The sequence below is a fragment of the Paenibacillus wulumuqiensis genome (assembly GCF_000971965.1).
Lineage (GTDB): Bacteria > Bacillota > Bacilli > Paenibacillales > Paenibacillaceae > Saccharibacillus > Saccharibacillus wulumuqiensis.
Genome location: NZ_KQ040794.1, coordinates 242164 through 357506, shown reverse-complemented (window position 1 = coordinate 357506; position 115343 = coordinate 242164). Strand labels below are relative to the sequence as shown.

121 protein-coding genes and 3 pseudogenes (2 of these 124 only partly in view) are annotated in these 115343 nt (G+C 45.7%); 36 read left to right on the top strand and 88 right to left on the bottom strand.

Going from position 1 to position 115343, the window contains the following annotated elements; genetic code table 11:
- A protein-coding gene (locus WH45_RS06605) for an NAD-dependent epimerase/dehydratase family protein (protein ID WP_046213589.1) crosses the window boundary here: on the bottom strand, nucleotides 1–313 show its beginning. It extends 584 nt beyond the left edge of the window; 313 of the gene's 897 nt are visible here — the first part of the coding sequence; the start codon lies at nucleotides 311–313; the stop codon falls past the left edge of the window.
- Nucleotides 314–703: 390 nt separating this feature from the next.
- Between WH45_RS06605 and WH45_RS06600 the strand changes: the two are divergent.
- Both WH45_RS06600 and WH45_RS06595 read left to right on the top strand, forming a co-directional pair.
- Nucleotides 704–973, top strand: a pseudogene (locus tag WH45_RS06600) (sulfurtransferase); the annotation flags it as partial.
- A 535-nt stretch (nucleotides 974–1508) separates the two neighbouring features.
- The gene (locus WH45_RS06595) at nucleotides 1509–2723 is read left to right on the top strand and encodes an FAD-dependent monooxygenase (protein ID WP_046213587.1); all 1215 of its coding nucleotides are present in this window, start codon (nucleotides 1509–1511) and stop codon (nucleotides 2721–2723) included.
- A gap of 26 nt (nucleotides 2724–2749) precedes the next feature.
- Here WH45_RS06595 and WH45_RS06590 read toward each other — a convergent pair whose 3' ends face one another.
- From WH45_RS06590 to WH45_RS06580, 3 genes are all read right to left on the bottom strand, one after another.
- Entirely contained in the window at nucleotides 2750–3364 is a 615-nt protein-coding gene (locus WH45_RS06590; RefSeq protein WP_046213660.1) for a Type 1 glutamine amidotransferase-like domain-containing protein, read from the bottom strand.
- Nucleotides 3365–3410: 46 nt separating this feature from the next.
- Entirely contained in the window at nucleotides 3411–3839 is a 429-nt protein-coding gene (locus WH45_RS06585) for an NUDIX hydrolase (RefSeq protein ID WP_046213586.1), read from the bottom strand.
- A 394-nt stretch (nucleotides 3840–4233) separates the two neighbouring features.
- Nucleotides 4234–4782: a hypothetical protein gene (locus WH45_RS06580; RefSeq protein ID WP_052723645.1), complete on the bottom strand. Its 549-nt coding sequence runs from the start codon at nucleotides 4780–4782 to the stop codon at nucleotides 4234–4236.
- Nucleotides 4783–5103: 321 nt separating this feature from the next.
- On the opposite strand from WH45_RS06580, the gene WH45_RS06575 reads away from it, so the two are divergent.
- A complete protein-coding gene (locus WH45_RS06575) occupies nucleotides 5104–5592 on the top strand; it encodes a MarR family transcriptional regulator (protein WP_235338305.1) in 489 nt (162 codons plus the stop codon).
- Between the two features lie 240 nt (nucleotides 5593–5832).
- On the opposite strand, the gene WH45_RS06570 is transcribed toward WH45_RS06575, so the two are convergent.
- Nucleotides 5833–6351: a DNA topology modulation protein gene (locus WH45_RS06570; RefSeq protein ID WP_046213585.1), complete on the bottom strand. Its 519-nt coding sequence runs from the start codon at nucleotides 6349–6351 to the stop codon at nucleotides 5833–5835.
- 101 nt (nucleotides 6352–6452) lie between these two features.
- On the bottom strand, nucleotides 6453–7097 hold the full coding sequence (locus WH45_RS06565) for a FusB/FusC family EF-G-binding protein (RefSeq protein ID WP_046213584.1): 645 nt from the start codon (nucleotides 7095–7097) through the stop codon (nucleotides 6453–6455).
- Between the two features lie 361 nt (nucleotides 7098–7458).
- Here WH45_RS06565 and WH45_RS06555 point away from each other — a divergent pair, with 361 nt between their 5' ends.
- Together WH45_RS06555 and WH45_RS06550 are read left to right on the top strand one after the other, a co-directional pair.
- Nucleotides 7459–7830 (top strand): MerR family transcriptional regulator, encoded by a 372-nt coding sequence (locus tag WH45_RS06555; protein ID WP_046213582.1) that lies wholly within the window; start codon nucleotides 7459–7461, stop codon nucleotides 7828–7830.
- An 18-nt stretch (nucleotides 7831–7848) separates the two neighbouring features.
- Nucleotides 7849–8610 (top strand): SDR family oxidoreductase, encoded by a 762-nt coding sequence (locus tag WH45_RS06550; RefSeq protein ID WP_046213581.1) that lies wholly within the window; start codon nucleotides 7849–7851, stop codon nucleotides 8608–8610.
- A 212-nt stretch (nucleotides 8611–8822) separates the two neighbouring features.
- Here WH45_RS06550 and WH45_RS06545 read toward each other — a convergent pair whose 3' ends face one another.
- From WH45_RS06545 to WH45_RS06470, 16 genes and pseudogenes are all read right to left on the bottom strand, one after another.
- Nucleotides 8823–9206 carry a hypothetical protein gene (locus WH45_RS06545; protein ID WP_046213580.1) on the bottom strand — a complete coding sequence of 128 codons (384 nt, stop codon included), beginning with the start codon at nucleotides 9204–9206 and terminating at the stop codon, nucleotides 8823–8825.
- A 22-nt stretch (nucleotides 9207–9228) separates the two neighbouring features.
- Nucleotides 9229–9339, bottom strand: a pseudogene (locus tag WH45_RS24205) (VOC family protein); the annotation flags it as partial.
- A gap of 432 nt (nucleotides 9340–9771) precedes the next feature.
- Nucleotides 9772–10413: a hypothetical protein gene (locus WH45_RS06540; protein WP_046213579.1), complete on the bottom strand. Its 642-nt coding sequence runs from the start codon at nucleotides 10411–10413 to the stop codon at nucleotides 9772–9774.
- Nucleotides 10414–10430: 17 nt separating this feature from the next.
- Complete coding sequence (locus WH45_RS23875; RefSeq protein ID WP_046213578.1) at nucleotides 10431–10760, bottom strand: low molecular weight protein tyrosine phosphatase family protein; 330 nt, start codon at nucleotides 10758–10760, stop codon at nucleotides 10431–10433.
- A gap of 52 nt (nucleotides 10761–10812) precedes the next feature.
- Entirely contained in the window at nucleotides 10813–11082 is a 270-nt protein-coding gene (locus WH45_RS06530; protein ID WP_052723644.1) for a hypothetical protein, read from the bottom strand.
- 164 nt (nucleotides 11083–11246) lie between these two features.
- The gene (locus tag WH45_RS06525) at nucleotides 11247–11600 is read right to left on the bottom strand and encodes a VOC family protein (RefSeq protein ID WP_046213577.1); all 354 of its coding nucleotides are present in this window, start codon (nucleotides 11598–11600) and stop codon (nucleotides 11247–11249) included.
- Nucleotides 11601–12064: 464 nt separating this feature from the next.
- Nucleotides 12065–12751, bottom strand: coding sequence for a hypothetical protein (locus WH45_RS06515; protein WP_046213575.1), 687 nt, complete (start codon nucleotides 12749–12751; stop codon nucleotides 12065–12067).
- Nucleotides 12752–12962: 211 nt separating this feature from the next.
- On the bottom strand, nucleotides 12963–13523 hold the full coding sequence (locus WH45_RS06510) for a hypothetical protein (protein WP_046213574.1): 561 nt from the start codon (nucleotides 13521–13523) through the stop codon (nucleotides 12963–12965).
- Nucleotides 13524–13591: 68 nt separating this feature from the next.
- Nucleotides 13592–13972, bottom strand: coding sequence for a pentapeptide repeat-containing protein (locus tag WH45_RS06505; protein ID WP_046213573.1), 381 nt, complete (start codon nucleotides 13970–13972; stop codon nucleotides 13592–13594).
- Nucleotides 13973–14049: 77 nt separating this feature from the next.
- The gene (locus WH45_RS06500) at nucleotides 14050–14895 is read right to left on the bottom strand and encodes an adenylyl-sulfate kinase (protein ID WP_046213572.1); all 846 of its coding nucleotides are present in this window, start codon (nucleotides 14893–14895) and stop codon (nucleotides 14050–14052) included.
- A 53-nt stretch (nucleotides 14896–14948) separates the two neighbouring features.
- Nucleotides 14949–16004, bottom strand: a complete 1056-nt coding sequence (locus WH45_RS06495; protein WP_046213571.1) for an ankyrin repeat domain-containing protein — start codon at nucleotides 16002–16004, stop codon at nucleotides 14949–14951.
- 75 nt (nucleotides 16005–16079) lie between these two features.
- Nucleotides 16080–16619, bottom strand: coding sequence for a GrpB family protein (locus tag WH45_RS06490; protein WP_046213570.1), 540 nt, complete (start codon nucleotides 16617–16619; stop codon nucleotides 16080–16082).
- Between the two features lie 79 nt (nucleotides 16620–16698).
- Entirely contained in the window at nucleotides 16699–17175 is a 477-nt protein-coding gene (locus tag WH45_RS06485; RefSeq protein WP_046213569.1) for a GNAT family N-acetyltransferase, read from the bottom strand.
- A gap of 42 nt (nucleotides 17176–17217) precedes the next feature.
- Nucleotides 17218–17586 (bottom strand): cupin domain-containing protein, encoded by a 369-nt coding sequence (locus WH45_RS06480; RefSeq protein WP_046213568.1) that lies wholly within the window; start codon nucleotides 17584–17586, stop codon nucleotides 17218–17220.
- Between the two features lie 335 nt (nucleotides 17587–17921).
- Nucleotides 17922–18914 carry a YiiG family protein gene (locus WH45_RS06475; RefSeq protein WP_046213567.1) on the bottom strand — a complete coding sequence of 331 codons (993 nt, stop codon included), beginning with the start codon at nucleotides 18912–18914 and terminating at the stop codon, nucleotides 17922–17924.
- A 280-nt stretch (nucleotides 18915–19194) separates the two neighbouring features.
- Nucleotides 19195–19836: a DUF3885 domain-containing protein gene (locus tag WH45_RS06470; protein WP_046213566.1), complete on the bottom strand. Its 642-nt coding sequence runs from the start codon at nucleotides 19834–19836 to the stop codon at nucleotides 19195–19197.
- A 186-nt stretch (nucleotides 19837–20022) separates the two neighbouring features.
- Here WH45_RS06470 and WH45_RS06465 point away from each other — a divergent pair, with 186 nt between their 5' ends.
- Nucleotides 20023–21525 carry an alpha/beta hydrolase family protein gene (locus WH45_RS06465; RefSeq protein WP_046213565.1) on the top strand — a complete coding sequence of 501 codons (1503 nt, stop codon included), beginning with the start codon at nucleotides 20023–20025 and terminating at the stop codon, nucleotides 21523–21525.
- A gap of 59 nt (nucleotides 21526–21584) precedes the next feature.
- Here WH45_RS06465 and WH45_RS06460 read toward each other — a convergent pair whose 3' ends face one another.
- The 14 genes from WH45_RS06460 to WH45_RS06390 form a co-directional block, all read right to left on the bottom strand.
- Nucleotides 21585–22061, bottom strand: a complete 477-nt coding sequence (locus WH45_RS06460) for a hypothetical protein (protein ID WP_046213564.1) — start codon at nucleotides 22059–22061, stop codon at nucleotides 21585–21587.
- Between the two features lie 35 nt (nucleotides 22062–22096).
- Entirely contained in the window at nucleotides 22097–22573 is a 477-nt protein-coding gene (locus WH45_RS06455; protein WP_046213563.1) for an NUDIX hydrolase, read from the bottom strand.
- A gap of 121 nt (nucleotides 22574–22694) precedes the next feature.
- Nucleotides 22695–23063 (bottom strand): DUF1878 family protein, encoded by a 369-nt coding sequence (locus tag WH45_RS06450; RefSeq protein ID WP_052723643.1) that lies wholly within the window; start codon nucleotides 23061–23063, stop codon nucleotides 22695–22697.
- A gap of 370 nt (nucleotides 23064–23433) precedes the next feature.
- The gene (locus WH45_RS06440; protein ID WP_046213561.1) at nucleotides 23434–23988 is read right to left on the bottom strand and encodes a GNAT family N-acetyltransferase; all 555 of its coding nucleotides are present in this window, start codon (nucleotides 23986–23988) and stop codon (nucleotides 23434–23436) included.
- Nucleotides 23989–24095: 107 nt separating this feature from the next.
- Complete coding sequence (locus tag WH45_RS06435; RefSeq protein WP_046213560.1) at nucleotides 24096–24689, bottom strand: chloramphenicol phosphotransferase CPT family protein; 594 nt, start codon at nucleotides 24687–24689, stop codon at nucleotides 24096–24098.
- Nucleotides 24690–24760: 71 nt separating this feature from the next.
- Nucleotides 24761–25819, bottom strand: coding sequence for an ABC transporter substrate-binding protein (locus WH45_RS06430; RefSeq protein WP_456093679.1), 1059 nt, complete (start codon nucleotides 25817–25819; stop codon nucleotides 24761–24763).
- 170 nt (nucleotides 25820–25989) lie between these two features.
- Nucleotides 25990–26433 (bottom strand): hypothetical protein, encoded by a 444-nt coding sequence (locus WH45_RS06425; RefSeq protein WP_046213559.1) that lies wholly within the window; start codon nucleotides 26431–26433, stop codon nucleotides 25990–25992.
- 235 nt (nucleotides 26434–26668) lie between these two features.
- Nucleotides 26669–27289, bottom strand: coding sequence for a zinc dependent phospholipase C family protein (locus WH45_RS06420; protein ID WP_046213558.1), 621 nt, complete (start codon nucleotides 27287–27289; stop codon nucleotides 26669–26671).
- A 110-nt stretch (nucleotides 27290–27399) separates the two neighbouring features.
- Nucleotides 27400–27897, bottom strand: coding sequence for a hypothetical protein (locus tag WH45_RS06415; protein WP_046213557.1), 498 nt, complete (start codon nucleotides 27895–27897; stop codon nucleotides 27400–27402).
- Between the two features lie 163 nt (nucleotides 27898–28060).
- Nucleotides 28061–28528, bottom strand: a complete 468-nt coding sequence (locus WH45_RS06410; protein WP_046213556.1) for a DUF2691 family protein — start codon at nucleotides 28526–28528, stop codon at nucleotides 28061–28063.
- A 163-nt stretch (nucleotides 28529–28691) separates the two neighbouring features.
- Nucleotides 28692–29165 (bottom strand): NUDIX hydrolase, encoded by a 474-nt coding sequence (locus WH45_RS06405; RefSeq protein WP_046213555.1) that lies wholly within the window; start codon nucleotides 29163–29165, stop codon nucleotides 28692–28694.
- Between the two features lie 180 nt (nucleotides 29166–29345).
- Nucleotides 29346–29834 carry an NUDIX hydrolase gene (locus WH45_RS06400; RefSeq protein ID WP_046213554.1) on the bottom strand — a complete coding sequence of 163 codons (489 nt, stop codon included), beginning with the start codon at nucleotides 29832–29834 and terminating at the stop codon, nucleotides 29346–29348.
- Between the two features lie 339 nt (nucleotides 29835–30173).
- Complete coding sequence (locus WH45_RS06395; protein ID WP_046213553.1) at nucleotides 30174–30548, bottom strand: glyoxalase superfamily protein; 375 nt, start codon at nucleotides 30546–30548, stop codon at nucleotides 30174–30176.
- 151 nt (nucleotides 30549–30699) lie between these two features.
- The gene (locus tag WH45_RS06390; protein ID WP_046213552.1) at nucleotides 30700–31605 is read right to left on the bottom strand and encodes a hypothetical protein; all 906 of its coding nucleotides are present in this window, start codon (nucleotides 31603–31605) and stop codon (nucleotides 30700–30702) included.
- Between the two features lie 244 nt (nucleotides 31606–31849).
- Here WH45_RS06390 and WH45_RS06385 point away from each other — a divergent pair, with 244 nt between their 5' ends.
- The gene (locus WH45_RS06385; protein WP_046213551.1) at nucleotides 31850–33358 is read left to right on the top strand and encodes a P-loop ATPase, Sll1717 family; all 1509 of its coding nucleotides are present in this window, start codon (nucleotides 31850–31852) and stop codon (nucleotides 33356–33358) included.
- A 209-nt stretch (nucleotides 33359–33567) separates the two neighbouring features.
- On the opposite strand, the gene WH45_RS06380 is transcribed toward WH45_RS06385, so the two are convergent.
- From WH45_RS06380 to WH45_RS06330, 11 genes are all read right to left on the bottom strand, one after another.
- Nucleotides 33568–33903 (bottom strand): hypothetical protein, encoded by a 336-nt coding sequence (locus WH45_RS06380; protein WP_052723642.1) that lies wholly within the window; start codon nucleotides 33901–33903, stop codon nucleotides 33568–33570.
- 106 nt (nucleotides 33904–34009) lie between these two features.
- Entirely contained in the window at nucleotides 34010–34618 is a 609-nt protein-coding gene (locus tag WH45_RS06375) for a hypothetical protein (RefSeq protein ID WP_046213550.1), read from the bottom strand.
- Between the two features lie 132 nt (nucleotides 34619–34750).
- Nucleotides 34751–35482, bottom strand: a complete 732-nt coding sequence (locus WH45_RS06370) for a hypothetical protein (RefSeq protein WP_046213549.1) — start codon at nucleotides 35480–35482, stop codon at nucleotides 34751–34753.
- Between the two features lie 165 nt (nucleotides 35483–35647).
- Nucleotides 35648–35995 carry a hypothetical protein gene (locus WH45_RS06365; RefSeq protein ID WP_046213548.1) on the bottom strand — a complete coding sequence of 116 codons (348 nt, stop codon included), beginning with the start codon at nucleotides 35993–35995 and terminating at the stop codon, nucleotides 35648–35650.
- Between the two features lie 358 nt (nucleotides 35996–36353).
- Complete coding sequence (locus WH45_RS06360; protein ID WP_046213547.1) at nucleotides 36354–36806, bottom strand: hypothetical protein; 453 nt, start codon at nucleotides 36804–36806, stop codon at nucleotides 36354–36356.
- A 497-nt stretch (nucleotides 36807–37303) separates the two neighbouring features.
- Nucleotides 37304–37753, bottom strand: coding sequence for an NUDIX hydrolase (locus tag WH45_RS06355; protein WP_235338301.1), 450 nt, complete (start codon nucleotides 37751–37753; stop codon nucleotides 37304–37306).
- A gap of 211 nt (nucleotides 37754–37964) precedes the next feature.
- Complete coding sequence (locus WH45_RS06350; protein WP_046213545.1) at nucleotides 37965–38543, bottom strand: class I SAM-dependent methyltransferase; 579 nt, start codon at nucleotides 38541–38543, stop codon at nucleotides 37965–37967.
- Between the two features lie 138 nt (nucleotides 38544–38681).
- Nucleotides 38682–39821, bottom strand: coding sequence for a tyrosine-type recombinase/integrase (locus WH45_RS06345; protein WP_235338300.1), 1140 nt, complete (start codon nucleotides 39819–39821; stop codon nucleotides 38682–38684).
- A 599-nt stretch (nucleotides 39822–40420) separates the two neighbouring features.
- Complete coding sequence (locus WH45_RS06340) at nucleotides 40421–40996, bottom strand: DinB family protein (RefSeq protein ID WP_046213543.1); 576 nt, start codon at nucleotides 40994–40996, stop codon at nucleotides 40421–40423.
- Between the two features lie 60 nt (nucleotides 40997–41056).
- Nucleotides 41057–41497: an aminoglycoside 6'-N-acetyltransferase gene (aac(6'), locus tag WH45_RS06335; RefSeq protein ID WP_046213542.1), complete on the bottom strand. Its 441-nt coding sequence runs from the start codon at nucleotides 41495–41497 to the stop codon at nucleotides 41057–41059.
- 45 nt (nucleotides 41498–41542) lie between these two features.
- Complete coding sequence (locus WH45_RS06330) at nucleotides 41543–42103, bottom strand: AAA family ATPase (protein WP_046213541.1); 561 nt, start codon at nucleotides 42101–42103, stop codon at nucleotides 41543–41545.
- Between the two features lie 265 nt (nucleotides 42104–42368).
- Between WH45_RS06330 and sstT the strand changes: the two genes are divergently transcribed.
- Nucleotides 42369–43586, top strand: a complete 1218-nt coding sequence (gene sstT / locus WH45_RS06325; RefSeq protein WP_046213540.1) for a serine/threonine transporter SstT — start codon at nucleotides 42369–42371, stop codon at nucleotides 43584–43586.
- 199 nt (nucleotides 43587–43785) lie between these two features.
- On the opposite strand, the gene WH45_RS06320 is transcribed toward sstT, so the two are convergent.
- A complete protein-coding gene (locus WH45_RS06320; protein ID WP_046213539.1) occupies nucleotides 43786–44169 on the bottom strand; it encodes a hypothetical protein in 384 nt (127 codons plus the stop codon).
- A 143-nt stretch (nucleotides 44170–44312) separates the two neighbouring features.
- On the opposite strand from WH45_RS06320, the gene WH45_RS06315 reads away from it, so the two are divergent.
- The 4 genes and pseudogenes from WH45_RS06315 (at nucleotide 44313) to WH45_RS06300 (ending at nucleotide 46946) form a co-directional block, all read left to right on the top strand.
- On the top strand, nucleotides 44313–44831 hold the full coding sequence (locus WH45_RS06315) for a hypothetical protein (protein ID WP_046213538.1): 519 nt from the start codon (nucleotides 44313–44315) through the stop codon (nucleotides 44829–44831).
- Nucleotides 44832–44835: 4 nt separating this feature from the next.
- A pseudogene (locus WH45_RS06310) lies at nucleotides 44836–45159 on the top strand (NADP-specific glutamate dehydrogenase); the annotation flags it as partial.
- Between the two features lie 330 nt (nucleotides 45160–45489).
- The gene (locus WH45_RS06305) at nucleotides 45490–45744 is read left to right on the top strand and encodes a hypothetical protein (RefSeq protein ID WP_046213536.1); all 255 of its coding nucleotides are present in this window, start codon (nucleotides 45490–45492) and stop codon (nucleotides 45742–45744) included.
- A 353-nt stretch (nucleotides 45745–46097) separates the two neighbouring features.
- Nucleotides 46098–46946 (top strand): hypothetical protein, encoded by an 849-nt coding sequence (locus WH45_RS06300; protein ID WP_046213535.1) that lies wholly within the window; start codon nucleotides 46098–46100, stop codon nucleotides 46944–46946.
- Between the two features lie 105 nt (nucleotides 46947–47051).
- On the opposite strand, the gene WH45_RS06295 is transcribed toward WH45_RS06300, so the two are convergent.
- The 3 genes from WH45_RS06295 to WH45_RS06285 form a co-directional block, all read right to left on the bottom strand.
- Nucleotides 47052–47609 (bottom strand): hypothetical protein, encoded by a 558-nt coding sequence (locus tag WH45_RS06295; RefSeq protein ID WP_052723641.1) that lies wholly within the window; start codon nucleotides 47607–47609, stop codon nucleotides 47052–47054.
- 181 nt (nucleotides 47610–47790) lie between these two features.
- Entirely contained in the window at nucleotides 47791–48789 is a 999-nt protein-coding gene (locus WH45_RS06290) for an ABC transporter substrate-binding protein (protein WP_046213534.1), read from the bottom strand.
- Between the two features lie 142 nt (nucleotides 48790–48931).
- On the bottom strand, nucleotides 48932–49963 hold the full coding sequence (locus tag WH45_RS06285; protein ID WP_046213533.1) for a LacI family DNA-binding transcriptional regulator: 1032 nt from the start codon (nucleotides 49961–49963) through the stop codon (nucleotides 48932–48934).
- A 381-nt stretch (nucleotides 49964–50344) separates the two neighbouring features.
- On the opposite strand from WH45_RS06285, the gene WH45_RS06280 reads away from it, so the two are divergent.
- Nucleotides 50345–51397 carry a 2,3-butanediol dehydrogenase gene (locus tag WH45_RS06280; RefSeq protein WP_046213532.1) on the top strand — a complete coding sequence of 351 codons (1053 nt, stop codon included), beginning with the start codon at nucleotides 50345–50347 and terminating at the stop codon, nucleotides 51395–51397.
- Nucleotides 51398–51646: 249 nt separating this feature from the next.
- Nucleotides 51647–53296: a DUF6138 family protein gene (locus WH45_RS06275; protein WP_046213531.1), complete on the top strand. Its 1650-nt coding sequence runs from the start codon at nucleotides 51647–51649 to the stop codon at nucleotides 53294–53296.
- 166 nt (nucleotides 53297–53462) lie between these two features.
- Here the strand turns inward: WH45_RS06275 and WH45_RS06270 are convergent, their stop codons facing one another.
- Both WH45_RS06270 and WH45_RS06265 read right to left on the bottom strand, forming a co-directional pair.
- A complete protein-coding gene (locus tag WH45_RS06270; protein WP_046213530.1) occupies nucleotides 53463–53930 on the bottom strand; it encodes an SMI1/KNR4 family protein in 468 nt (155 codons plus the stop codon).
- A 128-nt stretch (nucleotides 53931–54058) separates the two neighbouring features.
- Nucleotides 54059–54703, bottom strand: a complete 645-nt coding sequence (locus tag WH45_RS06265; RefSeq protein WP_046213529.1) for a DUF2625 family protein — start codon at nucleotides 54701–54703, stop codon at nucleotides 54059–54061.
- Between the two features lie 231 nt (nucleotides 54704–54934).
- Between WH45_RS06265 and WH45_RS06260 the strand changes: the two genes are divergently transcribed.
- Genes WH45_RS06260 through WH45_RS23725 form a run of 3 tightly spaced genes read left to right on the top strand, consistent with a single transcriptional unit; the run spans nucleotide 54935 to nucleotide 56474 of the window.
- Complete coding sequence (locus WH45_RS06260; protein ID WP_235338299.1) at nucleotides 54935–55600, top strand: hypothetical protein; 666 nt, start codon at nucleotides 54935–54937, stop codon at nucleotides 55598–55600.
- A gap of 43 nt (nucleotides 55601–55643) precedes the next feature.
- Nucleotides 55644–56201 carry a DUF1697 domain-containing protein gene (locus tag WH45_RS06255; protein ID WP_046213527.1) on the top strand — a complete coding sequence of 186 codons (558 nt, stop codon included), beginning with the start codon at nucleotides 55644–55646 and terminating at the stop codon, nucleotides 56199–56201.
- A gap of 54 nt (nucleotides 56202–56255) precedes the next feature.
- Nucleotides 56256–56474, top strand: a complete 219-nt coding sequence (locus WH45_RS23725) for a hypothetical protein (RefSeq protein WP_200897663.1) — start codon at nucleotides 56256–56258, stop codon at nucleotides 56472–56474.
- A 173-nt stretch (nucleotides 56475–56647) separates the two neighbouring features.
- Here the strand turns inward: WH45_RS23725 and WH45_RS23720 are convergent, their stop codons facing one another.
- From WH45_RS23720 to WH45_RS06230, 4 genes are all read right to left on the bottom strand, one after another.
- Nucleotides 56648–57718 (bottom strand): leucine-rich repeat domain-containing protein, encoded by a 1071-nt coding sequence (locus tag WH45_RS23720; protein WP_052723640.1) that lies wholly within the window; start codon nucleotides 57716–57718, stop codon nucleotides 56648–56650.
- A gap of 50 nt (nucleotides 57719–57768) precedes the next feature.
- Nucleotides 57769–58539, bottom strand: coding sequence for a hypothetical protein (locus WH45_RS23360; protein WP_052723639.1), 771 nt, complete (start codon nucleotides 58537–58539; stop codon nucleotides 57769–57771).
- A complete protein-coding gene (locus WH45_RS06235) occupies nucleotides 58539–59339 on the bottom strand; it encodes a hypothetical protein (RefSeq protein ID WP_046213525.1) in 801 nt (266 codons plus the stop codon). Before WH45_RS06235 ends, WH45_RS23360 begins: the two co-directional genes overlap by 1 nt.
- Nucleotides 59340–59405: 66 nt before the next feature.
- Nucleotides 59406–60590, bottom strand: coding sequence for a DUF4272 domain-containing protein (locus tag WH45_RS06230; RefSeq protein WP_046213524.1), 1185 nt, complete (start codon nucleotides 60588–60590; stop codon nucleotides 59406–59408).
- A 269-nt stretch (nucleotides 60591–60859) separates the two neighbouring features.
- Between WH45_RS06230 and WH45_RS06225 the strand changes: the two genes are divergently transcribed.
- A complete protein-coding gene (locus WH45_RS06225) occupies nucleotides 60860–61489 on the top strand; it encodes a YfbR-like 5'-deoxynucleotidase (protein WP_046213523.1) in 630 nt (209 codons plus the stop codon).
- Between the two features lie 537 nt (nucleotides 61490–62026).
- Nucleotides 62027–62407 (top strand): PilZ domain-containing protein, encoded by a 381-nt coding sequence (locus tag WH45_RS06220; RefSeq protein ID WP_052723638.1) that lies wholly within the window; start codon nucleotides 62027–62029, stop codon nucleotides 62405–62407.
- Nucleotides 62408–62877: 470 nt separating this feature from the next.
- On the opposite strand, the gene WH45_RS06210 is transcribed toward WH45_RS06220, so the two are convergent.
- The gene (locus WH45_RS06210) at nucleotides 62878–63804 is read right to left on the bottom strand and encodes an AraC family transcriptional regulator (RefSeq protein ID WP_046213521.1); all 927 of its coding nucleotides are present in this window, start codon (nucleotides 63802–63804) and stop codon (nucleotides 62878–62880) included.
- Between the two features lie 243 nt (nucleotides 63805–64047).
- On the opposite strand from WH45_RS06210, the gene WH45_RS06205 reads away from it, so the two are divergent.
- Complete coding sequence (locus WH45_RS06205; RefSeq protein WP_046213520.1) at nucleotides 64048–64308, top strand: Atu4866 domain-containing protein; 261 nt, start codon at nucleotides 64048–64050, stop codon at nucleotides 64306–64308.
- A gap of 25 nt (nucleotides 64309–64333) precedes the next feature.
- Entirely contained in the window at nucleotides 64334–65071 is a 738-nt protein-coding gene (locus tag WH45_RS06200; protein ID WP_046213519.1) for an SDR family oxidoreductase, read from the top strand.
- 215 nt (nucleotides 65072–65286) lie between these two features.
- Here WH45_RS06200 and WH45_RS06195 read toward each other — a convergent pair whose 3' ends face one another.
- Nucleotides 65287–65598, bottom strand: a complete 312-nt coding sequence (locus WH45_RS06195) for a hypothetical protein (protein WP_046213518.1) — start codon at nucleotides 65596–65598, stop codon at nucleotides 65287–65289.
- Between the two features lie 297 nt (nucleotides 65599–65895).
- A complete protein-coding gene (locus WH45_RS06190) occupies nucleotides 65896–66864 on the bottom strand; it encodes a LacI family DNA-binding transcriptional regulator (RefSeq protein WP_046213517.1) in 969 nt (322 codons plus the stop codon).
- A gap of 205 nt (nucleotides 66865–67069) precedes the next feature.
- On the opposite strand from WH45_RS06190, the gene WH45_RS06185 reads away from it, so the two are divergent.
- On the top strand, nucleotides 67070–68503 hold the full coding sequence (locus WH45_RS06185) for a glycoside hydrolase family 1 protein (RefSeq protein WP_046213516.1): 1434 nt from the start codon (nucleotides 67070–67072) through the stop codon (nucleotides 68501–68503).
- 161 nt (nucleotides 68504–68664) lie between these two features.
- On the opposite strand, the gene WH45_RS06180 is transcribed toward WH45_RS06185, so the two are convergent.
- Nucleotides 68665–69276: a cell wall hydrolase gene (locus WH45_RS06180; protein ID WP_407668017.1), complete on the bottom strand. Its 612-nt coding sequence runs from the start codon at nucleotides 69274–69276 to the stop codon at nucleotides 68665–68667.
- A 705-nt stretch (nucleotides 69277–69981) separates the two neighbouring features.
- Complete coding sequence (locus WH45_RS06175; RefSeq protein ID WP_046213514.1) at nucleotides 69982–71244, bottom strand: M20/M25/M40 family metallo-hydrolase; 1263 nt, start codon at nucleotides 71242–71244, stop codon at nucleotides 69982–69984.
- Between the two features lie 377 nt (nucleotides 71245–71621).
- Between WH45_RS06175 and WH45_RS06170 the strand changes: the two genes are divergently transcribed.
- The gene (locus WH45_RS06170; protein WP_046213513.1) at nucleotides 71622–72515 is read left to right on the top strand and encodes a helix-turn-helix domain-containing protein; all 894 of its coding nucleotides are present in this window, start codon (nucleotides 71622–71624) and stop codon (nucleotides 72513–72515) included.
- Here WH45_RS06170 and WH45_RS06165 read toward each other — a convergent pair.
- Nucleotides 72510–73349 carry a hypothetical protein gene (locus WH45_RS06165; protein WP_052723637.1) on the bottom strand — a complete coding sequence of 280 codons (840 nt, stop codon included), beginning with the start codon at nucleotides 73347–73349 and terminating at the stop codon, nucleotides 72510–72512. The two genes, WH45_RS06170 and WH45_RS06165, sit on opposite strands and share 6 nt — an antisense overlap.
- Nucleotides 73350–73580: 231 nt before the next feature.
- Nucleotides 73581–74276 carry an alpha/beta hydrolase gene (locus WH45_RS06160; protein WP_046213512.1) on the bottom strand — a complete coding sequence of 232 codons (696 nt, stop codon included), beginning with the start codon at nucleotides 74274–74276 and terminating at the stop codon, nucleotides 73581–73583.
- A gap of 162 nt (nucleotides 74277–74438) precedes the next feature.
- Here WH45_RS06160 and WH45_RS06155 point away from each other — a divergent pair, with 162 nt between their 5' ends.
- The 3 genes from WH45_RS06155 to WH45_RS06145 all read left to right on the top strand — a co-directional run bounded on the left by WH45_RS06155 (nucleotide 74439) and on the right by WH45_RS06145 (nucleotide 78174).
- Entirely contained in the window at nucleotides 74439–75209 is a 771-nt protein-coding gene (locus WH45_RS06155; RefSeq protein WP_046213511.1) for an exodeoxyribonuclease III, read from the top strand.
- 19 nt (nucleotides 75210–75228) lie between these two features.
- Complete coding sequence (locus WH45_RS06150) at nucleotides 75229–76425, top strand: PstS family phosphate ABC transporter substrate-binding protein (protein WP_046213510.1); 1197 nt, start codon at nucleotides 75229–75231, stop codon at nucleotides 76423–76425.
- A gap of 402 nt (nucleotides 76426–76827) precedes the next feature.
- Complete coding sequence (locus WH45_RS06145; protein ID WP_046213509.1) at nucleotides 76828–78174, top strand: amino acid permease; 1347 nt, start codon at nucleotides 76828–76830, stop codon at nucleotides 78172–78174.
- 150 nt (nucleotides 78175–78324) lie between these two features.
- On the opposite strand, the gene WH45_RS06140 is transcribed toward WH45_RS06145, so the two are convergent.
- The 5 genes from WH45_RS06140 to WH45_RS06120 all read right to left on the bottom strand — a co-directional run bounded on the left by WH45_RS06140 (nucleotide 78325) and on the right by WH45_RS06120 (nucleotide 83113).
- Nucleotides 78325–79056, bottom strand: coding sequence for an ABC transporter permease (locus tag WH45_RS06140; protein ID WP_046213508.1), 732 nt, complete (start codon nucleotides 79054–79056; stop codon nucleotides 78325–78327).
- Between the two features lie 13 nt (nucleotides 79057–79069).
- A complete protein-coding gene (locus WH45_RS06135) occupies nucleotides 79070–79798 on the bottom strand; it encodes an ABC transporter permease (protein WP_046213507.1) in 729 nt (242 codons plus the stop codon).
- Nucleotides 79798–80712: an ABC transporter ATP-binding protein gene (locus WH45_RS06130; RefSeq protein WP_324292920.1), complete on the bottom strand. Its 915-nt coding sequence runs from the start codon at nucleotides 80710–80712 to the stop codon at nucleotides 79798–79800. The genes WH45_RS06135 and WH45_RS06130 overlap by 1 nt, the downstream gene beginning before the upstream one ends.
- Before the next feature lie 248 nt (nucleotides 80713–80960).
- A complete protein-coding gene (locus WH45_RS06125; RefSeq protein WP_046213505.1) occupies nucleotides 80961–82382 on the bottom strand; it encodes a sensor histidine kinase in 1422 nt (473 codons plus the stop codon).
- Nucleotides 82379–83113, bottom strand: coding sequence for a response regulator transcription factor (locus WH45_RS06120; protein WP_046213504.1), 735 nt, complete (start codon nucleotides 83111–83113; stop codon nucleotides 82379–82381). The genes WH45_RS06125 and WH45_RS06120 overlap by 4 nt, the downstream gene beginning before the upstream one ends.
- Before the next feature lie 90 nt (nucleotides 83114–83203).
- Here WH45_RS06120 and WH45_RS06115 point away from each other — a divergent pair, with 90 nt between their 5' ends.
- Together WH45_RS06115 and WH45_RS06110 are read left to right on the top strand one after the other, a co-directional pair.
- Nucleotides 83204–84424 (top strand): VanZ family protein, encoded by a 1221-nt coding sequence (locus tag WH45_RS06115; RefSeq protein ID WP_046213503.1) that lies wholly within the window; start codon nucleotides 83204–83206, stop codon nucleotides 84422–84424.
- Nucleotides 84425–84507: 83 nt separating this feature from the next.
- The gene (locus WH45_RS06110) at nucleotides 84508–85260 is read left to right on the top strand and encodes a YdcF family protein (RefSeq protein ID WP_046213502.1); all 753 of its coding nucleotides are present in this window, start codon (nucleotides 84508–84510) and stop codon (nucleotides 85258–85260) included.
- 182 nt (nucleotides 85261–85442) lie between these two features.
- Here the strand turns inward: WH45_RS06110 and WH45_RS06105 are convergent, their stop codons facing one another.
- Both WH45_RS06105 and WH45_RS06100 read right to left on the bottom strand, forming a co-directional pair.
- A complete protein-coding gene (locus tag WH45_RS06105) occupies nucleotides 85443–86090 on the bottom strand; it encodes a nitroreductase family protein (RefSeq protein ID WP_046213501.1) in 648 nt (215 codons plus the stop codon).
- A 48-nt stretch (nucleotides 86091–86138) separates the two neighbouring features.
- Nucleotides 86139–86561 carry a MarR family winged helix-turn-helix transcriptional regulator gene (locus tag WH45_RS06100; protein ID WP_046213500.1) on the bottom strand — a complete coding sequence of 141 codons (423 nt, stop codon included), beginning with the start codon at nucleotides 86559–86561 and terminating at the stop codon, nucleotides 86139–86141.
- A 317-nt stretch (nucleotides 86562–86878) separates the two neighbouring features.
- Here WH45_RS06100 and WH45_RS06095 point away from each other — a divergent pair, with 317 nt between their 5' ends.
- Complete coding sequence (locus tag WH45_RS06095) at nucleotides 86879–87823, top strand: FUSC family protein (RefSeq protein WP_046213499.1); 945 nt, start codon at nucleotides 86879–86881, stop codon at nucleotides 87821–87823.
- A 95-nt stretch (nucleotides 87824–87918) separates the two neighbouring features.
- On the opposite strand, the gene WH45_RS06090 is transcribed toward WH45_RS06095, so the two are convergent.
- The 5 genes from WH45_RS06090 to thrC all read right to left on the bottom strand — a co-directional run bounded on the left by WH45_RS06090 (nucleotide 87919) and on the right by thrC (nucleotide 94860).
- A complete protein-coding gene (locus WH45_RS06090; protein WP_046213498.1) occupies nucleotides 87919–88545 on the bottom strand; it encodes a DUF4309 domain-containing protein in 627 nt (208 codons plus the stop codon).
- A gap of 69 nt (nucleotides 88546–88614) precedes the next feature.
- The gene (locus WH45_RS06085) at nucleotides 88615–89880 is read right to left on the bottom strand and encodes a hypothetical protein (RefSeq protein ID WP_046213497.1); all 1266 of its coding nucleotides are present in this window, start codon (nucleotides 89878–89880) and stop codon (nucleotides 88615–88617) included.
- 280 nt (nucleotides 89881–90160) lie between these two features.
- Nucleotides 90161–91570, bottom strand: coding sequence for an aspartate ammonia-lyase (gene aspA, locus WH45_RS06080; protein ID WP_046213496.1), 1410 nt, complete (start codon nucleotides 91568–91570; stop codon nucleotides 90161–90163).
- A gap of 122 nt (nucleotides 91571–91692) precedes the next feature.
- Nucleotides 91693–93039: an SMI1/KNR4 family protein gene (locus WH45_RS06075; RefSeq protein WP_046213495.1), complete on the bottom strand. Its 1347-nt coding sequence runs from the start codon at nucleotides 93037–93039 to the stop codon at nucleotides 91693–91695.
- 426 nt (nucleotides 93040–93465) lie between these two features.
- Entirely contained in the window at nucleotides 93466–94860 is a 1395-nt protein-coding gene (thrC, locus tag WH45_RS06070; RefSeq protein ID WP_046213494.1) for a threonine synthase, read from the bottom strand.
- Between the two features lie 378 nt (nucleotides 94861–95238).
- On the opposite strand from thrC, the gene WH45_RS06060 reads away from it, so the two are divergent.
- Nucleotides 95239–96216 carry a BMP family lipoprotein gene (locus WH45_RS06060; protein ID WP_046213492.1) on the top strand — a complete coding sequence of 326 codons (978 nt, stop codon included), beginning with the start codon at nucleotides 95239–95241 and terminating at the stop codon, nucleotides 96214–96216.
- 102 nt (nucleotides 96217–96318) lie between these two features.
- Nucleotides 96319–98061: a methyl-accepting chemotaxis protein gene (locus WH45_RS06055; RefSeq protein WP_046213491.1), complete on the top strand. Its 1743-nt coding sequence runs from the start codon at nucleotides 96319–96321 to the stop codon at nucleotides 98059–98061.
- Nucleotides 98062–98204: 143 nt separating this feature from the next.
- Here the strand turns inward: WH45_RS06055 and moaA are convergent, their stop codons facing one another.
- The 5 genes from moaA to WH45_RS06030 all read right to left on the bottom strand — a co-directional run bounded on the left by moaA (nucleotide 98205) and on the right by WH45_RS06030 (nucleotide 102985).
- Nucleotides 98205–99218, bottom strand: coding sequence for a GTP 3',8-cyclase MoaA (gene moaA / locus WH45_RS06050; protein WP_046213490.1), 1014 nt, complete (start codon nucleotides 99216–99218; stop codon nucleotides 98205–98207).
- A 99-nt stretch (nucleotides 99219–99317) separates the two neighbouring features.
- The gene (gene fdhD / locus WH45_RS06045; protein ID WP_046213649.1) at nucleotides 99318–100145 is read right to left on the bottom strand and encodes a formate dehydrogenase accessory sulfurtransferase FdhD; all 828 of its coding nucleotides are present in this window, start codon (nucleotides 100143–100145) and stop codon (nucleotides 99318–99320) included.
- Nucleotides 100146–100479: 334 nt separating this feature from the next.
- Nucleotides 100480–100911: a LysM peptidoglycan-binding domain-containing protein gene (locus WH45_RS06040; RefSeq protein WP_046213489.1), complete on the bottom strand. Its 432-nt coding sequence runs from the start codon at nucleotides 100909–100911 to the stop codon at nucleotides 100480–100482.
- A gap of 256 nt (nucleotides 100912–101167) precedes the next feature.
- A complete protein-coding gene (locus WH45_RS06035; protein ID WP_046213648.1) occupies nucleotides 101168–102154 on the bottom strand; it encodes an NAD-dependent epimerase/dehydratase family protein in 987 nt (328 codons plus the stop codon).
- A gap of 303 nt (nucleotides 102155–102457) precedes the next feature.
- Nucleotides 102458–102985 carry a TetR/AcrR family transcriptional regulator gene (locus tag WH45_RS06030; protein ID WP_046213488.1) on the bottom strand — a complete coding sequence of 176 codons (528 nt, stop codon included), beginning with the start codon at nucleotides 102983–102985 and terminating at the stop codon, nucleotides 102458–102460.
- 280 nt (nucleotides 102986–103265) lie between these two features.
- On the opposite strand from WH45_RS06030, the gene fabV reads away from it, so the two are divergent.
- Nucleotides 103266–104456: an enoyl-ACP reductase FabV gene (gene fabV, locus WH45_RS06025; protein WP_046213647.1), complete on the top strand. Its 1191-nt coding sequence runs from the start codon at nucleotides 103266–103268 to the stop codon at nucleotides 104454–104456.
- Nucleotides 104457–104700: 244 nt separating this feature from the next.
- Here the strand turns inward: fabV and WH45_RS06020 are convergent, their stop codons facing one another.
- Nucleotides 104701–106386, bottom strand: a complete 1686-nt coding sequence (locus WH45_RS06020) for a methyl-accepting chemotaxis protein (RefSeq protein WP_046213487.1) — start codon at nucleotides 106384–106386, stop codon at nucleotides 104701–104703.
- 419 nt (nucleotides 106387–106805) lie between these two features.
- Between WH45_RS06020 and WH45_RS06015 the strand changes: the two genes are divergently transcribed.
- On the top strand, nucleotides 106806–107132 hold the full coding sequence (locus tag WH45_RS06015; RefSeq protein ID WP_046213486.1) for a DUF3817 domain-containing protein: 327 nt from the start codon (nucleotides 106806–106808) through the stop codon (nucleotides 107130–107132).
- Nucleotides 107133–107249: 117 nt separating this feature from the next.
- Nucleotides 107250–108587, top strand: a complete 1338-nt coding sequence (locus WH45_RS06010) for an MFS transporter (RefSeq protein WP_046213485.1) — start codon at nucleotides 107250–107252, stop codon at nucleotides 108585–108587.
- On the opposite strand, the gene WH45_RS06005 is transcribed toward WH45_RS06010, so the two are convergent.
- Nucleotides 108584–108835 (bottom strand): hypothetical protein, encoded by a 252-nt coding sequence (locus tag WH45_RS06005; RefSeq protein WP_046213484.1) that lies wholly within the window; start codon nucleotides 108833–108835, stop codon nucleotides 108584–108586. The genes WH45_RS06010 and WH45_RS06005 overlap by 4 nt on opposite strands.
- A gap of 285 nt (nucleotides 108836–109120) precedes the next feature.
- On the opposite strand from WH45_RS06005, the gene dctA reads away from it, so the two are divergent.
- Complete coding sequence (gene dctA / locus WH45_RS06000) at nucleotides 109121–110500, top strand: C4-dicarboxylate transporter DctA (protein ID WP_046213483.1); 1380 nt, start codon at nucleotides 109121–109123, stop codon at nucleotides 110498–110500.
- A 73-nt stretch (nucleotides 110501–110573) separates the two neighbouring features.
- Here dctA and WH45_RS05995 read toward each other — a convergent pair whose 3' ends face one another.
- The 4 genes from WH45_RS05995 to WH45_RS05980 all read right to left on the bottom strand — a co-directional run bounded on the left by WH45_RS05995 (nucleotide 110574) and on the right by WH45_RS05980 (nucleotide 114380).
- Nucleotides 110574–111599, bottom strand: a complete 1026-nt coding sequence (locus WH45_RS05995; RefSeq protein ID WP_046213482.1) for a Gfo/Idh/MocA family protein — start codon at nucleotides 111597–111599, stop codon at nucleotides 110574–110576.
- 263 nt (nucleotides 111600–111862) lie between these two features.
- A complete protein-coding gene (locus tag WH45_RS05990; protein ID WP_046213646.1) occupies nucleotides 111863–112615 on the bottom strand; it encodes an amino acid ABC transporter ATP-binding protein in 753 nt (250 codons plus the stop codon).
- Between the two features lie 74 nt (nucleotides 112616–112689).
- Nucleotides 112690–113364, bottom strand: a complete 675-nt coding sequence (locus tag WH45_RS05985) for an amino acid ABC transporter permease (RefSeq protein ID WP_046213481.1) — start codon at nucleotides 113362–113364, stop codon at nucleotides 112690–112692.
- Nucleotides 113365–113528: 164 nt separating this feature from the next.
- A complete protein-coding gene (locus WH45_RS05980; protein WP_046213480.1) occupies nucleotides 113529–114380 on the bottom strand; it encodes an amino acid ABC transporter substrate-binding protein in 852 nt (283 codons plus the stop codon).
- Between the two features lie 442 nt (nucleotides 114381–114822).
- On the opposite strand from WH45_RS05980, the gene WH45_RS05975 reads away from it, so the two are divergent.
- The gene (locus WH45_RS05975) at nucleotides 114823–115191 is read left to right on the top strand and encodes a hypothetical protein (RefSeq protein ID WP_046213479.1); all 369 of its coding nucleotides are present in this window, start codon (nucleotides 114823–114825) and stop codon (nucleotides 115189–115191) included.
- Nucleotides 115192–115251: 60 nt separating this feature from the next.
- Here the strand turns inward: WH45_RS05975 and WH45_RS05970 are convergent, their stop codons facing one another.
- A protein-coding gene (locus WH45_RS05970; protein ID WP_052723636.1) for a methyl-accepting chemotaxis protein crosses the window boundary here: on the bottom strand, nucleotides 115252–115343 show its end. It continues 859 nt past the right edge of the window; 92 of the gene's 951 nt are visible here — the last part of the coding sequence; its start codon lies beyond the right edge, outside the window; it ends in the stop codon at nucleotides 115252–115254.

Here is a 115343-nt window from a genome sequence, read left to right as displayed (position 1 = left end):
CGCCAACGATTCCGGAACCGGAGGTATGGATCAGCGCTTTATCCGTTCCGCGCAGAGCGCGCAGGAACACATCCACCGAAGACCGATGACCGGCATCCGCCGTGTGAATGACCGCATCGCTCATCCGAGCGTATTTGATCAAAAGGGATTCATCTTCCAGCGAACCCAATACGGGTTCCACCCCCAATTGTTTTAACGCCTTGAAGCTTTCTTCTTTCCGCGTCAAGCCGTAAATCAAATGTCCGGCTTCCAGTAATACTTTTGCCGTGGAGCTTCCAATATATCCGGTGACTCCCGTCATAAAAATATTCATGATTTTCTCCTTTTTATTAAAGACATAATAGATCTCTTATAACTTTAATTAGAATAAAAAAATATCCATCTGTTAGATCTTGATACGATAAGCAAAGTAAGCTAAGAAACACATAAATCTCACTTCAATTAAAGACTTTATATATCTACAATAGATCTCATTATTCAAAAAGTCAAGCGGTCACCCTGATTTATATGGTTTCCTTATATATAAAACGCTAATTCTTGGAGGCTGCTGATAAAAAAGAAAACATGGAAACTGGGCGCATTGGCGCTGTCGGGCTGTGGCAGAGCGATGACGGCCAAGCAGGCAGTGCCGGAAGCTTACGGATAGCTGACTTCCGCGGATTCGTTCAAGTTCGAGAGTTCGACGAGTATTCAGGTAGCGTCTGAGGGGATCGACACGGGCGGCACGTACAAGAATGCGGAAAAGTTGGAGCGGCCCTTCGAAGACATCCATAAAGAAGCGGAGATCAACGACTACTGCGGTTCCGGCGTAAGTGCATGCCTGAACGTGCTGACGCTGGAACAGGCAGGGTTCAAAAGTGTGCAGCTGTATGCGGGAAGCTGGAGTGACTGGATCAGTTATGAGGATAATCCAATGGCGACTGGAGAAGAAATGCAGCATATTAAAAAAGTAAAAAGGATTGATCCTATATAGTGATCAATTCTTTTTACTTTCCTGCTATTCTTGTTGTCAATTCAGATAAGTATACATACCCAGCTAGAGGTTATTCAGTTACTCCACTGCTTGTATCCCAAAACGGCAAGATTCGGATTCTTGCTTGAAATAAAAATACGGAATTTCTTGTAATCATTTCGAGGTAATTTCATATATTGCTTTTGGACTTTGGAGCTACTTCTTTTCTCTGTCAGTCCTATCTCATGTGTATATTTCAGCTTAATTAACTAACTAATTACACCTTTAATATAGAATATTTAGAAATATATGTATATATAAAACATGGAGTTTTTCTGAAGCAGAAGTTATATCACTATCCAGAAATGCTAGCCCACATCAGCCAGTTTACCTATCCATCCCCGCCGTTTCAACCTTCCTCTACAGGGTAAGGAATCTCTAGCTGTATCGCTTTGCTGTTGATCAATTGTTAGATGCAGTGTTTCTAATATTGTTCATTCTCGCTATTCTGTTTGTCCATCATGACACATATGTAAACGCCGAGAGGAGCGACATAATGATAGTTCAAAAAGCACTTATTTCAGGTGCAAGTATTGCCGGTCTCAGTACAGCGTTCTGGCTTGGCAAAGCTGGCTGGGAAGTTACGATTATTGAACGTGCAAGTGCTTTTCGCGAAGGTGGACAGAATGTCGATGTGCGCGGAGTTGCACGCGAACTTCTTCAAAAGATGGGCATCGATGAACAGGTTCGCAAGCAGACCACTACCGAAGAAGGTACTGCATTTGTCAACGACAAAGGACAGGTAGTCGGCGCTTTTCCTGTAGAAGATTCGGATGGGCTTACCGCTGAAATAGAAATTCTACGAGGCGATTTGGCACGCATTATTCTGGATGCATTGCCACCAGGCATTTCGGTTCGTTATGGAGAGTGGATTGAACAAGTTACCGATCACGATGAACATGTTGAGATCGAGCTGCATTCCGGCAGCAAAGAAAGATACGACCTGCTCATTATCGCAGAAGGCGTTCGGTCCAAAACAAGAGACAAGGTGTTCGGAGATCGTGTCTCCCGAAATGAACTGGGACTGAATATGATCTACGGAACGATTGAGAAGCAAGATGGAGATGACCGGTGGTGGCGCTGGTATAATGCTGCAGGTGGACGCCAAATTTCGATTCGCCCGGATAATAAGGGAACCATGCGTGCAACGCTGGCCTTTAAAAATCGCGAGCGCAATCTGGCAGACATTCCTTCCGATCAGGCACGTGCTGAACTGCCAGATATCTTCATTGGAGCCGGCTGGCAGGACGAACGCGTGGTTCATGGGTTTGCTACCTCGAATGATGTTTACTTTGATTATCTCACACAGATTATGATGCCGACCTGGTCGGAAGGCCGAATATGTGTCACTGGCGATGCAGCATGGTGTGTGACTCCTATAGGCGGAGGAGGTTCATCGCTGGCATTGATTGGCGGGTATGTTCTTGCAGCCTTTCTGTCTCAGACGGGTTCCAACCGAACAGAAGACCTGCAAAGTTGTCTAAGCAAGTATGAACAGTGGATGCGCCCTATGGTGGATAAAGCCCAGAAGCTGCCTCCAGGAGCTCCGGATCTGTTTTTTCCGCAAAGCAAAGCAGGAGTAGGAACCGTCCAAATGGTTTTACGGATTGCCAGTTTCGGTCCGCTGCGCAAGCTGTTCGCTCATATCGGTCATGTGGCTGACAGCAAGCAGCAGCTTCCCGAGATTCGAATATTTCAGACAACATCATAAAATAAACCGCCTTGATGAAAGGCGGTTTATTTTATGATTAACATCGTTTGGTCATCATTCAATCTTGTAATCTCACATTGTTCACGGTATTCGAACTCTTTTAATCTTTCTTCGATCGTCTTGCCTGCATCCTCTTGAAACATATCTTCTCGATCATAATGAGGAAAAATGAGTTTGTCAGTTACGTGTAAGGCAGAGAAATCCTTTATATCGAAAGTATTCATTTGCGGAGTAAAAAATTGAACAATTTTAAGGTGTGGTCCCAGTAAAATAGTACCGGCACTTACTCCAATAATGATGACATTTTGCGATACCAGATGCTTTAAAATTTCATCTGCCCCACTTTTCTTCGTATGGTATAACAAATTAAACGGATTCCCACCATTGATGTATATTATATCTTTCTGAATGAGTCGTTCTGGATTGTCGAACTCTAAATCAGTAAAGTCAATATTCTGAAATCCCATTTCCCTAAAATCTTTTTTTGCCTTTTGTGCATATGCATTGTTCTCTTTTTTGGGTGAAGCTGTCGTAATAATTGTAACGTTCAACTGGGAAGTCTCTCTATCGATTAGCTGTAAAAATTGATCCTTAATGGGGTCAGTGTAAAAACCGCATGAAGTGAGCAATATTTTGGCCAAAGCAGTCCCCTCCTTTACCATGAAATCCTCTTCAATATCAATCCGCTTACTTCGTTCCCTCATTAAAATAGGTGATGCCCTGACCACTGATTAATGTTTTCAATCCATCCTGGTAATAAGGCATCAGCTGCGCTGCCTGCTCCACATCAATCCAGACCAATTCAGCGATTTCATCGGGTCTCACTATTTCTTCCTGCCCACCGTGTATCTCACCTTTAAAGGTAATAAATAACACATGTTCCTGCTTGGCCGGGAATACACGTTCATTGATCGCTACGATGCCGTGGACTGTAATATCCAGTCCAGTCTCCTCTTTGGCTTCCCGTATGGCTGCCTCTTCCAGGGATTCGCCGTTCTCTACAGCTCCACCGGGCAGAGACCAGCGGTCGCCATCCTCATCGTAGTTCTTAACCATTAATACTTTGGAATTTGTTGGATCGGTAATGAGGGAATAAACGACATCGACTCTTCTCATTTTATTAAGCATCCTTTCTGATACGGAATTCTATGGTAGCATCTTCCGTTTATGTAGTCTCACTTGTGCTTTGTAGATCTGTATCCGGGCTGCTACATCGTACTTAGCCCCCCCTTTTTACCAGCGATGTTTGCTGTTTTCCAGCACGATCGTTCCTTTCGGTATTGCTTTAACAATATAGCATTATATGGATAATAAAGCATAATAGACGTTACAAGAAGAATTCTTTGGGGACAAGAAGATAACTGTAACAGTTCATAAACATACAAATATACAAAAAAAGAAGAGACCGCTACAACAACGCGAGTCTCTTCTTTTTCAAATGGATACCTTTTGACGACGATATCCTTATTTCCCAGTGCTATATGATTCGTTCCTACAGTCTCCCAAAAGCTTAAGGCGCATAGAGAGTCACGTCTACGGCTACATGTTCCAGCTTGGTTTTGCTCAGCGAGTGACCAGGAGCATATATCGTTACATAACGATCCTTCAATGGGAACGTCAGCATATCGGTACCATTTACTTTGTACCATTTTCCTTTTACATTGTTGGAATTGGGAAGTGTGACTACGGTACCTTTGTAGCTATGCGAATCGTCGCGTGGAGATACGGACACTCTCATGTATTTGAAGATAAATGTAACACTATCACCACCAACGCCTACTTTTTTGAAAGCATCGCCTGTGATCATACGCGAAGGGACATATGGGGTCTCGAATCCGTCAAACGATGCAAAAGCACGAACAATTTGTTTGTACTGAGCGGTTGTGTAAGGTACATCATCCAGAGTGAAATTCAGCTTTTGAGAGGATGCAGCACTTGAAGCAGCAATTGCTGTCGGTTTGGCAGTACTGGCAGCCGCCGAGACCGGCTGGGTAGATACCGTGCCTGTCAAAAGTACGCCTGCGGCGATTGAAGCTGCTATCCATTGTGGGTAACGCATAAGTAATCCATCTCCTTTGTCTTGTCTTATTTTCCTGGCATGAGCTTATCTTAACCGCCGGATGTATCCATCGTAGAACCGAATTGTATCCAAGTTGTAAATAATCACGAATTCGGGGCAGCGTCTGCATAAGGTGAGAAAACTGGCTTTTTCCACAATATTCAATTTTTAGGATCAGAAATAATGCAGCACTTTTAGAACTAAGCGGGTATAACCGCCTTCTATTTGCTCCTTCGATACTACGCTTGACGTTCCAAATTGCAAAATTTACAATAAAATTAGTTTAATGGTGTTAAAATTTTAATTTAGTGGAATTCACAGATGGAGGCGAGCAAGCTGAATAAACAAGAACGACTATCCGCACTGGTCGGCTGCCAGATGCAATTGATTGTAGCAGGACATGCCAAGTTGGTCGATGACAGTCTGTCTGCTCCGCAGTATCTGATTCTGCAAATGCTGGTTCGGCAGGGGCCAATGATCAGCACTAATTTTGTATCCGTACTGGATGTTACTCCAGCTGCTATTACGAATCTGACCAATAAGCTGGTACAAAAAGGCTATATAGAGCGTCTGCCCTCCACTCTGGACAGACGCCAGACACATCTGCAGGCGACGAAGCAAGGGCAGGAAGCCGAGAGCAGACTGCAGGCACGATATAAGGAGCTTACCCAGGGACTATGGGACGATTTATCCGAACAGGAGACCGATCTGCTGCTGTCCGTATACGGCAAGATGGTGAAGCGCCTGCAGGAACGACTGAATTTCAAACTGGATTATATGCTGGATGAAGAGGATTCCGAGAATAGTTAGAGTCGATCATAAAGTAGCTATAATTACCGGTGCTGCAGAAGGTATGGACAAGGCAGATGCCTTGCTGTTGGCCATTGTTATTCAAGCAGCCAACTTCATAATCTACCCGCTGGCGTCCGTCAACCAGATAAGTAAGTATAACTAAAAAAGCCCACATTCGCTGCAGGCTCTTTTCGTTATATTCAGCTGCGCATCCACACGTTTCTTCTCCTAACCCATTTCATGTACGATCTCTAAATACTAACGTTCTTCCTTGAAATTCTGTTCCAGAAACCGCTCCAGCTGTCTGGGTGAAGTAAATATGTAAATGGTCTTGTTATCTTTGAGATCATCCAGCTTCTTCAATATCTTTGGTCGCTGATCCCGGCGGTATCTCCAGATCCATTTGGCAAACTTCAAGTCCATCTTCTCCTCGCACCCAGCCGCCATATCGGGACGCGTTCTGCCTTTATACTGAAATCTTCGCTTCACTGCCCGGAACAGACTGATATACGTTGGATAATCCAGATAAATGATCGTATCCGCTTCCCGCAGACGGATGTCCATCGTCCTTCCATAATTACCGTCGATAATCCACTCGCTTTGCGCTGTCAGCTCGGTCAAGAATTGATCCCATTCTGCAGCAGGTGTAGGCACCCAGCCTGATCTCCAGTATAAGGAATCCAGATGGTATACAGGCAGCTGGAGCTTGGCTGCCAATTTTCTGGACAGAGTGGATTTGCCGGAACCGCCGGAGCCGATAATCGCTATCTTTTGCATGTTATCCCCCTCCATTTGTTTTGCAGCTTGAGATTTATTGATTGAACATCTCAAAAGAAAAGGACGCTCTGTGTTAGAGCGACCTTCTTTTTACCTGATTCTTACTTGCCCGCTGCCAGCAGAAATCTCTCCAATGGAGCGGTATCGGTGATGCTATGGTTACAAGCTTCATCATCCATGCAGACGTACTGCCCTGCTGAAGCAAAGTTATCCGGCGAGCCGCCGCCTCTTGTCTTCACATTGAAGAATCCGAGCTCTCGGTGCCGATTGCAGAACATGCAGAATCCGTTCTTATTGGTCGACGTAATCTGCCCTTCAATTCCGAGCAACCGTCCTTCATATGGATAGACGATGTACAGACGATTGGTTGCGATATCTGTCCATCTGAGATACGTCGTACGCTTGTAGTCAATAGACGCCAGGTCTGGCATTTTCAGCTTTTTGGATTTGGGAAACAGTTTCTGAATCTGCTTGAGACTCACCTCGGGAAAAGGCACCACATAAGGCATCAGATCGTCCAGATAGCTTTGCAGTTCATATGCCGCTTCATACGTAGACATCTGCTCCAACAGCCCTTTCTGCTCTTCGGTCAACTGGTCAAAAGAATCGATTGCATGAGTGACCGCTGTTCCTTTGATCGTCTCCAGCACTTTGCGATCAGCTGCTGTCCGCATTGTTTTCAGCAGGAAGTCCGCCTGTTTGTGAATAACGTTTAATTGATGATTATGAATAAATGGTGTTTGCATAGCTGTCAGCCCCTTATCTGGATTGGAAAAACAATAAGGTGCAAAGCCTGCGCAAGTAACGAAAAAACAATCCGGGCGATCCTATCTATCGTAATCGCGCCCTACACAAAGACTCGCCCCTGTTCAGGCTCTGCGTAAGGCCTCTCTAGTGAACGAGCAACACAGCACTGCTGCCAACATTGCCAACGGTATGACCCCCAATTCAGTAGTATAGGAAAAGTATAGCAGGCGGGAGGGCAAGGAATCAATCGCCGAATCGATCAGGCAATGCATTTCAATCATTTTTGTTGACATGAACCATGGTTTAAGTTCTATCATCATATTGTCGACAGTACACAACATTACCCGTGGAGGCCTCCATATGAAATATTATTCGATCGGCGAAGCTGCCGCGCATTTTCAAGTGCCGGAATCGACGCTGCGCTATTACGAGCGGCAGGGACTGCTTCCGCTCATGGAACGTGATGCCGCCGGAAGGCGGTTATTTTCCGAAGATCAGATGACTCTGCTCAAGATTGTGGTCCATCTCAAACACACCCATATGCCCATCCGTACGATCCGGCAGTATGTGGACTGGGTGATCGAAGGAGACCAGACCATCCAGCTGCGGCTGGAGATGATGCAAAGACACAAGCAGGCTGTGCTTGACGAAATCTCTGTCATGACCGAAGCCCTGAAGGGCATCGATACCAAAATCAACCGTTACCTGAAACGTACACAGCCAACCAACTGACAGAAAAGAGGAATATCCATGCAGCTTACAGGAAATACCATACTCATTACCGGCGGAAGTGCAGGCATCGGACTCGCTTTTGCCAAGCGCTTTTTGCAGCTGGGCAATACTGTGATTATCTGCGGACGACGTGAACAGGCTCTGCGCAGTGCGCAGGAGCAGTTTCCTGAACTGATTACCCATATCAGCGATCTGGACAGCGAATCCGAGCGTATCGCTTTATTTGATTGGGTAACAATGAATTATCCAGAAGTGAATGTGCTGGTAAATAATGCCGGGATTCAGCAGCGTTATAATGTGCTGACTGCAGATGCCCGGAACCAGTGGAGCGATTACAGCCGGGAGATCACGACCAATATCGAAGCTCCTTTCCATCTGGCGATGCTGTTTGCACCGTATTTTGCAGCCAGGAAACAGGCTGCAATTCTCAATGTGACGTCCGGACTGGCCTTCACACCGTTTGCCATTGCGCCGATCTATTCCGCTACCAAGGCAGCTCTGCATTCCTTTACGATGAGCTTGCGGCATCAGCTGAGCAATACGGCTGTAGAAGTGATCGAGATCGCGCCGCCGGCCGTCAATACGGATCTGGGAGGAGCCGGACTGCATACGCATGGTGAACCGCTGGATGCTTTTGCCGATGGCATTTTCGAAGGGTTACAAGCTGGACTGTCCGAAATCGGATACGGCACCTCGGTAGACCGCCTGCGCATGTCACGGGATGATATCGATAAATACACCGAGCAGATGTACCAGGCGACCCGGAACCTGGTGGAGTAACGGAGCATGAATTTTAGACAGGACCTTTATAAAAGTAAAACTCGCCGCTATGCGTAACGGCGAGTTTTTATTTTTACTGTTGCTGGTCTGACTGTACTACTTAACTGATCCTGCTATTTACCTCACTATACAATTTGAAAGTCGACATATAGATGTAGTTCGATCTATGATTCTTCTGCATAGGTATACAGGTAGAAATATGAGCCTTCTGACTATACAGCTATGATCTCCACATCTCTGGCTAATACCCACCCATTCAGTCCATAAGAGGACAGGAGAGTAATGTATTTATATGCCCCTTCGATCAATACGGTCTCAATCTGCTCTGCCGAATCGAATACCATAGGCCAGCAGTAGCCTTTATTACGGTTCAACAATTCTTCATTTTCCTGGATGAAATGTTCAATAGGCGACTCCGTAATAGCGAGGATGATACTTCCTTTCAGCGGTTGTTCAAAGAAATGATTGAAGACTCCGGTGAAAATAATATCTATTTTGTCTGCGGCGATACTGTTGCTTTGGGTATGTATGGTGAGTTCATCGTTCTGCAGGTCAACGCTATACGATAGGATTTTATTGTCATGTACGCTTGGCATTCTGGATTCTCCTTTTAAACACTCATTGTTTCTTGCCTACCACGATCCATCTTCTGTCTATATCTTCAAATACAAACTCCTTATTATTATAGTCTGTTTGGATCAGTGGTCTTACAATCAGAACTCCCCGCTCTCTTAAATCCTCTCTCAAATTATAAGCAGAAGTAACATTTCCGGAATATCATTCGTCTAGCCCGTATGTCGTAAAGACGGCCCCTATTCCCATTCCTAAAGGAGACTTCACTTATGAAAAAACGATCGACGCTTCTTTGTACTCTGACCTGTATACGAATATTCCATCTTTCCGGAAGAATCTGCCCAAAAAGAACGTAAACGCCAAACATCGGTCAAATATCTGAAAAGTATCACCACCCAGGTAACCCCACATCTGCAAAAGTTTGAGCAGCTGGCCAAGACGCTTTCTTTAAAATAAAATGGAGCATTCCCGGATGATACAGATGATCTGAATATAGACAGCACCCGGTATATACATTTACAAAAAGGCAGCCGAATTGAATCTCATTCTGGTTGTCTTTTGCATAATATATTTCAGACTCCAGCCGATCTACAGCAAATGCTCCAGACCATACTTCCTGAACAGCTCCTGTATCTCACTCGCCGTTGCTTGCACAAACTGGTCCACTTGCTCAACCGTAAAATAATCTGGAGCGATATGCGGCTCATTTCGAGGATCATTCAGCCATTCTATCTTCATCTCCCTGTAGCGATTGACTTCCATCTCGGTCACAAAAGGTTCCACCGCGTAAGCTTTAGCCTGCAGAAGCAACCTGACCGGGTCATCTCCATCCTGCAGCCGCAGCGATCGCTGCAGTTCAAATTCAATCTGTGCAGCCTCCTGATGATATGCATACCGTCTATCCTCGCCGCTGTAATTGCTGCTGAATTGCTCGTACAGACCATGCGTCCATCTGGCATCGGTATAAATATGAGTAAAGTAGCCGACTATAAAGTCTGTCCATTCCCGCTCAGGATGCTGATCGATGTATTGCTGCAGCGTCTTCATAATGAGTGCTGCGCTCGCCAGACGATCATTTTGAACGAGATGTGTTAATCCCTTCTCCTCTCTGGTCGTCTGCCCTCTCGCATGCAGAGCATCCGGCGCGATGCTGCCGAGTAACAGTTGGGGCGTAGGCTTGCCGGAATGGAGTTGATTGGATACTGCAAAGTGAACCATTGGCCATGGCATATGTATGCCTCCTTCTATTATTCGGGCACTTCAATATGTTCGGAAACTCTTGATTTTAGCAGTTCTATCAGTTCTTCATCCATGTATCCATACTCATCTTCGATATCGAGTCTTAGGATTCGTTTCCCGTCCAAATCTTGTCCAAATTTGGCTTTCAGTCTTCGTTCATGCTTCTTCTCCATAACGAATATCAGATCCGCCCAGCCGATGTGGCCGGCATTTACTTTGATTCTAGCATTTTCTGCGGTTCCTGCGGATTTAACATCATACAGTCCGTATGCTTCGAATATTTTCTCGGCGGTTAGGCTTCTCCATTGATTTCGACTGCAGATAAATAATAATTTTATAATAAACCCTCCTGTATGAATTCATCTAATCGGAATATGTTTGATTTCAAACTCATTCATGCGCTGTGTATTTGTTGATCCATTCTTTCCCTGTCGACCACTCTGTGACCGGGTTATCCGTCTTCAAAATATCTGTACTTGCTTTTGCCATAATCCATTCTTTCAGTCCATTTTCTTTGCTGCTTTTCAGTTCTGCAGTCAAATACTGCAAACCATCTTCACCTGTATTGATAATGCTGTCGTACTCTTGCCGGTTGTGCTCGATATAATCGATGGGAGCACTGGATGCGGCAATTTCCTTATCACCAATGATCTTGTTCAAATGGCCTTCTATTTCTGCAGCTACATTATTGTTGGATTGGCAAGCTACCAGACAGACATTTATCAATAAGAGGATGATAACAAGTATCTTTCTCATCTCTACATCTCAACTCCAATGTGCAAATGCAGCCTATATATGCTGACTACATCGCCAAAATATAATTCCTATTTGCATATCATGAGAACATTCCCGTCAGGATCTTGGATATTAAACCAGTGACCATCTTGGATCTCAGTAAGTATGCCTACACCCTGTGACTTCAAATAATCATATGACCTATCAATATGATCTGTCGCTAATTGCAGAACTGGAATATTATGTACATGGTGAGGAGAATATATCTTACTATCTAAAATTATATTAATTCCCCCTTGCATCGGCAGCACATAAATATGCCCAAAATATATCTCTTCATCAGAAGGTAAACCAAGTAAACTGCAATACCAATCCCTCGCCTGTTCAATATTACTGACCGGAATGAATACTCCTCTAATTTTATTCTGAATTGGGTTCGTCATTATCATTAAACCTCCATCTGGTTTTGGCTTTATACGACGTTATTAGTTTGAGAATAATATTCAGGCGTTTGATGATTCTTAATCACTGTCTGGGGCTCCACTTGCCCAATCTATCAATAAGTATCCTCTATTCGAATATATCCGTTGATTTGTTCCTTTGTTCGTTGAAATATCCCTGATCTATTGTGAAAATCCCCCTCTGCTGTAATGATTCTCCCTTGTTCCTTTTTTATTATGATTCCAATATGGTCATTTGGTCCGTTCCCCAATATATTATCAAATATAGTGATATTCCCTTTTAGGTGACAATCATGAAACATAATTATGACTCAACAATCAGACAATCCTTCTTTGCTTATTGTTTCTTTCAATGCTGCCAGAGATTTCTTCACAATAATTCACAATCTCAATCACCACCTGCTTTCTTTGATTTGATATATGAGCCACAATACATCTATAATTTATCACCATATTTCTTCTCCTTTTAATATATCTTCTGCATTCTGGTCTACTGCATACCAGGATGCAATCTCATCTTTCACATTTTTATTCCAGGCCGTCAAAAAGTGTATCTGACATATCTCACCAGAATCAATGGGTGTCATGGCGACACTAATTCCTCGATCCGATAATTGAATCGAATGATCATGCTCAATATCAGGGTTCGATCCTAGTGATTTGGGAATCATATCATTCCGGTTCTTCCTTGTGATTAACGTATTCATATCCTGTGTACCCAAATGTAATTGATAAATCTGATTCTCATATGCTGCAGCGTCAAGGTTCTCTCCGGTATTTGATCCATAATGTGTCCAATTGTAATTGGCTTCCCAGTAAGCCGAGAAGCTGCATGTATCGATTTGAGAACCTGAATGAGGCTTTATCCTAAAGACGGCTCCCCAGCATTCTTCTACAATCAAGTGCGAATTCATATTAAGTTTTGGACGACAAATAATTAGTTCACAGTCAAATGAATCGTAATAATATGTATACAATGAACCACCCTTGGGTAGTTTGGAAGAATAATTGGACAGATAACAGCGCCCAGAAATAACCAGTGATAAATGAATAGTTCCGAGAGGAGTCTCTATTTGCGGCTGCGAATGATCACCATTCAAAGTCAAAGGCCACTGTTTATAAAATAGCTTCATTAGATTCCTTCCTAACATATCTTTATAATATGGATGTATTTAAAAAGTTTAATGAATATACAATTTATTCATCCATTTCTAACTCTGGCAACCCTCATTCCTTTACCTATAGGAATTTGCTTCATTTATCATACAATTCTTTACTGGATCAAAAGCAATACTTTCAACCTACGAATATTATGTTATAACAGCCAGTGATAATTGAGCTTCTTTAAAAATCGTTAAATTCATCTATAAAATATCCCTTAGATTCCCAATAATCTTCATATTCCACATATATTTCCTCAATACTCTGTTTGGATGGTCCACAATTATTCAGCAGCCATTCTTGCATAAAGAAAACATCTTTATTTTCGTCTTCCCAAAGAAAGTCCACTATCGCTGATTCTCTAGCAGAGCTATCTGGAACATATATTACAAATGGAGAATTCAAAATTTGCATCAACTCATAACTTACTTCTCTGAATCTACATTGAATCTCTTTGTCTATTAGAAAAAATCTCCATCTAGTATAGTGGGAAAACCGGCAAACCTTTTCGGAGAATACTAAATTGATCCCGCAAGGTCCTAGGATACCTTTTGTTCCACCAATATTATATGAGTCAAACCTCCACTCTTTTTCTTTATCTTCTGGATTGTACTCCATAAAATAATCAATAAATTTATTTATAAACTGAAATTGTTCAATATTCTCATTTAAATCTTGAACGAGTCTATTTAGATCTTTTTCTTGAAATTCATGCGCCAAGTAAGCAGTAAAGTCCACTCCCATTGAATAACCTCCTTAAAGTTAATGTGATTATATAATTATAATCTGTATACTTCTCTAAACAGTCCATTTCAACCTTCTTCTCTTGCCATCCTGACTATATCTTTCTGAACTAACTCAAAACTATGCCAGTAATTGTTTTGAAAAAGGATGCCTTTGATCTGCGCATTATAAAAGTCCACTGAGCAAACAGCATTATCAATAAACTCCGCATTCGTTAAATCCGCACTTCTGAAGCTGCACGTTTTAATGTTGCATCCAATAAATTTTGATTTTCTAAAACTTGATCCAGTAAAATCTATTGCCATGCAGCACTCTTCAAAAATGATATTATCGCATAGCGTATTTTTGATTTCTCCATTATCCAAAACCTCAACATTGTAAAATTTCTTCTGTCCTGACTTTATATGAGAAAGAAGCTCCACGGCGGTAATTTCCTTATCTCTAATCATTTCTGCCTACCGATCCTCCTATTTCGCTTTTGATCCTTTGAAAGCATATCTTTTCCTCATGTTTATCCACTATTTGATTAAAACACTAATGCCCCAAGTATTCCCCTGATTTCTTCTCTGCACTTCTCCATATTGTAATAAGAATTATCAATCTTGCGCTTGTTGATACTCAATAAATCGAAGATTTCCAGTTCAATGTTTTTTCTCTCGTGAAGTACTTGAATAGTTCCTTCCAATCCGTTATACCCCTGCACTTTTCCAAATCCCTGCTCGGTATAATATTTAATAAATCCATCTGACCATGTTTTTGGTCGTTCTTGTACTGCTTTTTCAAAAACCGATCCGATATTCTGTTGGTCAATATAGATTAACAGCGGCTCCAGCGGCTTTATACTATTTTCCAACTGCAATACATAATTAACAACTTCCTTTTTGTCCCTATTATACTTTACCGTTCCTACCGTTAATGGATTTTGCATAAAACAGCATTCAAACACAAATATAGAATCCGTATGTATGCTCTCCCGTTGAAAGTCATTCCATTTATGTGTAACGATCTCCATGTTTTGTTCAAAAGGGAGTTCATAAATATCTTTTTGCGACAATTCGTGCCATAGTTCATCCGGAAAATCCACTTCCTGTTCATTTTTTATTTTTTGATAAGGAAGCAAAAAATCGCTGTGGTACTTCATCGCTCTATTCTCCAGTAGTTCGGCATATTTCTCATACCTGGATAACAAATGAGCGAATTCATCTCCCTTATAAAAAGATACACTCTCATGGTCAGCAGGATGTTCCGGATCGCCTTCTTGAAATAACAAAACCTGCTTCCCCTGTTCAGAAAGTATTTCAGACACCATTTGTGCAACAGTGGATTTCCCTGAACCCGGTAATCCTTCGATCATAATCAGTTTTGTGTTCATTTGTTATCCTTTCTGCAGCTCCATTATACGTATATACAAATCAACCAAAAAAATCAACGTTCATACTCCGGCTGCTCCATAAGTATAGGATTCGGATTGTTCAGTACCCACTGCACCGCCAGCTCGCACAGTCTTGCAGCTTCCACATCTCCGTCTCCGTTGCGAAGTGTCTGGACGAGAATTTCTGCCTCCTCCAGCAGATCTGCATGTAAAGGCGTACCCATCCCAAAATACCGAATCAAGCTGCGCAGCATTTTGCGGAATTCATTATCCCAGTTGCCGGCTCCGTTATCCAGAATTTCGTAAGATACTTTACCGGTGATGCGGATCACTTCGCCCTGTACGGTCTGCGCGTGTCCTTTGGATGGAATCAGCCAGCTCCAGAGCTCATCATGCTGCTCCCGCCAATCCCTGGCCGATACGGTTATGAGAGAGATTCCATCGTGCATCTTGCGTTTCTCCACAGGCGTCCTGTCAAACAGCTCATACAGACGCGACAGTCCCAGGTCGGTCTGCTCCAAATATTCTTTGTTGAACCCTTCCCGATGGAATTCAAATTGGCTTCCGATTTGTTTTACGGCCTCCTGCATTTTCGGTGTAATGGGAGTACCCGCATGAAGCAGCAGTTCTGCCATTTCCGCCATATTGGCAATATCCGTATTTCTGCATGATACCAGCGCCTTTTCGAGTGGGGTCTGGCCCATTCCATTTAGGATATGGATGTTGGCACCCCGGGTGATCAGCGTATCGACTGCCTGCGGCTTGAATGATGCTGCCGCGGCAAACAAAGGCGTCTCACCGCGATAATCCGCTGCCTCGATATCTGCACCGAGATCAAGCAGCAGCTCTGTATGACCGCACCAGCTCATCGCATGACTGTGCAGAGGGGTTCGTTGGTAATTGTCCCTGGCATTGACATCCGCCCCCTGCTGCACGAGCCAGCGGATCAGCTCAGCCGGTACATTGTAAAAGCTCAGGGCTGTTGATTTGCTGTAGCCGCCGCGGGCATCCCAATCGCACTGGGTAAATACTTCCTGCAATGCGGAGAGGTCACCTGCCTCGATGAGTTCGTCAAAGTTTTTGGGTAACGTTTTTTTCTTTCTGGCCATATGTAATTGACCTCCTTGCGTCAGCGTTTATGTTCATTACTGTATAAACTTTATATATTACCATCTTTTCATTGGTCAATTATTGTGGTGTTCATTTATTGATCTGTTCTTGTCCATATGCCATTGCAGAGCACGCTGCTCCATCTCCTGTACAAATGGCTTTTTCGCTTTGCTGTAGAACGTAGTATCATCAAAGCGCTGCGCCAGTTCTTCTTTCAAATTTCCATAACGCCTCATTTCGTCCGGATGGGATTTCAGATAGTCCCGGAATATTAAGTGCCGCTTTATCTGCGGATGATCCACGGGATATACATGAATATGATGGGTTCGATTTTCTCCGCCTTTACGAAATAAGTTGCGACCCGGTATCCCCCATTCACCTGCTGCATCATAACCCAGTGAAGACATTTTTTCATTAAAACTTTGAATCGCTTCGATATCTCTCACAATACATATCATGTCAATGACTGGTTTTGCTTTCAAACCTGGAACGGCTGTACTTCCGAAATGTTCAAACTTCACTATCTCTTTGCCGAATATCTCCTGCAATAAATAGGTTTCTTCTTCGTACATGCGTGTCCAGTTCTCATCATATTCCGAAAGGCGTATCTTCATTATGTACTCTCCTCCCCTCGTTCGTTCTGGTGTAGTGATCAGTAAACCTCTGTCACTTTATAATGTCCACTTGATTTAATTAACTGACAAAGTTTTGAATGGTCTTCTCTTCTTCTATCCGCTCTTTGAATTGACCTTGTGTATATTCATCAATAACTTCATGCCAAAACTTCTGAGCAGAGCGGTTACTCTCAATTTGATGGACCTCCCATGGTCCTCTATGCAGATTGAAAATATGAGCAGCTGCACCCTTTCCGATTGCTTCTCGTCTATATTTCTTTAATATGAAAAATTCCACAATCGAATAATAACTCCGTTCATCGGTTTCAATGAAACGTACCAATACAAACCCTACATATTTATTCTCCTGCTTAATGATGTAGGCAAATCGATGATTTACATCTTTCCAGTAATCTTCCAAAGGATAAGGATTATATCTCCCATCTTCTTCCACATCAAATTTGATGTATTCAGAAAAATCATAGATGTAAAACTGCATGAGATTAGCCAATACTTCTCTCTGTTCCTGGTTTACTTGCATGATATCAAAGTCCATTTCAAGTCCCCTTTGTTAGCGCTATCAACCCTATACGCTGAATTATTCCAAATGTAACCATTCTTGTTCTCTCATCATCAGATCAAGTGACTCTCCTTCGAAAACGATAGCCGTTAAGCCTGTTTCTGTTTTGGTCTCATGCCATTCTTGTGCTTCCCAATAAGCTGCAAATCCCGCTCTAATAGAAAATTCTTTATTCTCTTTCCCTTTAACTGTGCCTTCTCCACTTACAACCAATAACAATTGGGGGACTGGTGCTTGATGAAGACCAACAATGCCATTTTCTCCGATATACATACACCCAATATGAGTATCTTTGGTTTCTTTTAAAATCCTTGTCATAATCAAGTTTTTGCTATTAAAGGATTCGATATTTTTTCCTGTCTCACTGCCAAAGTTATAGATTTTCATAATTCTATGCTCCATTCTTATTTCTTTATTAATAATGTCTGAGTGATCTTTCTATATCGTTCTATTATTAAATCGAAAAACCAATTTTCCGGCATTATTTGCTGTCCCGACGTTCTCTTTCTGATACAAGCCATCTGTATAATGATGAATAGTTTTCCTCCAAAAGGCTTGCGCTCTTATATTGGCTTGATTCGGGGTCTGTACTTCCTAGGTTCCTGTATTCAGTTTTTGATGAGCCAATATGGTATGTAACCTCCCTTCCAAAGCTGTACCATTACAGTTTGCCTTTGAAGGGAGGTCTTAATATCCCAATCTGTATGAGCCTGTATTTTCTCTTAATTCATCTCATTATATCGTTCAATCGCAGTGCTGAGCAGGTAGCTGAAATTCTCTGGCGTACCATCTGTAGTATGCAGGAACTGACCGCTCAGATCCGAATCCGATACGGGTTTCTTGTTATTGATGCGTTCAATGATTTTTGAAGCGGCTGCTTTGGCTTCTGTGGCAGAATGAACATAATTCTCGATACTGAAGCTATTCAGTCCTTCTTTTTGAATCTGTGCCTTGTCTTTGGATAGAGTCACAAGTGCCTCCAGATCCGCGGTCATGAGATCATATTTGGCTTTGAACTTCTTCATATCGAGCTGCAGTACATTGCTGGCGTTGATCCCCTGCTCATTCATTTCGAGAGCAGTAGCCTCGGCATCGATCATGAACTTCAATGCATGATAACGAATCTGCTGATCGGCATCCTTGAAACCTTGCAGATCTGCCTGGCGCTGCTCGGCATCCATTTTTCGCAGAGCGGTAAAATATTCTTGAGCTGCCTTCTCGTAAGCGAGATTGGCATGGATCAGCTTGGTATGCAGCTGTTTGCCTTTAGCAAAATCATCGTCCACATAGCCTTTGCTGTCATAGTAGACTTTCATCTCGTCCAGAACGGTCAACAGATCCTGAAGAACTGGTGTCAGCTTGGTCACGGCGGTGTCTGCATTTGCAAAATCAGGCTCACGGTTCGTATACCCTTTCGCTTGCTCAATCACGTCTCGCTGAGCTGCCGGAACATCGAGCATGATGAAGCTAACATTTTTCTCGATGACAGGCTTCTTGTCTGTACCGAACTTCTCAAAGTAATGAATCAACACTTCATTGAGTCGGCCTGTCATCAGGTTGTTCAGCATGACATACGAGTTGTATTTCTCAATTTTCTGGCTCTCGCCTGGCGTCATACCTGCACCTGCCTGATTCAGGCTGGATGTACCGCCCGAACAAGCGGACAACACCGTGACGAGCAGGATACTGGCAATAAAAAAGGATAACTTTCTCAAAATAAGGATTCCTCCGACTGATTATTCGACCTGTTTTGTGTTTGACAATGTATGTAAAGACGGTCTACTTCATATTAGAGGGATTTGACGATAAGGTCTTGAGTCCCGAGTAATGTAATTAACTTGCATGGCTTATATTTGAGTGTTTAATACAGCTTTTTGGCTGCGATATTGTCCAGACTGTAGGGAATCCAGCAGTACTGTGCTGGCCCGGCAGGATAGGTACGAACAAACTCCATTATTTTCTCCATGGCTTCCCTGCCACATCCTTGGTTTTTTATCATTCAAAAATCCCTATTATTCTCTCTCTGTCATAATCTAGAATCCAGTTGTTGAATACTGTATATAGCGGTTGTAACTCATTCTTGTTATTCGCTATCACATCAAGACCTCTGTCATCGTACATGAAAAAGATCGTATGCCTGACAGGATTAATGAAAAATACACCGTCTGTTATAAATGGCTTGATAGCGAAATCCTGATTGCCAATCGCTCGGATAATACTGGAATAGGCCACTTCGGATCGCAGGCACTGGATATAGAAGGTTTGTGAATAGCCCACCAGTGATCCATCATCTTCATCATACACTGGTAATTCTTCGTACAATTGGATTCTTGCGTCCAGATCGCCTTTGATATATTTGCTCGAAAATAGGGAATCACCCACATTATAAGCTAAATATGGTTCAACATATGTAAACCTCTTAACCAGAACGATCACTTCATCTTGTTCATCGAATAACGCTTCAAAAATGGTCTTGGCACGTAATTGAACGGTCAAGAAATATTTGGGGTCGTCTACTCCCCGGTACGACACTCCCAATTCGAAGCGGATACCTACAGGAGCGTTATAAAACAGAGGCGATTCGATCTTTATATGTTTAAAGTAGGTATCTAAATAGTTTTTTATATCAAAACTCATTGGATCTCCTTTCCTTGAGCAGAATACATATAGTGCAGCCTTATTGTAGTGATTACTTTAATCTTTTTAAGCTAATGTTATAAAACCAACAGAGTCATCGTCTATATACATGAATTCTTTATTCAGATAGCACTTAACAATTTTCTCATCCACTACCCCAAATTGCTTTTAAAAAGGAGAATTACTATGCGACTGTTTGAACTGCTGCTTTTTCTCACAACTATCGGTCTGTTGGCATTATCGATCCTGTTAAGAAAAGAACGACGTAGCACCCCCATGTTCATTGCAAGCGGGATTGCTGCACTTGTAATGGTCATTCATTGGACAATAGAAGGATACAGAATCCAGCTGCTGCTCTCCTACGGTATAGCCATCACTTTTTTAGCCATTTCGGGTTATGGCTATTTCAGAAAGTCAGCTCCTCGACAACTCCCACGATTCCTGCTAGGTACAGCTTATACCGCTATGGCGATCATGCTGGCTGTCACAGGAGGTCTACTGTATGCTTTTCCGGTATTCAAGCTGCCTGCACCGACAGGTGAATACCAGGTAGGCACACAGACGTTTCATTTCGTGGACACCCACCGGAATGAGACTTTCGTCACAGCCAAAAATGGCAAGCGTGAGCTAATGGTACAGCTATGGTATCCGGCTCAAGCACCCACCGGCAAGTATGCGCCCATGATTCCCGATACCCGGATTCTAGGTTATATGGCTGCAGAGTATGGCCTTCCCGGGTTTACTTTCCAGCACCTGAAGTACGTATCCAGTCACTCTTATGCCGGAGCCAAGGTCTCTTCGGCCCAGCCCTCCTACCCGCTGATCCTCGCCAATCCCGGCAATGGCTCATCCAGATTCCTCCATACTTCACAAGCCGAAGAGCTGGCGAGTCATGGATATATCGTGGCAGTGATCGACCATACATATAACACCTTTGCAACCGAACTGCCGGACGGCCAAATCACCACCAATACCACCAAGAATCTATTCTCACCAGATGATGATTACGAGACAGGCAGAGAGAGTCGGGACCAGCTGGGCAAAGTGTTAACCAATGATGTAACGTTTACGCTGGATCAGTTACAGCTCATACAGTCCGGGCAGCTGCCGAGTCCTCTTCAGGGAAAGCTGGATCTTGCTCATATCGGAGTGTTTGGTCACTCGATCGGCGGAGCCACAGCGTACGACGCTGCTTACGATCCGCGTATCACCGTTGGTATCGATCTGGATGGAGGGCTGTATGGACTGCATGACGGCAAAAGTCTGCGCAAGCCGTTTCTGTTCATTACCTCGGAGAGCTATTTTCACCAATTACAAAGGGTAATAGAGCACCGGGTCTATACGGATGCAGAGATTGAACAGATGGGTTCTACTAGAGAGTGGGAAGAGCAGGTAGCGGAAGACAAGAAACTGGAGCTGGATCGGATGCGCGCCACGATCGCCAAAGGGGGACAGGTGCTCTATATCGCGAACACAGAGCATTTGAATTTTACCGATGTGCAGTTCGTTTCTCCGGTATTCAGCCTGCTGGGAGTTACGGGCAAGATTGCACCGGAGCGAGCGAGCACTGTGGTTAATGCCTGTATGCTGGATTTTTTTGATATGTATTTGAAAGATCGAGACGGTTCCTTGATGAAAGGAACGGATCGCCGCTTCCCGGAAGTGAAGTTGGTGACGCCGCTGCTATGAAAGAGCGGTGTCCAGTTCGGAGCATTCCTGGTACTGAATGTAGCTTAAATAAGGCGATGCTACCTTGATTTCAGTACCTCATAATCTTCACTCCGTATATATTGATCTGATTCTTTGACTTCCATCGTGATATACAGTCCCATTTCTTTATGAAATATTGCATCATTCGTATTGTCATAACCGGGCTTTTTGATATCAACCTTATATGGATTACCCTCCATGTCGGAAAATGGCCAAGATGCTCCTAAAGAATTATAGATTAGAACCGAATCCCCTCTTCTTATTACAGCATACCTATTGTCCTGGTTCTTAATAAGCTCAGCTATTGAATATGCCTCAGCGCCTTCTTCCACCAAAAGGATGGTTTTTGTGTTCATATTATAGGCTATGGCGGATGTAATATTATTTTTTTTGAAATAATTCGAAATAGCTTCATCCGCGCTGCCATATAAGTCTTCAGCTTTAATTGCCTCATCCGGATTCGTACAGGCAGTCAAAAGCACAACAGCCAAGACTAAAGTAAATAATATTCTCAATTCTTCAGCTCCTTTGCTCCAAATTTTCCAAGAGTTTATCGGTGATTCACAAAATGCTGGATATGATTGCTGCTTTTCAATGTAAGCAGTTCAGTCCGTAAGATTTCAGGATAGACTTCTAACTCTTTCAATTGATCAATAGGGAACCATTTGAAAATAAGTCTTCCATCATCTTCGACTCCATGAAATTCTTCTTCATACTTTGTGATTTCATGCCCCTCGGGAAAAGAGATTAAATAATAAAACCCAATTTCATGAAATGGCTTGCCATCGTATTCGAAGAAATCCTCATTCACAAAAAGTAATTTATCATTTTGAACTTCAATATCCAGCTCTTCTTGCAGCTCTCTCACGACAGCTTGATTTGTCGACTCATTGAATTCAACCCGCCCTCCAGGGAGGTTCCAAAAGTCATCCTTCAACGTTGTATGTAATAGAACCCGATTATCATGAATAGCAATTCCGGCGACTCTAAAATTGAACTTTGTATTTCCCTTTTCAAATGTGATCATGAGATCCGCCTCTCAGTAATTGATTGGTCATCAATTTGATACTATTCACCTGATTGATCTCGATGCCCATATTTAATTTTACATTAAAATCCAACTCACTTGCCGTTTTTGTTTTCAAAAATCACCCCTCTTTTTTTGAGTTCTGCAATAGTACAGCATAATGAGGAAAAATAGGAAGTTTTGATGCTCGAATAATAACGCTGTAAGCAGCTTTCTCATTTGCCGGTTTTCCAAATGAGTCCAGCAAATGCTTTAAATCCAAATAGAGTGCGGATTCTACAGACTTATTTAATTCAGCTTCACCCAATTGCAGCTGAGCATGGTGCTTTCTTAATAAACTAATCATTCTATTTGCTTGTTCTTCATTCAATTCCTCGCTCATAATATAATCCCATAAAGCATAAGCTTCCGGATCAATGACCATATCCCGCATTAAAGATAGATAGTATTCCATTCGTATGACTCTTTCTTCAAGACTTTTATATTGCAATGAATTCACTCCTTTATATTCAAATTAAACTTGGTATTCGTAAATTCTCATTTCCTCGTCGTTTGCAAAAGATCTCCTTTGCTGTATGCTTTTGTAGTATTGCACATAACTTTCGTATAGAGCTGACTCCAACCTATACCGAAGGACCGACTCTGTCAAATCGAGGAGATAGGCCCGCAGCAGCATATAAATTGTAATGTTAACTGACTGCCTGGATCTACTCCAATTCATTACCACTTGCATATAAATCAATATCCAAATCAGCATTTGATCTACATAGCCATAATAGACGAGGTCGATCGATCTAGATAAATCCTTTGAAGAAATGATTTGCGATCACACTTTATGTTCATGGTTCAACAGTTACTCTCTATTCAATCTTCTTCCTCATATACAAAGCTATTTCTTCGTTCGTTGTATCATTGTTTGAATATAGCGATACATCAATCCCTTCAATGCGATAATCACAATTCATATAAAAATGAATTGCAGGCACATTGGTATTTTGAGTTTCTACCGTTACTGCCCTGAAGCCTTTCTCCCTGGCCATATCATTCACCCGATTAAGCAGTAATCTCCCATAGCCTTTTCTTGTGTGTTTTTCATTGACCTGAAGATGCCAGATCATCAGTGTGTTATTCCAATTTTGCGGTTCTACAATTGCAGCTGCTATGATGCTGCCTTCACTATACAGCCCAAACGAATACCCCTGCTTTATTATTTCGTTATATTGTTTCAGATCATCTTCATTGTTCATTTCTTCTTTCACATAGGGTGAGTCCAATTGGGTTAGGTTTAGACGCATGCTGAAGAAATTCTGAGTCTCTTCTTTTACAAGCTCATATTTATGAGTCGAAATATATCCAAAATTCCCAAGTTGACGCCAGTCTTCTATAGATAGCTCTTCTATTCTGCTTAATTTCATACTATTCCTCTCCGATCGTATAGTACTAATATATTTATGCAGTAATGTATGTTAGATCAAGGCGTATGTTCCATATGTAAATATTATGTTTCCAAAGTATAGATCATCTATGAAACATCAACCTTCCTTTCACTTAATCTCCTAAATGCCGAATACTCCTTGCCCGACTTAATAAAGCCTAAAATCGCCTCGGCACATTCGGTTGGATTCAACTGTTCCGTATTTAATTCAAGATCATATTCCTTAACACGATACACTTGGTCGAACTGAGAGGTTGCCAGTCCAATGTTGCGATCTCCCCTTAGTTGTTCCCTTCTTATAAGCTCCTCTTCCGAGCACAGTACGCCTACGAACAATACGGGCTGATCAGAAAACACATCAAGACACTCGTTAAATCGGTTATCGTTGTCGATGACAGTATCTACAATTACATTCAATCCCATTTCTGAAAATAATTTAACTGTCGAATGGTACACAGAGAATATGGAGTCATCGACGATTTGCGAGACAACTTGATGATCTAATTCTATTGGAGGTTCATCCAGAAGTTTATTGTTAACAAAATTATTGTAATTATGAAAAAAATCGTCTATGGATAAATGGTGGAAATGGATCTCTTTCTGATGGATTAATTCAGTAGATATGCTGGTCTTTCCCGAACTTGAAGTTCCGTTCAGCAGCACAATGAGTCCTTGCTTCAACAGAATCACCTTCCTCTGTGCGATTGACTTGTCTGCCGACTAACGTCTCGATTCCCAACATCTTTTCACCCCTACAATCCGGTCAACAAGGCCTGCTCAATCTGATCCACAATACCATTAATCCCGATCGGTCCGTAACAGCCGATCCAGGTTACCGCATCCACGCAGTGAATATGCTGGCGCGCATGAGTATCGAGCATGTCCAGCACCTGCTGCTCGGTCGCCAATATACCGCCCTGCATCGTCCGATTGCTAAGCAGAAAATAATGACTGGCCTGCACAGCCGGAAGCCTGTCTACCGAGATATGATACGCCGTATCTGAAGTATCCGCCACAAATAACGGAATAGGCAGACCAAGATCCTGGTACAGTACGGCGCCTGTGCGATGGGCAGCCGAATGAACGCGAACGAGCGAATCGAGCGGACGGATCAGAGCCACCCTTTGCCCTGCCAATACCGGAGCCAGTTCTTCGGACAATAGCGCGGTGCGTCGATAATAATCCGCCAGGATGATTTTGGCTTCCGCCCGTTTGCCGGTCAGTTCACCGAAAAGTCCCAGAATCGTCTGCCAGCTATCGTTGCGCTTGAACATGAGGACGGGATCGATCCCGCTTAACCGTTCAAAATGCCGATCATGAACTTCGGTGCAAATGATCAGATCCGGCGCCAGTCGCTCCACGGCTGCCAGATCCGGGTACTCATACGTCCCGAGCAGCTCGGTGCCTTGCAGTCTGTCCCGAATCAACGGCGGAAACTGGATCGATGCACTTCCCGATCCGACACTTCCTGCTGGAGACAGCCCTAGCGCGAGCAGGTGATCGGCATACTGCACATCGAGTACGGCGATACGCTGCAGTGATTTCTTCGCGCGGTATTCTCCCCGCATATGGCAGACTACCAGACCTTGAGCCGAGCCGTCCGATGAAGCCGTGCGGTTGCGCAGCAAATTCTTTGTATAATCGTCATTCATTTTGGAAACACGGTCAATCCGGTAACGCAGCGGGGAAATGCCGTAATACTTTTGAATGCCCTGCTGAAATAATACATGTCGCGGTAACCGATTCGGTCGGCGATTTCCCCAATCGAATCGTCCGTATGATGCAGCATTCTCCATACGCAACTTGCTCACATACTCCATCCGCCCCAACTGCTTCTCCTGCTCAGCACCTTCTTTCTCTGTTCTTAGAGTTTTTCATGTAACTTTGTTTTATTTACAATCTACTGGTTACTTGGTACCTGGAAGAGTTCTCCGTCACTATAATATTTCTAAAATTAAGTCTATAAATACTTTGTAAAGTGTTATTGAATCCCTGCAGTGCCGAATGTATCATTTATTACTTTCTTATAGTCTGCCCATTTAAAATAAAAAGGTCCTATATCGATAGGTTTATCAGAATCTAGTTTGAAATCTCGCCATATAATTACGTCTTCTTTTCTCTCAATAAGGACTGAAATAAAACCACACTCCTCGTCTGCGCACCAAGGGCAGACTAAAATTGGATATCTGTGATACAAATAAGGATGTGCTTGTTTGAGTAAAAAGTAATCTATTATTTGCCTTTGATATTCATCACTTCCCCATCCAAGAACTGGGACCATATCATGTTCTTTCAATGTCTGATAAAGTGATTGCCCATCAATTATTAAATCAGCAAATTTGGTGTTTTTGTTGCCCTCTTGTTCAGGATCAAAGTCATTATAGCGACTTGAAGGTTTAGTTTGTAAGTGATTGATAGTTTTCATATTCCCTCCTAAATATCTTGTAAGGATTTCATCTACATTTCTGTATTCATGACTAAGCGCATGATTGAGGCTTAGTAACTGCTATTGCAACATTTATTTTTACATATTTCACCATATTATTCTACGTATTAGTTCAGAACCCACTTCCAACATGTATTCGCCCAAAGGCAGAATGACTAAAACATGAGATATGTATTATATGTTGTCTCTACCTTCTCTAGATCTGCTAATTAAACTAAACTTCTTTCGAAAATAATTGTTGTAAATTCATAACTGCGACATTAACTGATGTTTCGATATATCCTTGGATCTGTATAAACCTAAAGACATTTAGCGGTTCATTTATTGCTTGTTCTTCATATTCCATATCGCCTAACACATAGGGAACAAATTCTAATACATCATTGAACTTTACCTCATCTAGATCAATGACTTTATTCGCTTCATTATTGATTGTTTCCCTCATTTGAGTAGTAAAATCATAGTGCTCTAATAGCTTTCCATTCAGTAATTTGAAATCATCGTGGTACAGTGGATACACTCCAGGATCTGCTTCCATTCGATTTCTCAGCCAAGGCATATAAAATCCCTTCATCCACTGCTCATCTGCAATTAAATGTGCAAAATACCCAAGCACATACATGTTATTTGATTGTGAATTATATTTATCCAGAAATTCTTGATAGTCTATGTATCTTGTAAAGTTCTGATGTTCTCCTCTGTAGAAATGAGATTCATCTTTTGTAATCACAGCATCCGGAGCAATGCTGCCCAGCAAAAATGAAGTTTTATCCGCGATGTTCAATTTCTTGGCAATTTTATAACCGATAATCAGATGCATGATTCTGGATCCCATAATAAAATTCACCTCATGGTAATTTGATTTTGATCTTCATGCTCTTGCAGGCATTGCATATAATGTTTTTGTATTCACGGCTCCACGTATGTCGAGTCGTGAATATTATGTTATATGATGTCCTCTGCTTCTTGTATGGATAAGTATTTTTTGGCTTCATAAATTATTCGTTTCCTTAGTGCATCTTCATTTTGCTTCTCTCCCTCATTATCATAAATAACTCTATCTATAGCATCATTAATTTCAAGCCATACAACCAAATCGTCTGGATAATGTAATTCAACTACCTCTCTAAATATGTCACTCGCAATCTTTAGAAGATCACTTTTTTGATTTATAATCTCCTGACACATTAGAATAATATGTGCTTCTACAGTCTCTTCATCAGTGGGTCTTTTCAATCCCATTTCTTCAAGTAATTTATAAAAAAAATCTTCAAATATAAATAGACTATCGGCTTTACTCATTGACGAAAGTTTAAATAATGATTCTGATTCCACATCATTCTCAAGTAACGAAAATCCCCAATTTAAATAGTCGCTTCCTGAAGCTATATTCTTATATATTTTATAGAACAATAGATTAGTTTTAAATTTAATTAAATCCATATTAAATTCTCCTAATGCAATTTAAGGATTTCAGATAACGTTGTGGTATTCACGATCCAACGTATAATGGACCCAGAACGAATGTCCGCAGCGTGAATATTATGTTAACAGATGTCAATGACTTCCATGAATCAACTTAAGCATCACTTTTAAAAGAAACCAATTACCATACAGAGAGCTTTGTTCTAGTGTCATTATCATCAGTTACATATTTAAGTTTTTCATAATTTTTATTCAATGCGTTTTTATACAGGCTTTCAATCAAGTTTGGATCTTTGCAGTAAATAGAAACATAACTACTATCAATGATCAATAATGATAACAAACATTCACTTTCAATATACTCTTTATACGTCGTTAATTCCGTGGCATTCTTTCCAATTGGAAAAGCATTTAGATTTGCAAAAATCAGATAATATATATTATTTTCAATTATATTTTTCAGTTCTTCCCCGTTCATCCCATATATCATCTCTGGAAAAAGCGGTTCATCTAACTCCTGATTTATAACAAGATATGATTCTTCACCTCCTATATACCAATTATATGAAGATATATTTATTGGCCTCAAAATCTCTCTTAGAAAGCTACCATATTTATTTGGTATTTGAAAAGATAAACCTCTTTTCATATTTAACCGCCTTCCCGCTGATTTCTGCTAACGTTCCTGTATTCACGACTCGACGCATGTCGGGTGTCCGGCAAATGCCGGACCAAGGACGTATGTCCGCAGCGTGAATATTATGTTATACAACGATCTCACCTCTTGAATTATTTCCAAGAGGCATTGTAATTTATATCGTTTTTATATGCGTTACTATTCTTTGGTCCTTACTTTCTTTACGGGTTAAGAATTCTAATAAGCCGTCTGGGACCAACTTTATGCTTTCTTCAGTCTTAACAAAATCATTTATTGGCTTCCAAATCGCTTTGAATAATTCCTTACCTTCTATTCCTTCAAATTCTTCTCGATTGTATAGAGTGCGATCTTTAAATTCTGCTTCGTAAATAAAATCTATCTCATGTCCTATTTCTTCTACTTTAAAAATATTTTCAATTACTGCCACTAAGTTAGGTTCTTCAACTTCTTGATTCAATTCTTCTTTTATTTCTCTAACTAAAGTCACTTGGCTGTTTTCTCCAACCTCTATTGTCCCTCCAATCGGCCGATAAAATGTTGTTGAACAATCTGGAGAGATTATTTCCTGCACAAGTATTTGATCTTTATTTCTTCTAATAATCGCTAAGGCAACGGCACGTATTGGCATTAGATTTTCCTCTTTTTTGTGTTTTAGAGATTGTCGTATAACGTTCCTGTATTCACGACCCGACGCATGTCGGGTATCCGGCGACTGCCGGATCAAGGACGAATGTCCGCAGTGTGAATATTATGTTGTAAGAGGTCAGCGCCTTCTTTGAGACCCATATGCAGTTCACGTCTCGTGCAACTAAACATGCTTCTGGAGTTTGATATTACATTCTGACGTTTTTGCAGTAACGTATTCAATATAGTTTACAGACCCATTAAAGTTCAAATAGGCTTCATAACGCATGCGGATTGCAGGTAAAGTAATCATGTCTAGCACATTTTCTTTTGGAACCCACCTGCAATCGCTTGTTTCTTCAGATGTAGATAACTCTCCACCTAAAGATTTGCATACGAAATCAAACATTACTTTCGTTGGAACATCAGTCACACCGTCATACCACTTATGTATCGCTGTGTTTGACACGACACTGATTAAATGGCTAACAGTAGCATCGATTCCACTTTCCTCTTTGATTTCACGAATTACGCCATCAATCAAGTTCTCACCAACTTCAGTTATTCCACCCGGATAAACCCAACCATCGTCATGAGCTTTTACTAACAGGATGTTTCCCTTCTCGTCTTCAACAATTCCGCCAGCCGATACAATATGTGTTGGAAATGCCATTTACACAACCTCCTATTTAGATGAAATATGTTTGCCATGGTACTTATATTTTTTTCTTGAAAGTAGATGCTTGTAGATTTTGAGTTTTTGCACTGATTTCTTATAACGTTCTTGCATTCACGAACCTTCACCATTGGAAACCCGGGAGACTAAGACAGCTCTTATCTTAGTCTCCCAAGATTTTCGGCCGCGACGCGGTTAGGTGCTGCAGGGTTGTCCGCCGAATTAGCTTCCTCGAAAATGCTTCCTGCGGACCAAGGGGCGTGTGCCCCGATGCGTGAATGTGGTGTTAGATAATGTCGTCGACTCCTTGAACTGCCTACAACGATTTCTGTTATATTACTGATCTTCTTCTTTATATTCATAAAAAATAATTCTATTTCCAAATGGATCAATGACACAGCATTCTTCGCTTCCCCATGGTGTACTTTCCAATCCAGGTCTTGAAAAATTGTATTTCTTCTCAATAAGTTCCTTATGATATTCATTGATTCCTTCTAATTCAATTCTAATTGCAGCTCCCGGACTGCAATCTCCATAATGTTCACTTAAATGTAACTTTAAATCATTCTTTGATATCTGCATGTAAAGAGGTGAATTGGCCTCAAATCGGTGCTCCCAATCCACTTTGAATCCTAAGTAATCTAAATAAAATTCTCTTGTCTTAATTACATCAAAAATACGGAGTATAGGAATGATCTCCTTAAACTTCATATGCCCAACCTCCAAAATATTTTTAGAACTCGACGATTTCATCTAGCGTTCCTGTATTCACGACCCAGCGCATGCTGGGTGTCCGGCGTATGCCGGGCCAAGGACGAATGTCCGCAGCGTGAATATTATGTTATAGGATGTTACCTTCTTTTTATTCTACAAATTCTTTCCCATTTATTTTCCACAATCTTTCTAGCTTTCCTAAGTCACCAACAAAAAAGTTAATAGTACCATCTTCATTAGGACTTAAATTCACAGCATCAATTTTATTGGCTTCTCTAGAAAAGTGTGCTTTTTCTCCGTTTGAAAAATGTACTTCAAATCCATAAAGTCCATTCTCGTTTGTTAAAAGCTCAAATACTTCATACTGTGGTAACTTGAAGTATTTAGGATGTTTATTGAACCAAAGAAGCCACGACTTCCAAACGTTTAATAGTGCTTCATAAAAAGCAAATGTTCTTGTAATTAAATCATTTATATAATCTAGACTTACTGAAGAAGCAGGCCCGCCTTCAGTCCATCGATATTCTTCAGATGTTATGCAATAATCTGAATGTACGAAAGAATTACGAATCTGATCATTATAAAAAGAATCGATAATTGATGAAAACTTAGTGTCGTTTATAGAATTAGCTATTTTCTTTAGTTCTTTTATTTTCTTATTAGCACTTGGAGGAACATAAGAAAACGGGTTATTCTTTTTGCCTATATGAAGTTGAGAGAACGGTTTTATTACAAATTCTTGTCCACTTGCACATCTTAATAAGTTTGCTAACAACTCATGTATAGCTGTTATTTCTATTGCTTGGCAATACATTAAGAGGCCTACTCTGAAAGGTGTCTTTCCTTTCAGAGTATCTGAATAATTTAATATGTTGTTGTAGTCCTCAAAACCCTCCAGTAGTTCAGTGTAAGGGTCCCAATGCCCTTGATGTATACCTGTTACTCTAAGCAAGCTATAAATGAAATCAACTGGTTTTCTATTCCAAGCCTTTGAGAATAAATCCATAAGGTATTCTTTATACTCTTCTCGATATAATTCTTGCTTATTGAGCATATCTGTTCAGTCCTTAAAATGATTTAGTTTTTCAAGACTTTCCTATAACGTTCCTGTATTTACGGCCCAGCGTATACTGGGTATCCGGCGTATGCCGGATCAAGGACGTATGTCCGCAGCGTAAATATTATGTTAGCTGAAGTCTCCTTTTGTAGGATTGTCCTCTGTACTCTTTTTTTCTTGGTGAAATAATTGTACTATAGAACTAAATACCAACTTCAATATTTGTTAGGAGAATTGAACTATGATTGATCATAAGTCTTCATTTAAAGAACTATATTCTCGCCTTGGTTTAGTTGAATATCCCTTTACGATTTATACAACTGAGAATGAAAAAGATAAATTAGAGCAGTTATTTATTCAACCTTCTGATTACGCGCCTATTATAGAAAGCTTTAATCATGATCGAACAATGATGTTAGTGGGAAATCGAGGTACTGGAAAAACTGCTTTACTTTACGATTTACTTCGAAAGGAAAATGCTGAACTTTCTCTTATTTGTTCAATTGATAACTTTTCCGAGTTATCAACCAAAGTAGAATTAAGAGAGTTTTACACTTTAATTTTAAAAGCATTAACCTCGAGTGTATTTCTAAGTCTAGCCCACTATAAAAGTAAACTAAATAAACTAGGAAAAGAAGAAAAACTATTGCTTTCTTACTTGCTTAAAAATTATATAGAAAGCGTAACTAAGCGGAATTTAAGAGACAAAATTGAACAAGTGCAAACTCGAAAACTACTGCGCAGCACAAAAAAGGTTTATAATTTTTTTCGTTTCACTTTAAATTATGGAGCTACAGCAGCCACTAACTTTATTTCCGATACTATTACGTCTCACTTCTCAAAACTCCCTCCTCTAATACAAGAGGGGAAAGTTAAAGAATTTTTCCCTGAACTTTCTACTGGCATTGATGATGGATTCTTAGACATAGATGCAACTTACTCTCTTATTGAAAGATTCATTAATATAATAAAAAAAATGGGATATAAAAAGGTTATTATCACATTTGATAAATTAGATGAAGACCCTCGATTTGAGAATGATGCTGAAGGTATATCTGAATTCATAAAACCTGTAGTTACTGATAATAAATTGTTATTAAATCAAGAAGTTCAATTGATAATCTCTGTTTGGGCAGTTCCTTTTGCTTTGATTAGAGATACTGTAAGAACACAAAAACATTATTGTCCAGAAATCACTTGGAATGATTCTGACTTAACAAATGCTTTAAACCAAAGATTAAAAACTTACTCAAATGATAAAATTACCGATTTCACAAAAATTTTTGCACCAAACATCAATCCAACTACAATGAAAGAACTATTCAAATTAGCGAATTCCAATCCAAGAGATCTATGGCACATAATTAATAGAATATTTGAAGCACAATATGAAATCGACTCTGAAGCAAATTTTCTTTCTGAAGAAGCCATTGTTAAAGGTTTCACAAATTTTGTGCTTAAATTTAATTTTTACGAGTATTATCCAAAAAGAATAAATGCTCGTTCAAACACAATGGATGTCTACTCTTATGTTGCTCATTTACAAAAACTCTCAAATGAAGTTTTCACAAAGAACCAATTGAATGAACGTGCAGGTACAGGAAGTTCTACTAATAACTATGTTATTGCAATGGAAAAGATGGGTTTGATAAAAAAAGATGGGCAACAATCAGGAGCTGTGACATATAAAATTAATGATCCAAAAGTCATTTTTGCCATTAATCATGGTTTACAGATAGAAAGAAGATAGCATGACTATTGGGTGATCACTAGATCACCTTTTTATTTTAAGCTATTTCGGCTAACGTTCCTGTATTCACGACCCGGCAATGCCGGGTGTCCGGCGAACGCCGGGCCAAGGGCGTATGCCCGCAGCGTGAATATTATGTTATATGATGGATCGGGCATCTAGAGTAGCTACCACAATTTTGTTTTACTCATTGTTTTAATTGATAATCTCTAGGCATAATATCCACCTTCTAATAAATATTCTTTTGTCTCTTTATAGTGTTTGTAAACCTTACTAAATGCCCTATTGGCTTTATGCTGATGTTCTGTATCACTAATACATGATCTAATTACTCTCACTACTTCTCTTATATCAGTATCAAATGAAGTTCCCCCTGATATTAATTTCTCTAAATCTAATTCAAATAATCCTTCAAGATTTTCCGAACAATCTCCATACATATATAATGCTTTAGTGTCATTCATTTGAAGTAACTTGAATTCAATACAAAATGCCATAGAAATCATCTGCTCTTTCTTTAATTTATTGGTTTTCCGATCTTTCATATAACATTCCTGTATTCACGAACCCCGAAGGGTTGTCTGCTGAAATGCCTCCTCGAAATCCAACTGCAGACCAAGGCTCCAACAGAGCCGCAGCGTGAATATTATGTTATGCGAAGTCCTTAGCTTCATTGGACTGCTCAAGAGAATTTTCTTTTTCTGATTTTGCAATAATTGATTCTGATCTATAATCCACTGCTCTTCTAATATGTTTCTTATAAGATGCAAATGATGAGCAAATAAGATATACATAAAACACTACAATTCCAACTCCTACATACATCAATAATTCCCCAAGTAATAAGTTGGTAGAAAAAATAGAGATTTTTTTATTTATATTAGCATTATTACTTGTATAGAATCCCAACAAAAATACTATCAATGGAATCGGAGAAAGAGATTTCAATATATCTAATTTTGTTTTGCTTATTTCCGCAAAAGTTTCAGACCGTAAAGCATACTTTTCTAACTTTGCATAAGACAAATCCTCTTTTCTCAATTCACGAATGAAACTATAATGGTCCGAAGCATCTTTCGATTTTTGATAATCGATGAAGCACATAATAATAACTAGAGTCGTATAGATAGACCAAAAATTAGAAAAGAAGATTACTTCATGTATTTCAGGAAAAAAAGTCTTTCCTAAATAAGAAACTATAAGCATCAATATAATTTTAGTTATAAAATTGAAAACAGCTTTTTGCATATAAAAACTCAATGTTAATCCTCCTACAAGAATTTCGCATAACGTTTCTGTATTCACGACCCGACGCATGTCGGGTATCTGGCGAATCCTAGACCAAGGGCGTATGCCCGCAGCGTGAATATTATGTTAGGCGAGGTGCATATTTTAAAAGTTTTCATTTATATCACTTTCACTAATCATTTGAGTAAAGTTATTACGTTTTGAGGTTGTAATAGTAATTTTATAAGTAGGTGCTTCATAAACATCGGATTCTGCAATGTAAGTATTATCATCAAAGAATGTTGCTTTCACTTTATTTCCGTAAAGATCATAACCACTATTAAGCAAATATTTATGTAAATCATCGAATGAAATTTTTGTATTATAACTATATTTTTTCTTAATAAAACTATCCACTTCTGGTTTTATTAAGATATTAATAGTAAATACCAACTTGATACTTTCTCCTGACTCAATTGTAATTGGGTATTGAATATCTTTATCGTTGAAAGTCACTTTTTCAACAATATTACTATAGTAAAATGGCTTCCCATCAATTATCTGAGTAAGTTTGTGATTAATGATAGAAATTTTGTTTTTTGAATTATTTGAAACTAGAACATCATAATTTAATGGAATCAGTGCTGATCCCATTTCCTTAATGTTCAATTTTTTGTAAAAAACATTATCATCATGAGATGATTCAATGAACGCCACATCAATAATCTCCTGGTCATCTTTTTTGTCTTTCTGATATGTATAATAGAATGTGAAAATACCTAACAATATCGAAAATAATAATGCAATTGAAGAAATCTGTAGTGTTAGTTTTTCATTTTTGGTCAATTTGTTTGTTTGAGTACTTGTTCTCATATTTCTTCTTATGTTTCTTCGCATATTAGTTGGAAACTCCTTAATATGATGTTTTATGCATTTCGCCTAACGTTCCCGTATTCACGACTCGACGCATGTCGAGTGTCCGGCGTGTGCCGGACCAAGGGCGTATGCCCGCAGCGTGAATATTATGTTAGATGATGTTACTGTCTTCTTGATCTGCTTCCACTACTTATCCTTGTCTACAAAATCTCTATATTTATCATGTAGTTGTATTCCCTTTTTTATAGATTCTCCTGTTTGATGATCTACAAGATCAAGCTCAAAATTTAAATCACTATAACCATCAAGCATTTCTAATATTGAATACATGACTTCTTCTATTAATTCTGATTGAATATCTTTGAACTTGTCTGAGCTAATTACTTTCCCTATACTCTCATATTCTTTTTTGAATTCAGTCCATGACATTTTTGATTCCTTATGCAAGCATGAAGAAGATAAATCACTATAAGTTTGTTTAATATTTTCGAGCTGTTGGAAAAAATTATTTAATTTATTATCATTGGAATTCACTATAATGACTCACCTTCTCTCTATTTAATGCTTTTCAGTAATTTCATCTAACGTTCCTGTATTCACGACTCGACACATGTCGAGTGTCCAGCGAATGCTGACCCAGGGTGTATGCCCGCAGCGTGAATATTATGTTATATGATGGATCGGGCATCTAGAGTAGCTACCACAATTTTGTTTTACTCATTGTTTTAATTGATAATCTCTAGGCATAATATCCACCTTCTAATAAATATTCTTTTGTCTCTTTATAGTGTTTGTAAATCTTACTAAATGCCCTTGCCAGACCCAGGGCGTATGCCCGCAGCGTGAATACTATGTTATACGAAGCATCTAACTTCTCCGATTTAACGAAAAATCATGGGAATAAATATTTGCTCAAAGCAAATACATTCATTTGTTTATGTAACATTGATTTATCGATTTTTTGCCTTTGCTTTGTATTATCTATTGTTAGTTTCGATTTATCTAATGGTCTATATTTAACATCCCATTTTGTAGGGTTTGAAAATACCAGATATATAATAATAATCTCTCCATGAGGATTATTGATTAAAGATGTATGAATGTTGCTCCATACTTTTGTATTTACGGTTGTTTTGAGTTGGATGTATTTACTTTGCCCATCACAATGCAAAACCACATCATAACCAAACTTATCTCCTGACTTTGTCATTAAAACATCAACCTTTTTATTTCTATTTGCCAAAGCTTCCATTAATTCTGCTATGAATTTAAAAGTCGTTACACTTTCTCTATACGTTGATTCTTTATATGAATCCTTTAAACCAAACATGCTTTGTAATGTCATATAGTCCTCCGATTTTAAGATATCTATTTAGATGTTTCGTATAACGTCCACTGTATTCACGACCCGGCAATGCCGGGTGTCCGACGAATGTCGGACCCAGGGCCGAATGGCCCGCCGCGTGAATATATCGTTATATGTCGTGAAATCGACGGGCTTCGAAGCTCTTCCCGCAAACTCCAATCCAGTCTGCTTCCGTATGGAAGCGCACCTTCTTCCTTCAGTCAATCCGCATTCTCTTCTCGATGGATCAGTTTCCGGATGGAAACGTTCCTTCTTTGGTGCTTCTAAACTTCTAATCCAAGATTCGCATAGAATCAACTTCCCGTTCTCTTCGCTCTTTACCTGTCCTTGTTCTTCCGTCGTATTTCATGTTCTTATAACGTTCCTGTATTCACGACCCGACGCATGTCGGGTGTCCGGCGTATGCCGGGCCAAGGACGAATGTCCGCAGCGTGAATATTATGTTATGTGAAGTCTTGTGATATCTAGAAGTACTATCAAAATCCTTGTTCCTTCAAATAATACTTAATTCCAGCCCGATCAACATCGGAAAACCCTAGTGAATTCTGAATAAATAGATGATTGAGTTCTTTAATAGTTATCCATTGGATGTCTACTGTTTCGTCACCTGCTTTTAGCAATTCTCCGTTTGCCTTACATTTAAAATAATAACCTAATGAATCAATTGGTCCCTTAATGGTTTGATAAGCTGCAAAGGGCTTGAGACATTCAACTTCAAATTCAGAATTAATTCCAATCGTATCAATTCGTGTTTCAATTCCTTCTATTTCATAAACATCTAGTCCTGTTTCTTCTTTGACTTCTCTGATCAGAGCATGGATCAACGATTCGAAGGGTTCTATTCTACCTCCTGGAAGTTCGAACTTAAAAGAAGAGTCGGCCTTTGTTCTTCTTTGTATGACGATCTCGGTTTCTTCATTATTCAATCGTTCAATGATGGCTCTTGAGTTTACGTAGAACATCAAATCAGTCCTTTATTAGTCTTTAAAGTTCTTTATAAGCTTTTCACAAGATTTCACATAACGTTCCTGTATTCACGACCCAGCGCATGCTGGGTGTCCGGCGTATGCCGGACCAAGGACGAATGTTCGCAGCGTGAATATTATGTTATGTGATGCCACTCTCTTCTTCGAACTACTACGACAATTCTTTGACTGCATCTACTATCAGTGACACAAATCTCAATTCATTATTCTTGTTTCTGTGATCGAATTTAAAGGATCTATAAATGAAACCATCTTCAGGATTCCAGTCATTAAAATGAAACTCTCCACTTTCGTCACAGTATTCCAGTAATTTAATCTTGAATCCTGCTTCTTCGAACATGCTTGTAATAGTCTTATAGTTATGTACGATTTTATGACTTGCAGCCGGATGCTCTTTTGGACCAGGTCCACCGATCTTAACAATATTCTGGTATTCTTCATTCCTAAAAAAAGCATCCGGAACTGCACATCGAATATATCCTTCTGGTTCAAGAAAATCATAACAAATTCTTGCTGCTTCCATGCCTTCTTCATAGGACAAATGCTCCCATACATGTTCTGCAAGAATAGCTCTAATCTTTCTCGACTTAAAAATCCCTTCCCAATCAGATCGATCCAGTAGATTTAATTCTTCTTCTTGTGTTTGAATCCAGTCTGGATAGGCTTGTGCAGATGCTCCTATTATGATTTTAAGTGGCTTTGGTAATTCATCTTCATTCATTTTTATCATTTGATTATTCCTTTGCTTTCGAGTGGTTTCACATAACGTAATATTTACGAACTTCTGTAATCACTCTTATATCGCTGTATTCACGAACTTCATAAATCCCCAACCTATCGCAGTATTCTCGAATCTCTCACATAGCCTTTAAAAACCTTCCATCCGATCAAGCGGACTTTGAATATTCCCAATATTACGCTTGCTCACATGCGTGTAACGTTCCGTTGTTCGCACACTCTGATGTCCCAGCAGCTCCTGAATATAGCGAAGATCCGTTCCATTTTCCAGCAGATGGGTAGCAAAGGAATGTCTTAACGAGTGTATACTCACCTGCTTGCGAATTCCGCCTTGAATAAGCGCCTTCTCAAATACTTTCTGTGCGGATCGTTCGGTGAGATGACGTCCTGTTCGCTGTCCTGGGAATAGCCAGACGGTTGGCTTTTCTAGTTCTATGTATTGCTTTAAGACCGAAGCCGCTACTTCAGATAATAGTGTCTGGCGATCTTTTCTACCTTTCCCCTGACGAACACGAATCACATTTCGTTCATAATCACAATCTTCTATACGAAGACGCACAACCTCGCTTACTCGCAGACCTGCCGTATACGTTAGATACAGAATAGCCTGATGTTTGATATTAACAACACTTTTTAACAAATGCACTACTTCTTCCAGCGACAGCACACCTGGCAGCTTGCTTTCCTTTTTGGGACGAACGTAAGCGCTATGAGTATGAGGTTGCTGCAGCACATATCGAAAGTAGAATTGGATCGCACTGATCGCTTGATTCACATAAGCATGCGAACGATCTTTCTCGAGTAAAGATAAAGTATATTTTTGTACAGCAGTAGAGTGACTCTCTATTTCATGATTAATACTAGCAGCAACAAAACGTTGCACTTGAGAGGTATACGCTTTAATGGTTTTATTACTGTATCCTCTTGCTTTCAGTGCATTAATCAGATCTTGTTTTCGTGTAGGATTCCATGGTTCATGTTCTGGAGCAAGAGTCATTTCTCGCTCTTCTTTGTTGTGATGCTCTAACTGATCGACAAGATAGGAATCTCTCGAACTCAGTTCGTTATCGCACTTGAATGAGTCGGTTGGATAAGCTTGAAGTAATTGCACTAAGGCAGCAGGAGTATACGGAATCGTCCAGATTTTGTTCTCTGGTATCCATTTTCTGCCGGGTATCGAACGAATTCCTGCTCGCTCTTCAGCCCCATACCGTTCCAGCTGTACTCCGATTCGTTGATTGTTTAAGTAAGTCAGATAAATATCCATCATTATTGCCTCCTTATATTATCACCTGTTCCAATAATTTGGAATTGCTTTTTAATAAAAAAAAGGACTTCTAGATGATATACATCTAAAAGTCCTGATTCTTTCAGCACGTAATATTATATTTTAAAATACACTATACTACCTATCTGTTCAGTTCTAAAGGCTAGACGAATATTTCCATCATAGTTCTATTGCAATAAACAACGATTAAACTACAAGGTACACTGCCAGTGCTGCATAGATAGACGTAATCGTCGCAACAATAATAATACCACAGCCGCAACGACCAGCAAACTTGCCGGCATATAAAAAACAAAGATTCGAGACCATTTCGACTTCACCCTATTATGAAATACAATGGCTACCAAGCAGCGTATACAAATCGAATCCCCCAGCAGCATCCAGGCAAAGTTGCGAACCAACAGATCGTGATGAAATCCATAGTGCACGATACTCGCAATAACACCGAGCGACATGTACATAAACAGATATCCATAGATAATCAGTTGCCCCGCATTCTTTTCATCAGAGGGTATGTAGGTTTGAATAGATGAGTATTCAGACAATTGAGTCCTACTTTTAGATGGAACCGCGATGTTTCTTCACTGAGCATTACCGTGCGTCCGGTTGTATTCTTCCTTCACCTTCTGCATCTGGGTAAGGTGCCGCTTGGCATGCTGGCACAGGAAGTAGATATATTGGTACACGTCAATCTTGCCCAGTTGATTCACGGTCATGGTCGTTTGGTAGAGTATTCCTTCTCCATGGGACATTTCACGCAGAGCCAGTTTGCATTCGTCGAACTGATGCGCTAGCAGCGTCTTCACTTCGGGCAGCGGCATCTCTCCAGGGGGTTCCATATGTTCCGGTCTGATCCATGGGAATGATTGGTGCTGTGCAATAGCATCCAGCTGATCGAGGTTGGGTGTATAGCTTTTCAGTGCTTCTTCCAAATCCGTCTTTCGGGATAGCTCAATGGCTTTGCTCGTACCTTTGCGAATAAGGATGAGCAGAAAGTGGTTGGTCAAGGTGACATGCTCTAGAATTTGCTCGATACTCCAGCCTGTGTGGGGTTTGAACTGCAGTACATGTATCTCCTCATTGAACCAGGTATTGTACTCCAGCAGCGTCTGACTTAGCTCTCTATTGATCCTGTCAATAGTTTGCGTTATTTCCATAGTACTTTCCTCCGTATTCCGATTATTACTTTATGTATCTGTTTTTCCAGGTTCACGTGATCAATCCAGATCCTTGATGAACGCTACTATTCTATTGGCTTCCTGGAAGCCCAGCTTCTTGTGGAACTCCTGGCTGCCTTGGTTATCGAGTTCGGTGTCCGAGGCAATCTGGCTGCAGCCAAGTGACCTTGACCACTCTTCACCTGCTGCCAGCAGCCTGGTGGATATTCCTCTATGACGGAATGCGGGATCGACGTAGATGCCTTCTACATAGCCGACCGGACTGTAGTCGGAGCCTTCCACATAGTCATGACGGAGAGACATATGGATAAATCCCACACTCATCCCCTCTACGATTGCCACATATACGATATCTTTCGGAGACTCCAGTGTTTCTTCAAAGTCTGCGCTCAGCTCTGTCTCTACGTTGTCCGGCCACAGCTGCATAGCGAGGCTTGTTACTTCATTGAGATGGGATTGCCCTGCTTTGACGATAATCAATGGAAATCACCCTTTCCGGTGAATATGTTGGTCTGTATATCCCGTTCATAAGGCAAACCGTTCGATAATCATCTCTGCTGCTGCCTCTGCGTCCAGAGCGGTGTTATTGATCCTCAGGTAATTCGTCTTCTGTATCTCTCCAGGCAATGAATTCAATCGATACTGCTCATGGGTCTCGATCAGATCCTTTTCCGACCACTGGATATCACGCTTGGTTGGTTTGTGCTGCAGGCGATTTTCCGTCTTGTTGCGCTGTATCCGCTGCTCCATGTCTGCTTCGAGTTCAACGTAATAGACCGTCCCGCCTCTACTTTCAAACCGTGCAGCTACCTCTTCTATGTAATCCCAGTCACTCTGCAGATCGAATGCACATACATAGGTGAAAATCAGACCTTCCAGATCGCTCCGAGAGACTTCTTCGAAAATCTCGCGCCGGATCAGGTTCACGAGCCGTTTGCCGGAAGGAGTGCCGTAATCGAAAAATTGGGATACGAGATCGATGGACATGTGATTGTGGAACAGCTTCATATTCGTTCTGGCTGCCAGATGCTGGCCTACGGTCATTTTGCCTACTGCCTGCGGACCGAACAGGATGATGAGTCTCATGAGAATGCTCCTTCCTTTATATTATTCCTTCATTCCAGTATTCCGCTCTGGTAATATGGACATTATAAGACATGATTCCGCTCCTTTTGTTTTGTATTGGTTCTTAATATTTATGTATTTGGCTTGAATTGATTATACTCTATATTTTCCATTGCAAACACAATTTTTCATGGTAAACTAATATCTAAATGCTTACTCGCTTTATCGCTGTGAAGCGGGATTATTAGTAGTAAAAGTTACCGATAAAATGGACCGGAGGAGAATTATGACTACATTGCTGCATCAATGGAACCGAATAAGTCTGGTAAAACGCATCCTATTGGGGATTATCGTCGGGATTATCCTGGCTCTGGCCTTCCCGAATGCTTCTGGAATCGGCATTTTTGGCTCCCTGTTTGTATCCGCGCTCAAAGCGGTTGCGCCTATTCTGGTATTTCTCCTCGTCATGTCTGCGATCTCGCAGCACAAAAAAGGACGTCCTACGAATATGAAATCCATAATTGCATTATATGGGTTAAGCACGTTTCTGGCAGGTCTGATCGCGGTTATCGCAAGCTTTCTTTTCCCGGTCAATCTATCCCTTATCCAGAGCACAGAGGATCTATCGCCACCGGGCGGCATCGTCGACGTATTAAAAGGGCTGCTGCTCAATGTGGTCGACAATCCGGTTCATGCGCTGATGAACGCCAATTACATCGGTATTCTGGCCTGGGCAATCCTGCTCGGCGTAGCTCTAAAAAATGCCAAAGACAGTACAAAAAGCATGCTGTCCAATCTCTCGGATGCCGTCTCTCTGATCGTCAAATGGGTGATCAATCTGGCGCCACTGGGCATTATGGGGCTGGTATATGAATCCATTACAGCCAACGGTCTGGCTTCGCTGCTCGATTACGGCAAGCTGCTGCTCCTGCTGATTGGCTGCATGCTGTTCATGGCGCTGGTGATCAATCCGCTGATCGTGTACGTCAATATTCGCCGCAATCCGTATCCACTGGTGCTCAGCTGCCTGAGAGAGAGCGGGATCACTGCATTCTTCACCCGCAGCTCAGCTGCCAATATTCCGGTCAATATGAAACTGTGTGAAAAGCTGAACCTCAACCGAGATACGTATTCGGTATCCATTCCGTTAGGTGCGACGATCAATATGGCCGGCGCAGCCGTAACCATTTCGGTGCTGACACTGGCTGCCGTGCATACACTTGGTATTGAAGTCGATATCGGCACTGCCTTTATCCTGAGCCTCCTCTCTGCTGTAGCAGCTGCCGGTGCGTCTGGTGTGGCTGGCGGATCTCTGCTGCTCATCCCTCTTGCCTGCAGCCTGTTCGGGATTCCGAATGAAATTGCGATTCAGGTCGTTGGTGCCGGCTTTATTATTGGCGTACTGCAGGATTCCTGTGAAACGGCATTGAACTCTTCTTCCGATGTGCTGTTCACAGCGACCGCCGAGTATGCCAAAGAACGTAAAGAACTGGAGAATGCTTGAGTTTAATGTTTAAGATCAATTGGGAGATAGTTACGTTTTCGATTGAAATAGATAGAAGCGTATCCTGTCTATGTAAAAAAGAGACTGCGAAATGTATTCGCGGTCTCTTTTTGTTCATTTATACAGCCGCCTATGGATTAAGAAACTTTCTTTATTGATCGGTTTCTTCCTTGATTGATTTGTTCATTCCCAGAGGAGATTAGACGCTTTCTGCTGTCAGGCTGCGCTTGCTATTGAAGAACCGATTCGCGGATTTGTTGAATAGTATCAGCAGCACGATCACCAGATATACCACTCTTGGAATGATAAAATCTGCATACAGAATTAGTGCAAGGATACACCAGCCTACAATCATCCAGCGACCTGTATTTTCTCCTCTAAAAGCCAAAATGCCGCCTACAAATAACAAAAGGCCACCCAGGTAGGCTAGGATCATATTGATCATGTCAGGCGTACCACTGTAAATTATGGATTGTACCGGCAGATTGCGATTGATGGTCATGGAAATCAGAATCAGATTGAGAAATCCAATAGCCAGGACGAGTATGGAGATGATAGCGACAGGTATAGGTCTTTTGATCATGAAAATGCTCCTTTAATTGGATTTTATGTATTTCTAATCTGGTAAAATACACCTTATACGTCTTCACCTCCTGTCTTTTGCTGTACCTATAATCATACGGCTCTTACTCTGCGATTCAAATACACAGAGAAAGGAATATAGACATGTCTCAGAATCCATCATTACATGAGTTTCTTAAAATCTCCCAGCAGCGAATGCATAATCACTATCTTCCCAAGCTCCTTTACTGTATCGATCAGCTGGAACCGCATATGCTATGGAACAAGCCAACGTCTACGACCAACTCCATCGGCGGTATTACACTACATATTGTCGAGCATGTAAACAGGAATTCTATCCGATTTGCCCAGCAGGATCATCCTGGGTTTACGACAGGCATTGAAGATCATTTCCCCGATACCAACCTGTCTCCAGAAGAGCTAAAAGAACAGGTCCACAACGCTTTTGATACATTTTACAGTGTCATGAATACGCTAATCACCCGTCATTCAGACGATATCGACATGCACAGTCTGTATCACCTGGTGGAACATACCGGCTATCATCTGGGGCAGATTGTAGATCGTACCAAGATCGCTGTCAATCAATTACTTAACTTTTGCCAGGATGGTATCAATGAGAAGAATCTTAGAACTCTTATTGGAAAGCGCAGCAACATGTAATTAGGCGGTCGCTGAAGGTGCAAATATGCCAAGTACACTGAAAGCGATCGATATCCTGTTATCCCATCATATTCTGTTTGGCCCGGCCAAGGCTGCCAATGCTGGCGGAGTTGCCGTATCTGCACTGGAAATGGCGCAAAACAGCATGCGGCTGTCCTGGAGCTTCGATGAAGTCGATGGACAGCTCCGACAGATCATGCAGCGCATTTACCGGGACAGCGTAGAAGCTTCGGAAGAATACGGGTTTGAAGGCAATCTGGTCGCCGGAGCCAATATCGCCGGCTTCAAAAAAGTAGCCGATGCGATGATTATGCAGGGGATTGTCTAATACAGGAATTTGTATAGTCTGCAGCAGATCGGGAGCAGATGCTTCCGGTCTTTCTCATTTGGATAATCTGCGATAATAGGTACGTCATAAATATGACACTTTATGATGTTATGGCAGGATAAGCGAGGATATGGGAGTACTTTTCTGAATACCTCTGCTGAATCTTCCTCTTCCCTGGTCAGGCTTTCTCAGCAGAGTTCAGCTCGTCTGATCCGGTTTGGGAGCTGGGAGGCTTTGCCGTATAATGGTAAATATTACGTCGAGTGTAACTTCAAGTTGTAATTCGTTGACACATATTCGACATTAGAAAACGTGAGAGGATGAATAGACTTGACTTATACAGAAGCACTGGAACGCAAAAGCGAAATGTTGAAGAAAAACGTGGAGAACTGGATTTTGAAAGAAAACCGCAGCGGACTATCCCAGCAGGAAGCTTTTATTTACCGGCATATGATCAAGGAACTTCATCAGAACAAACAGGAACTGCATACCGCACGTGAAGAAGAATGGCACCATGAGACCTCGGAGCCAGTCCATTCGGAAATGGGTAAAACGTCAACTGCAAAAGCACATAGCATGTCATAAGGAATCGGTAACATCAAGCCGCCAGACTTTGTGGATACAAAGTTTGGCGGTTTTTGTTTTACCTTTTCATTCTGTCAGTAGAGAACTGTTGGGCGGCGGATTTATGTATTTTTCTCTGTATATTATCGAATGGTGCCTATGATCCGATATATTTACAGATAGATGTAGATACTGGATAGGTGGCATTGTCCCGATATTGGGCCGTCTTCAAGTTATAAAACAGGTTGTGATTGATCCTATCATTTGCTATGATTAGTCCTGCAATAAATTAGGTCTTATTAACTACATAAATCTCCATGTCCATAGATAATGCCTACGGACACACTCATTTTATACGAATAAGGATGTGCACAATGATGCTATTTAAAAAGCTGCTTTTACCGGCTTCCGTGATTCTCGTTCTGGCCGGCTGCGGAAATACCCAGGACACTCTGCACGCCGATCATACCGGAATCTCCTCTTCCTCATCCACCTGGAGCACTGATCAGGCAGGAGATGATGCGAATGTCGAGACCGATGATTATGCCGAGAACGACGACGATACTCGTGCTACTAATGATATTAACAATCCGGGCAGTCCGAATAGTACAGACAATACCAGTAATCCTCCAACCCGAGAGAATAGCTCGGGCACTGGCAATGTATCGACAACGGTGAAAACGACCACCTCGGTAGAGACCAGCGTTTCTGCAGGCAGCAGCACTTCGGTAGAAACGAGCACTTCCGTTGAGATGAATCATTCTTCCAATCCGTCACCAACAACTGCATCTTCTTTATCTCCTCAGGAAAAAAAAGATATTCAGCAGTATTTGCAGACTTACATGCAAGCAGGAACCTATATAGGACAACAATTGCAGAAACCAAATGAGTTGTTTGAAAATAATCAGGAGCTCACCAGCAAAGAAATGTTGGGTATTTTCCAGGAGCATGCCGATAATGTAAGTACATGCATGCAAAATTTGAAAGCCATTCCTTTTCCCAGTATTAGTGATTCCAAGGTACGTAAAGATGTAGTACAACTCCGCGATCATGTATGGAATTTGCTGGTTGTACAAAATGATATGATGCAGGAAACGATAAGTTATCTTCAAACCGATGATGAGAGCTATGCTGATCAAATTCTCGCAAATTATCAAAAATTGCAGCCACAATCTTTAACAGTTATGCAAGAAGCTGAACAACTCGCTCCGCTACTTCAATAATTTAGAAACAGACTGTCCTTTATGGGCAGTCTGTTTTACAATTCAGCTCTTTCCAGTATCCTCTTTACCGCTGCTACTATATATGTAAGCTGCTCAATTTACACATTAACCATCTTCATTTTTAAATATTGAAAGATACCACCACATCAATTTATGATGTCCTATTAATTTGGAAGGTATATCTTTAAGGCTGTGAATACTGTATTCATAAAAATATACATTATCACGGCCATAAAGCTGATAGGTTCCATCAATCGGTATTTCATTTTTGAACTTGTATAGTGCTACTACATAATTGTCTCTTAACTCTTGATTACTGGGATCCAAATCTTTCCTTGTCATATTGTCGATATTACCAATTGCTGATATTGCTTCTCTTGCCTGAATGGTAATGGGTGGTGAAGATTCCTGTGGATAAAATGCGATGGTAACCCAAATCGTTAACGATACAGCAACAACAATTTTGAAGATAGTAAACCAGCGCTTCCAATAAGGAATTAATAAACAGCCTAAAACAATGAATGTATTGATAAACAATGTTACAGGGATACTGACGATTCTGGCCAATCCGGTATACGGAAAAAATTTGATCAATAACATGGTTAATATAATTCCTGGCAGCATAAGTAATACATAATCCAATAATGGCTTAAAATTTCTCACTCTGATCCTCCTTGTTATAGTTGAAAGTCCGTAACTACACTGTTACTCGTCTTTGTTCATTCTAACTGATCCTACTTTACAGCAAATATTGGAGCATAATCTATAAATTGAATAAAAAATATAAAAATAGCCTGCAGAATCGGATCTGCAGGCTGCTTCATATCGATACACATTTATCGTTTTACTTCGTAACAACTCCAACTACCTGATCTACCAGTGCTTTGGAAGATACTGGTCCACCGAATGTCCATGTAGTACCAGCCAGTGGATACGTACGTTTTTCTTTGACAAAGTTCAGACCATTCCAGACGGAATTGTCTTTCATCGCTGCACCGAACACATCGTCATCCGGTTGGGTGATGTAGATAAAGTTGCTGTCCTGAACTTTGGACAGTGCTTCGATCCCCACTGTGGAGAAACCGTAATTCTCTAATTTATCCGACTTCCAGTCATTGATCAGTCCGATCTTCGCCAGTGTACCTGCAACAACAGAGTTATCCAGGAACATACGCAGGCTTGCTGCATTCTGGTAAGTGAACGCCTGAGTGATTACATAATGGAAATCCGACTTGCCTGCTGCTGCCAGTTTTTCCTTGGCATTGGCATAATGCTGATCCAGATCGGCCAGCACTTGTTTGGCCTGGTCTTCTTTGCCTACGGCTGTAGCGATACTGTTGAACACTTCAACCATCTTGTCATAATCATAACCGTTACCGGTATTCAGATTATACTCGATCGTCGGTGCAATCGTGTTGAGCTGATCGTAGATATCCTTGTTGCTGTCAAAGTTGGAAATGATCAGATCCGGCTTCAGCGCTGCGATAGCTTCCAGATTGGGCTCATTACGCATCCCTACATCGGTTACATCGCTGCCCAGTGCCGCTTCCGGACTCACATATAATTTGTACTGTTTATTATCTGCATTACCCACTGGCTGTACGCCGAGAGCGATCAGATCTTCGGTAAATGTCCACTCCAATGTAACGACACGCAGTGCAGGCTTGTCCAGCTTGGTCTCACCGCGATTGTGTTTGATCGTCACAGGACCTGCAGTTTCTGTTGATCCGCTGCCTGCCGATGTAGCTTCTCCTTCAGCTTTCGTATTTCCAGCTGTTCCGCAGCCTGCCAGTGCAAGCATTAGAACCAGCATAAGTGTGATTCCGCTTAAACCCTTTTTCATCGTTATAAGCTCCTCTGTATGTATCCAATTTTGGATAATGATAATCATTATCATCTATGGATTATGAGGGAGGAGGCTGCTTTTGTCAATGGTAAACGTTCTCAATTGGATAGCATTATTGGCTTTTGAAGACTGGTTCGATTTATTGCTCTCCGCGCGAATAATGCCTTGCCGCCAGACTCGACTCTCTTACAATCAATCTTGGTTCAAATTCCACGCGTTCATACTCATGATGCTCCGGTGACTGGATGCGCTTGAGCAGCAGTTCGGCGGCCAGTCTGCCCACTTCATTGCCCATAATGGATACCGAGCTGATCTGCGGAGTGGTAACTGTCGTCCACAGGTTATTATCGATACCGACAATAGCCACATCTTCGGGTACACGGACGCCCAGTTCCTTGAACCGGTTCACCAGACCAATCGCGACCATATCGTTGACCGCATAGATGGCGTCAGGCATATTTTTGAGATTATAAAAGTAATCTGCTGCCTGGCGGCCGGTCTCAAAGGTGAAATCCTCGCCAAAGTACACCAGTGACGTATCCACATGGCGGAGGGATTGTTCATAGGCCAGATAACGTTCTTCGATCTTGTCCTTGGGTGCTCCTGCATATGCAATCCGGGTACGACCGATCTGCAGCAGATGCTCCATTACGAGCCGGCCTTCCGGACGGGCCATGCCGACAATATCGGCTTTGAGATCGGGGCTGAGCTTTTTGCTGTAGTTAATGACCGATATGGGGATAGCCGACTGGTTGATCAGATTCTCCAGCGTTTTCGGATAGGCCAGCGGCATAATGACCAGCCCATCGACATGCAGCTTTTTGATCTCACGCAGGGTCTCCAGCTCCATCCGGGCATTGCCGAGCGTATTGATCTGCACGACACGATAGCCGTGCTGCTTGGCGGCCTGTTCGACCGACCAGGCAATATCGGGAATAATCGCATTGCGTATATCGGGAACAGCCAGTGCGATCTGGCGGGTTTGACGTATTTTCAAGCTCTGGGCAGACGTATTCGGAATAAAGCCCATCTCCTCCACAATCTCCAGAATGCGTGCCTTGGTCTTGGCACTGATGCCTTCGCTATCATTCAGAGCACGGGATACGGTAGCTATACCGACTCCTGCTTTTTTGGCTACATCTTCAATTGTTACTTTTTTTCTATTGGCCATGCCGGGTTATTCTCCTCTTACCGGAATCGTTTCCATTCCTTTATGAAATTTTTCATTCCTTCCATACATTATACCATAGCTGACAGGAAACAGGCTTCCTTGCTTATACGGAAAAAAGGAAATAATACGGCTTACCGTTCAGGAATAGTTTACTTTAAATTTTATCTACTAACCAGCTGATATAATAAGGATATATGAATATCAAGCGACAGCTTTATTTTTTCTTATTTCTTGTAGCATAGCGTCAGTTCCTGCCGAAACCGATTTGACAGTATGTCTATAATGTGACATCATTAATAACGGAAACGTTTCCTAAAATAGTGTATACTTATCGATAGCAACAAACTTATAATCTCATGACCTCATAAGGAGATGACTTCGATGCAAGCATTACGTTGGCATGGTGTAAAAGACTTAAGAGTGGATACGATTGAAGAACCGGCAGTACAGGAAGGCAAAGTTAAAATTAAAGTGCAATGGTGCGGAATCTGCGGTAGTGACCTCCATGAATACGCGGCAGGTCCTATTTTCATTTCCAAAGATTCTCCTCACCCGCTGACTCATGAAAAAGCACCTGTCGTGATGGGACATGAATTCTCCGGACAGGTAGTTGAAGTGGGCGAAGGTGTAACCAAGTTCAAAGAAGGCGACCGCGTAGTCGTGGAGCCGATCTTTGCATGCGGTAAATGTACAGCCTGCCGTCAGGGCAAATATAATCTGTGTGAGAAAATGGGCTTCCTCGGTCTTGCCGGCGGTGGCGGCGGATTCTCCGAATATGTATCCGCAGATGAGCATATGGTACACAAAATTCCGGATAGCGTTTCCTTTGAACAGGGGGCACTGGTTGAACCGTCTGCTGTCGCTCTGTACGCTGTTCGCGAGAGCCAGTTCAAAGTCGGCGACCGTGCTGTCGTATTCGGTGCAGGCCCTATCGGTCTGCTCGTTATCGAAGCGCTGCGTGCTTCCGGTGCAGCCGAGATCTATGCGGTCGAACTGTCTGAAGAACGCCGTAAAACAGCCGAATCCCTCGGTGCGATTGGCTTGAACCCGGCCGAAGTCGACGTGATCAAAGAAATCCACCGTCTGACCGACGGAGGCGCGGATGTAGCCTATGAAGTAACCGGCGTACCGGTTGTACTGACCCAGGCGATTGAATCGACCAAGCTGAGCGGACAGATTATGATCGTCAGCATTTTCGAGAGAGAAGCACCGATTCATCCGAACCAGATCGTTATGCAGGAACGCAATATCGCCGGTATTATCGGATATCGCAATGTATTCCCTGCTGTTATCAGCCTGATGAATCAGGGCTACTTCTCCCCTGAGAAACTTGTTACCAAACGTATCGGTCTGAGCGAGATCGTCGAAGAAGGTTTCGAAGCGCTGATGAAAGAGAAAAATCAGGTGAAAATCCTCGTATCTCCGAACAAGTGAAACCTGGAATTGTCTACACGCACCAAACTGCTGGCTAAATTATGCCAGCCAGTTCTCTCTCCTCTTTTTTAATATATAATTACTTTGAAGTCCGTTATGCGGGCTTCTTTTTTTATTTGTAATCAGACCATGATATAGTAAAAATAAATAGTCACAGCGCAATTATTCTTACTATACATAAGCTTTTATCCAAATGAATTGCATATTGTGGTATGCACTTATCGGGCTGAATGCAAAGGAGAATCAGAAATGAATGAACATGTGAAGATATTGCTGGAGGAAACGTGGAACCAGCTGGCGTCCCTCGCTTTGCGGGAAAAGCAGCGGATTGGCGAGTTTGGTCAGCGCAGTATGCTGCAGGTCGGGATTCATGATTATATCCGTGTCGGCTATCGCAAAGGCAAAAACAACTGGACGGCTGGCAATATGTTTGTGGAGATAGAGCGGCCTTTTTCCTGGAGTGATTCGGCGTATACGTGGGAGCCTGAAGTAGATGTGGAAGCGCTGACCGATGAGCAACTGCTGCAGGAGTGGCTGCCAGCTTTTCGGGACAGGCTGAAGCCGGTCTTTGAGGAAGATCGGTGGGGAGCGCAGTATTATGATTACAAGCTGGAGGTCGGTCTGTATGTGGAACGGGCGCTAACCGGCGATACGCTGCAGCATACCGAATACTGGATAAACGAGCGCAAGCGGGGTGTCCTGCGTGAGGCGCTGGATCAGTTTATTACGGATAAAGTGCAGACGCCACCTCCACGGTATCCCAAGCCGCTGGATCTGCATTTTTTCGGTCAGCTGCTGTTAAATCCGGATATTACGGAGCGCGATACGGACCGGATCATCGAGCTATGCAGCCGGATGGATACCAAGCTGCAAAGTATCCCCAAACTCCGGGCGGAATGGGATCGCGATCTGCTCTGGGCGCTGCGTACATGGGCGAATGAACAATATCTGCCCCACTATTTTAATAATAGTGACAGCTACAGTCAGGAGCATACGCTCAAGCCTACTACCGAGCGCCCTGCCGTCGATCCCAAAGAAATGGAACTGCTCCTCTATGCAGCACTGTGCATGGGACGGGAAAGCGCGGATGAACGGCAAAAGTATCTGGAATATGCAGCGCAGATCGGTTCAGATACAGCGACGCGGTATCTCAAGGAAGGCAGCGGCGACGTGGAAAGTGTGCGCAAAAACGCTTATATCGTCGGTAAAGCGAATGATATTTTACAGCTGATCGAGATCAAGCTGCTGACCGAAGATGAAGCGGCTTACCGGGAAGCACTCACCTATATTTGTGATCTGGTGCGCCAGGGTTTCCCGCGCGAATACAAGCTCAAGCTGGGCAGTAAGTCCAAGCTGCTGCTACCTGTAAAAGGACTGGCCAAATCACCATTACACCGCTTTTTCGCCGGGGCATTGCAGTATGATAATCTACACCCGATAATCGCTGATTATGCGAAGCTGGTGATGAAAGAGTTCTCCTGGTACAACGATGTGGAACCCGGCGAGAAATCCGTTATGCCGGGAACGTATGGGGTTCTCGGACTGGGGCTGTACAGCACTGAATATTTCCCGCTGCTGACCGAGTATATGCAGCTGGTCGATACCGAGCACCAGATGGCTCACAACAGCTATATTCAGGCCTTTGTCGAGACCCATGGGCTGGAGCCGCAGCTGGTACCTGTCCTGACTGCAATTCTGCTGGGCAGCGGACAGTCGGCACGTCCAGTCAAAGGTCTGGCGGACCACTGGAATACACCAGAGCTGATCATGGCTCTGGATGAACAGCTGGCTGCTCTGGAAGACTATCAGCGCGAACAGCTGCTGTATTTGATTTGCGGCAGTGAGAGCAAGCAAAAGAAATTCCTGCAGCAGGCCAACCAGCTGCGAGCACAAAAATGATTCTTTAGTATAGACGGCTAGATGGCTGCAGGTCGTATCCTGCATCTATATGCTATATTCTGTATGCTGCTCTGCAGGAGATCCAACGCATAATTATTTTATAATAAAAAGCTGCCAATGCGATCATGGCAGCCAGCAAGCCCGGGCAATCGGGCTTTTTTATATGTTATTCGATCTCTTCATCTTCAGCGTATTCTGTCAATGCATCCAAAAATGCCTGGATATTGTCCGCGATCGGCGCTACATTCTCTTCCAGCATCTGCTGGGCCTGCTCCGGTGTATCCGTCATTTCCACAGCATCCTCGCGGACGACTGCTTCGTCATGATCCATCAGCAGCACACGAGGTTCGTCAGAATGATGCCGGTAATCCAGCAAATAATTATTGCCGCTGCTGACACTCCAGGCAAATGGAATCAAATGTTCCGGATCGGGATTGCATTCATCGACAAGCTCCTGATTGGTAGTAATAAAATGCTCATCCAGCATCATGAACTGGATTTCCCAGTCTATGAACCCTGCTGCTGTTGTAAAATTATAAGCTTGCTGGCCTGCCCGGTCTGCAAAGTCCAGATAGGCCTGCGGAAAGCGGATCTGATAATGCTGTTCAATCTGCTGTACAGCTTCATTTTTCATAGGAATGATCCTTTCTGTAACGTAATAAGTGGTCCCATGTATACAAGCTAATTCATATGGCCCCGTTCATGGCTGGTAGTTGATCGGTGTTCATGCAAAGCCGTCCATTTCCGTTCATCCTATTCTGCTCAGCTCTTATCCAGTACGATCTGCCATGCTTCCATAACGGATACTGGCTGCTTGCTGCTGGTCTCTCCGCCTCCTTCGGCCGTCCATAGCGGCGGATAGTAGGCAAATACCTGCCCGCTCTCCAACTGCTCAGTCTGCTGCTTCCAGTCCTGCCAGCGGAAAGTCTCGTAAAACTGCTGCAGATCGCCTACGGCCAGCCAGTTGATGAATCCGGAATACGCGAGTTCGGTCGATTCCCATTCCAGTGTATCCGGGGCGAAATAACAGATTTGCCCATCGCCCGTATCCAGTGCGAAGAATCCGCCTGCCGCGTCGTAAGCGACCACCAGTTTGCCAGCCAGCGTCTTCACCGTCAGCTGATCCTGCAGTCCATTCCATGAACACAGATTACCATAGATCCTTTCCGCTCCTGCACCCAGCAGCGTAATCCATCCATGATCCAGTCGAATACCACCTGCTTCATAGGCGATAGCGCCCAGGTAGGAGCGCGTGCTCACCTGCAGACGACGCAGCGTCTCCTCTCCATCTCTGCGGTCAGCAGGCAAAATCTCATATGTATGATTTCCTTTTTCCAGTAATTGCACGATCTCATCCCAGGCATGATTGTCCCGGTCGATCAATTGCTCTGCGGATAATATAGACATCGTTGACACCCCTTTATATCGATTTCCCAATAACGCTGCACATATCTCTGTACATAGATGTAAGTATATCAGACCTGTGGAAGTTTAATCCATTTAGTGAAAGAACGGCTTATCGCTGGTCACTCCATCTGTGTGTGAAAAGCATGCCAATACCTGCTAACCCGGTGTTATACTGGACACAGCGGTACGAATAATATTGGGTATCCATTTAACATACCGGAAGGAATGGGCATGATGACTGACTTTACCGCACTACATACTGCTTTGACTTCATTTATCGAACAACAGGATCGTTATAACGAGGCATATGGATTGTTTCCGGATACGTATATCCGCAGCTACCCACAGCGAACTGATTGCGAAGTCGATGAGCGAATCCTTCTTTCCCCTGAGCTTGAATATCTGTACAGTCATTATGAGATGCTGGACGAAAAGGCTGCCGGGACGCTGAAGCTGAAAAACGCATCCGTACTGATCGGAGACGGCATTTTATTGTCTTTTGCGGCACCGGAGCATCTGTATCGTCAGCAGCTGGGCTACCGCTGGATCGGCGATCCCGCTTCACCGCAGGAATCTGCCGATTGGCCGCCGCATCATGTAGTCATCGCAGTGTACAATGATGATCCGATTATCGTCGATACCAGCCAACCGGGGTCTGCGGTATATGCAGCCTTTGAAGGTGGTGATCCCGAACCGATTGCAGCATCACTCGCTGACTTTTTCAAAGCTCTGGCGATTATGATTGAAGGAGCTTTTCACTGGCAGGGAGAGATTATGGATGAAAAGACCGAAGAGGTCAAAGCCGGCTATATGGAGAGTATCCAGCCCCGGCTGCAGGAGCTGCTGGGCGAGACATTCATGCATCATCTGCTCGTATATCTGTCCCTGCGCTGGTAAATGGCCGGGAACAGCTGATCATTTATAAAAAGGAGAAATGACGATGATCTATGTAGCTTTGCTGCGCGGGATTAATGTAGGCGGGAATAACAAAATCAATATGAAGCTGCTGCAAACTACCTTTGAACAGGCAGGCATGACGCAGGTCACGACGTATATTAACTCCGGCAATATTATTTTTGCCAGTGAGCAGCGGCCTCATCAGGAACTGGCTGCAGCACTTGAGCAGGCGATTGCGGCGGATTTCCAGCTGGATATTCCGGTGATGGTACGCAGTCTGCCCGAGATTGAATCTGTTATGGCCGCTCTGCCGGAACACTGGACCAATGATGAGCAGATGAAGAGCGATGTGCTGTTTCTGTGGGATGAGATTAATGAACCGTCTGTGCTGGAGAAGATCCCGCTGAAGTCGGATATGGGTACTCTTCTGTATGTGCCGGGTGCTGTGCTGATATCCGTGCCAAGGGAAAATGTTACGCGCAGCGGTATGAACAAGCTGGCGGCATCGAAGCTATACCGGTATATGACGGTGCGCAATGTGAATACGACCCGCCAGATTTATCAGCGGATGCTGGCAGCAAGCGAAATGCAGACCTTGTAAACGCATCGTCCATCAGCTGTGCTGCCTGCTTCTTTATTTGTTAACTATCACTATTTGACGGCAGAAATCAAAAAAACTTATGGTAAAGATACTATTATCCATTTTCAATCAGGGGCAAAATACGAATACGCCGCTACGCTGGAAGGCGCAGGCACATTCGTCCCGGTCAGCGGCTGCCAGTCGATTCTGCAGATGGGCGGACAGCAAATTACATATACCCCATCCGCATTGACGGATGAAACCGCACTGATTCTGATAGAAGTCTACAAATAAAAAGAAACGTTCAAAGTACGGGCTATTAGGCGCGGATTTTTTGGCGGGTTGCAGCCGCTGGCCGAGTCGTTTGGTGTAGAAATTGAGAGCAGTGATCCAGCAGCTGAATACCAGGCAGGACCCGGACGATAAATAACCGGGTCCTGTTTTGATTTGCCATGTACTCTATTATTCTATTCAAAAGGAAACTCGTCCCACCAGTTGGTTCTTCCCTGCTCACGCTCTTCCAGCGCATCCTTTTTGCCGTACTGCCTCAGTAACTGGCGGAACTGCTTCATCATGCGCGGCGTCTTCAGCTTGGCATATACGCGCTCTAGGCTGGGATTGCGCAGCAGCGGTTCATACGCGTCCACCTTCATCTCCCAGGCTTCCCGGTGGGTGAATTCGATCAATGCAGGCGCATGCTCCAGCATATGGATATCCCGCAGCCCTTTCATATTTTCCAGTGCAATCTTGCGCAGCATACTCAGACGGTCCAGGGAGGGAAGCTGCCGGATATGCGGCAGCGCCTGCAGGAAAAGGTACTGCAGACCGGTCAGTGAGGCAATCACCGAGATGTCCTCCAGCCCCTTGATCTGGGACAACTGCAAATATTCGATAGAATCGTTATCTGTCAGTGCATTCAGATTCCGGATGCCGCCGAGCCGAATAGTCAGCTGGCGCAGCTCATGCAGTGGCTGGAGCATCTCCAGATCCGGTACCGTTATCGATTGCAGGGTGAGCTGCTGCAGACGGGACAGCCCGCTGATCACCTCGAGATGCTTGTGATGTCCATCGATATACAGACTGTGCAGCTGGTGGAATCGTGCCAGCACCTGCAGATCGGGCTTACGGGAGGTTGTCCGGCCAATATGCAGATGGGTCAGGGTGGAAGGAACCTGCTCCAGTATATCCAGTTTGGTGAGCCTGATTAGTGACAGCTGCAGATGATCCAGCCTGCCAAGCGTATTCAGTGCATCCAGATTTCGCACCTCTCCCTCACATTCCAGAGACAGCCTGCGTAGCTCCGGCAGCCATTTCAAGAATTCCAGATTACATACCGAATCATAAAATCCATAGATGCGCAGCAGTACATCCTGACGTACTGCCAGCAGATGGGTATTCAGCAGTTTCCAGCTGTCCGGTTCCAGCGCTTCCGCAAACTGGATCGTACGGATGCTGCTGTTACGGACGATCTGCTCTACTTCTGCCTTTGTCAGTGATTGTTCAATCTGAATGGTGTCCTGGTGGATCATCTGATACATAAAGTTCCTCCATTATTGTCATCGCCCATCTGGCTGCTATTCCTTCTTTTTTAAAAGACGACCGAATTCACAGCTGCCTGTGCCGTCCGCAGCAAAGCAGCATACAGACGTGCCGAAATCTGCTCATATTCCTCACTCTTGCCGTGTTCATACGCTGAATAAGGCGGTTCATCATTCCATGAACCCATTGCACCGAACACCCATGTTTTGTACACGGCATTAAGCAGCCGCCTCGCTTCATCGCTGTATACGTCCGGCAGTTCAAATGCCAGCCTCGGAGCAGATGCCCCGTCCAGAATCGCAATCCCGGGATCAAAAAAATTCTGCTTCCAGAAAGACTGCTGTATCGCTTCGGCCAGCGCAGCAATCTGCTGCAGCACTTCCCTGAACTGCATTTCCACTTCGCTCAAAGGCAGAAACGTCCGTTCGGACGGCTGTCCCAGCTCCTGTTCCTGCTCGGTATACGTAATATTCCAGCGCACCGATGAACGGAATTGCCTGCTCTCCCAATGCGGAATCCAGATCCGGTTCTGCTGTGCGCCGAGTGTAATGATCCCTGCTCTCGCACCGCCGCCTGCGAATCCGCTCGTCTGCCATTTCTCTTCCGGCTGGCTGCCGCTGACCATCATGAGCCGCTGACAGCCAATGCTGCGCAGATAGGCCAGCCAACCGGGCCAGTCCCAGCTCTGCGATCCGTCCGTGAAGGTAACATGAACGCTGTCCGTATGCTGCAGTTCCTTGCTCGACGCATCGGTTCCATGGATCAGATAACCGTTGCCCAGCGATGTAATCAGCAGCTGCTGATGAATCTCTCCATTCATTATTGAAGCCCCCATTGTCCAAAATAATCGGCAACCGCATCGGCATCATATCGATCCTGACCTTCCCAGCCTGCGACCGATACAAAATCGCTGTAATGTCCTCTGCCAAGGCGTAGTGTATCACGTGGCACCAATATACCGGCATAACCGCATATTTCCATCAATTGATCACGTTCATTTTTACTGGAGGGCAGCCAATCTTTCCAGCGCTTCTCCAGTTGGCGTGCGCCTTCATTCGGTACACAATCCTGTACCTGCGCCAGCAGCTGCCGGAAGATCTCCACATCCTCTGCTCCGGCAGTGACGGGCTGCTCACGGCTGAACAATTCTAGATCCAGCCAGCAGTACAGCAGCCAGTTCAGTCGCACACCGCCCCATTTGATCCGCTCAAATTGAAGTACGTTCAGATCTGCATTCGTATAGTTGTCATCCGTCATCAATCCGCAGAAATTACAGTCCCCACAGCTGCTTGTGTTGGCATGAACCGCTCGGCGTTGTTCATACGTATGCAGCGGCAATTCCGCAGTCAGTGCCCAGCTGCTCAGGGCGCTGCGCAGATGTATTTTACGGGTGGAGAGACTGTGCAGGAATGCTTCACTGACCTGCTCTCTCGTAATACGCTGATGCAGTTCATGCAGGCGCTCAATCAGTTCATCATGGGTAATGGTCACCGGATCGAACATGACTCCCTGACTGCGTGCATATTCAAAGTCTTCACCTGCCAGCACTGGAGGTCCGGGTTTCCAGCCGCCGGTCTGCCAGAATGTCCTGATCAGTATTTGTTTGGCTTTTTTGTCCATATGCTCCTCCCTGTCGGTCCTCTCCTGGTATCCATTCTCTCCATCTGCTGCCGACATTCAGGGGAACTAGGTGTCTGTACGGACATGGTCCCAGTCCTGCCCCAGATAGCCGGTCAGCCAGTTCAGCGCATAATGACGCTCATACACCACACCTGCATCCAGACCGCCTGGAACCGGACGCTGATGAACACGGCTGTCCACGCAGGCCCAGTCATATCGGTAAATCAAATCGGCTGCATCCAGAATCTCCGCCGCTTCACGCAGACGGGAACCCTCACGGAAAGCAGCAAAGCTGTCAAACTGCTGGAGGATTCCGACCGTCCGAGCCACATCACAGATCTCTGTCGGTTCGCCCAGCGTATCGACATGGCCGAGCGCCCACAGCATTACCCACAGCGCTTCATAACGCCAGGAAAAGCGGGCCGCCGCCTCCTGTCCCGGCTGGTCCTGCTCAATGAATGCCTGCTCTTCCGGAGTGAAAAAGCGATTGGCATCATACTGCCGGATAATCCGGTTGATCAACTCCCGTGTCATTTCTGTCGTCTCGCCGGCACCGACGCATTCTCCTTTGACAGCGGTGATACAGATCGCCACCGCGCGCGCTGCCACTTCATCCCGTGTCCGAAGCCCGTCTGCCAGCTCATCTCCCAGTAAGGCCGGAAGCGTTGCATTCACCGGTATACAGCGGCTCTCCAGCCATTGGTTCGAACGCTGCTTGCGGATTTCACCCGATGGTGTGATCCGGAATTCATCATGCAGATAGCTCGTATGCGCAGTAACGGTATAATCTTCTACTCCCGAACGGCCTTCGGCATCCAGCAGCAATCGTCCCTGCCCATCCAGCAGCTGACCCCCGCCCCAGAACAGCACTCCATCCAGCGAACGGACAATCTGCAGCAGCTCCTCGAAAAAGGCTTCCGAAATATCTTCTTCGGTCTCGATGCCGATCACCATGTTGAATGTGCTGATTTTGAGCAGTACCTTTTGCTGCAATTCCTTGTTCACTGCCGGTACCTGATAGAAAAATCCGCCCATCCCATCAATCATGGCGCTGAACTGTGCAGGCTCGGTCCGGCTTGTCATCATATTGAATCCTTTTCTGGATTTCTTGTGAAACAATCCGCCTTGAACCACTTCGATATGTGTCAGATCCTGCTTAACGGTTATTTTTTGATCCTTGTACAGTGTACGTATAATTTCTTCCAGCTGCTGCAGGTGCGGAATAGAGCTGTAAATGGCTGCATTTTTCATTATATATCCTCCTGTTATCCTGTTGTGCCGCGTCTGATTTGGCAGCACGCCTGCTTCCAATTCTGGCCTGTGGGATGATCCACAGTCAAGTTCATGACCGATCTATACATACTTTGTACTGGTTCAATTATCATCTTTGGTACAGATTTGACCTGCGCTTAACTCACCGCTAACACTACAGCACTATACTGACCATTATAGCTGCTATATGACATTTAACGCTCTATCAGTCCCTTCAAATTCACAGTACTCAAAGGATGGTTAGTCTTATGGGAATTCACGCCTATTTCCGTTCACTGGATGATCTGGAACGGATTATCCGCTGCCCGGGCAAATTTAAATTTGAACAGCACAGCGTATCCGCGCACTCCTGGAAAGTCGTTCAGTACGCCAAAACGCTGGCCGATATCGAAGAGATGCACGGAGTTACTATAGACTGGAAAAAGCTCTATGAAATTACGAGCAGTCATGACTATGGCGAGATTTTTATCGGTGATATCAAGACGCCGGTCAAGCATTCTTCCCTGGAGCTTCGTTCCCTGCTGCAAAAAGTCGAGGAAGGCATGATCGAACATTTTATCGAGGAAAATATCCCGGATGACTTCAAGCCCATTTTCCGCAAACAGCTGCATGAAGGCAAGGACGATTCTGTCGAAGGCATGATCCTGCAGGTCGCCGACAAAATGGATCAGGTGTACGAAGCGTTCTCCGAGCTGCAGCGCGGCAATACGGAAAAAGAATTTATCGCCATGTACCGCAATGCCCTGGTCAAGATCAAACATGTCGATCTACACTGTGTCGACTATTTCCTGGAAAACATTTTGCCGGATATGGTTCATGAAGGTACCTTTTCCACGATTGATATCAAGCGGATTACGGAAGAAGCACTCGCACTTTAAGCCATGTTTCGTTCCGCTTGGATGGGCTTAAGCTCAGAACCCGTATGTACTCCCTACTCCCCGTGTTACTCCGTTACAATCTCACCATACTGTATCCTGCTGCATCTTCCTGCTGATTCTGACCGGACATATCGTTCTGGCCAGGTGCGGGCAGATGTATTTTTTATTCTCTTTTCCTTTGCAGGCTGCGTATACACGTATTTCTGCCGTAAATGACATTTTTGTCACGTATAATCGCCCAAATCCCCATCGACTGCTTCTTTCTTTCACTATTTTTTATAATTTTTAGATGATTTCAGATATAAATGTTACAAATCACTTAACTTATTGACGAATCGTGTCGATATAGATAGTAGTTCTAAATACCCTATTTACACATCAAAACTATTACTTTTAGACTGGAAAACAAACATTTACCTATTATCCACATGATTGACATTCTAAATACAATTTCCACACCTATTCAGCACTGCTGTATTACAAAAGGGGACTTTCGGCAATTGACCGGACTTCCACCCATCCAGAGGAGGAATTATTATGATGACGCAAAATCGCAGAAAAACACCATTCCGTTATGTATTGAAAGAACCTGTACCGTTCGAACTCCATATCCTGCAGATCAATAGTCAATCCGTAAAGTCCAAGCCCCTCCAGGCGCTGCTGCTGGACCTGAGCAGTTCCGGCTGCCGACTCTCATTGCCTGTAGATGTTCAGGCTGATCATCAGGAGATTCGTGTCAGCATTCATATGCTGCTGCATGAAGAGCCTCTGTATCTGGAAGGCACCCTGAAATGGAACCGTACCGAATCCGGACGCTACCATTACGGAGTACAGATCGAATTCCCGCCGAATGGACGCGATCAGCTGCTGCGTGAACTGCGCATTCTGGCCAGTAAAAACAAAATCATCATCACCTGATCCATTCAGCTATTTTACTGTTCTGTGCTCCCTTAGTTCCCTTCAATTTAGACAGGTATCCGGTGATGACATGATGTATGACTGTCAGGTTTACTTGAAAAGACACTATCGTAAGCAAACAATAAAGCAGCAGTTTTCTGCATAGTTATACGGTAGTGTAGGATAGAGACGATGGGCGAGACGAAGAGTAAAGCAGCTGTAATTATCGGTGGTAGCAGCGGACGGGGACAGTCTGCAGCTTTGGAACTACGTTCCTATCAGTATTGTCGATATCATCCGCAAAAGCCCGGTCACCCTGTAAAGCACTCCTTTTCCAATGAACATTCTCCCCCTTGCCGGGTACATGAATGAGCATGGCAGGAGTGATTTTCAGGGCTGCCGGGCTTTTAATTTGGTGCAGAATTGGTATTATACTTGCTGCTTTCATGACTGTTCTTTTGTACGCTCAGCCGCAGATCACGCTTTTTCTCTTATCCGCTCTGCTCATCCGGTAACATACGCAGCCGCTTGATATCGCTCATCGGCGGCAGCCCGAATAAACGGGCGTACTCCCGGCTGAACTGGGAAGGACTCTCATAGCCAACCCGGTAACCGACCTCCGCTGCATCTGCCGCTTCGGACAGCAGCATACGACGTGCTTCCTGAAGACGTACCTGCTTTTGATATTGCAGCGGACTCATACCGGTCACTTCCTTGAAATAACGATGAAGCGACGAACTGCTCATATTGACTGCTGATGCCAGTTCTTCGATACGCAGCGGCTGTTCATACTGCTCCTTGATCCGTTTGACGACTCCGGCAATACGAGCAGTGCTGCTGCCGGTGACAGCCAGCTGCCGCAGTACATCTCCCTGTTCATCCTGCAAAAGACGATACAGAATCTCACGGATCACGAGTGGTGCCAGCGCATCAATATAATCCGGCGTCTCCAGCAGCCGTACCAGCCGCAGCATCGCATCCGTCAGTCCCAGATCCGTCCGGCTCACGCAGAGAGCACGTCTCGCCGGAGCTGCTGCAGGCTGAAGCTCCGACTCCTGGACCAGATCCAGAATCTGTGCCGGATCGATATTTAGCCGTGCCGCCAGATAGGGACGGTCTGGCAGTGCTTCAATCACCTGCCCCGAGATTGGCAGATCCACAGATACCAGAAAATAATCTGCCGGTCCGTATTCATAACTCTCCTGTCCAAGCATAACCTGCTTGCGCCCCTGAGCAACCAGGCAAATCGCCGGTTCATAGATCATATGCAGCGGTGCAGTGACCTCGGTATTACGAACCAGACTGAGCGCCGGAATCCGGGTTGCCTGAATGCCCTCCCGCTCGGCAAACTTTCCAATCTCACCAGCCAGCTCCTGCAGACGGTCACGGATTCGCTGGCCTGTATCCATTATGGTCATAAGATTTCCCTCCAGCTTGTGGCAGTTTAATTTGATTCCTACTTTAACCAATTTGCGAGGATCAGGCAAGAACGTGGGGTGATCTTTCTACCTCCCTGTGGTTGGGCAGGTCCATAATAAAGACATCAGCAAGCGGCAGTCCGCATCGCCTTTATCATTCTTCAGATAGGGATGACGATGGCGCAGATAAAGACATATCCACGCCGCTTCAACGATATACCACCGCGAGAGGAGAATCTGCAAATGAACAAACAATCGGTATCCCTTCACCCTTATGCAGGCATGTGGGTCACCGCAGACGGTCATATCCGTCACGAGTTACTACCGAACGGACGCTATGATGAAGCAAGAGGCTCTGTTCAAAGTGCCTACGTGGGCAGCTATGTCATTACCGGTCATCATATCGACTATGTGGATGATACGGGATTTACAGCAGATGGGGAATTTCGGGAAGATGTTCTTTACCATGCAGGCATGATTCTTTACCGGGAACGTCCGGAATAAAAATATACATTCAGGAGGAATACCAATGTCTACCATTAACGGAAAAGTCGTCGTTATTACAGGTGCAAGCAGTGGTATCGGAGAAGCAGCTGCCCGGCTGCTCGCTGCAAAAGGAGCCCATGTTGTTATGGGAGCACGGCGTACCGAGCGGCTGCAAAGCATTGCTGCCGATATTCAGGCTGCCGGCGGATCTGCTGCCTACCACCAGCTGGATGTAACCCAGCTGGAAGATATGCAGGCATTTATCGAATTTGCTGTTCATACCTTCGGTCATGTGGATGTGCTATTGAATAATGCAGGTGTTATGCCGCTGTCACTTCTTGAAGAGAACAAGATCGACGAATGGAACCGCATGATTGATGTCAATATCCGTGGTGTACTGCATGGGATTGCTGCCGGACTGCCGCTCATGAAGGAGCAGGAAAAGGGACATTTTATCAATATCGCTTCGATCGGAGCTTACAGCGTGACCCCTACGGCGGCTGTCTACTGTGCGAGCAAGTATGCGGTCAAAGCTATTACAGACGGACTGCGCATGGAGACCGATGGACGTATCCGGGTAACACTGATATCTCCGGGCGTTACGGAATCTGAATTAGCCGACAGCATTTCCGACGAACACGCCCGCCAGGCGATGCAGGAATATCGCAGCGTCGCGATCCCTGCTTCCGCTATTGCAAATGCCATTCTGTATGCGATTGAGCAGCCGGATGAAGTCGATGTGAGCGAGATGATCATCCGGCCGGCTGCCAGTGTTCACTAACTCATTCGTGCAGTTCAACAGCCGGTAGAGCTCAACAGCTAACGTAGTTCACCAGCCAGTTCAGTTCATCGGTCAGTTCAGTTCAACAGTCAGCGCAGTTGACCAACTCCTTATCACAATAACCGAAAATGATACCACATCATAAAAAGCCCCTGATTCAGAATCGGGGCTTTTTCATCTTATATTCATCTGGCCCATCTACAGACAAATTCGGTTCAATAGCGATAGGCTCCGGCATGAGAACGCTTGGGGCCACGTTCCTTAAAGGCACGGATAAAACGGGCCGGGTCTTGCCGGATGGTGTAGGAAAATACACCTTTGCTCGTGTGTAAATAAAATAATCCTTCTCCTGCACCCAGTCTGCGATAAGACATATCGAATATATCACACAGTGGAAATTCCCTGCGGTGGGTAACCAGACGATCCTCATACAGCACCATTTCTCGTTCGTCAGTCAGGTATTTCTGTTCACGACCAGTAATCTCACGCTCTATTTTGTAATAAGGCTGTACGGCGATCTGCTTCACTGCAACCCCTGCCTTCCCCTTCGAGTATTCAGCGCAAGTGGAGCATAACGGAATAACTACGCTGACGGATATTGTTGTTTTGGCATTACGCCTTAATTTATATCGTCTTATTACCCATTATTCGGCCGAAATGTCGGAGCAGATGAGGTTTTAGCAAATAAAAATGGCAATATTACCTATTTTTTACACAAAAGCCGATTTAAAGAGGTTCATTTTACATATACATTACAAAATATCCTGTTTTGGAATCTTTCCTCTTTGGAATACATGTATTTCTTATATACACCTTATATACATTCAGGTCGTCTGACGTGCGATCAGCTTATACTGCAGCTGTGCCGGCTCCATCTGCTGCTTGCCCAGTACCGCCCACAGCCGGTAAAAGGCATGGGTCGCCTGCTCGGCGATCGGATTGTAGATTGTAGTAATGCCAAGCGTATCAGCCAGCTCCGTATCATCAAAGCCGACAATCGCCAGTTGCCTTGGGATCTGAAGACCCAGCTTGTTCGCTGCAGACTGGATGCCAATTGCCACGTAATCGTTGGCACACAGGACTGCCTGGGGCATCTCGGGACCGGCAGTAAGCTGCTGCAGCACCTTTGTACCGTCTGTAGGTGTAAATACGGAATAATGATACCAGTCGGTCCGCACAGGCAGTCCGCGGCTCTGCATAAATTGTTCATAAGCTTCGCGCCGACTCTGTGTATTCAGACTCTCGATCCGACCGAATAAATTGGCAATCCGGGTATAACCTCTGGCCACCAGATGCTCCAGCGCCAGGCGGTAACCTTCCCCCTGATCCATTGCTATAGATGGAATCTCGCCGCTATCCATCCGCTGCCAGGAGACGATCGGCCCATACTCGCAGTATGCCTTCAGCACACGCGGTTTATTGACACAGGTAACAATGACCAAGCCGTCCACCCGTTTGCTGCGTAAATCTTCAAAGGCACGCAGTTCATTTTCCTTGTCCCCGCGCGTCGTATATATAATAGTCTGAAATCCATAATCCATGGCGATATCGACAAATTGATTGAGAAAAGAAAGTACCACTTCACTCGTACTCGCCATTACGATGCCAATCTGATTCGTCTGTCCTGTCGACAGGGAGACTGCATTCCGGTTAGGCACATAGTTGAGCTGCTTCATGATGGCGGTAATTTTCTCTCTCGCCTCCGGACTAACATGACGCGAATGATTGATGACCCGGGATACGGTCGCTCTGGAATAGCCGGATAATTTCATGATTTCATCGAATTTGGACATCGGACTTCCCCTTTTACTTCTGAATAAATAAAATGCATCGCCTACCCGCTAAGCCCGCATGCAAGGAATACGGCTGATACCGAACAATGATAATATTTCCCATTAAAATTGCAGGTTGACATGTAACCCGTTACAACGATTACGCTTGAAGGGCAGTGCTGCTATCAGTGTAGCACAAAAATCAGAAATGAATGGAGTGCTGAACATGAGTAACTCTCAAAATACCCCGCTGAACTTCCCGCCGGGATTCCTATGGGGCGGCGCGATTGCTGCCAACCAGGCCGAAGGTGCTTTTGACCAATACGGCAAAGGCTGGTCTACCCAGGATGTGGCCCCCAAAGGCGTAACCGGCCCGATCACCGAAGTTCCTACCGAAGACAATATGAAGCTGGTCGGCATCGACTTTTACCATCGTTATAAGGAAGATGTGAAGCTGTTTGCCGAAATGGGCTTCAAAGTATTCCGTACCTCGATCGCCTGGTCCCGGATTTTCCCAAAAGGCGATGAACTGGAACCGAACGAACAAGGGCTGCAATTTTACGATGATCTGTTCGACGAATGTCTCAAATACGGCATTCAGCCGCTCGTCACCCTGTCTCACTACGAGACACCGTTGCATCTGTCCAAGGAATACGATGGCTGGGTCAACCGCAAGCTGATCGGCTTCTACGAGCGTTATGCCGAGACGGTATTCCGCCGCTACAAGGATAAAGTCAAATACTGGCTGACCTTTAACGAGATCAATTCGATTCTGGAAGCGCCATTTATGAGCGGCGGCATCTATACGCCCAAGGACCAGCTGAGCAAGCAGGATCTGTATCAGGCGATCCACCATGAACTGGTCGCCAGTGCTTCGGCGGTGAAGCTCTGTCACGAGATTATCCCGGATGCCCAGATCGGCTGCATGATTCTGAGCATGCCCACCTACCCACTGACACCGAACCCGAACGATGTGATTGCTGCTATGAAATCCGAGCACAAAAACTATTTCTTTGGAGATGTTCATGCACGTGGCAAGTATCCGGGCTATATGAAACGCTATTTCCGCGAAAATGGTATTGAGATCAAAATGGAAGACGGCGACGAGGAGATGCTGCTGAATACCGTTGACTTTATCTCCTTCAGCTACTATGTCAGCATCTGTGAGACCGCCGATGAGAGCAAAAAACAGTCCGGTCAGGGCAACCTGTTCAGCGGCGTACCGAACCCTCATCTGGAAGCGAGCGAATGGGGCTGGCAGATTGACCCGCAGGGTCTGCGTTATGTGCTGAACATGTTCTATGATCGCTACCAGAAACCGCTGTTTATTGTAGAGAATGGCCTTGGCGCTGTAGATGAACTGATTACGGGACCGGACGGTGAGAAAACGGTCGAAGACGATTACCGTATCCAGTATCTGAATGACCATCTGATACAGGTAGCCGAAGCCGTGGAAGATGGGGTGGAGATTATGGGCTTCACTTCCTGGGGATGTATTGACGTTGTCAGCGCCTCTTCCGCTCAACTGAAAAAACGGTACGGTTATATTTATGTAGATCGTCATGACGATGGGTCCGGTACGCTGGAACGCTATCGCAAAAAATCGTTCCACTGGTACAAAGAAGTGATCAGCACCAATGGTAAAAGTCTGAAGCGCTAAGCTGATATAACCAAAAAGCAGGGTACCGTGATGTATCATCATCACGGTACCCTGCTTTTCTATGTGTTCTTTGTAATTGGCTGCATCTATCCAAAAGAATCTGCCAGACAAGATCATATCCATGTGTCAGATCGGCAGGACCCGTGCTTAGGATCAGCTGATTAGTTCGTGAAAATATGCTGTCCGACCGTAATGACAGCCGGTCGTCTCATACTCCACTGCGAAGTCGCAATGCGCGGGTTGTAGTAATACAGCGAGCCATTGGTCGGGTCTACACCGCGCAGTGCCTGGCGTGCTGCATTATAAGCGCTCTGATTCGGCTTGAGGTTATACTGGCCGTCTGCTACTGCCGTGAATTGTCCCGGCTGCATAACAACGCCCCAGATCGTATTCGGGAATTCACCGGATTGTACACGATTCAGTACAACAGCACCTACCGCTACCTGTCCACGGAAAGATTCACCGCGAGCTTCACCATAGATAATATGTGCCAGAATATCGACGGCATCCTTGTCTGCCGCACTGTAGCTGACAGCCCGGTTGCTGCTGGAATTGCTAAAGCTTACGCTGGCTGTAACAATCCCGCTCCGCTTACCGCCCAGCTTGGACAGCGTCGCCGGACCGGCTACACCATCTGCACTCAGTCCGTGTGCACGCTGAAATTGCTTCACTGCCGAAGTCGTGATGCTTCCATAGTATCCTGTAGTATTCGCATGAAAGAACCCGTGCTGGGCGAGCTGCCGCTGCAGCTGCACGACGTCTCCACTTCTCATGCCCTGTGTCAGGACAGCAGCGTCCGCAGGTGACGCCATTAGTGTAATGCCTACAGCACAGGCACAGGATGCTATAAAAGCGGGTAGTTTTCTCATAATTCGTTATGACCTCCATTTTTTAAATAGTTTAGACCGATACAGCGCGCTGACCGAATGCCATACTGCTGAAATCCGGGTTACCCCGGTACTCTGATCTGGAACTATAGTATAAGTATCGGTATTTAGCCTGGCAGGAATAAATGGTTCCTCTGAATAGCGTTTGTCCGTTCTATATTGCCCTGCCTAACCAAGACAATCGATAACGCATTACAAAATTGTAACCAGGTAAACACAACGACAAGAAACATATTGGTAGCAGTATAGCATACCTTCTGCATGACATCACCATGCCATGGACCCATAAAATAGCATGAAATCAAGCATTTCACACGCAGTTCCACATTTTTATATTTTAAACTGGGTCGTATGTTTTAAGTTTATGTGACTTTTGGTAACCAACTTCACTGTCAATATATTTCAAATTTGTAATCAGATCAAGCCGGATATGTATAATATGCAAATGATGTCATAAGTCAAATTATCGAGTGGAAATCTATTTTTCGTACCATTTTTATATCAATCTAATATTATAAAAGGAACTGCTGCTTAGAAATTCCGGCTGAAAAGCCTTCATTCCATCGCCAACAGTTCCTCCTTACTCTACTGCTACTTCCGTTTGGACAGCAGAGGCGGTGTAACACCATCCAGTCCTACAAGGCCAAGAATGACAAGAAATACATACTGGGCGCCCAGATAGGCACCTGCAGGGTCAAAATATTCGTCCAGCGTATGCATGCCGCCGTAATCCCCGCCGCCACCAAGCGTTACAGCCGGAATACCAAGACTGATGGCTACATTGGAATCCGTGCTGGTCGCGTCTTCCAGCTCCGGCTCCAGTCTCATCGATTGATTCGCAGCAGCTGCAGCCTGTACAATAATCGCATCTGCAGACTGTTCTCCAGCCGGACGGTCACCAACAAGCTCCAGCTTAACAATCAGCTCATCTTCACGATTCCAGCGGGCATTCTCTGCGTGTGCTGCCTGATGAATAATAGAAAGAGCCTGCTGTTCGAGTTCCGCCAGCGCTTCAGCAGAGCTGGAGCGCATGTCGAGCAGCAGCGCAGCCTCTTCAGCAATCGTATTGACCGATGTACCGCCCTCCACTACACCCACACTGAAAGTAGTCTTTGGCTCGGCAGGCGTACGTATCTCTGCGATACCAGCAATCGCCCGACCCAGCGCATGGATCGGATTAGGAATGCCAAAATCGGCAAAGCTGTGCCCTCCGGTGCCATGAAACGTCACTTTATATCTTTTGCTTCCGGCTGCCAGATAGGTAATTCGCTCCGGCTCTCCCGGCTCGACCGAAATAAAGCCGTCAATATCGCTATGCCCGGTGAACAGTGCTTTGACACCGCGCAGATCTCCGAGTCCTTCTTCCCCGACTGTTGCACCAATAATCAGATCTCCCACACTCCGAATACCGGTATGCTGCAGTGCCCGGGCGATAGTCAACACCACAGCGAGCCCGCGCCCATCATCTGCAATGCCCGGCGCATAGATACGTCCGTCCCTGTGTTTGGCCTTGACATCGGTCCCTGCCGGGAAAACAGTATCCAGATGCGCACAGACGACCAGAGACGGACCATCGCCACTGCCCCGGCGTAGGCCAAATACGTTACCTGTCTCATCTACAGTAACATTCTGGATACCCAATTGTTCCAGTTTACGCTTGTATACTTCCCCTTTGGCAGTCTCATCGAATGTTGGCGCTTCGATTTCCGTAAGTTCAATCTGTTCCTCAATCGTACGATCATGATCCTGCTCCAGAAACTGCAGTCCTGCCTGTACATTGGGGTCGGCAGTAAGGCGTTCATAGATTTGCTGAACCTGCCCGGATATAACAGGGCGGTTTGATTTTACACTCATGGATTTATTCCCCTTTGCCTATGTAATTGGTAACTTCAAATGCGCGTCCTCATTGCATATTTTGGATGCATGTTTTCGGCGCATGCTATGATCTCAGTACAGATTTTTAAAATATCCAGGTGCTCATATACAGCAACCTCCTGAATAGGTATGTTAGCATCATCTTACCCCTGCTGCAGGCTGGTTACAACTATGTCGTAACGATTAAAAAGCATGATGGATTTTATTGCTCTCGCTTTTGTCGCAGTTGGACAGAAATGAAGCGGACATACTCGGTTTATATTCGATCTAGATAAAGTCATTTTGCAAAAGCGCAAAAATGATCAAATACCGATCTTTCCCGTCTGATAATCTGGTTACAGAAAGGAGGAATTGCATTGACGGAGAAAACAGTCATTCAGCATAGCATCGACTATATGGAGAGTCACCTGCAGGACGAACTGACACTTGAACAGATTGCAGCGCATGCGGGGTTCTCGCCCTATCATTTTCATCGGCTTTTTCGCAGAGCTACAGGTATGAACATTGCTGATTATTTAAGACAACGACGGCTGAGTCAGGCTTCGGTGCTGCTCCTTCACTCAACGACTCCTATTCTCGATATTGCACTGCACTGCCATTTTGAGAGTCAGGAAGCTTTTACCCGGGCTTTCAAAAAAGTATATGGACTGCCACCGGGACGCTATCGTCAAGTATTTACTGCTTCCCTTTCATCCTATTTTGACAAAGGAGAATCGACTATGGATACATCTTCCCCTATCAAAGGCTGGTTTTTGAGCGGAACCCATGCTCCCAATTATGAAATCGGTCTGGACCATCACACGGTGCATACCGGCAACACTGCCGGCTATCTCAAATCGGTGAATGTTAATGAGCCGTTTGCCTTTGCCACACTCATGCAGGAGTTCAAAGCGGAACGTTATCTCGGTAAACGAATGCGCTTTTCAGGCTTTGTCAAAACCAGTCATGTGCATATCGCCTGCGGCTTATGGATGAGAGTGGATAGCGCCGATCAGCAGATTCTGCAATTTGACAATATGAACGGCAGGCATATATCCGGAGATACGGACTGGAACCATTATTCCATCGTTCTCGATATTCCTCAGGCAAGCGATGTTATCCTGATCGGTGTACTTCTTACCGGCACAGGTCAGGTCTGGGTGGACGGGTTCCGTTTTGAAGAAGTGGATCACAGTGTGGCGGTTACCCATCTTGAGCTGGAGAAGGAAATGCCGGACGAGCCGTCCAATCTGGCTTTTGAAGAATTATAAACGCGATTCTGCTCCACGGATTATCGTGGTGATCTGCTGTTCCCAGCTGTAAATTTTCTGCTGGGAAGCATGGATGGCTCCAAGTTTGTTATAGACGACCGCCAGGTGAGCTGCTGCGCTAATCGCATCACCTCTTTTAACTGCTGCTCTGTAGCTTTTCCGAGCGGTAGAGCGGCTTTTTTTGTAGGCAGCGATAGTTTTGTTCTCGGCAGTAATCTGCTTTTTAACCGTCTGGACAGGTGCGATAGCATCCTTGACGGTTTTTTTGCGTACAGCCGTGTCTTTTCTGGCCTGGGTTAGAGCGGCTTTCTTTTGCTTGATTTCTGTGCGGGCAGATGTGACTTCGGGTTTCATTTTGTTGCGTTTAAGGCTGATCAGTTCGGCTGTTTTGGCATTTTTTTGCTTGCGGGCGGCGGCTGCCTGCTTACCAAGCTCTGCGTATTCAGCAAACAGGGAAGCATACTTTTTCTCCGTTTGCTCGGCTGCTGCTTTGAGCGAGGACAATTTGGATTGATCCATTTCTTTGATCTTGGCATTGACTGATTGAAGACGGCTGTTATTCTGCTTGCGCAGTGTCTGGGTCTGCTGGTTCTCCAGCTGAATGATCGATTCCAGCGAAGTCACACCATCGTATATGCTCTCGATTCCGCTGACTGCCGCTGTCCAATTATCTGCAGACGCATGAGATGCAGGCAGCATCTGGGCAAGCAGGGTAAAGATCAATCCAAGTGATAACAATCGGCAGACCAGACTTGTCGGTATTCGATACAGCCTGCTGGACTGGCGCTGCTTCTCTGTATGTACTGGCTTTTTACTCTGGTGGATAAGGTTCATTATATATTCCTCCTAGTATATGTCAGGCGGGCAGACAACAAAAAAAGCACCTCCAGAAACGGCATAATGCCTGTTCCTGCGAGGTGCTTCGCCCGCACAACATATTGATTTTGTATCTAATATAGCTGATGATACGCGGTCTGTCAATCACTTATACGAACATACGATTCCATTCCATGCGCTTATTATGTATCTGCAATTATGCTTTACAGCTTCATGTCTTTCCTACCGCTAGTTCTCCATGCTTTGACCCGACTGTTCATGCTGACGAATCCACTGGTACACCTGTGTGAACAGCTCGGATGGATCACTGCCATGACAGACCAGATGCCCGCTATCCGGGAGGGTCAGCAGCTTTTTGCAGGTGTCTTCCAGCGGCAGCTGATGATACAGATAGGCTCCGCTATGCGGCTTAACCAGATGATCGCTGCCGGCCTGAACGATGAGTGCTGGTGCCGCCAGCTTCGTATAGATCGCATGGGATTCGCGTACTATTTTATAAAATTCGCGCGTCGCCTGTGGCGGTACATGCCACAGATTGTGCCAGTAACCGCGGATCATCTGCGGCTGAATCAGCGTCCGCATAATCTGCCTCGGATTCAGCGGGAACACCGGCGCCGACAGCATTGTTAACGTACGGATACGTTCAGGATAACGCACGCTGAGATGCGCAGCGATCAGCGCACCTGTCGAGAAGCCGATCAGATGCACACACTCATGCTGCCTAAGCAGCTGCTGCAGTTCCTTTTCTGCACCATCGATCCAGTCCTGACGGCTCACATTCAGCATATCCTGCCTCGTACCGCCGTGTCCGGCCAATGTAAATGTCCTCGTTATGCAATGTCTCGCTGCCAGATAGGCACGCAGCGGTTCGATTTCATGCGTCCCTCCGGTAAAGCCATGGATCAGCAGGCATATGCTCTTCATCTGGTCCTCCTTTTCCCAGCCATGATACACTGGTAGTATGCTATTCAGGCAACCTTGCATCTAACCCGCCTGCTTTTGGATGGCGAATCAGGTGCTGTGTTGGCTGATTGGATTTGATTTGGCATCATTTATTATTACGACCCCTAAGGAGATTATACACCAATGAAGCTTGTATCATGGAACGTCAACGGCTTGAGAGCCGCTGTCAAAAAAGGATTTAATGACTATTTCGACCGTGTGGATGCCGATATTTTCTGTATTCAGGAGACCAAGCTGCAGGCGGGCCAGATCGAACTTGATCATGGTGAAGAATATGAGCAGTACTGGAATTATGCCCAGAAAAAAGGCTATTCCGGCACCGCCGTCTTCACCCGGATCAAGCCGCTGTCTGTGCATTACGGTCTGGAAGAGAATTATGAAGAGGAAGGCCGGATGATTACGCTGGAATACGAAGGATTTTATCTGGTCAATGTATACACGCCTAATGCGCGCCGCGACCTGTTGAGATTGCCTTATCGGCTGGAATGGGAAGACCGCTTCCGCCGCTATGTGCTGGAATTGGATCAGCACAAACCGGTTATTATTTGCGGGGATCTGAATGTAGCCCATCAGGAGATCGATCTCAAAAATGCCCGTTCCAATATCGGCAATTCGGGATTCACTCATGAAGAGCGAGGGAAAATGACGCAGCTGCTGGAATCCGGCTTTATCGACACGTTCCGTCATTTCTATCCGGATCGCGAAGACGTGTATAGCTGGTGGTCCTATATGGCCAAAGTACGCGAGCGTAATATCGGCTGGCGCATCGATTACTTCCTCGCCTCTTCCCGGCTGGCTCCGATGCTGACTGATGCGCAGATTGACTGTCAGATCATGGGCAGCGACCATTGTCCTGTTATTCTGGAAATGAACGATCCGGCGCAGCAGATTTAGCTCGAGAAGGGAGCATTTTATGGAACGCATAATGATTACCATTGGAGTCGCGCTGATGGGACTGGTTGGCTGTGTGTTCGCAGGACTGGCCGGAATGATCATGATTGGATTCCTGAGCGATCACCCTGTGTTTTACACCGCCATATGGTTTATTGTGCTGCTGATTCTGGAAACAGGTCTGATCCTTACCCGTTTTGATTCAATCCGGCATCATCCCTGGTATAAAAGGCTGCTGATCGGCTGTCTGTCTGCCTGCGTACTGACCGCCGCAGGTTACAAAGGGTATACCATGTATGACCGCAGCCTGGTAGCTGTCAGCGTGCAGGATGTCGACTTACAGCAGTATGAACCTTTTCACCCCGGCAGCCAGATCGCTGTGCTGGACAAGACCCCCTCCTATCATCTGAATACGGGCGATAAGCTTCCCCGGTTGGATGGTGCGACAGCGCTGTACCCGGTTTACTCTGCTTTTGTGCAGGCCGTCTATCCGAAGGATGGAGCCTCTTATGGTCTTTTTGCAGATGACAGCATTGTACGGGGCAATGGTACCGGTCCGGCGTATGAGCGTCTGATCGGAGACAATGCAGATATGATCTTTGCCGCTGCTCCTTCAAGCGGGCAGAAGCAGTTGGCCCGCAAGCATGGAGTTGAGCTGCATCTGACACCGATTGGCAAGGAAGGTTTTGTATTTTTTGTAAATAAAAATAATCCGGTGACCAATCTCACTTCACAGCAGATCAAGCAGATCTATACAGGCAAAATAACGAACTGGAAGCAGGTCGGCGGCAGCAATGAACCGATACGGGCATTTCAGCGACCGGAAGATAGCGGGAGTCAGGCGATGCTGCGTAAATGGATGGGCAGCGAACAACCGATGACCCCGCCCATCGATAGAATCGCTTCAGGTATGGGCGGAATTATGGAAGAAGTGGCGGATTACCGCAATTACAGCAATGCAATCGGCTATTCTTTTCACTTTTTTGCTACGACGATGAATCCCAATCCTCATATCCGGCTGCTGTCCGTAGATGGTGTCTATCCGAATGATGAACATATATCCAGTGGTGCCTATAAACTGACTGTTCCTTTTTATGCAGTGACTGCTGGTAAAACGTCCAAACATCCAAATACTGAGTCACTGCTCCAATGGATTCTGTCACCGGAAGGCCAGCAATTAATCCGGCAGACCGGCTATATCCCTTTGCCGGTTAACTAACGGTGCTGCTGCCGAACGGACCGTCAAAGACAGTATGGACCACGAAGTGAAGATTCCTATCGCCAACTCGATGATTATCGATGATATTCTGAAAAATATGGTGTCCGGTTGACCAGCCGGATGTTCACGATCAAGCTGCCCTACCCTGCATTTTCCGGTGAAATCCAGCAGACCATCTGCTGTACGCTTCATCCGGCACTGTATGCGTAGCGGCAGCTTTTTTGTGTATTTCCGGTCATTTTCCCTGCTTTGCCTGACCAATGTAGCTACCGAATAGATAGATGCCTATAAAAAGATATTTAGTTGGCATTGAATTTCGTACCGAAAATACCGATTATGAGGTAGTATAGATAAATACACTGGAGTGGTTTAAAGCAGTATCACACTGAGGAGGACTTACGCTTGAAAGCAAATGAAGAAGCAACATTACAGAAAAAGCTCCGTCCACGGCATATTACATTTATGGCAATGGGCGGTGTAATCGGAACAGGGATCTTCAAAGGCAGTTCCGAGACCATCAACCTTGCAGGACCCGGCGTCGTCATTTCTTATGTTTTCGCAGGTTTGCTCCTGCTTGTCGTTATGGGAGCAATCGCAGAGATGGCTACCGTCTATCCAAACAAAAATATGAAGGACTTCATATCTCTGGCCTATGGCCAGCGGCTGGCTTTTATCGTCGGTTGGCTGTACTGCTTTATGTGGCTTGCCGTATGCGTGATTGAAGTGATTGTCGCCGGTAGCTTTTTGCAGTTCTGGTTCCCAGATGTACCGCTGTGGGCACTTAGTCTCGCCAGTGCCGCCTTTATTTTGCTCGTCAATACGATGAGCGTCGGACGGCTCGGTGAGCTGGAATTCTGGCTTGCCGGCATCAAGATTGCCATGATTATTATCTTTATCGTACTTGGTGGCTGTCTGCTGTTCGGTATCATCCCTGGCAGCGGTGCTGCTCCTTATCTGAGCAACTTTACGGCTCATGGCGGATTCCTGCCCAACGGCTGGATGGCGATTTTGTCGGCGCTGCTCGTCGTCACTTTTTCCTACGGGGGTTCCGAACTGATCGGACTAACACTCACCGAGACTCCTGACGCAGATAAAGTGCTTCCTAAAATTGTAAAAAGCTTTATTTTGCGGGTCGTGCTGTTCTATACTCTGCCGATCCTGATCATCTGCGGCCTGATTCCATGGAATCAGCTGAGTGATCAGAGCAGCCCGTTTGTACAGGTGCTGACCGCTGCAGGTTTGCAGGGTGCTGCTCATATTATGAACTTTATTCTTATTACTGCTGTATTGTCGGCAGCCAACTCGGGTATTTACGGAGCAACCCGGATGCTGCATTCCATGGCAATCAACAATGAAGCACCGGCTATGCTGGCCAAAACATCAAGCCGCGGTGTACCTGTAAACAGTCTCATCCTGTGCGCTGTTGTGCTGCTGCTCGGTTCATGGCTCGCTTATGTTGCTCAGGATCAGGTATTCGGCATTCTGATTGCAGTACCCGGCTTTGTCGTGCTGCTCGTCTGGATCAGCATCTGTCTGTCCCAGCTCAAGCTGCGCAAGAGCTATCCGGTACAGCCTTCTTTCCGCATCTGGGGATATCCGTATATCTCTGGACTGACGGCAATCTGTCTGGCCGTGATTGCCATACTGTTCCTGTTTGACGCGAGCAACCGGATCAGTATTGGCGCCTGCGTCATTTTCCTGATTATCCTGTTCATCAGCTCACTGTTCAAGTTCCGCCGCACGACCTGATCCACAATTACAGATACGCTACAATTAGAAATGCCACTCTACAGAATCAAACCCGCCTGTCTTCCGTTTGTATAGGATAGACAGGCGGTTTTTTTGTATATGGATAATCAGGCTGCAATTACCGGTCATGGTCGTTACTGTGACTGCTTTTTATAAAATATCTCTGCGCCGGAAGCCCAGCAATCCTCCGGTCAGAATCAGCACTGACACAACGATAATGACTATACCCATAATGATGAGCTGCCTGGGGTCTGTACCGAGCTGTGAACCCAAGGACAATACAATCGGATAAGTCCACGGGTCGAGAATCCAGAGCCGCTCGGCATTGGCTGCAAAAATCGAAGGTACACTCATGACAATACCTACCGCCAGCGGCACACCAACATGATTAAACCGTATGCTCAGTTCATATTGAATCAGAATAATCGGCAGTGATACAAGGAAACAGCTTGCCAGTTTCCAGGCGACTTCGCCATACGGAATATGACTGCCTGCTCCTGCCAGCAGCCCTCCCAGTATAATGCTGCATCCAAAAATCAGCATGCTGATCAAAATATAGAGCACGCCTGCAGCCAGCTTGGCCATATATACGTGATGCCTGGCTACCGGACGGGCCAGCAGGTATTTCCAGCCCCCCTGTACATGATCGATACGTGCTACCATCGCCATAATGACCGCTATCAATAACGGATGCAAAAAGGATGGATAAAAAATAAACGTCTGCTCCATAATGACTTCCCATGCTTCGCGCGTCCATATCTGCTGATAACGGATAAAGTTCTGTACTCCCTGAAATACCATAAACAGCGGAGCAATCGTAATCAGCCCAATCAACCGGGTCCGCTTCAGCTTCTGTAATTCATAGCGAAATAATCGTATCATACTTCCGCCTCCTTCAACTGATATCCCGCTGCCGGAACTCTGCCATACCGACCAACAACAGTACTGGCCCTGCGATCAATCCTGTGACAATAGTCAGCCACTGATCCTCATTATGTACCGTCATGGCGAACAATGCCGAAGCATACGGAACGAACCTCGTAATCTCGGATTGGGCGAGAAATAATGCGCCGATGCTGCCGGACAGTCCAATCGCAATCGCATACAGCGAATTGGACAGCCTGGAGCTCAGCCAGTGCTGCAGACTGGTCACACCCAGCGCCGCAATGCACAGATTGATTCCGTACAACACATACTGCCCCAGCGGAAAATGTTCTGGAAATTGCAAAATCCGGCCGGTCGCATACAGACAAACAAGCAGCAGTATGACGGTCACGCAGGACAACAGCCAGATCAAGAGCCATTTGGCGGTATATACAGATGATCGGGTCACCGGAAGAGCCAGCAGATGCTTCCATCCATGATCATGATATTCCCGATAATGCACCAGCGCCGCGATTATCGTAATCCCAATCGGATAAAAAAGGCCCCACAGCATAAATCCCTCCTGCATCAACAGCTCCCATGGAGTCAGCTCCGGATGCCTGCCGCTCAAATAGCTGTATCTCAGATAAAGGTCGACCCACATCATCCCGGCAAAAATCAGCGGTCCGCCAATGACAAGCCACGGCAGCAGACTGCGCCGCTGCTTGGCCCATTCGGTCTGCAGTACTCTCAACAACATCACAGACTGTCGGCCCCCTTTGTCATTTCCAAAAAGACATCCTCCAGCGAACGCCCTCCTATGCTGAGATGCGAGACATCCACATGATTCATGATCAGCCTCCGATTAATTACAGAAGCTTCTGCAGGGTCAGCCTTGATGTTCATCCCATGATCGACCGCTTCCACCGGGTATCCCCATGTATGCAAGTAATCGATCGTCTGCTGCACCGGTTCGGCATGCAGCCGAATAAATGGATGGCCCTGCTCTCTTAGCTCCGACATTTCCCCTTCAAACAGCAGCCTGCCGGTATGGATAATACCGACCCGGTTGGCGACAAGTTCGATTTCCTTGAGAATATGACTGGAAATAAACACGGTAATACCGTGCTCCCTTGGCATCTGTACGATCAATTCCCTGATTTCCTGAATCCCGGCCGGGTCCAGCCCATTGGTCGGTTCATCCAGAATCAGCAGTTTGGGCTGGCCGAGCAGCGCCTGGGCAATCCCAAGACGCTGCTTCATACCAAGCGAATACGTCCGTGCAAGCTTATGCTGCGCACGACTCAGACGTACAATATCAAGTACACGATCCACCTCAGCTTCCGGAATCCGAAGCAGTGTACAGGTCAGCTTCAGATTCTCCCTGCCTGTCAGATGTCCGTAATAGGACGGCGATTCGACCATGGCCCCAACCTGGCTCAAAATATGCGATCTATACCGGGATAGTTCCCGGTCAAATATATGAATGCTGCCGCTGCTTGGACGGATTAAACCAAGCAGCATGCGGATAGTCGTCGTTTTACCCGCTCCGTTGGGTCCGAGAAATCCGTATACTTCTCCCTCTCGCACATGCAGCTGCAGCTGATCCACCGGTGTAAAATTCCTGAACTTCTTACTCAGTCCCTTGGTTTCGATCATCCATTCACTCATCATTCCCGCTCCTTTATTTCCTGTGTATGACTGGCTCTCCGGGAAAGTATACTAACCCCAGCTTAAGCGGGCTGCTGCAATTACCTTAAGTTTGGCTTAAGCCAAACAAGCGGATGCCTTGGAGTGGGCATCCGCTTGGGTCAGCAATAATCTCTCATTGCTGTTTGTCTATTTATAATCTCGCTGCATCATATTCCTTCTGCCTGAAGTGAGTATAATGATCGTTTACCGGGCACATGCATCAAGCGGCTTTAGCAATAATCCCTGCTTTTTTTAACGAAATTCGCCTGGATGGAGTAATTGCGGGGGAATAGTAAGGTGACGACGGTTCCCTGACCCAATGTACTCTGCAAAGTAATGCTTCCCCCGTGTGCTTCGACAATTTGCCGGGCAATGGTCAAGCCGAGTCCCGAGCCCGATGTCGGCTGAGCAGCATCGGTTACCCGGTAATGACGTTCAAACAGACGCTCCTGCTCTTCACTGTCGATTCCTTTACCATTATCCCTGATCTGCACCTCAATATGCTGATGATGATCGGACACTTCAATGCGAATCACCGTGGCAGGTGGATTATGCACCAGTGCATTCAGGATCAGATTATTCAGAGCACGCTGCATCCACTTATGATCCAGCATCATATGGAGAGGTTCTTCTTCTATTTCCAGGTGGATCTCACGCTCCATATAGACCGGGGTATTCAGCAGCTGGATAACGGTCTCTCGGATCACTTCTGCCAGGTCCTCATCATGCATTGTCAGAGGAAGAATATTATTTTTCAGCCGATAGGTGAGCTTTAGGTCATCCAGCAGCCCTTCCAGCTGGGTAGCATTTTGAGCGATAATACCGCTGTATTTAACCCGTTCCTCCATATTGATGGATACACCGGAGTCGTTCATCAGCTCGGCATACCCCTGAATAGAGGAGAGCGGCGTCTTCAGATCATGATACAAATTGGCAATCCACTCTTCCCGCATCGTCTCCATCTGCTGCTGCTCACGCTCATAATCCTGCAGCTTGTCGGATAATGTATTCAGGCTCTCATATACATTGTGATACAGCCCTTTTGTATGATAACGAACACTGTAGTCACGCAGGGACAGTCGGGTGATTCCCTGAATCAGCTTCCACATAGGGCGGCTCAGCAGACTGCCAAACAGATAACCGATCAACAGAATTGAAATTACCAGTACAATAAAAATAGTGAACAAACTGTTGAACATATAACGGGGTTCATAGTTGATCGGATACTTGCTCACCTGGGTTTCCGGAAAAGCGATCAGATAACTCCACTCCCTATTTTTCCATTCCTTCACTCCGGTGAAAATCGTTGATCCATTCACAGAAAATTTATTGATAAACACAAGCCGGCTTGGCGTATAATGTGCTGGTGCATCAGCCGGCTTGTTCCAGGCAGTGATTTCCGTTCCATTCTCATCAAGCAACTGAATCCAGGCATTATGCTGTTTGAGCAGCTCGATACCGGCCTGTTGGATAACCGGCTGATTCTGACTATCCGCGCCAATATACTGCTGAAAATCCAGCGTCATTTTGACCGGGCTGAAACGGCTGCCATGATCCACAAAATAAAAAACAGCTGCTGTATACATAATTAAAAACAGACCAAGTAAAACGATATACGAACCGACGTATAATGAAGTAATCTTCCATTTCATGATTCCCTGCTCCGGGAACTCCATTTGTACCCAAGTCCACGTATGGTAAGCAGACGCTGAGGATTGGACGGATCTTCTTCCAGTTTCTCACGTAAGTGCCTTATATGTACCATGATCGCATTATCACTACCCATATAGTCTTCTTCCCATACTTTTTTGTACAACTGCTGTTTGCTGAATATTTGATCGGGATGGGCAGCGAATACAAGTAACAATTTGTACTCTTTAGCCGTCAAACTTACAGGCACGGAATCACGGATGACTTCGCCCTTGTTTTCATCAATGCGGATATTTCCATACTCATACACCGGTCGCTGCTCCATGATTGTGCCGGACAGCATCAGATCACGCCGGAAGCGTGCCTTGATCCGGTAAGCCAGTTCCCTGGGGCTGAATGGCTTGGTAATATAATCGTCTCCTCCGATGCCCAGACCGATGATCTTGTCCATATCTTCATTTTTGGCAGAAAGGAAAAAGATCGGCACATGCGTAAACTGCCGCAGCTGCTGACAGATCGCAAATCCGTCCTGATCCGGCAGCATGATATCCAGTATGATAATATCCGGCTGTCGCTCCCGGCATAACCGGATACCATCCCATCCTGTATGCGCAATATGAATATGGCGGAAGCCTTCTTTGTGCAGTACGGTTGTTAGCAAGTCCGTGATATCCGGTTCGTCATCTATAATAACGATGCTGCGGGCAGATAAGGCCGGGCTGCTTTCATTCATAAGGTATTCCTCCTTAAATAATAAGATTCCAAAAATGTATTATGTATTTTTACCGCCCATATAACTGTCATTCTGGAGGCCTGGTATACAATGTACGACGCATATCTGTTACCCGTACTATATGCTTTTCTGGCTTTTCCGCTGGCTGCAGCGGTATTCACCTTTCCTTTTCTCGTCTATCAGTACCGACAATACGGCTATATTAATATCGTCCGGGCGATCACGCTGTATGCGCTACTGCTGTATCTGATGAACGCCTACTTCCTTGTTATTTTACCATTTCCGGCGTCCCGGCATAATCTGCCGCTTGTCAACGGGAATTTGCAGCTGGTACCTTTTCAATTCGTAAGCGATTTTCTAAAGGAAACTTCGGTATCGCTGCATGATCCATCGACGTATATGCATATTTTCAAGGAACGTGCCTTTTTGCAGGTAGTATTCAATGTGCTGCTGACCGTACCATTCGGGATGTTTCTGCGGTATTACTTTCATCGGGGCTGGCTATCGGCGCTCATTCTGTCCTTTTTACTGTCGCTTTCATTTGAATGGATTCAGCTGACCGGTATTCTCGGCATTTACGATAATGCCTACCGGATCTTTGATGTGGATGATCTGATCTGCAATACGTTTGGCGGCATGATCGGCTTCCTGATGGCTGCCTGGATCTCGGAACGGCTGCCGGACGCGCAGCAGATGGACCGGCAGCTTGACCGTTCACGGCGGAGAGTGACCTACACCCGGCGCGGGCTTGCTTTTATGATGGATATGATGGTCTGGTCGGTACTGTTCTCCCTGCTAACAGCAATGCGTGTACCTCTGGCGTTCTGGGTATCCAGCGGGCTGTATTTTATGCTGCTACCCTATATGACCAACGGCGTCACCCTGGGCAAATGGATTGTACGCATTCATCTGGTGCTCACTGATCAGCCGAAGTGCAGGATCACTTTCTCTGCCCTGTTGATTCGCTATGGATTGTTATATTGGGGATTTTTCGGATTGAATCTTTTGCTGAATGCCCCTTTTGCCAACGGGTCACCTTCAAGCGTGGAGGCTGTCATCTATCTGCTGATACTGTTCGTGATGAATGCCGGATTCTTTATTCATCTGGTCACCCGATTTTTCCATAAAGGTTCCCTTCTGTTCTATGAAAAAATCAGTCATACGTCCCACCGGATCACCTGGCCGGTGCTTGAAGATGAAATGGAAGCCTCGTCTTATTCCGAATCCGGGCTTCCTGAAGACCACCCGGCTCCGTCAGCAGTAACCGGGATATCGGACCCTCCGCCCGATGATATACCGCCGCGGTCATGATACAATACAGCCAGTTATGTATGCACTGAACGGTACATCATGCAGTGCTCAAGTCCATTCTTTCTCAAAGGCGGTAGATTTCCTTGTTATATGTGATTAAATTTTTGTACAGCTTTGTGCTTCCACCGGGGTTGTTTATACTGCTGCTGCTGGCAATGTCCATCTGGCTGTGGCGGCGTCAGCTCAAGCCAGCGCTTGTACTGCTCGGGCTGACCATATTGCTGTACATATCGACGACCGGATTTGTCGGGGATGCATTGATCGGCAGCCTGGAGCAGCGCTATAGCCCTCCAGCTTCCGTACAGGGCGATGTAATTGTCGTGCTGGGCGGCGGCGCTACTCAGGGCACACCGGATGTGGACGGTCAGGGCAATCTGTCCGGAGCGGCAGGCAACCGGCTGATTACGGCTGTACGATTGTACCGGCAGACCGGTCTGCCGATTATCTTCTCCGGCGGTCAGGTATTTACCGATAGCGGCAACGAAGCGGATATTGCACGCAGACAGCTGATTGGCATGGGTATTCCGGAAGCAGACGTATTTGCCGAGAATCGTTCCCTGAATACCGAGCAAAATGCAGCCAACACGGCAGCCCTGCTTGAGCAGAAAGGATGGAAACAGCCAGTTCTGATCACTTCCGCTTTTCATATGCCTCGCTCGGTGGTCGAATTCCAGCGAGCCGGCCTTACCGTAGAGCCTTATCCAACCGATTACTGGGTCAGTCAGCCGGAAGCTCTCTATCCAGGCAAATTCACACCTTCCGGCAGTGCGATGAGCTCCACCAGCACGGCGCTCAAGGAATATTTGGGTCTCCTCGTTGCTACGATCAAATCCTAAAAACAGCAATGTCCATTCACTTTACCCCATTATACAAAACAATGCTCATACGAAAAGAGAGACGTGCCTGTGAGGCCGTCTCTCTTTCTCATCTATGGGGCTTTTGTCTGTTTGGCCCGTTTATCCACTCGCTCTTATCCACTTTGTTCAGAACTGCACAGACCGCTCAGTACAGTCGGTTCTTATTTCCACTCTGCTACGCTGTTGATTGGCAGACGCATCGAAGGGTAACCTTCGTTAGCCGCTTTACCAATCGTCAGCAGCATAACCGGTACATAACGTTTGGTGTCCATGCCGAACAATTCAGCCATTTGTTCTTTCTCATAACCGCCGATTGGATTGGTATCATAACCATGTGCACGGGCTACCAGCATCAACTGCATAGCTACCAGACTACTGTCAATCAGAGCAATATCTTTGCGCGCCTGCTCGGACAGATTCTCGTAATAAGCAACAGTAAGCGGAAACTGTCTTTCTTTGACTTCAGCAGGCATATACCCCAGTTCAACCGCTGTATTGTAGATTTCCTCTGCGTTCAAGTCATGCTGCAGATCGCCAAAGATCGCGATAACTGCTGAAGAAGTCTCTACCTGGTGGCTGTTGAATTTTGCCAGCGGCAGCAGCTGCGCTTTGGCTTCTTCGCTCTCGATCACGAGGAAACGCCATGGCTGCAGGTTGATCGAAGATGGAGCGCGAGTCGCTTCATTCAGAATCTCGGTCATTTCCTCACGACTGATTTTAACGGATGGATCATAGCTCTTGATGGAGCGGCGCTCCAGAGCGATTTTACGGAAATCATTGGTTTGGGTTACAGCATTGGTAGTTGTCATACGGTAAACTCTCCTTTTATATGGGTGTAAATGAATACATTTTCCAGCTTAGATCTGGCTGATATTCTGGTTGATCCGCTGCAGCATGCCGGATAGTTGTTCCTGTTCATCTGTGCTGAAGCCCTCCAGCATCCGGGCCAGGAAATCTTCACGTTCCTGCCGAAAGGCTACAATCTTCTCTCGTCCATGTTCGGTGAGTTGAACAAGTGTAAATCGATTATCCTTCGGACTGACGCGGCGAATCACAATATTCTCTGCTTCCAGCTGCTTTACATGGCGGGTAATTGCGGCGTGATCAATACCGACCAGCTTTTGCAGGGAAGACTGACTGATCTCTTCGGACTGATATAGCTGACAGAGCAGCTGCAAACGGGAAGCACTAATTCCTGCACACCGCTCAAACGTACTGGTCAGCTGGCGGTGAAGTCCCTGAATCTGATTGAATATTTCCTGTGACGATAGTTCTGGCATCAGGCTTCTCTCCTCTCCGACTGTACTGCGGCTATTTATGAAATACAGCTTCATATGCATTTGTTTGACCTATCAATCATTGACTAGTCAAATAATAACATATACCAATTTAATTTGCAATTGTATAACAGAAAATTAAATTGATAAAAACCTTTATTTCAAATCACTCCATATTTTATCCCAGCCAGATCACAGCAAAAAAGCACTCCTGCCATCTACTATGATTCATCATAGTTCATAGACTTTAAAGTAATAATAAGTTATAGTACATAGTCCAATGTTAACTTGTATGATTCGGGAAGGAACGTATTGAACTTATGAAATTTGCTATTGGAATGCGTAATCTTAAAACGGCTCTGGCCGTACTAATCTGTCTGATCATCTCGCAGCTGCTGCATCTGGAATATCCATTTTATGCAGTCATTGCGACCATTATCGCCATGGAGAATTCGGTTACCAACTCGTTTACTGTCGGTAAAAATCGGGTGATGGGAACTATCGTAGGCGCACTTTGTGGATTTTTATTTGCTCTTATTGATCCTTACAGCGCCGTCTTCTCTGCTATAGGTATTGTAGTCGTCATTTATATATGCAATCTGCTGAACTGGAACAAGTCGATCTCGATTGCCAGCATTGTCTTTCTCGCAGTCATGCTCAATCTTCGTCCAGGCGAGAGTCCTTTGTTCTACGGTATGAATCGGGTAACCGATACATTAATCGGGATTGGTGTAGCTGTGCTGGTCAATTATCTCGTCTATCCACCCAACCATGAGCGCGGCCTCGAACAGAAACGAATGATTCTGAGGCGCAATATGACGCGTCTCGCCCATGAACTGCTCCGCGAAGGCGGCGGCGTACATATCAGCTCGCTGCGTGATGATATGACAGCGATGGAAGAAGCCTACAAGACCTACACCTCCGAGTTCCGCCTGAAATTAAGCAAGCAGCTGTTCATCAATCATATTGAGCAGGAGATCGATATTTACCATAATACGTATTCTCATATGCGGATGCTGCGCCTGCTGACCGATGAGCCGGAGACTGATCTGGCCCCGGGAGTGATGCAGCGTCTTCGTTCTTCGGTGGCCGCTCCGATTACGGTACATCCGGAATACCTGCCGCTGATCTACCAGTACCATGTGCAGTGCATTTTACAGGAAATGCAAATACTCGGTCTGATGCTTCCCACCCACATCGCTACTCCCAAAAAGCTGCAGCCGGCTAGGGCTGAACTGGTGAGCAGCAGTGAAACCAATGAATAGACAGCAGCTCATCACAGCTACCCACCAATCTGATAACCCAAATAACCTTAACTCCTACAGCAGCAAGGAGTTAAGGTTATTTGGATTATTCAAAATTATTTCTCTTTGGGCGATAATTCCAGCCCAATAATCCGGTTCTTGTTCTGTTCATCCGGGCTGGCTCCCAGTGTATAACTGCCGACATTGTAGAAAATGAGATAATCCCCCGTACTCTCCATCAGGCCTTCATCCACAGACGGACCGAATCGCTGATTCAGAAATGCTCTTGTGAGCTGATGCTCCTGAACGTTTAGTACTATCTTCACCACAGGATCGTCATCTTTTATTTCATCAGCCGTACTTCTGGGAAAGAAAAAGGCAGCATCCTGGTAGCCGTAATATATCCCTTCATAATTATCAATACGATCCGGCTGGCCCAGCGCTGCCCGCAGCTCTGCAGCTGTCGTGCCTATACCGATCTCTGTATCATCCAGTCTGCCCTGTGCCAGATGTTCCCTGGTCAGCCATGGCAGCGGGATTGCCGGATTATCCGCTGAGCCGGACTTCTTGTCCTGGACGGCTTCATTCTGCTTGACCGGGGTATCGCCGGTCTCATTTTGCTGACCGTTTGATACGGTGTTGACCGGTGCAGCCTCTGGTGCGTGCTGATTGTATCGGTACAACAGTGCACTGCCAACACCAATAATGAGCACTGCTGCCATCATCCATACTGATTTTTTCAAGCTGTTCATTCTCCTTTACCTGATACAGGCCAACAGTCTGCCCCTTGACCTGCACGAAAGCACGATCATTTATTTCGGCAAATCAGCTGCCTGGATACGCAGAATTTTACCTGCAGATTCGGATAAAGGTTCGGTATCCGTACCCAGTCCAAAGTAAAAGTCTCCCTTGTACTCTTCCAGCGATTTGGCATAGGTGTCCTGTTTAAATGTCAGTACTTCTTGCCATTTGTTCAAATTGCGTGTCTGGTAGACGCGGTTGATGTAGCTTCCATCTGCCTGCTTGGTATACGTGAGTACATACAGCATTTTGCCACGCACGATCATATCGGTCGGACGGGCACTGCGATCAGGCAGCTGAACTGCACGTGCGTTATTGATACTTTTGGCGGCGATCAGCGACTCCGGCATGATCTGGGAGTCATTGTACAGTTCTCCGGCAATATAGACGAGCTGATTGTTCAGAACGACGGTTTTGCTGATTTTTTTGTACGGACTGGAACCCGGTTTGGCTACAAAAGTCATCCCCGGCAGCAGGGTTTTCCCGGTTACTTTCTGCTGATGGATATTTAGATCCTTATCGATAGCGAGCAGATGGGTCTCATCATCCCAGGTTTTATTTTCCGGTATAATAATCGCCGAAGCGTACAGCATCCCTTTGAACTGGAAAAACTTGTACGTGCGGCTGCCCAGTCCGTCGATTTTGGCAAATTCTTTCCAGGTCTTGCCGTTATCCCCGGACATCAATACCCTCGGTGTATCCTCTGTGCCGATCGCTGCGAACAGCTTGCCCTGATAATAGGCCATATCATACACATGAATACCGCCCGGCAGATTCTGATACTCGTTCCAGTGGTCTCCGCTGAGTTCATAATAATTGCCATACTGCCAGCCGGGTATCACAGAGTCATTGCCCGGTATGTAGAGCTTGTTTTGGAATATTTTGAACGTATCGATCTGTTCATCATCCGTTACACTGCGGGTCTCCTGCTTGCCAGTCTTGGCATTGGTCGCAACGACCTTTTGCGTGACGAACTTGCCGGTCTGTGGATCATAATAAATAATCGGCACCGGGCCAGCGTTAGGTGAAGGGCCATCGTTACTGCTGTTGCCGTGGCCGAGATAGATTTTGCCATCAAATACCTGCATGTCCCATACATTCCGGGCATAAGGTTCATTGGTAAAAGGCTGTCCGAGCATTTCCAGCTTGGATGTTACATCCGCATTGACCACTTTCTTCGTCTGTGCACTATATCCGTTGACCGGAAAGGCTGCACTGCCAGTCACCATAATACATCCTGCCAGCAGAGCCGGGGTTAGGATTTGTCTGATCTTCATATTATTTCATCCTTTCTGTTATACAGATTCAGAATTATAATGCAGCTTGCGTGATCCCTCCTGCAGGTGAGTCATCAGTATCCACTACCTTTTATTAATATATCACATACGGAAACTGGAATCGAAAGCAGGGAATGCCATATCATTGGTACAGCTGCTGGGATCATTTGAATTCTCTATGCTGAAAGGCTGCTGTATCATGCTGCTTTCCTTTTTTCAATCAAAAAAGCGGACTGCTCCGAATGAAATATTCATCCGTCAGTCCGCTTTCCTTTTCCTGTTAATCCTTATGCAGCAGTTCCTCACCGGCAATTCCCGGCTCGGTCATCTGATAAGGATCCAGAATAATATTCAGTTCTTCCTCGGTCAGCACATTATAGAGTAGACATAGTTCACGTACCGACTTGCCGGTCTGAATTGCTTCACGGGCAATCCGGGAGACCACCTCATAACCGAGATGCGGATTAAGTGCCGTAATCGTGCCGACACTGCGTTCCACATACTGGCGGCAGTTGTCCACGTTCGCCTGAATGCCGTCCACACAGTGCAGACGGAATACGGTGAAGCCCTGCTTCATAATCTCCAGCGATTGCAGCAGATTGTATACCAGCACCGGCTCCATCACATTCAGTTCCAGCTGTCCCGCTTCGGAAGCCAGACAGATCGTATTATCGTTGCCGATTACCTGGAATGCAATCTGGTTGATCACTTCGCACATAACCGGATTGACCTTGCCCGGCATGATCGAAGACCCCGGCTGACGGGCAGGCAGACTCAGTTCGTTCATACCTGCGTACGGCCCGGAAGCCATCATGCGAATATCGTTGGCGACTTTGGACATGTTCATCATGCAGATCTTCAGCGCTGCAGATACTTCGGTATATGCATCCGTATTCTGGGTCGCATCGACCAGATGATCGGATGCAGTCACTTCGAATCCGCTGATCTCGGCCAGAATCTCGGCTACACGAACAATATAGCGGCGGTCTGCATTGAGGCCTGTGCCGACAGCAGTCGCTCCCATATTGATATGCAGCAGATTCTCACGGGTCGCTTCCACTCGGCGGATATCACGGCTCAACACACGTGCATACGCCTGGAATTCCTGACCGAGACGAATCGGCACAGCATCCTGCAGATGCGTACGACCCATTTTGATAACCGTATCGAATTCATCGGCCTTGGTCTGAAAAGACTGCTGCAGATCGCGCATAGCGACCAGCAGTTTCTCGATCATTGATAGAGTAGCCAGATGAATGGCCGTCGGAAAAGCATCATTGGTCGACTGTGCCATATTGACATGGTTATTCGGACTAATGTCCACATAAGCGCCTTTTTCCTTGCCCATAATTTCAAGAGCTCGGTTGGCAATGACTTCATTGGTATTCATATTAATGGATGTTCCCGCACCGCCCTGGATCGGATCGACAATGAACTGATCCAGCCACTGACCCGCCAGAATCTCATCGGCTGCCTGTACGATAGCTTCCCCTTTGGGACCATACAGACGCGACAGCTCCATGTTGGCGAGCGCAGCTCCTTTTTTGACCATGGCCATGGCCCGGATCAGTTCCGGATGCAGGCGTTGACCTGTAATCGGAAAATTCTCTACTGCACGTAATGTCTGAATGCCGTAATACGCTTCGTCCGGAACTTCTTTGGTGCCCAGAAAATCCTTTTCTACTCTCACGATTCATTCCTCCGGCTAGCTAGACTGTTGGTTTACTAGACTTTTGGTTTACTGGTTATGTCTCACAACAGTCCTATTATACGTTTACTGCCGGGAAGGTTCCAGTAGTATCCCTAATTAATTTACCGTGTATTACTCTCATTCCACTGCAGTTCATTCAGAGCCAGCAGCGCACCGCCGATCATGTTTTTCTCCTTTTTGATTACGGCACGTTCCAGCTCTTCATTCAGCAGCATTCGTGCCTGCTGTACCTGTTCCCGATCTGTAAAAATGTCTGCCGGATTGGCAAATCTGGCCAGTGCGGTAATCACAACCTGCCGCTGTACTCCATTGCCATTCAGCCAGCGGATCACATCTTCGGCGGATGGATTGGAAATGGCAAACAGCTGATCCCAGCCATCATACGGATAGCTTACCCGCTTGCGTTCACACATCCACTCAATCACACGCCGACTGCGAAATGGCTTCAACCAACAGTTGGCCATATAGCCGTTCAGCCGCTTTTCCTGCTCGGCCCGTTCCAGCTCGGTCCATACCCGGTTCAATCCTTCTTCTTCCGGCAAGCAGGAGGCTGTCAGATTGGCGAGTACGGCAGAGTTGATGCGCTCCTGCTCCGGCAGTGTCCACAGGCTCCTGACCCAATCCGCGGCATATTGTCCGTTCATTACGCCTGCATATTCCATAAGGCTGTTGCGTATATTTTTGTCCTTTTCCTGATCGATCCGCTGCATCCAGGCCTGGAATACCGCTTGCGGATCATGCGCCGCAAAAGCGTCCCGCAGTTCCTGCTGCGCTGCTCCACGGACTTCTGCATACCGGATGAGCAGCCGCAGATCATCCCTGGCTTCTTCCAGTGTTAGATGCAGAAAATCATTTATCCAATTCGTCCAGCGTCTGGCATTGGCGCTGTTGACGTTAATACCGAGATGATCAAGGAACGGTTCATACTGCCAGGACTCTGCGCCGATCCCATACAGGGCGGTCACTCTGTCCAGAAAATCCGTCAGCGAACCGGCCAGCAGCTGGAACTCATTGGTCTCATGATCCCAGTGAACGACCGCCGGTTGATCGGCATGACTCTCCAGATCAAGCAGCAGCATATCCCCATTACCGGCATGATAAAAGCCAAGAAATCGCTTTTGCTCGGACATCGTCTCCTCCCAGAAATCCGGAAACTCCAGCGCCTGCAAAGACCAGCCAAGATCACCCGAAACTCCAAAAGGAATCAGCACATCTGCCATAATTGACCAGACTACATAACCTTCCGCTCCGCCATAGATAAGCAGCTCTTTTAGTTCTGTTGGCAGCAGCATACCCAGTCGGCTCTCCGCTTCGGCAATCTGTTTGGAGGTGGCGGACGGTCCCATCACGATCGTTGCTTCAGCCCCTCTTGCCTGAAGCGCCTCGACCAGCTGCCTCCATTGCTCCTGCCATCCTTTTAACCGTTCATAGAATGTCACTTTGCTCATCCTCTCCTTACCGTAACCATCTCTATTTTTCTATATTCGTCTATGAACGTCAGTCTGCTGACCATCCCGATGTCGGGAGTCTACTCGGCTGACGGCTAACTCAAATAAAAATTACAATTATATCTACCTATATTTCTACTCAACTGACTTTCCGGTCATTTTAGCTATGTGCTGTTCCCTATTATAATACGATACCGCAGTTAAGTGATTACGATTTCGTACCATCCCTGCTCTTCATTGTTACATTTGAATACTCTATATTCACATACCAGCATGCTGCAGCAGGCATTCTTCCGCTATTACCGTATTCTCTATTACAGGTGCAAGTTACGCATAATTCATAAAACCAAAAAGCCGCAGCATGAATCGCTGCGGCCCTATTTTGTATAACTTCAGAATAAATGCCTTGCCGTTGTCATAAATGGATTAACGGCTGTAAAAGGCTTCCAGCTGACGAATCACTTCATTTAGATCATGGTCGATAATGGTCTGATGCTGCGGCATCGAGAACAGTGCCTGGATCGGCGCAGGGAACTCCTGCTCAATCTCGCACAGCACGATCGCTTCATCGAACTTGGCCGGATGGGCAGTTGCCAGCGTAACACATACCTCTTCCGGTGGACTGCACTGTTCGTAAGCAGCAATACCACAGGCCGTATGAGGGTCCAGCAGATAATCATACTCATTTTTATATTTGATAATGGACTGCAGGCAGTCCTGGTTGGAAGCTCCATACGCTGCAAAGTCACGCTGCACATGCTCCAGATCTTCTTCGCTCAGTACGATCTGGCCTTCGGTTTGCAGCTTCTGCATATAGGCGGAGACTTTAGTCGCATTTTCCTTGAGGAAATAATATAGATACCGCTCAAAGTTGCTCGCCACCTGAATATCCATGGATGGACTGTGGGTTCCGCGGAATTCACCTGGCTGGTATTCGCCGGTTCTCACAAAACGCTCCAGAATATTATTTTCATTGGTCGCAATAATCAGCCGGTTGATCGGCAGTCCCATCTGACGCGCCAGGAATCCGGAGAAAATATTGCCGAAGTTGCCGGATGGCACGCTGATATTGATTTTGCGCTCGCTGCCCTGCTCCTGAGCACGGAAGTAAGCATAGAAGTAATACACCGTCTGCGCCAGAATACGTACAAAATTGATCGAGTTGATCGCTCGCAGATGATATTTCTTTTTGAAGGTGAGATCGGCGAACAGATCCTTGATCATTTTCTGACAGTCATCAAAGTTCCCTTTGACCGACAGATTCAGCACATTATCATCATGGACGGTCGTCATCTGCAATTCCTGTACTTTGCTCACTTTACCATGCGGATGCAAAATACAGATCTTGATTCCTTCCTTGCCGCGCACACCCTGGATCGCAGCCGCTCCCGTATCACCGGAAGTCGCCCCCAGAATATGAATGATATCCCCGTTCTTCCGGGACATATAGGAGTACAGTTCACCCATAAATTGCAGAGCGACATCCTTAAAGGCAAAGGTCGGCCCATGGAACAGCTCCATAATATAGAGAGAATCGTTGATTTTCTTGACCGGAGTCACTTCCGGATGACGGAAATTCCCGTAGCTGCGTTCGGCCAGCTCCCGCAGATCCGCCGCCGGAATCTCATCATTGACATACCGCGCAAATATCTGCAAAAACAGATCGACATAGCTCAGCGAACTCCACTCGCGAAGCTCCTCCGGCGAGATAACCGGCACCTGTTCCGGCACCATCAGACCGCCATCATCGGCCAGCCCCATTAATACCGTATCGATAAATCCTTTTGGCTCAACCTGTCCCCTGGTACTGATATATTTCATACATATCCCCCAATTGATTAATATTCAAGCCTGGATTCTGCAAAATGTACGCTTCTGCAGACCTGCACTTTCGGCGTCAAACACGTTATTCCTATCATACCCTGTCACAGAGCTGCATCCAAGCATTAATTTACTAAAGCTCTGTGGATAAGCCCTTTTATTTGTTCAACATATTATCATAAATCACATCTTTTGTGATCTGCAAAATTTTCAGCCTGTCTTCCGGTGGGATGAGGTTATTTAGCAAAATTGCGTTCAGCCCCTTCCCACTCTTCACTAACAAATCGGGATAACCGATAAAGAATAGGTAAATTCCGATTAAACACAGAGAGGATAACAGCAGTGAAGAAACATAAAACATGGAGTTATCTCGGATGTATGATTCTGATTGCCGCCCTTCTCCTGAGCGCCTGCTCCGGACAAAAGACTGCGGATACATCCGCCAGCAAGCCAAAATTAAAAGTTGGGATTCTTCTGTCCAATATCGGTCTTGGCGACCAATCGTTCAGCGATGGCGCATTCAAAGGCCTGATCAAAGCTCGTAACGAAGGCTCGATCCTGTTTGATTACAGGGAGATCGCCGATACGGGTACCTATGACGAAGGATTGGAACAGCTTGTCACAGAAGGCAATGATCTTATTATCGGTCTCGGCTATTCCGTCAAAGAAAGCATAGAGAATGTTGCCAAAAAACATCCGGACCGTCAGTTCTTGCTAATCGATGAAAAGTCGGAACTAGCAAATGTCGCTTCCATTACCTTTAAAGAAGAAGAAGGCAGCTTTCTCGCCGGCGCCCTTGCCGCTATGGCCAGCAAAACCGGTCATATGGGATTCATCGGTGGGGTCGAATCTTCCTTACTTTATAAATTCCAGGCCGGCTATGAGCAGGGCGCACGCGCCATCAATCCCAATGCCAGCTTCTCGGTCAATTATACCGGTGACTTTGGTAAAGCCGAGCTGGGTGCAGCTGCAGCCAGAGAAATGATTACCCGTGATAATGCGGATGTCATCTATACCGTAGCCGGGCTGACCGGTGTCGGCGGACTGCAGGAAGCCCAGAAACAGGGCAAATATTCCATCGGTGTCGACAGCGACCAGTTCTTCCTCGCAGAGAAGTCCGTTATCGCTTCCATGGTCAAAAATATTGATGTAGCCATCTATAACGCTCTGCAGGATTACATGAAGAACAATGCCTCTTTCCCGCAAAAGGATATGGTGTTCGGATTGCAGGATGGCGGTGTGGGACTGACCCAGATTCATATACTGGAGCTGACCAAAGAGCAGCAGGCCAAAATGGAAGAACTGCAGCAAAAACTGATCTCAGGTGAAATCAAAATTACTATCCCAAGTTCATGACTTCAGAGCTGAATCCAGCCGATTGACCCGATCACGGCATATAATGAATCTCATTGACTGAACCACGCGTTTGGAGACCAAACGCTGTAAATGGAGGCTAACATGAAACTACAAGGCAAATTGGTGCTGAATGCGATGATATCCCTGGTCGCCTCACTGGTGCTGGTCGGCTATATCATTTTCCAGCTGCTTAGCATTAATTCCCAAAATAACAACCTGGTACCGGCCATGCTGGATGTTCAGCAGCTGGATGGGGAGCTGGTACAGACCGGACAGGCGCTGAGTAACTTCTCCTTTTCCATGTCTGCAAGCAATAAGGCACTGGTAACGGATCAGCTGCAAAAAATCCAAACGACGCTGGATGCTCTGTCCAATGGCATGCTGCAGACTGCTGAAGAGCAAAAGCTGCTGGCAGCCGCCAAAACCAAATTCCAGAAATTAAACGATGAATCCACAACAGCTATGAATAATATGAACAGCGCGGAAGCTAAACGCCAAAGTATCCGTGTGGAAGGTATCCAAAATGATGTGTATATGCTGGATCAGCTGTCCAAAGCAGGCTACAGCGAATACACCAAGGATCTGACCAACAGTATTGATCTGACCTGGCAAATCGCCCTGGGCGGAGCCATTCTGCTGCTGATTGCAGTAGGCTGGTTCAACACCCATACTGCCCGTCAGCTCGCCAAGCGTTCCCATGTTCTCAATGATGCCGCCCAGCGAATTGCCGATGGCGATCTGACCGTAGAGCTTGCTCCGACCAAAGGCAAGGATGAACTGGACGAGCTGAACGCTTCTTTCCGCCAGATGATCAGCAACCTGCGCAGCATTGTCGGTTCGATCGGCCATGCCGGCAACCGTGTCGACGAGATGGCCCAGGATATCGACCGCAGCAATGATCGTATGCAGGAAATGGTGAATCAGGTCGCGATCTCCGTGGAAGAACTGGCCATCGGCAGCCAAAAAGTGGCTGAAGATCTCAGTATGACTGTATCTGTCGTTGATGAGATGCAGCACAAATTTCAGGCTAACCTGGAAACAACCGCCGAATCCGCAATCTACAGTGAAGGCGCGATCCAGTCGATCGAGCACGGCAGCAGCCAGATGAAAGAACAGCTGCAGCTCGTATCCAGCAACCGTGCAGCGATGGCTGAAGTCGCCCAGACCGTACGTGCACTGGAGACCAATGCGTCCGAGATTGCCAGCATGACCATGCTCGTATCCGAGATTGCTTCCCAGACCAATCTGCTGTCACTGAACGCATCGATCGAAGCTGCCCGTGCCGGTGAAGCCGGTCAGGGATTCGCTGTCGTCGCCGGCGAAGTCAAAAAGCTGGCCGATCAGTCAGTAACTGCCGCCAGCCAGATTTTCAAAGCGGTTGATTCCATCACTTCGGCGGTCAGCCAGGTACAGGCATCGGTCTCTCAGAGTCTGACATTGTTCCAACGGCAGGAGCAGGCAACCGCGTCGACCGATGCTTCCTTTGCTGAGATCAGTGAGCAGGTCAAGCAAATTGCCGGTCAGGTCAACAAACTGGCCCAAGATATGCAGACATCGCATGAGCTCAGCAATCAGGTACAGCAGGCGATTGAAAATATCAGTGCCATCACCGAACAATCCGCTGCAGGCAGCCAGGAGATCACCGCATCCACTGTGGAACAGCAGCAGGCCTTCCGCCAGTCCGGCGAGAAAGTCAAAATGCTGCGCCAGATCCGTGAGGAAATGCAGCATGAGCTGGATCGCTTCCATATGGACGCATCCACAGTATCTGCTGCTGCCGACGATACAGCAGGCAGCGCTTCTTCTTCAGCTTCCACTGTGCCTACAGCTGCACCACAAGCCTGATTATCAATCAGCCAGCAGACCGAATGGATGACAATTTCGTTTGTATACTATGCCAAAAGCCGCTCCGGAATACCGGGCGGCTTTTATTTATGCTCTATACTTTTGGTTTATGCTCTATAGATATATCGCTTTATCTGCTGCCTTCAGCCTCCGATATGCGACATCTCTACCCGCGGTCCCTCCTGACCGCGATCCGCCAAGTCGCTTCCGCGCTCCAGCGAGTACTGGTCATGCCGGTTGGTCCAGATTCCGGCTACCGCCCGAGCGACCTCTTCATCCGGCTGACCGGAACGCAGCAGTGCACGCAGATCATGACCTTTGGTCGCAAACAGGCAGGTATACAGCTTGCCTTCCGCTGACAGGCGGGCACGTGTGCAGGTCGAACAGAATGCTTCGGTGACGGAAGAGATGAATCCCACCTCTCCTTTGCCATCCACGAAGCGGTAACGTGTTGCCACTTCGCCTTCATAGTTCGGTGCGATCGGCTCCAGCGGCCAATGTGCGCCGATCTTGTCCAGCAATTCCTGCTTGCTGACGACATGCTGACGGTTCCATCCATTCGTATTGCCTACATCCATATATTCAACCATCCGTAAAATATGACCGCGTTCACGGAAATACTCTACCATGGGTACTACTGCTTCTTCATTAAATCCCTTTTGCACGACCATGTTCACCTTTACCTGCAAGCCTGCATCCGCAGCAGCATCAATCCCCTTCAGCACCGGCTGAACCCGGCTGCGTCCGCCGTTCATTTTCAGGAACATGTCGTCTTCCAGGCTGTCCAGGCTGACCGTAATCCGGTGCAGACCGGCTGCACGCAGAGCTGCAGCTTTGCGGGCCAGCAGACTGCCGTTGGTAGTCAGGGACAGATCTTCAATATCCAGTGCAGCCAGACGCTCGACGATGCTGACCAGATCCTTGCGCAGCAGCGGTTCCCCGCCGGTAATACGCAGCTTCCTCGTCCCCATCCCGACAAAAATGGCAGCGATCCGGCCGATCTCCTGCTCACTCAGCATATGTTCATCCGGTAAAAAGGCGTAGTCTTTGCCGAATATTTCCTCAGGCATACAATACCGGCAGCGGAAATTGCAGCGATCTGTGACAGAGATCCGTAAGTCTCTTAATATACGGTTATGCTGGTCATAGGCTGTCATCGTATCTCCTCCAATCATCGCTTGCTTAACCTGGTCGATCCAACCAGAGCCGTATTTTCCATTCCACTATGCAATGCACGCTGCTCATGGTTGTTCCTTTTAGAATAGCATAGAATTTTGCGCTTTGTCCGCATATTCACGGATTCTTTGTGGATGGGTATAGACATTGCAGCTGTCATTACGCACAAAGCCAACCGTAGTGATGCCGAGATGATCCGCCAGATCAAGCGCCAGCGCAGTCGGTGCCGATTTGGATAAAATGACTTCACAGCCAATCTTGGACACCTTGGTCAGAATCTCGGAAGAAATCCGTCCGCTGAAGACGATGATTTTCCCCTGCATGCTCATCTGATGACGCAGACACCAGCCATAGATTTTATCCAGCGCATTATGGCGACCGATATCGCTGCGGCTGAGCAAAATATGATCCGGTTCACACAGTGCGGCTGTATGTACCCCACCTGTACGCTGGAACAGCTCCGCTGACTGCTGCACTTCATCCATCAGTTCAAAGCACTGTTCAAACGATACACGCACATGGATATCGTCCATTTTCTTGGCTGTGCGGGCGTCGTTAAAAAAAACAAATCCCTGCCGGCTTGTCCCGCAGCAGGAAGTAATATAGCGTTTGGTAAACAGCTGACGATGCTGCGGATTCCAGCGGTCGGTATGCACATGTACATATCCCTGCTGCTCCTGCACCCATAGTTCCTGGATATCACTGTACTGCTGAATGACCCCCTCGGAAGCGAGAAAGCCTATGGTCATATCTTCGATATATTCGGGGGTACAGACCAGGGTCACAAACTCTTCACCGTTGACCTTGACCGTCACCGGCTGTTCGGATACGACAATATCCGGCTGCTCGGTGAACTGCCCCCGTTGATAGCGGACAATGCTGCGCTGCTGCTGTACGTTATGCTCCATCATCTCATCCCTGTTCGCTGTTTTTTTCGAAGGCATAACAAAAGATTCATTCCTGCGCTGCCTACTGTAATATCGGTAAACCAAACCGTTCATTTCGAACCGTCTCTTTTTCAGGTTTATCCGTCAAAAGGCCGATCATACCTGTCAATATCTTGCATAGATTCATCCATTTCAGACACTCGGAATTATTTATAACGGCATATACAGCAAAAAAAGCTGACGCTCAGGGGAGGGCGTCAGCTTTTTATATCAACTGTCTAACCGGTATTTGGCAGATACCGGCTGGACAAGGGGTTGTTGGCCGATCTGAAAGGGGGTACTTCCGGTCAGCTTCTTACTTTTGTGGAACAGTCAGTTGGTAGCCGGCAGGCAGCAGGTTGTTGGCAGCAACCAGCTCGTCTACAGTCACACCATATTGAGCAGCAATTTCAGTCAGGCTGGCACCTTGTGGAACAACAACAGTGATTGGGGATTTAGCATCTGTATTTTCTGTAGCAGCAGGTGTAGTGGTTGCTGATTGTTCTGGCGCTGTGCTGTTGTCTTCTTTGTTAGTACCGAACAATTTGTTAAACTGTTCTGTCTGCGCAGCGATGAATGCAGCATTATTGGCGCGGTTTTCGTCTCTGTCTTTGCGTTTCTCATGGCTGGACTGGCTGTCAGTTGCGGCGAAAGCATGGCTACCTCCGATTGGTGCTACAACGGCAACGGCTCCCAGACTTGCTGCTAAAGCGGTGGACAACATTACTTTTTTGAATGTACTGTTCATTTTGAATTGCTCCTCTTCTTTAATTTAATAATCTTCTTTAATTAAGTAATACATGTTCATTTCGTAACCTTATGAATTAATAATACCATTAATTAAAGAAGATTGCAACCCTATTTAAATATATTTTTATTATATTGGACAAAATTAATTTCTATATTGTATTGGTAACCAACCTAACTACATTCTAACCACTCTCTGTGTGAATTACAAACATAGATAGTGATTGATCAATAACAAAAATTTATATCTTCTAAACTTACTGCTCGTTCTTCATTAGAGTTTCTTTTTCGGCATTCTGCAGGCAATGAATCGTATGTGTCATCCCTTTCTCATAAGGGGTAGCCAGTATGGGCCCGATATGGTGTTCATATTTGGCCCCGCTGAGTATAAGCGGCTGACGGGTCAGATACAGCATCTCCACTACTTCTTTCAGTACCGGCTGAAAAGCTCCGATAAGGGACAAAGTAATTTTGCCCATTGGAATGACGGGTCTGGTAATCCCTGCTGCCTGCTGGGCGATCCGGATCAACTCCTTGCCAGCAATGGGCCCGGCACTCGGAATATGCCAATTTTGCCCATAAGCCTCTTCTCTGCAGGCCAGTTCCACAATCATTACTGCAGCATCAGGCAAATAAACATATTCCCGCGGCACATGCATATTGCCGATAAAAAAGGAGGGCTGACCGGCAGCAATACTTTTCAGTGTAGAACCCAGATAAGAGGCATCGTTAGCAGTGGGACCATAATAATCCGGCAGACGTACAATCATTCCTTGCATGGAAGACCAGCGGGGATGAAATAAGAGTTGTTCAAACTGCAGTTTGACCTTGCCTTTACGGGTAATCGGTTGCTTGGGATAAGTCTCATCGACCGGCTCGCGGTTACGGCTGGAACTGTACGGGTAAATGCCATCAACAGCCACCACCCGGATACCCAGCCGCTCGGCTGCGGATAGCACAGATATTCCCATCGGCAGCAGTCTGCTCTCCATCTCATGATAAGGAACCGAGGCACAGTGAAAAATCACATCCAATCCCTGTGCTGCCTGGTACACGTCCGCCGTCTCGAACACATTCCCTTCATACAAATGCAGATGACTTGGATGACCCAGCTCGGCGGATAGCTGCTTCAGCTTGCCCATTGATCGGCCAAACGCGGTTACTACTGTTCCCCGCTTTAATAGTTCCATTACAATCGCCTTGCCTGTGCCTCCTGTCGCTCCGAGCACTACAGCCTGACGGATCGCAGTGGATGAATACAACTCGCCCACTCTATCCTGTGATTTCCGAGCAAAAGGGGTGGCAGGCGAGGAAGTGGATGATGTATGAATTTCGGTTCCATTTTTCTTCATGTTTATCTTTCCTTTCTTTTGTTAGTGATTGATCAATTACTAAATATTACAGGCAATAACTCCATACACCAGTGTTCTCTCTATACCTGGTGTCTATATCTCTGTCTGTATGGGCTGCAACCTATCTACCTATTGCAGCCCATACAGAGAATACCATTTGCCGTGACAACCCTGCTCTCTAATGCAGTTCCTTTCCTACTCCTCAGCCTTCATCAGTTCCGGCAAATTCAGTGACAACGAGATATTGCAGAGCATACCTCTTGCCAGGAACAGCATTGTACGTTCCAGCGGTCGCTCGATTCCCGCCTTTTGAAAAGCTTGGTAGACCATCTCATGAATCTCGCGAAAGCGACGCTGCATTACCTCAGCAATAGCCGGCTCCTGAATCGTCTGCGCCTGCATTTGTAAAATAATCTCGTTACGATGAGCATTCATGATATCCGAATAGGCATCAATCAGCTGCTGCTCCATTTCCTCGTCGGGCGCAGAAGCGGCAACCCCCTGAAAAGCTTCGATAATACGGTTCCAGGACGCTTCCAGCGCTTCGACCAGCAGCTTCTCCTTGGTGGAGAAAAAGCGAAATACGTACGGCTGAGAAATCTCGGCCCGCTCGGCAACCTGTGCGGTTGTCGCACGGTAATACCCCTGCTCCGCAAACACTTCGATCGCGGCGGCGATAATCTCATTTCTGCGGTTCACGGATGTGGCACTGCTCTTTTTCATATTAACCTCCATCAGTAGCAGATCAGTCATCAAAATATTAGTGATTGATCAATTACTAATAATATAAAATATCTTTACATATTCTGCAAGGGTTATTTGCGTTTTAATTTTTCATTAAATGCTAACTAAAGCACGCCGCTTCTCCTTTCTCCTGTACCAGGTGTACGGAATTGCAAAAAATGCTACAATACGTAAGGTATGTTACTTGGAAAATACAACATCAGTAGATACGATGAATACGACTGATATGTATATGATGGAAAGTGAGGAATTCAATTCTATGATTATTAAACCCAGAACACGCGGATTTATCTGTACGACTGCTCATCCGGACGGCTGTGCACGTCAGGTTCAGGAACAGATTGAATATGTACAATCCCAGCCCCGAATTCAGGGACCACGCAATGTGCTCGTTATCGGTGCTTCTACCGGCTATGGACTGTCTGCACGCGTTGTTGCCGCTTTTGGTGCAGGTGCGAATACGATTGGTGTATACCGTGACGGAGGCTCTGTCAAAGGCCGCACCGCTTCTGCCGGCTGGTACAATTCTGCTGCATTTGAAAAAGCTGCTGACGAAGCAGGTCTGAAATCCTTCAGCGTTATTGGCGACGCCTTTACCAATGAATTAAAAGCCAGCACTATCGAAGCGATCCGCCAGGAATTCGGCAAAGTCGATATGGTCATCTACAGTGTAGCCGCACCACGCCGTACCGACCCGAATACCGGCGAGACGTATACATCCACTTTGAAGCCTATTGGAGAGACCTATACCAACAAGACGGTGAACTTCCATACCGGTGAAGTGACGGATATCAGCATCGAACCGGCTACCGACGAAGAGATCGAAGCGACCATACGCGTTATGGGCGGCGATGATTGGCAGTCCTGGATGGACCAGCTGAGCGCAGCCGATGTGCTGACCGACGATGTAGTGACTGTAGCCTTCTCCTATATCGGTTCGGATATTACTCAGGCGATCTATCGTCAGGGCTCGATCGGACGTGCCAAGGATCATCTGGAAGCGACTGCACGCCATATGAACGAGCAGCTTGGCTCCAAAGGCGGACGTGCCTATGTCGCTGTATGTAAAGCACTGGTCACCCAGTCCAGCTCTGCGATTCCGGTCGTGCCGCTGTACATGTCTGCCCTTTACAAAGTGATGAAGGAAAAAGGGCTGCATGAAGGCTGTATCGAGCAAATGTACCGGATGTATGCGGATCGTCTGTATACCGAAGGTGAGACACCGGTCGATGAGAAGCAGCGTCTTCGTCTGGATGACTGGGAGATGCGTGAAGACGTACAGGCTGAAGTGACCCGGATCTGGAACGAGATCAGCACGGACAATGTATACGAGCTGACCGATCTGGAAGGCTATCGCAGCGAATTTTTCCAGCTGTTCGGCTTTGAGACAGACGGGGTCGATTATGAAGCCGATGTCGATCCGGATGTAAAAGTACCGCATACACGCTAAGCAGCCGCTGGCTTATTGGCAGTTTGTTCTAAAGTGACCCAGCTGATTAGTCGCTTGGACAAGTAAAAAAGCACGTTCTCCTGTAAAGGTGAACGTGCTTTTTGCTCTATGATAAAATATTGTACCCGATGCACTATGACGTAATGTTACTGCCATAAGCTGCAGTTCTCAGTTGGTGCCATAGACGGTATACGGCTGCCTTGGGATATATAATGATGCAGCCTGACATCCGGTTCGCTTGAAATTATACTTTGAAGCGGTGTACCAGTACCTGCAGTTCCTCAGCCAGATCGGTCAGGGACGAAGCGGAATACATGATTTCTTCACTGGAAGCCAGCTGTTCTTCGGTAGCTGCAGCAATTTCCTGAGTGCTGCCGGAGATATCGCGTGTACCCTGATTCACCTGGTTCATCGCCCGGGCAGATTCGGTAAAGTCCTGATTCATCTGTACGGTATGCTGTGCGATCTCATTGGTTTTGCCGGAAATGTCCTCTACAGCCTGCAGAATACGAGTAAACTGCTCCACCGTGGAGCGGGTCACTTCGCTGCCTGCAGCTACATCCGCCTTGACGGTCTGGATGGCGCCCAGCGTGGACTGGGTCTCTGTCTGGATACGGGTAACCAGATCTTTGATCTGCTGAGTGGCTGCAGCAGATTGTTCTGCCAGCTTGCGCACTTCATCAGCTACAACGGCAAAGCCTTTGCCATGCTCGCCGGCACGGGCTGCTTCAATAGCTGCATTAAGTGCGAGCAGATTGGTCTGCGCAGAAATCTCGTTGATCAGTGTAGTCATTGAGTCAATCTGGCTTGCATGATTGGCCAATGTGGATACACTCTGGTCTGCCTGATCGACAGACTGATGAATCGAGCTCATCTGGTCGCCAACCTGACGAATGGAATACGATCCTTCTTCGGCCTGCTGACGCATTGTGTTGGAGAAAACGGCCATATCCGTAGCATTGACGGAAATGGTCGACAACTTATCAAGCGAGTTCTGCAGCGTCTCACTGGTACGATCCAGCTCACGGGTCTGACGGCCAGCCTGATCGGCAATAACCTGCATGGATTCGGCTACCTGCTGGGTAGTGGCTTTGGATTGGCCGGCGCTCGCAGAGAATTCCTCTGCCGATGCTGCGACCATTTCCGAAGAGGCCCCAATCTGACTGACAATGTCGCGCAGAGAAGCGACAAACTTGTTGAAGCTGCCTGCCAGTACACCAAATTCGTCCTGCTGCTTGATCTGGATCTGCTGGGTCAGATCGGCTTCGCCTTCGGCAATATCCATCATCTGCTTGTTCAACAGATTGAGCGGCTTCAGAATCGAGCGAAGCAGAATAATACCCAGTACAATTCCGACTACAGAAGCAGCGATGGTTACAATCAGCAGAATCAGGTTGCTCAGCTTGGCATGCTGATCATTGCTTGCTTTTAACTGGGTTACATCATTAGCCAGTGTGTTGACCAGCTCATCGACTGCCGGAGTAAGCACTTCCTTGCGCAATGTACGCTCTTCTCCAAAGTGCAGTGAAGTGGCAGCCTGCTCGTCCTGTGCACGCAGGGCGACCATTTTCTCATTCATGGCAATCGCCTGAGTGAGGATATCGTTCAATTTCTGTGCGGAAGACAGATATTCCTGACCATACGGCGACTGCTGGATGGTTGTCAGTGTCGTCTGAATGTCCTGAATTTTCTTTTTCATTCCATCTACATAATCCTGCTTCCCTGTCAGCAAATAACCGCGTTCATCATTGGAGAGTCCGGAGAGCAGGAATTCCAGCTGCTTGGTGTGCTCCTGTAATTCCATTTTCCCCTGCAGCATACTGCTTTGTTCAATTGACTGCGCAATAGTAGTAACGGACAGTGTGCCGCTGCCCAGAATAGAAATAATGAGTATGGACAGAATCAATATAAGTCTTGTTTTTACTTTCATTATGCGTTCCCCCGAATAGTTGTTCTGTAACTAACTCTATTATCGGGTTTTTTACAATATAATTTAGTTAAATATTTTGGTTCAATACGACTTAATTACCTACTTTATACATATTATACATTTATAATGTATGTAGATCTTAAGAACTATTTTCGACAAAAAACGCATTTTAGGTAAGCTGCTTAAATATTCAAGTTAATTTACTTGTTTTAACGTTGTTATATGAATTTATATTTCCATATGTATGCTGTTGCATATTGTCTATTTTTTGTATCGAATTTCAATAATTCGTAACTTTATAAGCAGATTTTTTTTATTTTATACGATATATTTAAATTATTAAAATTCTTATTATTTCATGTCAGGGAGATCCGAAATGGCTGCTTGTCCTGAGGTAATGAACTGGAGGAACTGTAACGATGTTCAAAAATGCAATGTCTTTGCTGCGAATCGTCGGTAATGTGGAAGCGGTATCTTATTTATTGCTTGTGCTCGTAGCCATGCCACTCAAATATTGGGCCGGTCAGCCGCTGATGGTTACCTATGTTGGTATGATCCATGGCGTGCTGTTTGTCAGCTATGCTGCTGTGATCGCCCTTACCCTGATGATCCGCAAATTGACTTTCAAGCAGGCGGTGCTCGCCATGGTCGCTTCCATGCTGCCTTTTGGTCCGTTTGTATTTGACCGTTATCTGAAGCGTCAAGAGCCTACAATCGTACCGGAAGCACGTATCCAAAAAGGATAAGCATCATCTCAGGTACATAATTATTCACTTTACGGCTATGGTCACATAGCCGTTTTTGCATGGCCTGTGTACAATAAGAAAGAAATATCTACATAAAATGAATACCAGGAGGACAAGATGCAGGTTCCTTTGGAAACGCAATCCCCATCCGCTGCAGAGCCTCTCTCTATGCTGGGCCGGCTGCTCTCTCCTGTTCGGCAATCGCGGGCGTTCACTTACTTATGGCTCGGACAGCTGATAGCGATGCTGGGCAGTTCGGTTACGATGATTATTCTGCCGATTGTCGTATACAATCTGACCGGCTCCACCACGATGATGGGACTCGCGATGACGATCTACATCCTGCCCAATGTGCTGGTGCTTCCATTATCCGGCTGGATCGTGGATCATACGGACCGGGTACGGCTTATACTGTTTACCAATACGGTGCGATTTGCCATTATGTTAACAGGCGCCATACTGATCTTCACTGACCAGCTGACCCTGCCGCGTCTGTATACCGGATTGGCTGTATACGGATTGATGGATGGAATATTCAATCCGGCTTATGCGGCGCTGCGGGCGGAAATTTTCACGACGGATATTCGTAATGCTGCCAATGCACTAAGCCAGATGAGTATACAGGGGGTACGGCTGCTCGGGCCTTCCCTGGGAGGACTGCTGGTGACTTTCACCTCGCCGGGCAGCGGCTTTGCTCTCGATTCACTCACTTATCTGATCTCGCTAATCTGCTTTATGATGCTGGGTCGTCATTTTGTATCCAGTCGGCGCTCTGCCGCGGCAGACAATCGATTGTCCGATGAGGAGGATAACAGGGGCATCAAGCATACCAGGCCCGATCCGGCTCGCGCTTCCATCTGGCAGGATCTGCTCGAAGGTGTCTGGATTCTGAAAAAGGTACCCTGGCTGTGGATCACCATCGTTATCTTTTCCCTGCTGAATATATGTTATCAGGGCATTATTGCAGTGATGGTTCCATGGCTGTTTAAAGTGCATCATCAGCTGACGCCGCTGCTGTATGGACTCGCCATGGCTGCTACCGGGATCGGAGCGATTATCGGAGCGCTGATCTTTGGCTCGCGGATTCACTGGCGTCGGCGCGGCTGGATCGGTTACGGCGGGGCACTGCTCAGCGGGATCGCCTTGCTGCTGCTGTCGGTCATTACCTGGACACCCGGGCTGATTATGGTCATGATGCTGGAAGGATTCGGTCTGATGATGTTCGCACTCGTCTGGGAGACAAGTCTGCAGGAAATGGTACCGACCGAGAGCTTTGGCCGGGTGGTCAGTCTGGATATGCTCGGTTCGTTTGCCCTGCTGCCGGTCGGTTATCTGCTCGTCGGATGGCTGGCAGACCAGATTGGCGGCATTCTTACGATTGGCATATTTGCAGGCTCCGGTATGCTGCTCGTCATTCTCGGATTATGTATACCGGCAATCCGGCGATTCGATTAGGCTGGATCGGCTAGCATGAATATGTAATAGGTATGATACTGCTCGATAGGCATAAAAAAAGAAGCATCATCCCGTAGAATCCGCTTCTTGTGTTTGATCTTCTGCATTCGTTCTTGCTTGCTCGGGGTAATGCGTGTATGCTGTGATATCGCTGCAAATTCCTGATTGGATCTGCGCTCGAGGGTTGGAGCAACGCTGCCGCTTCGCAGTGCTTTACGAATTGCTTTTTGTGTCTGTGTACGTGCCATTTAAGATTCACTCCCAGATTATAATATGTGCCTAACAATCTTATTTTACCACTTTTATCCTGAATATCCCAGTATATAATTCTTATTAAGATGTTATGAAAGTAATCAAATAGCGAATGATATGTTAATTATTTTTACATATTATTCGCTTTTTTTTGTTTTCATGTTCAATTCATGCCAGAATGATTGTGCAGTTTATTAAAACAATGAAATTATGCTGCTTTTAGCCATTCTATCATGTTATAAAATGCTACATAAACTTATACGAAATAAAGGAGGCCTTTTATGTCCTTTTTCAGATCCCTGTTTTTTCAGATTATTGTGGCTGTCATTATCGGCATTGGAGTCGGGATGCTTTGGCCGGGCTTTGGCGCCATGCTGCAGCCGCTTGGCACCGGCTTCATCAAACTGATTAAAATGCTGATCGCTCCGCTGATTTTCCTGGTTGTGGTTGCAGGTATTGCCAAAGCAGGCGATCTCAAGGCGGTAGGACGGATTGGTCTCAAAGCGATTATCTGGTTTGAAATTGCGACTACAGTTGCCCTGGTGCTTGGACTGGCTGCTGCCAAATGGATGCGTCCGGGAGAAGGAATGAATATCGATGCCAGTACGCTCGATCCCAATGCGGTAGATGCCAAAACAAATGGAGCAGAGCTGCCACATACGGTGGATTTTATCCTGAATATTATTCCGACCAGCGCGGTAGATGCCTTTGCCCAGAATGCGCTGCTGCAGGTGCTGCTGCTGGCCTGTCTGTTCGGTACGGCACTGGCGGCGAGTGACAGCGTCCTCAAGCATAATGTGCTGACCCTGGTGGATCAGATCATGGAGCTTGTGTTCCGGGTAATCGGTTATATTATGAAGCTGGCTCCGATCGGGGCATTCGGCGCTATTGCCTATACGGTAGGCGCATATGGCGCTTCGACACTGACGTCCTACGGCATGCTGATTGTTGCCTGCTATGTGTCTGCGCTTGTCTTCCTTGTCTGTCTTGGACTGGTGGCATGGTGGCTGACCGGAATGAATATGCTGCAGTTTATCCGTTATACCCGTTCGGAGATTATGCTGGCGATCGGTACGGCATCTTCCGAAGTGGTGATGCCGCGCATGATGGACAAGTTGACCCGGGCAGGCTGCAACCGGGCAGTTGTGGGACTTGTTGTGCCGACCGGATACTCCTTTAACCTGGATGGTGCTTCGATCTATCTGTCACTGGCGACGGTGTTCCTGGCGCAGGCTGTCGGAATTGAATTGACACTGACCCAGGAGATCACGATTCTGGCTGTGCTCATGCTCAGTTCCAAAGGAATGGCCGGGGTACCTGGATCGGCATTTCTGGCATTATCCGCTACAGCTGCTGCGCTGAATGCCTTCCCTGTCGCTGTCGTCGCCCTGCTGCTCGGTGCTGACCGGTTCATGGATACGATGCGTGTATTCACCAATCTGATGGGCAATTGTGTAGCAGCCTTTGTCGTAGCCCGCTGGGAAGGGATGCTGGACACCGACCGGATGAAAGCCGTTTTGTCCGGCGAGATCTCCGCGGACGAACCTGCCAGGGATACGGAAAAGAAAATTCACCCCGATCCTCTCTCCCCTGCAGGCGAAATGGCAGTGGCCGCCTATCCCCATACGGTCCTACCCGAGCCGCGTCCCGGTTCGATCTAACCGATAGCTGGAAGACAAAAAAAGAGCTGCTGTCCGTGTGACAGCAACTCTTTTCTATTTATTTTATGAATAATCAGGAATTCAGTGTAATCGTTCTGCCTTCTGCCTGGGATTGGAAAGCAGCCAGAATAACATTCAGGGAACGACGTCCTTCTTCACCAGAAATGATCGGTGCCGTGCCGGTCTGGATACAGCTAATGAATTCGTCCATCACACCGCTCGCCACCTGCTTGTCATTGGTGGCAATCTCGCCGATCTGGTAACGCTCCACTGTGCCGTTGCGCAGCTCCACGATCACCTGATCCACCGGATCGGTACCGATCTTCATAACACCATTTTCGCACCACAGTACTGTACCATTATCTTCGCCACGGTAGGATGTCCAGCTCGCTACAAGGGACCCAATCGCGCCGCTGCCCATACGCAGCAAACAGATGGCATTATCATCCACATCCGTATCCGTTTTATCAAGAGTTCCAATAAATGCGCTTACGTTAACCACTTCATCTTCCAGCAGCCAGCGGATCATATCCGACTTATGTACGCCCAGATCGCCCATTGCGCCCATGATTGCTTCACCTTTGCGGAAGAACCAGCTGTTCTTGCCGTCGATACTCCAGCCTTCCGGACCACCATGTCCAAATGCTGTACGGAAAGTCAACACACGACCCAGATGACCCTGCTTGAGGATTTCTTTGGCTTTGAGATGTGGAGGCATGAGACGCTGATTATGTGCAACCATCAGGAACACATTGTTTTGCTCAGCCGCTGCAATCATATCGCGCGCTTCTTCATCTGTAGTGGCCATTGGCTTCTCAACCAGTACATGTGCACCTGCTTTGGCTGCTGCAATGGATACTTCCGCATGCAGTGCGTTCGGTGTGCATACGCTTACAGCATCGAACCCACCAGCCGCCAGCAATTCTTTATAATCGGCATAGGCTTTGGCATTATACAAATCCGCATAGCCCTGTGCTCTCTCAAGTACCGGATCAGCAAAAGCGACCAGCTCTACATCCGGGTTGGCTGCATATTCCGGAATGTGACGACGTTCCGAGATGCTGCCGCATCCGACTACCGCTACTCTGACTTTACCCATGAATCCCATTCCTCCTAGAATTGAAGTGAAGTGCTCAACAGTTATATTATCGAATTCCTGTCTATTAATCCAGCACCTGGGCAATAATTACCCAAATTTGGATGTTAGCATAACAAAAAGCAAACCCTGCAAACAACTTGCTGCTTGTTTGTAAGGTTTGCCCTATTCGATCCATAAGACTACGATAATTTTATTGCATTCCGCATCCAGCTGCTCCGCCAGGGAACTGCTCCTGCCGGGCAGTTACTGCAGCCCATTTCCGATCAGATATTTTCTCCGCTGATCCGGCTCATAAATTGCTGCGCACGTGCGCTTTGCGGATGGTTGATCACCTGATCCGGCGGTCCCTGCTCGATAATGTGTCCGCCATCCATCAGAATGACATGATCCGCTACGTCTGCAGCGAACTTCATCTCATGGGTAACAATGACCATCGTACGGCCTTCCAGGGCCAGCTGCTTGATTACACCCAGCACTTCCCCGACCAATTCGGGATCAAGCGCAGAGGTCGGTTCATCGAACAGCAGTACATCCGGCTCCATCGCCATCGCGCGCGCAATGCCGACGCGCTGCTGCTGTCCACCGGACAGCTGGTGAGGATAGTAATCGCCACGATCACCGAGTCCCACTTTGTCCAGCAGTCCCTGAGCGGTTTTGCGCGCCTGTTCTTTGTTCTTTTTCTGAACGACGACTGGGCCTTCCATGATATTCTCGATGACCGTTTTGTGCGGGAACAGATTGTACGACTGGAATACCATGCCAGTGCGCTTGCGCAGCTCGGTCACTTCACGGCTTGGAATTTTACGTCCAGGTTGAAAATTTAACGCACGATCACTCAGCTTCATAGTTCCCTGGTCCGGCATCTCCAGCAGGTTAATACAACGCAGCAGCGTTGTTTTACCCGAACCGGAAGGTCCGATGATTACAAGAACTTTTCCCTTTTCCAGGTCTACATCTATTCCTTTAAGCACTTCAAGCGAACCAAACGCTTTGTGCAGATTACGAATTTCCAGCATCATTGGATTTCCTCCCTATGTTGCATCATACTTTGCTTCTTTTGCAATCAAATGTCCTATAACCTACAAGCTGTCTAATTCGCTGAAGAGCGCCGCAATCGTTTTTCCAGTCGATTTTGCAGGGCAGACAGGATTGTAGTAAAAATCAGGTAAATTACTGCTGCTTCACTGTATACGAGCAAATATTCATAAGTGGTAGCAACGATCTGCTCGGAAGTACGATACAGCTCAACATAGGTAACCGCACCGGCAAGAGAAGTATCTTTGACCAGGCTGATAAACGAGTTTGCCAGTGGCGGAACCGATACTCTAGCCGCCTGTGGCAAAATAATACGACGTAAAGCTTCGGAACGAGTCATACCGATAGCATAAGCAGCCTCCCACTGCCCCTTGGCAATGGATTCGATAGCCGCTCTTACGATTTCAGAGCCATATGCCCCTACGCTAAGTGAAAAACCGATCAATGCTGCTGTAAAGGGATCGAATTCAAGACTTCCGCTAATCATCGGTAATCCATAGAAAATAATAGCCAATTGTACAAGCAATGGCGTTCCTCTAATAATCCATACATAAAATCGAGCGATTTGACGCAGTAGGCTAAATGAAGAAAGACGCGCCAATGCCGTCAGAACAGCCAAAATCAAACCTAGCAGAAATGAAAAAATTGCTAGTGGCAGTGTAAATCTAATGCCTGCTTCCAGCATCGGCCAAAAAGAATCAATAAGAATTTGTATTTGACGATCTGTCATGACTGACCTCCGTTTTCAGAATAACATTCAAAATTCATGATTATTTTCATAAAATAAAACACAATATCTTGATGCCGTTTAGGTCATCAAGATATTGGTTTGCAGATATAACTGGTTGATGCATAGATTTGAAAACCACCCAACATCAACCTGTTTAATTTATGTTATTTCGAGACATCTTCTCCAAAGTACTTCTCGGAAATCTTGAGATAAGTTCCATCATCCTTCATCTCTTTGAGCGCTTTATTGGCAGCTTCCACGAGGTCTTCACTGCCTTTGTTGAACATCGCTCCACTTTGAGAAGCATTTGCCTCTTCAGCTACCACTTTAAGTGGAAGGTTGGGCTGCTGCTTTTTCAAGTCAAGGTAAGAAAGATTATCATTCACTGTTGCATCTGCACGTCCAGAAGTTAACAGCCCGATAGCCTGGTTGAATCCATCAACAGATACCAGCTCGGCACCATTGCTTTTTGCAATTTTACCAAGGTTACTTGTAAGGGATTGAGCAGACTTTTTGCCTTTCAAATCAGCAAAAGATGTAATATCCGTATTGCTTTCAGGCACAATCAGTACTGCTTTTGAAGCGATGTAAGGATCGGAGAACAGGTATTTCTCTTGGCGTTCAGGCGTTATGCCTACCTGATTAAATACAGCATCAAAACGCTTGGAATCAAGACCACCAATCATGCTATCCCATTTGGTCTCAATGAATTCAGGCTCTACGCCCAGGCGTTTGCTGATTTCGGTCGCAATATCCACATCGAATCCAGTGAGCTTGCCGCTCTCATCGTGGAAAGTAAACGGCGCGTACGTGCCTTCTGTACCGATGCGCAGTTTACCACTGGCTTTGACCGATTCCAGAGTAGCTGCACCGGAGGAAGCTGGCGCGCTCTCGGTCGTTGCAACCGATTGATCTGTTCCACTGCCTGTTGTCGCTGTATTCGAGCTGTTACCGCATGCTGCAATTACCAGCATGGTCAGGATCAGCATCAGAGTTAAAGAACCCCATTTTTTCATTTGTAAGACTCCCCTCAAATATGAATGTTATGAATATCTATACATTCGGCTCTACGATAAGCCCTTCGGTCGCTGTTTGTTGAAACTTCCGCAATTCATACGTTAGTATTTCCTCACCTGGTCTCAAAAAATAACGAACTGCAAATTGTATAGTACACCGTCTGACATTATCCGTCAACTCTTTTTCCGATAAAAATGGTTGGTTTAATTAATTTATCATAATTCGCCCCATTTGACTATTTGATAAATAACAATAGAGGAAGAAATTGTGAACATTCAGCAAATTCATTTCACACCTTTCATAGACTAAAATCCGCCTATTCAAACATTCTGTGGGTATATACATGATAATGTTCTCCATGAATAATATGCACAATTCCCAAATGAACGGTCAGGAGGTTGTTAACATTGACATTGATGACACTGGAGTATATTTTGCGGGTTGTTGTCGCTGGCGTATGCGGTCGGTATCGGAGTTACTGCGCTCATACTGATTGTGCAGTTCGCCATGCACGGCCGCAGTGCGCCTGTACTCGGTGCCAAATCATATACGCTGTCTGTCAGTCTGGTCAATCATACCGATCCGGTCGAGAATCTGCTGAAGACGCTGGAGGACAATGAGATCTATATCGTCAAGCTGTATTCCGAGACCAACGCACCGACCCAGAGCAATTCGGATATTCCCGATACCCATATCCAGTCGGAAATCCAATTGAAGATGGAGATCAAGTTTCCTGCGTCGATGCGTACTTCGGACGTGATGCTGATCCTGCAATCACTGCCGGACGTACGCCGGATCAATCTGGAATAAGCCAGCACAAAGACGCCCATCCTGCACAAGGATCGGCGTCTTTGCTTTGCTATTGTTCTGCTATTTCTGCTGCTGCAGCATCTTGATCTGGTTCATATGATTGAGAATATATAGATAATGCTCGGATTTCTTGTCTCCATTATAGATCAGTT

Excerpts from the sequence above, each read along its gene's own strand:
- WH45_RS06595 (WP_046213587.1), top strand. The coding sequence starts at position 1,509 with ATGATAGTTCAAAAAGCACTTATTTCAGGTGCAAGTATTGCCGGTCTC.
- WH45_RS06585 (WP_046213586.1), bottom strand. The coding sequence starts at position 3,839 with ATGAGAAGAGTCGATGTCGTTTATTCCCTCATTACCGATCCAACAAAT.
- WH45_RS06580 (WP_052723645.1), bottom strand. The coding sequence starts at position 4,782 with ATGCGTTACCCACAATGGATAGCAGCTTCAATCGCCGCAGGCGTACTT.
- WH45_RS06575 (WP_235338305.1), top strand. The coding sequence starts at position 5,104 with ATGGAGGCGAGCAAGCTGAATAAACAAGAACGACTATCCGCACTGGTC.
- WH45_RS06570 (WP_046213585.1), bottom strand. The coding sequence starts at position 6,351 with ATGCAAAAGATAGCGATTATCGGCTCCGGCGGTTCCGGCAAATCCACT.
- WH45_RS06565 (WP_046213584.1), bottom strand. The coding sequence starts at position 7,097 with ATGCAAACACCATTTATTCATAATCATCAATTAAACGTTATTCACAAA.
- WH45_RS06555 (WP_046213582.1), top strand. The coding sequence starts at position 7,459 with ATGAAATATTATTCGATCGGCGAAGCTGCCGCGCATTTTCAAGTGCCG.
- WH45_RS06550 (WP_046213581.1), top strand. The coding sequence starts at position 7,849 with ATGCAGCTTACAGGAAATACCATACTCATTACCGGCGGAAGTGCAGGC.
- WH45_RS06545 (WP_046213580.1), bottom strand. The coding sequence starts at position 9,206 with ATGCCAAGCGTACATGACAATAAAATCCTATCGTATAGCGTTGACCTG.
- WH45_RS06540 (WP_046213579.1), bottom strand. The coding sequence starts at position 10,413 with ATGCCATGGCCAATGGTTCACTTTGCAGTATCCAATCAACTCCATTCC.
- WH45_RS06525 (WP_046213577.1), bottom strand. The coding sequence starts at position 11,600 with ATGACGAACCCAATTCAGAATAAAATTAGAGGAGTATTCATTCCGGTC.
- WH45_RS06515 (WP_046213575.1), bottom strand. The coding sequence starts at position 12,751 with ATGAAGCTATTTTATAAACAGTGGCCTTTGACTTTGAATGGTGATCAT.
- WH45_RS06510 (WP_046213574.1), bottom strand. The coding sequence starts at position 13,523 with ATGGGAGTGGACTTTACTGCTTACTTGGCGCATGAATTTCAAGAAAAA.
- WH45_RS06505 (WP_046213573.1), bottom strand. The coding sequence starts at position 13,972 with ATGATTAGAGATAAGGAAATTACCGCCGTGGAGCTTCTTTCTCATATA.
- WH45_RS06500 (WP_046213572.1), bottom strand. The coding sequence starts at position 14,895 with ATGAACACAAAACTGATTATGATCGAAGGATTACCGGGTTCAGGGAAA.
- WH45_RS06495 (WP_046213571.1), bottom strand. The coding sequence starts at position 16,004 with ATGGCCAGAAAGAAAAAAACGTTACCCAAAAACTTTGACGAACTCATC.
- WH45_RS06490 (WP_046213570.1), bottom strand. The coding sequence starts at position 16,619 with ATGAAGATACGCCTTTCGGAATATGATGAGAACTGGACACGCATGTAC.
- WH45_RS06485 (WP_046213569.1), bottom strand. The coding sequence starts at position 17,175 with ATGGACTTTGATATCATGCAAGTAAACCAGGAACAGAGAGAAGTATTG.
- WH45_RS06480 (WP_046213568.1), bottom strand. The coding sequence starts at position 17,586 with ATGAAAATCTATAACTTTGGCAGTGAGACAGGAAAAAATATCGAATCC.
- WH45_RS06470 (WP_046213566.1), bottom strand. The coding sequence starts at position 19,836 with ATGAGTTTTGATATAAAAAACTATTTAGATACCTACTTTAAACATATA.
- WH45_RS06465 (WP_046213565.1), top strand. The coding sequence starts at position 20,023 with ATGCGACTGTTTGAACTGCTGCTTTTTCTCACAACTATCGGTCTGTTG.
- WH45_RS06455 (WP_046213563.1), bottom strand. The coding sequence starts at position 22,573 with ATGATCACATTTGAAAAGGGAAATACAAAGTTCAATTTTAGAGTCGCC.
- WH45_RS06440 (WP_046213561.1), bottom strand. The coding sequence starts at position 23,988 with ATGAAATTAAGCAGAATAGAAGAGCTATCTATAGAAGACTGGCGTCAA.
- WH45_RS06425 (WP_046213559.1), bottom strand. The coding sequence starts at position 26,433 with ATGAAAACTATCAATCACTTACAAACTAAACCTTCAAGTCGCTATAAT.
- WH45_RS06420 (WP_046213558.1), bottom strand. The coding sequence starts at position 27,289 with ATGGGATCCAGAATCATGCATCTGATTATCGGTTATAAAATTGCCAAG.
- WH45_RS06415 (WP_046213557.1), bottom strand. The coding sequence starts at position 27,897 with ATGGATTTAATTAAATTTAAAACTAATCTATTGTTCTATAAAATATAT.
- WH45_RS06410 (WP_046213556.1), bottom strand. The coding sequence starts at position 28,528 with ATGAAAAGAGGTTTATCTTTTCAAATACCAAATAAATATGGTAGCTTT.
- WH45_RS06405 (WP_046213555.1), bottom strand. The coding sequence starts at position 29,165 with ATGCCAATACGTGCCGTTGCCTTAGCGATTATTAGAAGAAATAAAGAT.
- WH45_RS06400 (WP_046213554.1), bottom strand. The coding sequence starts at position 29,834 with ATGGCATTTCCAACACATATTGTATCGGCTGGCGGAATTGTTGAAGAC.
- WH45_RS06395 (WP_046213553.1), bottom strand. The coding sequence starts at position 30,548 with ATGAAGTTTAAGGAGATCATTCCTATACTCCGTATTTTTGATGTAATT.
- WH45_RS06390 (WP_046213552.1), bottom strand. The coding sequence starts at position 31,605 with ATGCTCAATAAGCAAGAATTATATCGAGAAGAGTATAAAGAATACCTT.
- WH45_RS06385 (WP_046213551.1), top strand. The coding sequence starts at position 31,850 with ATGATTGATCATAAGTCTTCATTTAAAGAACTATATTCTCGCCTTGGT.
- WH45_RS06380 (WP_052723642.1), bottom strand. The coding sequence starts at position 33,903 with ATGAAAGATCGGAAAACCAATAAATTAAAGAAAGAGCAGATGATTTCT.
- WH45_RS06370 (WP_046213549.1), bottom strand. The coding sequence starts at position 35,482 with ATGCGAAGAAACATAAGAAGAAATATGAGAACAAGTACTCAAACAAAC.
- WH45_RS06360 (WP_046213547.1), bottom strand. The coding sequence starts at position 36,806 with ATGACATTACAAAGCATGTTTGGTTTAAAGGATTCATATAAAGAATCA.
- WH45_RS06350 (WP_046213545.1), bottom strand. The coding sequence starts at position 38,543 with ATGATAAAAATGAATGAAGATGAATTACCAAAGCCACTTAAAATCATA.
- WH45_RS06345 (WP_235338300.1), bottom strand. The coding sequence starts at position 39,821 with ATGATGGATATTTATCTGACTTACTTAAACAATCAACGAATCGGAGTA.
- WH45_RS06340 (WP_046213543.1), bottom strand. The coding sequence starts at position 40,996 with ATGGAAATAACGCAAACTATTGACAGGATCAATAGAGAGCTAAGTCAG.
- WH45_RS06330 (WP_046213541.1), bottom strand. The coding sequence starts at position 42,103 with ATGAGACTCATCATCCTGTTCGGTCCGCAGGCAGTAGGCAAAATGACC.
- sstT (WP_046213540.1), top strand. The coding sequence starts at position 42,369 with ATGACTACATTGCTGCATCAATGGAACCGAATAAGTCTGGTAAAACGC.
- WH45_RS06320 (WP_046213539.1), bottom strand. The coding sequence starts at position 44,169 with ATGATCAAAAGACCTATACCTGTCGCTATCATCTCCATACTCGTCCTG.
- WH45_RS06315 (WP_046213538.1), top strand. The coding sequence starts at position 44,313 with ATGTCTCAGAATCCATCATTACATGAGTTTCTTAAAATCTCCCAGCAG.
- WH45_RS06300 (WP_046213535.1), top strand. The coding sequence starts at position 46,098 with ATGATGCTATTTAAAAAGCTGCTTTTACCGGCTTCCGTGATTCTCGTT.
- WH45_RS06290 (WP_046213534.1), bottom strand. The coding sequence starts at position 48,789 with ATGAAAAAGGGTTTAAGCGGAATCACACTTATGCTGGTTCTAATGCTT.
- WH45_RS06285 (WP_046213533.1), bottom strand. The coding sequence starts at position 49,963 with ATGGCCAATAGAAAAAAAGTAACAATTGAAGATGTAGCCAAAAAAGCA.
- WH45_RS06280 (WP_046213532.1), top strand. The coding sequence starts at position 50,345 with ATGCAAGCATTACGTTGGCATGGTGTAAAAGACTTAAGAGTGGATACG.
- WH45_RS06275 (WP_046213531.1), top strand. The coding sequence starts at position 51,647 with ATGAATGAACATGTGAAGATATTGCTGGAGGAAACGTGGAACCAGCTG.
- WH45_RS06270 (WP_046213530.1), bottom strand. The coding sequence starts at position 53,930 with ATGAAAAATGAAGCTGTACAGCAGATTGAACAGCATTATCAGATCCGC.
- WH45_RS06265 (WP_046213529.1), bottom strand. The coding sequence starts at position 54,703 with ATGTCTATATTATCCGCAGAGCAATTGATCGACCGGGACAATCATGCC.
- WH45_RS06260 (WP_235338299.1), top strand. The coding sequence starts at position 54,935 with ATGATGACTGACTTTACCGCACTACATACTGCTTTGACTTCATTTATC.
- WH45_RS06255 (WP_046213527.1), top strand. The coding sequence starts at position 55,644 with ATGATCTATGTAGCTTTGCTGCGCGGGATTAATGTAGGCGGGAATAAC.
- WH45_RS23720 (WP_052723640.1), bottom strand. The coding sequence starts at position 57,718 with ATGTATCAGATGATCCACCAGGACACCATTCAGATTGAACAATCACTG.
- WH45_RS23360 (WP_052723639.1), bottom strand. The coding sequence starts at position 58,539 with ATGAATGGAGAGATTCATCAGCAGCTGCTGATTACATCGCTGGGCAAC.
- WH45_RS06235 (WP_046213525.1), bottom strand. The coding sequence starts at position 59,339 with ATGGACAAAAAAGCCAAACAAATACTGATCAGGACATTCTGGCAGACC.
- WH45_RS06230 (WP_046213524.1), bottom strand. The coding sequence starts at position 60,590 with ATGAAAAATGCAGCCATTTACAGCTCTATTCCGCACCTGCAGCAGCTG.
- WH45_RS06225 (WP_046213523.1), top strand. The coding sequence starts at position 60,860 with ATGGGAATTCACGCCTATTTCCGTTCACTGGATGATCTGGAACGGATT.
- WH45_RS06220 (WP_052723638.1), top strand. The coding sequence starts at position 62,027 with ATGATGACGCAAAATCGCAGAAAAACACCATTCCGTTATGTATTGAAA.
- WH45_RS06210 (WP_046213521.1), bottom strand. The coding sequence starts at position 63,804 with ATGACCATAATGGATACAGGCCAGCGAATCCGTGACCGTCTGCAGGAG.
- WH45_RS06205 (WP_046213520.1), top strand. The coding sequence starts at position 64,048 with ATGAACAAACAATCGGTATCCCTTCACCCTTATGCAGGCATGTGGGTC.
- WH45_RS06200 (WP_046213519.1), top strand. The coding sequence starts at position 64,334 with ATGTCTACCATTAACGGAAAAGTCGTCGTTATTACAGGTGCAAGCAGT.
- WH45_RS06190 (WP_046213517.1), bottom strand. The coding sequence starts at position 66,864 with ATGTCCAAATTCGATGAAATCATGAAATTATCCGGCTATTCCAGAGCG.
- WH45_RS06185 (WP_046213516.1), top strand. The coding sequence starts at position 67,070 with ATGAGTAACTCTCAAAATACCCCGCTGAACTTCCCGCCGGGATTCCTA.
- WH45_RS06180 (WP_407668017.1), bottom strand. The coding sequence starts at position 69,276 with ATGAGAAGTGGAGACGTCGTGCAGCTGCAGCGGCAGCTCGCCCAGCAC.
- WH45_RS06175 (WP_046213514.1), bottom strand. The coding sequence starts at position 71,244 with ATGAGTGTAAAATCAAACCGCCCTGTTATATCCGGGCAGGTTCAGCAA.
- WH45_RS06165 (WP_052723637.1), bottom strand. The coding sequence starts at position 73,349 with ATGAACCTTATCCACCAGAGTAAAAAGCCAGTACATACAGAGAAGCAG.
- WH45_RS06160 (WP_046213512.1), bottom strand. The coding sequence starts at position 74,276 with ATGAAGAGCATATGCCTGCTGATCCATGGCTTTACCGGAGGGACGCAT.
- WH45_RS06155 (WP_046213511.1), top strand. The coding sequence starts at position 74,439 with ATGAAGCTTGTATCATGGAACGTCAACGGCTTGAGAGCCGCTGTCAAA.
- WH45_RS06150 (WP_046213510.1), top strand. The coding sequence starts at position 75,229 with ATGGAACGCATAATGATTACCATTGGAGTCGCGCTGATGGGACTGGTT.
- WH45_RS06140 (WP_046213508.1), bottom strand. The coding sequence starts at position 79,056 with ATGATACGATTATTTCGCTATGAATTACAGAAGCTGAAGCGGACCCGG.
- WH45_RS06135 (WP_046213507.1), bottom strand. The coding sequence starts at position 79,798 with ATGTTGTTGAGAGTACTGCAGACCGAATGGGCCAAGCAGCGGCGCAGT.
- WH45_RS06130 (WP_324292920.1), bottom strand. The coding sequence starts at position 80,712 with ATGATGAGTGAATGGATGATCGAAACCAAGGGACTGAGTAAGAAGTTC.
- WH45_RS06125 (WP_046213505.1), bottom strand. The coding sequence starts at position 82,382 with ATGAAATGGAAGATTACTTCATTATACGTCGGTTCGTATATCGTTTTA.
- WH45_RS06120 (WP_046213504.1), bottom strand. The coding sequence starts at position 83,113 with ATGAATGAAAGCAGCCCGGCCTTATCTGCCCGCAGCATCGTTATTATA.
- WH45_RS06115 (WP_046213503.1), top strand. The coding sequence starts at position 83,204 with ATGTACGACGCATATCTGTTACCCGTACTATATGCTTTTCTGGCTTTT.
- WH45_RS06105 (WP_046213501.1), bottom strand. The coding sequence starts at position 86,090 with ATGACAACTACCAATGCTGTAACCCAAACCAATGATTTCCGTAAAATC.
- WH45_RS06100 (WP_046213500.1), bottom strand. The coding sequence starts at position 86,561 with ATGCCAGAACTATCGTCACAGGAAATATTCAATCAGATTCAGGGACTT.
- WH45_RS06095 (WP_046213499.1), top strand. The coding sequence starts at position 86,879 with ATGAAATTTGCTATTGGAATGCGTAATCTTAAAACGGCTCTGGCCGTA.
- WH45_RS06085 (WP_046213497.1), bottom strand. The coding sequence starts at position 89,880 with ATGAAGATCAGACAAATCCTAACCCCGGCTCTGCTGGCAGGATGTATT.
- WH45_RS06075 (WP_046213495.1), bottom strand. The coding sequence starts at position 93,039 with ATGAGCAAAGTGACATTCTATGAACGGTTAAAAGGATGGCAGGAGCAA.
- thrC (WP_046213494.1), bottom strand. The coding sequence starts at position 94,860 with ATGAAATATATCAGTACCAGGGGACAGGTTGAGCCAAAAGGATTTATC.
- WH45_RS06060 (WP_046213492.1), top strand. The coding sequence starts at position 95,239 with ATGATTCTGATTGCCGCCCTTCTCCTGAGCGCCTGCTCCGGACAAAAG.
- WH45_RS06055 (WP_046213491.1), top strand. The coding sequence starts at position 96,319 with ATGAAACTACAAGGCAAATTGGTGCTGAATGCGATGATATCCCTGGTC.
- moaA (WP_046213490.1), bottom strand. The coding sequence starts at position 99,218 with ATGACAGCCTATGACCAGCATAACCGTATATTAAGAGACTTACGGATC.
- fdhD (WP_046213649.1), bottom strand. The coding sequence starts at position 100,145 with ATGGAGCATAACGTACAGCAGCAGCGCAGCATTGTCCGCTATCAACGG.
- WH45_RS06040 (WP_046213489.1), bottom strand. The coding sequence starts at position 100,911 with ATGAACAGTACATTCAAAAAAGTAATGTTGTCCACCGCTTTAGCAGCA.
- WH45_RS06030 (WP_046213488.1), bottom strand. The coding sequence starts at position 102,985 with ATGAAAAAGAGCAGTGCCACATCCGTGAACCGCAGAAATGAGATTATC.
- fabV (WP_046213647.1), top strand. The coding sequence starts at position 103,266 with ATGATTATTAAACCCAGAACACGCGGATTTATCTGTACGACTGCTCAT.
- WH45_RS06020 (WP_046213487.1), bottom strand. The coding sequence starts at position 106,386 with ATGAAAGTAAAAACAAGACTTATATTGATTCTGTCCATACTCATTATT.
- WH45_RS06015 (WP_046213486.1), top strand. The coding sequence starts at position 106,806 with ATGTTCAAAAATGCAATGTCTTTGCTGCGAATCGTCGGTAATGTGGAA.
- WH45_RS06010 (WP_046213485.1), top strand. The coding sequence starts at position 107,250 with ATGCAGGTTCCTTTGGAAACGCAATCCCCATCCGCTGCAGAGCCTCTC.
- WH45_RS06005 (WP_046213484.1), bottom strand. The coding sequence starts at position 108,835 with ATGGCACGTACACAGACACAAAAAGCAATTCGTAAAGCACTGCGAAGC.
- dctA (WP_046213483.1), top strand. The coding sequence starts at position 109,121 with ATGTCCTTTTTCAGATCCCTGTTTTTTCAGATTATTGTGGCTGTCATT.
- WH45_RS05995 (WP_046213482.1), bottom strand. The coding sequence starts at position 111,599 with ATGGGTAAAGTCAGAGTAGCGGTAGTCGGATGCGGCAGCATCTCGGAA.
- WH45_RS05990 (WP_046213646.1), bottom strand. The coding sequence starts at position 112,615 with ATGCTGGAAATTCGTAATCTGCACAAAGCGTTTGGTTCGCTTGAAGTG.
- WH45_RS05985 (WP_046213481.1), bottom strand. The coding sequence starts at position 113,364 with ATGACAGATCGTCAAATACAAATTCTTATTGATTCTTTTTGGCCGATG.
- WH45_RS05980 (WP_046213480.1), bottom strand. The coding sequence starts at position 114,380 with ATGAAAAAATGGGGTTCTTTAACTCTGATGCTGATCCTGACCATGCTG.